Here is a 115343-nt window from a genome sequence, read left to right on the forward strand (position 1 = left end):
ACAGACTCCCATAAAGTCAAGCCCTTTCTTCCGAATGCGACAATAGCGCCGCCCGGGCCAGCTGCCCCGTCAGCGCACCGGCGTCGACCCCGCCTGCTGTTTCTCAGGGATCACTTACTATGGGTTCCGAAACGGCTGCCCGGCTCAGTGCTTCGACTCGCCCAGATGGCCGCGCGTTCTCGCGAGGCGAGCCCGCAAGAAATGCCCGCTCAGCCGGCGAGCGCCTGGTCTATCAACTGTTCGAGGCTGGCGAGCCGTGCGGCGACTTCGGCGTCCCGGCTCTCGGCCGGGGCCCTGAGCCGGAACACCTCGTCGGCGATATTGAGGGCCGCAACCACCGCCACCCGCGCCGAGTCGGTCTCCGACGTCGTGCCGGCGGCCGCCCGCATCTTCTCGTCCACAAAACTGGCGAGCTGCTGGATGTACGCGGCATCCAGCATGCCGCGGATGGGGTACCGTTGCCCGAGGATCTCGACGGGAACCACGACTTCGGCCATGGCGGGCCCCTTAGAGGTTGAGATCCTCGATCTGCGCCAGCAGCGAGCTGACGCGCGTGCGAATCGTCTCCCGTTCGTCCTTGAGCGCCACGATCTCGGCGCTGGCCCCGTCCGCCTCCTTGAGGCGGATCCTGGCCTGGTCGAGCTCGCCGGTGGCTCGTTGGAGCGCGTCGGCCGTCTGCGCCTGTTCGCTGCGCATCCGGCCGACCAGAGCCACGAGCAATCTCACCTTGTCTTCGAGCCGATCAAGCGCCTCGGTGCCGGCCGGCCGTTCCGTCTTTGCCATAGCTGCTCCGTCGCCTGTTGTCGTGGCGTTACGCCTTCGCCTTGGCCTTCGGCTTCGCGGTGGTGGCGGCCTTGGGCGGGGCGGGTGTGGGCGCCGCCGGCTTGGGCGCCGCGTCCGACGCGCGGCGCGCCTGCTCGAGGATCGCCTTGAAGCCTGGCTTGTCGTTGACCGCCAGATCCGCAAGATGCTTCCGGTCAATCGTGATGCCGGCCAGTGTCAGCCCGTGCACCAGCTCCCGGTACGTCCAGTTCTGCTCGCGGGCAGCGGCGTTGATGCGGACGATCCACAAGCGCCGGAAGTCCCGCTTCTTGTTACGACGGCCGACAAAGGCGTATCCGAGGGCCTTGTCGACCGCCTCTTTGGCGGCCCTGTACAGCTTGCTCTTGTTGAGGAAGTACCCTTTGGCACGTCCCAGGAGCCGTTTGCGCTTGGCTCTCCGGACGGTGCCACGCTTGACTCTCGGCATAATGGTCTCTCTTCAGCCACTTCGTTGGTCAGTGGACGTGGACGGGGCCGCAGCCCCAGCCCGTTACAGGACCGACATCGATCGCGGGGGGTGGCAACCCCGAGTCCCTGATGCGGATCCCAACTCTTCGCGCCCGGCGCCCTTGGGCGCCGAAGCTCCCCAGGGGAGCGAAGGCGCCTACTTGTACGGCAGCATCTTCTCGAGCGTCCCGTGATCTGATTTCGAGACCACGGTCGGCTTCGTCAGCTGCCGCTTGCGCTTCGTGGTCTTGCTCCCCAGCAAATGACGCTTGAACGCGGAATGGCGCACGAACTTCCCGGTCGCTGTCTTCTTGAAGCGCTTCGCGGCGCCCCGATGTGTCTTAATCTTCGGCATAACGTCTCTACTCTCCTGTCGTCTGACGATCGCTCGCCGGCCCGTTTACGCGTCCGGAGCGACATCCTCTGATTCCGGCTCCACCACGACCTCGGCCGGCGCGCTCGCGACCGCCACCGCATTTTCGATCGGCGGCACCGCCGGGCGTGGCGCCGGTCGCGGGGCCACGGGATGCTTGGGGCTGCTGCTCGTGCGCTTGGCCAGAATCACGTGCATCGTGTTGCCCTCTTTCTGGGGCATATTCTCGGCCACGGCCTCCTGGCTCAACTCGGCGAGCAGCCGATCGAGGATGCGCCTCCCGATTTCGGGGTGCGCGTTCTCGCGGCCGCGAAAGAAGATCGTCGCCTTCACCTTGTCCCCGTCGGCCAGGAAGCGCTCGATATGCTTCTTCTTGAACTCGTAGTCGTGCTCGTCGACCTTGGGGCGGAACTTGATCTCCTTGACCTCGATCACCTTCTGGTGCTTTCGGGCCTCGCGAGTGCGTTTTTGTTCCTGGTACTGGTACTTCCCGAAGTCCATGATCCGGCACACCGGTGGCGTGGCCGCGGCGGCCACCTCAACCAGGTCCAGGCCTTTGGACCGCGCCAGCGCGAGCGCCTGCGGGGGCGGCATGATGCCCAATTGCGCGCCGGTGTCGTCGATCACCCGGATCTCGCGGACGCGGATGCGTTCGTTGATGCGGGTGCGTTCTTCACGGCGAGGACCAGAACGTTCGAAAGCGATATGCGCCTCCCCCTACAATGCCTGGGGCTTGTGCCCCTTGCGGCGAATTTCCTCGCGCGCGGTGTCGAGAAATGCCTCGACAGCGCGCGGACCCAGGTCTCCGGCGGCGCGGCTTCGCACCGCCACGGTGCCATCGGCCATCTCGCGATCGCCGACCACCAGCATGTACGGCACCTTCTGCAGTTGCGCCTCGCGGATCTTGTACCCGATCTTCTCCTGACGGTCGTCCAGCTCCACGCGCAGCCCGGCCGCCACCAGTGTATCCCGCACGCCGGCCGCGTACGCCATGTGCCGATCCGCGATCGGCAGGACCATGGCCTGCACCGGCGCCACCCAGAGCGGGAACGCGCCGGCGTAGTTCTCGATCAGCAGGGCGATGAAGCGCTCGAAACTGCCGAAGATCGCCCGATGAATGACCACCGGGCGGTGTTCGGCATTGTCGGCCCCGATGTACTTCAGGTCGAAACGCTGGGGCAGCTGGTAGTCGAGCTGGATCGTGGCACATTGCCACTTGCGGCCGATCGCATCCAGCACGTCGAAGTCGATCTTGGGTCCGTAGAACGCGCCGTCACCGGCGTTGATGTCGTAGGGCAGTCCGACCGCATCGAGCGCCTGCTTGAGCTCGGACTCGGCGTGATCCCATGTGGCCACTTCGCCGAGGAACTGCTCGGGCCGCGTCGACAGCTTCATCTGCACCGTCAACCCGAAGTCGCCGTACACCCGCTGCACCAGCCGGAGGAGCCGCTCGACCTCTTCGCCAATCTGCGACTCCATCACGAAGATGTGCGCGTCATCCTGCGCGAACTGCCGGACGCGGGTGAGGCCGGACAGCACGCCAGACGCTTCGTTGCGATGCAGCGGCGTCTGCTCGTGAAGCCGCAGCGGCAGATCGCGATAGCTGCGGGTGCCCGTGCCGAACACGAGCATGTGGCCCGGGCAGTTCATCGCCTTCACGCCCATCTGCTGGCCTTCCGACTCGACCAGGAACATGTTCTCCCGATAGTGCTGCCAGTGCCCGGACGTTTCCCAGAGCGCTTTGTTGTAGATGAGCGGCGTCTTGACCTCGGCGTAGCCGGCGGGGAACAGCACCGCGCGCATGTAGTTGGCGAGCTCATTGTAGAGCGTCGTGCCCTTCGACAGCCAGAATGCGGCGCCCGGCGCCCACGGATGAAACGTGAACAGACCCAGCTCGCGGCCGAGCTTGCGATGGTCGCGCTTCTTCGCTTCCTCGATCCGCTGCAGATAGGCCTTCAGGTCGGCGTCGCTGAAGAATGCCGTGCCGTAGATGCGCTGCATCGGCTGCCTGGACGCGTCGCCCTTCCAGTACGCGTTCGACGTGCTCAGCAGCTTGAACGCCCTGAGCTTGTTCGCCGATGGGACGTGCGGGCCGGTGCAGAAATCGATGAACACATCGGCGATCGTGTAGCACGACACCGTTGCGCCGCCCTTCTCTTCGATCAACTCGACCTTGAGCGGTTCGCCGCGCCGGGTGAAGCGCGCCTTGGCCTCTTCCTTGGGGAGCAGCGTTCGCTCGAACCGGAGGTCGCGCGAGGCGAATTCCCGCATCTTCGCTTCGATCGCGTCGAGGTCCTCGGGCACGAACGGGCGATCCACGACGAAGTCATAGAAGAAGCCGTCGTCGGTGGCGGGCCCGACGCCGCACTGGGCGCCCGGAAACAGCGTGGTCACGGCGGCGGCCATCAGGTGCGCGGTCGAGTGCCGGTACAGACCGAGCGCTTCGGGGCTGTCCGCCGTCACGATCCGGATCGACTCGTCGGCCTCGATCGCACTCGACAGATCGACGAGCCGCCCGTCGACGACGGCCGCCAGGGCAGACTTCGCCAGCCGCGGCGAAATCGATGCCGCAAACTCGCTGATGCGAGTGCCTCGTGTGACTCCCCGGCTTGCGCCGTCAGGGAGTGTGACCGTAATCTGATCCATCAAGAACGTCGGCAGGTCCCGTCCCTTGCGAGGGTCCCGTTTCTCACCCCAGATGCCCTCCGCGCCGGCTGGGGGCGAGGGGCAGTGGTAGGCACGAGCGGACTCGAACCGCTGACCTCCTGCGTGTCAAGCAGGCGCTCTAACCAGCTGAGCTACGCGCCTAATCATCGGAAAGACAAGGCTTACCGGACCATCCAGTATAGCAACCGGCTTGCAGATCCGTCAACGCGAAGGAGGGGTTTCGAGGTGGGTTCCCGGCCCTGCCGACCAGTGCTGGATGGGCCCATCGTGAGCCCGAACCGGCAGGACCGGGGTTGTCGCGAATGCTGCAGCGCCACGCCTCTACTTGACGGCGTCTTTCAGGGCCTTGCCAGCCGTGAAGCGCGCGACGCGGCGCTTGGCGATCTTGATCGGGGCGCCGGTGCGCGGGTTTCGCGCGGTGCGCGCCTTGCGCTGCGATGTCTTGAACGTGCCGAAGCCGACGAACGACACGGTGTCGCCCTTCTTCAGCGCGATCCGAATCGTGGCGAGCGTGGCTTCCAGGAACTTCCCGGCAGCCGCCTTGGTCGCGCCCGTCTCTTTCACGAGCTTGGCAATAAACTCCTGCTTGTTCATCTGTCCTCCTCTACTGGGCCGTGCGGTGGTGGGATGACCGCTCCCACTGCGCCGTCGCGTTTATACGCAACGTGTACTGGCGTGTCAAGCCCCAATCGTCAACGATCACGTTCACAGTCGGCTGCGAAGCCGCTCGACCGCCTTGTCGAGCGTCGCATCGGCAGCCGGGGGCTCCGCGCCAAATTCAAGATCGGGCTGCTCAATCGCCACATCCGGCTGCAATCCGCGCTCGTGGATCGGGTTCCCCGCCGGTGTCAGGTACCAGGCGTAGGACATCCACAGCGCGCTGCCGTCGGGCAGCTTGAACAGGCGTTGCTGCGCGGTTCGGCCTCCGGTTCGCTCGCCGAACAGCTCCGCGCGCTTCTGGCCGGCCAGCGCCGAGGCCAACAGCTCCGCCGCTCCGCTGGTCCCGCCGTCCACCAGCAGCGCCAGCGGGAGGGCGAGGCTCCCGTCGCCTGTGACAGCCGCGATCGTTTCCCGTGTCGCGCCCCGCGTATCCCGCATGGCCAGCGTGCCGGACGCCACAAACAGCCTCGCCGTCGCCAGACCGGCCAGCAGCGGCCCCCGCGTCGTATTCCGCAGGTCGAGCACCAGCGCCTTCGCGCCGCTCTTCTGCAGTTGCGCGATGGAGGTGCGCAGCGCCGACGGTGTCTGATCGGTGAATTCGGCGATCCGAACCACCCCCACACCCGTGCCCGCCATCTTCGAGGTGAGCGGCGCAGGCATCATCTCTTCGCGTGTCAGGCTGATCACGTGCGGATCGGCCGCATTCCCCCTGATGATCGTGACGCTGACCGGCGAGCCCGGCTTGCCGCGCAGCGTGCGCACGCCTTCCCAGACCGACATCTCCCGGGTTGGCTGTCGATCGATCAGCCGCACGAAATCTCCCGAGCGCAGACCGGCTCTGGCCGCCGGCGATCCATCGCGCACCGCGATGATCCGGAGGTAGTACTGCCGCGTCAGATCCACGCCGATTTCACCCGCGGCCAGTGGCGCGCCGGATTCGACGGCCCTGGCCTGGTCGGCCGTGAGAAACGCGCTATCGGCGTCGAGCGAATCCGCCAGGCCGGTCATCGCGCCGTGCATCAGCTTCTCGACGTCTACCGGTTCGACGTAGTTGTTTGTCGTCAGGCTGAACACGTCGTCGAAGACCCGCAGGTGCGGATACGTTTCCTGACCAGCCGACGTCCGGCCCAGCAGACTGCCCATCACGGCGAATGCCAGGACAGGCGCCGAGATCAGGACAACAGCGATGCGGGTGCGGGTGGTCATGTTTAGGGGGAGTGTATTACTTCTTCCTGAGCCATTGTAGCGGATCGACCGCCTTGCCGTCGACGCGCAGTTCGAAATAGATCGACGCCACGCCATCGGGTGACGTGCCCGCTGAGCCCACGCTCTGGCCCCTGATCACGCGGGTGCCGGCCGATACCGTCATCGTCGACAGGGTGCCGTACATGGTCCACGCCTGCCCCCCGTGGTCGACGATCACGAGGTTACCAAATCCGGTGAACGGCTCGGCGAACACCACGGTGCCCTCGTGAATGACGTGCACCGGCGCACCCGGAGCCGCCCCGATGCGGATGCCGTTGCTGATGCCGGTGGTCCCGGGCCGCGGCTGAGCGAACTGCTGACCGAACGGCGCGAGCACGCGCCCGTCGAGCGGCCAGTCGAGGTCACCGCGGAACGGGCGGAGGGGCAAGGCGAGCGGGCCGGCCGCCTCGCCCGCGCGGCCGCCCTGCTCGAAGCCGGCCACCTGCTGCTGGAGTTTCTGCTGAGCCACCTGGAGTTCGCCCATCAACTGGGCGGCGAGATCGCGGCGCTGATCGATCTGCCGAATCAGCGCGGCCTGTGCCGTCGCGGCCCCGGCGGCCGCGGCCTTGGAGGCGCTCACCTGTTCCTGGACCATAAGGAGCTGCCGTCGCCGGTCTTCAAGCGAGGCCCGGTCGCGCCGCAGGTCCGCGAGCGTGCGGTCGTGCTCGGCCACGCGCTGCCGGTCCAGTTGCTGCAGCGCCGAGACGAAGCGATAGGCGCGGCCTGCCTCACGCAGGTCATCCACGCTGAGCAGCAGCCGAGCGTAGCCCGCCTTGCCGAGTTTGTACAACTCGACCATCCGCGACGACAGCACCGCCGCCTGCGCGGCCGCCCGCGCCTCGAACTGATCGATCCGTGTCACGATCGCGCCCAGATCGTGCTGGATGCCCGCGAGGTCCCGTTCCCCTTGCGCGTATTGCTCAGCCCGCAGATCGCGCTGGACTTCGAGCCGGCGCAACTGGTCGAGCAGCGTACGTTCGTGCGCCGCGAGCGAGTCCGCCTCACGTTGCAGGGCCCTGATGCGCGCGGTGGCCCGCCTGGCCAGTTCGTCCGCGCGCGCCTTGTCGGACGGGACCTGCGCGCCGGTGGCGGCGACCAGCAGGACGCACGCCGCCGCCACGCAGAACCCCCGCCACGCCCTCGGTGGGCGAGAGGGGAACCCCGCGTGCGGGCGCGCCGTCTGGAGGGTCATGGGCGTCAGAACAGCGGCTTACCGTCGATGATCTTCGGGATGGCGATGCCGAAGTACTTGAGTACCGACGGGGCCAGGTCAACGATGTTCGGATCAGCGGCCGTGACCTTGCGGTTCGAGATGAGCAGCCCCGGGATCGTCTTGTAGTCGAACCCGCAGTGATCGCCGCTCCACTTTCTCATGTTGGGATACACGATGCTCCCGGGCGGCGATCCTCCGAGGGTCGTCTGCCACGACACGCGGTAGCCATCGACCATGCCGACCTGCAAGTCGGGCGCGTCCTTGACGAACTCCCCTGAGTAGATGTCGTCGCGTTTGTACACGCCGCTGATGATGCGCGCGCCGTTGGACGGGTCGGTGACGGTCAGCAGCCTGGCCGCCAGATCGTCGACCACCTTCTTGTAGTCGTCCGGGTCGACGGTGCCCTGGCCCTCACGGCCTTTCAGGTTGATGAAGGCCTGGCCGAGGCCCATCGCGTACGCCTTGGTCCGCGACCAGTCCACGTTTTCCCAGAACTGGCCGCTGCCGAGGAAGAGGTTGCTGAGGTTCTTCTGTTCCGTGCGCTGGCCCTTGATGGCCAGGTACCCCTCGTTCACCAGCCAGGTATTGAGGTTGACCGCCTGCCGGAACGAATGGAATCCGTGGTCCGACATCACAATCACCTGGGTGTCCGGACCGACGCGCTTGACGACTTCGCCGACCATCTGATCCACGCGCTGGTAGACGCGCAGGATCGAGTCGCCGTATTTCGCCGCCAGCTGGGCGTCGTACATCGGGTGCGTCTTGTCCTCGAACCGCCACATCATGTGGCTCACGCGGTCGGTGGATTCGATCACGCCGACGAGCAGATCCCACCCGCGCGCGTCGAGACGGTGCATGATGACCTGGGCGCGATCGTCGAACGCGCGGAACAGATCGTCCATGAACGTCTTCTCGTCGATGCGGTCTTCGTTGAGCGGCCAGGTCGCCTCGGCCCAGCCCAGCGTCCGGAAGTGCCCCAGCCGATCGTCGAGATCCTTCGAGAACGACGCCGGCGACGAAATCGGGTACGGCGGATCGTCGGGCCGCCAGTTCACCGGCGAGACGTACAGCCGGAGCTCTTTGTCGGCGCCCACCAGGTACATCTGCGCCATGCCGTGCAGCCGCACGAGGTAGTTGACGCGGAACTCGATCGGCACCCATTTGCTCCAGCCGCCTTCGGCCAGACTGACGGTCGTGTCCTGGATCTCGATTGTGGCTTTGCGCTCCGGGCGATTCCAGCGGATGGTGATCGGGATCCGGATATCCTCGCGGGCCGCCAGTTCGGCCAGTTCGGCCTTGTCACCGTCGGAGAGGGCGGGGCCCTTCGCCTGAATCGTGCGCTGCTGGGCCTTGACGATCGGATTGGGCGGACCGACCAGTTCCGTGCGGGCCACGTTCTGGGCGAAGACCAGCCGCTTCAAAATGCCGCCCATCTCGGTGTTGCCTTCTTCGTACCGCGAGAGGTCGGAGGCGAAATAGTAGAACGTGCCGATGGTGCCGCGGATGTCGGGCAACGGAAGCCCGGACAGCAGCTCGCCGTTTTCCACCTGCTCCGCGGGAAACGTGATCGGCACCGTCAGGAGGCTCGATCGCACGCCGGCCTGGCCGGCGGTGACCCAGAACGACGTGCCGCCGCGGATGGAGTGAATCTCCGGCTTCTTGATCGGAATGTAATTGAAGAGGAACTCGGGCGGCACCTTGGTGACGATGCCCAGATCGGGCATGTACGTCTTCGGGTCGCGCACCAGGAAATCGAAGATGTTGTGCTTGCCCGCGTTGGTTCCGGTCGCAAATGACGACCACGAGGTCGGTGACTCCGGCGAATGGCTCGTGCCAAGGCGGGAGAAGCCGCCCTGTGCGGCCAGCTTCGCAAGATTCGGCAGCCGGCCTTCGGCGATCCAGCGCTCCGTCAGCACGGGGTCCATGCCGTCGTAGCCGAGGATCACCATCTTCTGTTTGAATTTCTCTGCCGGAACGGAGCGTCCGCAGTGGATCGCACCGAGTGCAATCGCGCCGGCCAGGACAACGACAGTGGTTGACTTCACGGTGATTTTCCCGATATCGGTTGGCGTCTTCGCAGTATAGCGTACCGTATTTCGGTGGGCAGCCAGGGCCCCCGGCTGTAGTACCCTTCGAGCTGGCATGCGGATCCTGGGCATCGACTATGGTGAGCGTCGGATCGGGATTGCGGTGAGCGATCCGACCGGCACGCTGGCGCGCCCCGTCGGAACGATTTCCGGAAGCGCGAACCAGACCGTCGCGGTCGCCCGGGTGATGGATCAACTGACAGCGCTCGAGCAAGACGACGAGCCGATTCCCCTGGTCGTGGTCGGCCTGCCGAGCCGGCTCGACGGGTCGGCCAATCAGCAGACGCCCCGGGTCCACTTGTTCGCGGAGTTGCTGCGCGCGAGATCCGGGCGGACGGTTATCCTTCAGGGCGAGCGGCTGACCAGCCACGAGGCCGACGGGTTGCTGGCGATGCGGGAGCGCGACTGGCGCAAGCGCAAACTGCGGCTGGACGCCGCAGCCGCCGCGGTGATTCTGCAGGAGTATCTGGACGGGCATGGAGGGGAGAAGTAAGCCGGCAAAAAACGCCTTGCCGGGACTCGTCGCCGGCCTGACGGTCCCGCTATTCGCGCAACCGGTCTTGGCCCTTACGGCGCATTTTGCAGACTGACGCTGTCGGCTTGGTTCGAGGGGCCGCTTCGGAAGCCGTCCTCCTTCAGCCCCCGACCAGGGATTTCACACTGGAGGCCGGGTCTTGAGACCCGGCGCATACCATCATCATGCGACGAGTCATCATCCTTCTTCTGTTGCTCGCCGTTGGTGGCGCGCTGGCGGTCTACGTTGTGCCAGGCTATGCGCGCCTGAGCGAGCCCTTCAAGGGCTACCCGGGCGCGGAGCAGTTCGTCGATGTGTCGCCGGGGACCGGACAGCAGGCGATCGGCCGGCTGTTTGTGGAGAACGGTATCGTGAGCGACATGCTCACGTGGCGGGTGGCGCTGTGGCGAAGCGGGGAAGCGACGCACCTCAAGGCCGGCGAGTACCGGTTCGACCGCGAGATGACACCTGACGAGGTGATTCACAAGATCGCCCGCGGCGACGTGTACATGCGGTCGCTGACATTTCCGGAAGGGCTGACCATTCGCCAGATGGCGCGCTTGTACGAATCGGGGGGATTCGGTCCGGCCTCCGGATTCAGCGCGGCGGCGACCGAGGTGGCTCTCGTCTCAGGTCTCGATCCGGCCGCACGCGATCTCGAGGGTTACTTGTTTCCCGATACCTACGCGTTGCCGCGCCGCGCCACAGCATCGGATCTGGTCCGCAGGATGGTGGCGCGCTTCGAGACGGTCTTCTCCCCAGCATTACGCGAGGCCGCCGTGTCGCTCGGGATGTCGCCGCGCGAGGTTGTGATTCTCGCGTCAATGGTCGAGAAGGAGACGGCGCGTGCGGACGAGCGGGCGAGCGTGGCGGCAGTGTACCTGAACCGTCTGCGGGCGGGGATGGGACTGCAGTGCGATCCGACCGTCATCTACGCCCTCGAGCGGGCTGGGCGCTATCACGGCAATCTCACCCACGCGGATCTCAGCTTCAATTCGCCATACAACACGTACCGCTATCCCGGTCTTCCCCCCGGCCCGATAGCGTCACCCGGACGTGCCTCGCTTGAGGCCGCGGTACGGCCCGCCCCGGTTGACTACCTCTACTTTGTCAGCCGCAACGACGGCTCGCATGCCTTCGCGTCCACGCTCGACGAGCACAACCGCAACGTGCGGATGTATCAGGTCGATTTCTTCAGGGACCAGCGGACCAGAGCGACGCTGACGCGCGGCGACCCGCCATCGCGCAAGAGCCCAGCGCGAGTGCCGCCGGCCTCCCGCCGCCGTTAGCCGGGGCGAGTACTGATTGATTCGCGGCTGGAGATTCGTCCTACTTCGCCGGTGGCGTGATGATGAGGTCCGCGAGCGGCTTGCGCGTCTTCGATGCTGGCTGGTCGGTGTAGGCCCGGACGCTGCAGCGCGTTTCGATGAGCGTGAAGAAGTCCATGCGCGCTACCTCTCGGTCCACCGCAGCTTTGTGCGCAGGACCTCGTAGTAGCTGCGGGCCGACCCTCGCACCAGGCGCATCGGCCGGCGCGCACGCCGAATGTGGACGACGTCTCCGGTCTCGAGCTGCAGACCAGCCTGGCCGTCGAACGTCACGAAGGCCTCGTCTCCCGGGCGCTGCAGCACGGGCTGGACGGCCACTTCCGCACTGGCTGGGATGACAATCGGCCGGTTGGTGAGCGCATGCGGCGCGATGGGATTCAGCACCATCGCATCGACCGCCGGATGCACGATGGGGCCGCCCGCCGACAGGTTGTACGCGGTCGATCCGGTTGGACTCGAAATGATGAGGCCGTCGGCGTTGAACCTGGCGACGAAGTCGCCGCTCACGAATACCTCGAACTCGACAATCCGGGAAAGCGATCCGCCGGTGACCGCGACGTCGTTGAGCACGATCCGATCGACGTGCACCAGGCCCGCCCGCTCGACCCGCGAGCGCAGCATCATGCGGGATTCAATCGTCGCGGTGCCGTCGAGCGCGGCCTCGAGCGACGGCAGCAGTTCGGATGCCGAAATCTCGGTGAGGAATCCCAGCGTGCCGAAGTTGACGCCGCGAATCGGGATCTCGCGATCGGCTTGCGCAATCCGATCAGCCATGCCAAGCAGCGTCCCGTCTCCGCCGAACACCAGCATCAGATCGACCCGGAGTGGCAGATCGTCGCGCGACGCTCTCGGTCTGGACCTCAAGTCGGCCATCATCGAGGTCTCGTCTTCCACCACCGATTCGACGCCGCGCGCATCGAGCCACGCCGTCACTGCCGTCAATTCGACGGCGGTCTCGGTCAGTCCGGGCTTGGCGACGATCCCGACACGAGTGATGCGCGGTGGGCTCTGCGTCGTCGACGAGTGAATCGCGTTCTGCTCCGATGGCATATGTGCAGCTTCCGTGCACCAGATTCTACACCGCGCGCCCGATGCTGATGTGGTTCTACAAGACTGGGTTGTGTTCCTGGGCTGGATTCCGGCTTTCCGCCTTCGCCCCCACCGTCGTGCCAGGGCTACGGCGGGACAAGTCGCCGGAATGACGGGCTGAAATCCGCAGGTGCAGGAAGTACTCCTGGTTACCGGTCGCACCGGTGATTGCCGACGGCGTCATCCCCACTCTTGTGAAGCCGCACGCCGTGGCCGTGTCGGTGACGCGCGCGAGGACGGCCTCGTGGACGGCCGTGTCGAGCACAAGTCCGCCGCGGCCGACTTCGTCGCGGCCCGCTTCGAACTGCGGCTTGACGAGCGCCAGGATCTGCCCCCCGGGATTCATCACCGCCGGCACGGCCGGCAGGATCAGCCGGAGGGAGATAAACGAAACGTCAATGGTCACGATGTCAACCGGCGCGGGCAGCCACTCGCGCACCATCTCCCGCGCGTTGCGGTGCTCGAGGACGACGACGCGGGGATCGGTCCGAATCTTCCAGTCGAGCTGGCCGTGTCCGACGTCGAGCGCCACCACGCGGACGGCCCCGCGGCTGAGCAGGACCTCGGTGAATCCGCCGGTCGAGGCGCCGATGTCAAGCGCCTCGCACCCGTTTGGATCGATCTGAAACGTGTCGAGCGCGTGCACCAGCTTGAGGCCGCCTCGCCCGACCCACGGCATGTCGGATCCTTCGATCTCGACCACCGCATCGATGGAAACAGGGGCGCCGGCCTTTGTGACGGGGACTCCGTTCACCCGCGCGCGGCCGGCGAGGATCAGGGCGCGGGCTCGCTCGCGCGACGTCACCAGGCCGCGCTCGACGAGCAGAACATCCAGACGCGATCGCGGCTTGGCGGCCATAGTGGCTGGCAACTGTTTCGTCTTGCAACCCGGAATCGTGAAACCCGCAAGGGCACGGCATGCCGTGCCCCTACCATCAGAAACGCCTCACCGATCACATTCGCTCAAGTGGTCTCGGAGACTACGACGTCCGCGAGACGACCCACCGGGCGATCTCGGCGAGGCGGTGGCCGCGCAGATGCGCGCCAGCGAGCGCGGCGACGGCCGTATCGGCGGCCTCGCGGGCGAGACGCGTCGATTCGTCGAGGCCGAACATCGCCGGGTATGTTGGTTTGTTGGCGGCCGCGTCCTTGCCTACGGTCTTGCCGAGCTCCCCGCGATCTCCGACAACATCAAGCACATCGTCGACGATCTGGAACGCGAGACCGAGGCCCGTGGCGTACTGATCGATGGCGGCAATGTGCTCGGGTGATCCACCGGCCATGATGGCGCCCGCGACGGCCGACGCGCGGATGAGCGCGCCGGTCTTGCGTGCGTGCATGTCGCGCAGGCCGTCGGCATCCATCGCCGACCGATCAGCGGCGTGTCCCGCGGCCAGCAGATCAATCGCCTGACCGCCGACCATGCCAATTGAACCTGCCGCCTCGGCGATGCGGTTGATCGCGGCAAGCTTGCGAAGCGCGACGACCCCGTCGCCGGCATCGACCGGCAGCCTGGCGAGCAGCGCGAACGCCTCTGCGAGGAGGGCGTCTCCCGCCAGAATCGCCATGCCCTCGCCGCAGACGACGTGCAGCGTCGGCTTGCCGCGCCGCATCGTGTCGTTGTCCATGGCGGGCAGGTCGTCGTGGATGAGCGAGTACGTGTGGATCATCTCGATCGCGCATGCCGCCGGCATCGCCAGTGTCTGTGTCGCGGGTGTGTCGGGCGCAACGGCGTCGGCCGCCGCCAGCACGAGGATCGGCCGGAAGCGCTTGCCGCCGGCGAACACGCTGTAGCGCATCGCGTCGGCGATGACGGCCGGGCAGGTCGGGCTGCCGGGAAGCACCGCGCTCAGCTCGCGCTCGACGTCGCTTCGGAGCGAAACGAGGTAGTCGCGCAGCGCGACGGGAACGGTCGCAGTCACGATTATCGCCCCCTCTCGTCCCGATCCGCTCGCGCCGCCCGCGGATCGTCATCGTCGGTCACCGCGGCGAGCCCGGGTGGAGCAGGCTGCAAATCGCCGCGCTCGCCGAGGATCTCGATGCGCCGCTCCGCTTCTTCGAGTCGGCCGTGGCAGTATCGCGAGAGTCGCACGCCGCGCTCGTAGAGTTCGAGCGACTGCTCGAGCGCCAGATCGCCATCTTCGAGTTTCTTGACGATGCCTTCCAGTTCGGCGATGGCGGCTTCGAAATCCTTGATCTTGACGTCCATCCCTGCTCCCTGATCGCTGGGTCAAGAGACCCAGCCTCTATTCGGACCGCCCCGGCGATCCCAGGCACACAACCATTCCCCGACCCGCCGCCCGACCCGCCGCCCGATAACTACGTCCCCGAGTCCGGTTGGCCAGCCAGCGTGCGTCCGGTGACGACACACGCGAGCTCGCCTTTGTGGAGCGTCACCCGTACGCCGGTTCCCGTTGCAACCGAGGCCGCGTCGACGACGATGGCTCCTCGCGTGGCATCCCAGCAGACCGCATACCCGCGGCCGAGCACCGCGAGCGGACTCAGGGCGTCGAGCCGGGCCGCGAGTGCGCCGAATGCGACGTCGGCGGCGTGGTACCGGTTCGTGATGCCGGCGGCCAGCTTCGCGTCGGCCACGGCGAGGTGCTTCTGCACGCGGGCGAGCGTGCGCCTGACATCGAGCGCGTCGAGGCGATCGCGCAGCAGTTGATAGGCGCGCATTCGCCGGGCAATCGTGCCGCGGCCCGCCCGCTGCAGATCGCCAAGCAGTTCGGCGACGTGGCGGCCGCGCAACGCGAGCCGCGACCGAAAGCCTGCAAACGCCGGCCGTCCCTCGATCCGCTGCAGCACGTGACGGCTGTCCTGCGCTCGGCGGGTGATGGCAGAGGCGAGCCGATCGGCCAGCGCATCGATGTGGCCGACGAACTCGTTCTTCGCGGCCACCACCACTTCGGCGGCGGCCGAGGGTGTAGGCGCCCGCCGATCGGCCACCAGGTCCGACAGTGTCACGTCCACTTCGTGGCCGACAGCCGAGATCACCGGGACCGGGCAGGCGGCGATCGCGCGGGCGACGGGTTCCTCGTTGAACGCCCACAGGTCTTCGATCGAACCCCCTCCACGCCCGACAATCACGACGTCGACGCCCTCAACTCGCCCGACATTGCCGAGCGCGCGCGCGATATCCTCGGCCGCCCCCTCGCCCTGCACGCGCGTCGGCGCGATCACCAGGTGTGCGTTCGGGTACCGGCGGCCGAGCACCTTGATGATGTCGCGCAGGGCGGCGCCATCGATCGACGTCACGATGCCGATCTTGCGCGGCAGAGTCGGGAGGGGACGCTTGCGGGCCGCGTCGAGCAACCCTTCGGCCTGCAGCCGCCGCTTCAACTGTTCGAGTGCCAGTTGCAGGGCCCCGAGGCCCTTCGGCTCGATCCGGTCGCAGACCAGTTGATACTCGCCCTTGGCCTCGTACACCGTCAGGCGTCCGCGGGCCACGACCTGCAGGCCATCTTCGAGCTTGAACCTGACGAGCCGGGCGGCCGACTTCCACATCACGGCCTTCAGTTGCGCCGACCGATCCTTCAGCGTGAAGTACACGTGGCCCGTCGTCCACGGGCGGCAGTTCGAAATCTCGCCCTCGACGAAGACCTCGGCAAACGCCGACTCCATCAGGTTGCGGACCTCCGCGGTCACCTCCGTCACCGTGAAGACACGGGGCGGCCGTTCGATCTCGCCAGCTTCCTCCAGCGGATCGGGGTCGTCGTCTTCGTCAAACGGCAAGTCAAACAGATCGCTCATGGGTCGGAGCTACTCTTCGTCGCGGTCCCGGTCGTCGTCGCGGCCCGCGCTGATGATCTCGTCCAGTGTCCAGTCAAGCCGCTCGATCGCCTCGGCGTGGCCGCTCTGGTCATTCGCCGTGATGATCACTGCCTGGAAGCGCAGACCCTCGCTCGCCGGCTCCAGTCGCGCCGGCAGACCCGTGAGAAAACGCGAGAGCGCCGCCGCCTTCTGCACGCCGATGATCGAGTCGTGCGGACCGGTCATGCCCACGTCGGTGACGTACGCCGTGCCGCCTTCGAGTACACGGGCGTCGGCGGTCGGCACGTGCGTGTGGGTGCCGACCACGGCTGTCACCTTGCCCGCCAGGTAGCATCCCATCGCGACCTTTTCGGCCGAGGCCTCGGCGTGAACGTCGACAATCACAAACCGGCACTCCTGCCGCAATCGTTCGACTTCGGCAAGGACCGCGGGGAACGGGTTGTCGACCGGCGGCATGAACACGCGTCCCATCGCGTTGATGACGCCGACCATCATGCCGTTGGACGCACGCGCCACGAAGGAGCCCCGCCCCGGCGCTTCGGCCGACATGTTCAGCGGACGGAGCAGCCGCGGTTCGGCGCCGATATAGGCGAGCGCCTCCCGCTTGTCCCACACGTGGTTGCCAGTGGTCATCACGTCGACGCCGTACGAGAGCAGCGCATCGCCGCTATCCCTGGTGATGCCGGCACCGGCTGCGGCATTCTCCACGTTGGCAATCGTCAGGTCGATCCCGAACCGATCGACGATGAGGGGCACTCCCCGCCGGATCAAGTCCCGGCCCGGCCGCCCGACGACATCGCCGATGAACAGAATTTTCATGCGCTTGGTGCGCGCGTGACCGGCACGATGATGTCCCGGCCGCGGCGGTTTTCGATCTTCGGGATCCGGACGCGCAGTTCGCCATTGCCCAGCGTGGCGGACGCCCGGCTGGCATCGAGCGCGCCCCCCACGCGAACGGCGCGCGCGAAGCGGCCGAAGTCGCGTTCGACGAGGTGAAAACTCGCGGCGGTCCGATCGCCGGGATCCGACGGCATCTTCCCGCCGACGATCAGGACGATATCGTCTTTCAGCAGCACCCGGATATCTTCGATCGCGACGCCGGGCAAATCGGCGACGATTTCGACCGCATCCGCCGTCTCCAGCGCGTCGAGCGTCGGTGAGAACACGCCGGGCTGCAGACGCCGATCAAGCGGCCGTGCGCGGTCCAGATCCGCGAATAACCGCTGGACCTCGTCGGCCAGATCCTTGACGTCGTCAAGCGGCAGCATCGTATCGATCTGGCGCATACCCGATCATGATCGCACGAGACGTCAGGCGGAGGCTACCGAATCCCCGATCCCGCTATTTCCCCACCAGCCTTCTCCGCGTGTAGGCGATCAGGCCCCCGGCGTCGATGATGGCCTGGCGCGCGGGCGGTAGCGGGAGGATGGGGAAGTCGCGGCCCTTCGTCAGATTGCGGACCGCGGTGGCTGTGATGTCGAGTTCGTCTCCCAGATCGGCTTCGATCGACGGACAGATGACTGTGGGCACTCCGAGGTTGCACGAGTTCTGCAGGAAAATCCGCGCGAAGCCGCGGGCGACCACGACAAGGCCGTGTCCCTTGAGCGTGGAGGCTGCCTGTTCGCGCGAGGACCCACAGCCGAAGTTCTGGCCGGCGACGATGACGCTGCCTGGCGCGAACGCCCTCTTCTGGAGCGCTCCGTTGAACGCCTTGTCGTCGGCAAAGCAGAACTGCGGCGTTTCGGCCGGCAGCACCGTCGCCATGAAGCGGCCCGGATAGATCGTGTCGGTCGATACGTCATCGCCTGTTCGGTAGACCACCGTTGCCATGATGTTCAGTCTCCCACGCGCGGATCGGTAACGACGCCGGTGATGGCGCTCGCGGCTGCGACCGCCGGCGAGCACAGATAGACGTTGGCCGTCGGGTTGCCCATCCGGCCCTTGAAGTTCCGGTTCGTGGTCGATAGTGCCGTTTCGCCGTCGCCGAGCGCCCCCTGGTGCACGCCCAGGCAGCAGCCGCACCCTGGGTTCATGACCACCGCGCCCGCCTCGATCAGATTCGCGAGATAACCTCGGCGCATCGCCTCTTTGTAGATCTTCCAGGATGCCGGGAACACCAGCATGCGCACGCCCTGCGCCACCTTCCGGTCCTTGAGCCGTTTGGAGGCTACCTCCAGATCATCGAGCCGGCCGTTGGTGCAGGAACCGATCACGATCTGGTGCACCGTCGTGCCGGCGACCGCGCCCACGCCCTTCACGTTGTCGACCGTGTGCGGGCAGGCGATTTGCGGCTCGAGCGTCGAGACATCGATCTCGACGATTCGGTCGTAGGTCGCGTCCGGATCCGGCTGGACGAGATCGAGCGGATCGGTGACCCCGGCTTCGTCGCGGAGGTAGCGCACCGTTTCGGCGTCGGCCGGCACGATGCCCGACGTGGCGCCCGCCTCGACCGACATGTTGCAGAGCACCAGGCGGCCCGACATCGACATGTTCGTGATCCCGTCGCCGTGGAATTCAATCACCTTGAAGTTCGCCCCTTCAGCAGTCAGCAGTCCGATGAGGTGGAGGATCAGATCCTTCGGCGTGACGTGACGGCTGAACCCTCCGCGCGCCACCACCTTGATGGTGGCCGGCACCTGGATGTTGACTGCGCGTCCGAGCGCCCACACGGATGCCAATTCTGTCGCGCCCACGCCGAAGGCCAGCGCGCCGAACGCGCCGTGGCTCGTCGTATGGCTGTCGGCGCCGACAATCAGGTAGCCAGGCCGGTCGTAGCCTTCCTCGGCCAGCACCTGGTGACAGATGCCGCCGGTGTCGCCCCGGACGTCGTGGAACTTCGTGATGCGGTGCGCGCCGACGAATTCGCGGACCTTCTTCTGATTGGTGGCCGTCTTGGCCGACTCGGCGGGCACCCGATGGTCGAAGATCACCGCGATGCGATTCGGGTCCCAGACGGCCGGCGCGAGGCCAGTGCCCTCGAAGACTTCGGCGAACTGATTGATGACCAGCGCCGTGTTCTCATGCGACATGGCCAGATCGACCGCCGGCTCGACCACGTCACCGACCGTGACCGAGGCGAGGCCGGAGGCCCTTGCCAGGATTTTCTGCGCAACCGTCATCCCCATACGTCAGACGACTCCCTTCTTCCGGAATGCCGCAATCTCGTCGGCGGAGTAGCCGAGGCTCATGAGAATCTCCTCGGTGTGCTCCGACAGGCGGGGCGGCGGCGAATCGATGGTCCCGGGTGTCTTCTCGAATCTTGCCGTCAGGCCGAACAGCTTGACCGTCCCAACGCCCGGCACGGACACCTCCTGGAGTGTCCCCCGGTGCGCGATCTGCGGCGCATTCAACGCGTCCTCCAGGCTCAGAATTTCGCCCGACGGGACGCCCCTCTTGTTGAGCATCTCGATCCAGTACGCGGCCGGCCGCTCGGTGAGCCGCGCTTCGAGCAGCGGCGTGAGCGCCTTGCGGTTGGCTTTGCGGATGTCCCGTTTCTGGAAGCGATCGTCGGTCTTCAACTCCGGCACGCCCAGCACGTCGCAGACCGATTCCCATTGCTCCTGTTGATTGGCGGCGATATTGATGCGGCCATCCTGCGTCGCAAACACCCCTGACGGCGCCGCGGTGAAGTTGTCGTTGCCCATGGGCACAGGCGGCTGGCCTCCGATCAGCAGATTGGCGGCCACCCACGCCATAAACGGCATCACGGAATCGAGCATCGCGATGTCGATGAACTGGCCTTCGCCGGTGCGCTCGCGATGGTACAGCGCACCCATGATGGCGAACGCCGCATTGATGCCGCCGATGGTGTCGCAGACCGGGAAGCCGCAACGCAGCGGATGCAGGCGCTCGTCGCCGTTGACGTCCATCACACCGCTGAGGCCCTGAATGATCTGGTCGTACGCGGGCTTCAAGGCGTCGGGGCCGTCCTGGCCGAATCCCGAGATGGCGCAATAGATGAGCCGGGGATTGACCTCGCGCAGCGAGGCGAACGAGAGGCCCAGCCGGTCCATCACGCCGGGCCGGAAGTTCTCCACGACGACGTCGGAGGATTTCGCGAGCGCGCGAAAGATCTCGCGCGCCTCCTCGAGCTTCAGATTGAGCGTCAGCGACCGCTTGTTGGCGTTCTGCGCCAGAAAGCTCGTGCCCATCAATTTCTGGTTAAGCGCAGGCACATTGCCGAGTTTGCGCGCCAGGTCGCCGCCTTCCGGATGCTCGACCTTGATGACCTCCGCGCCTGACAGCGCCAGATGCAGCGTCGCAAACGGGCCGGAGAGCACGTTGGTCAGGTCGAGCACGCGGATGCCGTCGAGCAGCTTCATGAAATGTCCTTGCCTGACCTCAATCTTCCCTCAGCAGGCCTGGCCGCCCGGGATCGGACCGGTTGTGTGAATCCTGCCGGGAAGGGCCCGTTTGAAGAACTGTGCGGCATCGTTCGCCACGCTCACGATCGGCTCGAGCAGGACGTCGCGCCGCTCGTGCATTCGGTGGAACAGGTGCACGAGATCTTCGGTGCAGATGTTGCCGGCCGCCACGGCCGCGAACGGACAGCCTCCCAGGCCGCCGAACGCCGACTCGAAGCACGTCACGCCCGCCGTCCAGGCCGCGTACGCATTGGCGAGCCCGAGGCCGTATGTGTCGTGGAAGTGGCAGACCATCGAGATTCGGGAGTCGAGCGCGCCGACGGCGCCAAACAGATCCTGGACCTGGGCCGGACTGGCGTGTCCGGCGGTGTCCGCCAGACTGACCGTCGTCAAATCCGCGTCGAGGAAACGCGCAACAATGCCGAGGACGCGTTCCTGCGGGACAAGGCCCTCAAAGCCGCAGCCGAAGGCCGACTGCACCGACACTTGAACCCCCCGGCCTGCGGCCACCGTCCGGCGGCCCATCGCGATGATCCGATCGGTCGCCTCTGTCGTGCCCATGCCGGTGTTCTTCCGGCTGTGCGTATCACTGGCCGAGACGCCCATACAGAAGTAGTCGACGCCGCAGGCGAGTCCTCGCTCGAGGCCCTTCTCGTTGAGCACCAGTCCCGTGTAGACCACGCCCGGGCGCCGACGGCCGGGCGCTGCGAGCCGGCGGAACAGGTCGTCGGTGTCCGCCATCTGTGGCATCTTCTGCGGATTCACGAACGAGCCCACCTGGATCATGTCCAGGCCGGAGGCGGCGAGCTGATCGATCCATTGAAGTTTGCGATCGGTCGGGACCGTCTGCTCTTCGATCTGCAACCCGTCACGCAAACCGACTTCGTGTAGCAGGACCTTGGCCATCATGCATCCAGAGATCATCTCTGGGCGCTATTGTACCCAAAGACGTACGCTCACGCAGGACGCCCTTCCGGAAGCTGCTCAGGGCCGGCGAGCGGCGCGGGCGGCTACAGTTCCCTCGCGATGGCCTCACCCATTTCGAGTGTCGTGTCGGTGCCGCCCATGTCGTAGGTGCGAACGCGGCCCTGCTTGATGACGAGGGCGGTAGCGCGCTCCAACCGCGCGGCCATCTCCTTCTCACCCAGCCAGTCCAGCATCATCTTGGCCGTCAGGATCGTCGCGATCGGATTGACCTTGTACAGCCCCGCGTATTTCGGCGCGGAACCATGCGACGGCTCGAAGACCCCGAGCGTGTCGCCGATGTTGGCCGAACAGCCGAAGCCGAGGCCGCCGACCATCTGCGCGCACAGATCCGAAATGATGTCGCCGTAGAGATTCGGGGCCACCAGCACGTCGTAGTTCAACGGGTTCTTCAGCAGCCACATCGTCATCGCATCGACGTTGGCTTCGTCAAAGATGATCTCCGGATAGCGCGCCGCCACGTCCTTGGCGATCTCCAGGAACATGCCGTCAGTCGCACGCACGACATTCGCCTTGTGCACGACCGTGACCTTCTTGCGCCCGTGCTGGCGGGCGAACGCGAACGCCGCCTCGATGATGCGCTCCGAGCCCTTCCGCGTGTTGATCTTGCACGACACGGCGTACTCGTCGCCCTTGAGTCCGGCAAAATGCGCGAACGGCTTGGAGAGCTTCGTCAGCGCCGCCGCCAGTTCATCGGGGACCGGATTGAACTCGACACCCGAGTACAAATCCTCCGTGTTCTCGCGGAAGACCACCAGATCGATGGCGTCCTTGAAGTTGAGCGGATTGCCGGGATATGCCTTGCACGGCCGGAGGCAGAGATAGAGATCGAACAGCTGTCGCATTCTGACGATCGGAGAGCGATAGACGAGCCCTGTACCGCGCAGGGCAGGCGCAAGTTCAGCTTCGGCCGTCTTGACCGGCTTCGACGTGATGGCGCCAAACAGCGCCGCCCGCACGTGCTTCAACAGTTCGATCGTCCGCGCCGGAAACGCGTCGCCCTCGGCGCACCAGAACTCCCAGCCGATATCGCCGTGAATGTACTCGGCGTCGAGCTTCAGGCGGTCGAGCACGATCCGCGTCGCGTCGAGCACGTCTACGCCAACACCATCACCAGGCAGCCACGCGATCCTATATGTCGCCATTGATCGTCAACCTCGAGAACACGAGTCGGGATTTGTCTGCAGGAGCCGGCACCGGATCCTGAACCGAGCGGCAGGGTCTGCCGCCCCCGGGTCCGATCAGGATACCCGAGAGGCGGCATCGCGGGCCAGCAGCCTGTTTCGCAGCCCGTCCTGACATTCCCTGGGCGCTGCCAGCAGAAAGCTCTGCCGCACACGGCGAACTGCGTTCTTCACCAACATATGAGTGTTAACATATCATATAATATATTTGACACAGACGCAGATGTGGGGTAGAGTACTCCCAGCTGGCTGACGAAGTGACTCTCGGGCGACTGAAGCTCAGGGGTTGTTGGCCGGCGACAACCGATTTTCAACAGGAGGTAATGTCATGACACTCGTTCGCTGGGAACCGTCTCGTGAATTCAGTGCGATGCAGGATCGCGTCAATCGCGTCTTCAACGAGTTCTACAGGGGCGCTGACGATGACGTGATGCGCCGTGGAATGTGGGTGCCGGCCGTCGACATCTACAACAAGGGCAAGGAAGAGATCGTCATCAAAGCGGAGCTGCCCGATCTCAGCAAGGATGAGATCGAAATCACCGTCGAGAACAGCACGCTGACCATCAAGGGCGAGAAGAAGATGGACGCGGCGGTGACCGACGACCAGTACCACCGGATCGAGCGCGTCTACGGCACGTTCAGCCGTACGTTCTCGCTGCCGCAGACGGTGGACACCGAGAAGGTCTCGGCCGACTACAGGAACGGCGTGCTGACCATCACGCTGCAGATGAAGGAAGAGGCCAAGCCGAAGCAAATCCAGGTGAAGGTCTCGGCCTAGTTCGCGTTCGGGGGACGGGTTTGGTCTCCACGGATCCCGTGCCAGTCCAGCCCGTTCCCCGTCGTGCTTGCGTCCGGCAGGTTCCGTAAGGTACGCTTGACTGTTGTGAATGAGATACTTGATCCGGGAACGACACCACCTCCGCCTCCACAGGCTGATGCGCGCTTTGCCGTTGAGCCCTTGCAGCGGCGATTCCTGTTCGTCGATATCGCCGCGCAGCGTGCCAAGCAGCTCCGCCGGGGAGCCTTGAATCGTCTGACGCTCGCGGGTATTGACTCCGAGACCGCGCCGGGCCTGCCGCACAAGGCCGAGCGCGTGGCTATGGAAGAAGTCCGCCTGGGCTTCATCCACTACGATCTTCCCGATCACAAGCCCCCGCAGGCTCCCCCGAAGAGTGTGGCGTGAGTCCCTCCGACCTCCTCAATTCGCTCGGCGCGCTTGTTCAGGGAACCGCCAGCGGCGCGGTTTTCGTGCTGTTGCTGCTCGTCGGCGCGTGCCTGACGCTCGATCTCTTCAAGCTCCGCAAGAGCGGTCCGGCGACGATGACCGTCCGAAGTCTGGACGAGGCGCTGGGCCGGCCGGCCCAGTACTTGCCCTCCTCCACACCGCGTGGGGTGACGGATCGGTTGAAGGGATTCCGTCCCGCACCTTGATCTCGTCGCCACTTCTACGAAACCAATCGGGCCCCAGCCTCGTAAGATCCAGATAACGGGGATGCCGCCGCACGTGTCGCGGGGCATCCACGGTGGCTGCGCGTAGATGCGGCCAGGAAGCGAGGCCCCGTGTTCGCATTGCTGATGATCGGCGCAGTCCTCATGGGGATCGCGCTTGTGCTCGGACTGATTGCCGCCGTCTTCCACGTCGTGTTCTGGCTCGCCTTCCTCCCGTTCCGAATCGTGGGCGTGGTCTTCAGACTCGCGTTCGGCGTTCTGCTGCTGCCGATTCTGGCAATCGTCGGGATCGTCGTGCTGCTGGGCCTTGGCATCGCCGCGATTTTCGCCGTGCTGCTGCCGCTGGTTCCGGTCGTGCTGGCGGTGCTGGTGGTGTGGGGGCTCGCGAAGCTGCTTGCGCGTCCGGCAGTCGCGCCGCCTCGAGCCTAAGACCGGCCCCTCTCGTCAACGGTGGCGCGGTCATTCCGGCAGTCGCAGACGGGCGCCCGGCGTTCGATCCACCGGGTGTCCCGTTCGTACGCGTCGGCCACGCGAAACAACCCCGCCTCGTCGTATCGCCGGCCGATCAACTGGACGCCGATGGGCAGGCCGGATTCCGTGAATCCTCCCGCGATCGAGATGGCCGGCAGTCCGGCCAGCGACGACCCGACGGTGAAGACATCGGCGAGGTACATCTGAAGAGGGTTGTCCACGCGTTCGCCGAGGAGAAAGGCGGCCGTCGGACTGGTCGGGAGCATCACCGCATCGCACCGGGTCAGCACCGACTCCAGTTCGGCGGTGATGACGCGACGCACCTGCTGGGCCTTGAGATAGAACGCGTCGTAGTACCCGGCACTCAGCACGAACGTGCCCAGGATGATGCGGCGCTTGACCTCTGCCCCGAATCCCTCGTCGCGCGATCGCTCGTACATCTCGCGGAGTGATCCGACCCGGGCCGCGCGATATCCGTAGCGGACTCCGTCATAGCGCGCGAGATTGGAGCTGGCCTCGGCCGTCGCGATCACGTAGTAGACCGGGATGGCCAGGCCCGAATGCGGGAGGGCCACGTCGATGACGCTGGCACCCCGATCGCGCAGCACGGCGCCGACGCCGGTGATCGCGCGAGCAACTTCCAAATCGACACCCTCGCCGAGCAGCGCGGCTGGCACGCCGATTCGGCATCCGCGGATGTCGCCAGTCAGCCCGGACGCCCAGTCTGGCACGGGCTCACGCGACGCTGTCGCATCCAGATCATCGTGGCCGGCCATCGTCTGGAGCACGAGGGCCGCGTCGGCAACGGTGGACGCAAGCGGGCCGATCTGATCGAGCGATGAGGCGAACGACACGAGCCCGTACCGGGACACGCGGCCATACGTCGGGCGCATCCCCACCAGTCCGCAGAATCCCGCCGGCTGCCGCACCGATCCGCCTGTGTCAGATCCGAGCGCGACCGGCGCCATCCCGGCCGCCACGGCCGCGGCCGATCCGCCGCTCGATCCGCCGGGCGTGCGATCGAGTGCCCACGGATTGCGAACCGGACCAAAGGCCGAGTGCTCGTTCGACGATCCCATGGCGAATTCGTCGCAATTGGTCTTGCCGATGACGATGGCGCCGGCGGCTTCGAGACGGGCCACCGCGGTGGCGGTGTACGGCGGGCGATAACCCTCCAGCATGCGTGAACCCGCCGTGGTCGGCAGGCCCTTCGTGCAGAGGTTGTCCTTGACCGCGATGGGCACGCCGGCAAGCGCACCGCACGCGCCGCGATCGGGGGCGCGGTCGAGCTCCGCGGCGCGCTCTCGCGCGCCCTCGGCATTGACCGACAGGAAGGCACCAATCGTCTGATTGCCGGCGCTGATACGCGCCAGAGCCGTTTCACAGACGTCGGCGGCCGACAGGTCACCGCTGACAAACGACGCGCGGATTGACGTCGCGGTCCAGCAGGGATCGGGCATCAGCCGATCACCCTGGGGACGCGAAACAGGCCCTCGTCGTCTTTGCGATCGGGCGCGCCGCCGCGCACGGCCTCGCGCTCGACCGGCGGCCGAACGCAGTCCTCCCGCAGCGACATGGGCGCCGCGCCAGCTGGCGGCGTCGACGCTGTGGCGGCGGTATCGAACAGGAGAAGTTGTCTGGCGTACGTCAGGATATCGCCAAGCTGCCTGGCATAAAGGACTTCTTCGTCTCTGGTCAGTTGGAGCCTGGCCAGCGAGGCGACGTGGCGGATCGCGAAGTCGTCTCGCCGGTCGGGCATGGCCGATGCTAACATTCAGCTTGACGATGCCGCAACCAATCAGGCGCGCCGCCGTGGCTGGGACGTGGTACGCGGGACGGCCCGACGTGCTCGCGCAGGACATCGATCGGTGTCTCGGCCAGGTCCCCCACGCGGTCGATGGCGACATCGTCGGTCTCGTCGTTCCGCACGCCGGACTCATGTATTCCGGATCTGTCGCGGCACATGCCTACAAGGCGGTTGCCGGCCGCGCCTATGATGTCGCCGTGCTGATCGGACCCTCCCACTACGTCGGATTCGAAGGCGTGGCGATTCAGCGAACCGGATCGTTCGAGACGCCGCTGGGACGGGTCGTGATCTCGGAGGTCGATGCGGAGGCGATCGCGGCGGCCTCGCCCGCGGTGCACGATCGGGCGGCCGCCCACTTGCGCGAGCACTCGCTGGAGATGCAGTTGCCGTTTCTGCAGCGCGTGCTCCCAGAGACGCCGATCGTGCCGCTCGTGATGGGACACCAGACGCCGGCGACCATCAGCCGGCTCGCCGACGCCATCGTGGAGGCGTTGCCGACCCGTCGTGCGCTGCTCGTCGCGAGCAGCGATCTCTCGCATTTTCACCGCGCGGCCGACGCGGCGCGGCTCGACGCCGTGGTCGTCGATGCGATCAATCGATTTGATCCCGAGACGCTGGGGCGTGCGCTCGCCAAGTTCCCGGATCACGCCTGCGGCGGCGGGCCCATCGTGACGGTGATGCTCGCGGCGCGTGGCATGGGAGCAGCGGATGCCCGCGTGATGAAGTACGCCGATTCTGGCGATGTCTCAGGCGACAAGAGCTCCGTCGTCGGGTATCTGGCCGCGGTGCTGGGCACGCTGTCCGCATCGCGCGGGGGGGAGGCAGTTCCGCGATGACCACACCGTTGACGGCGCAAGAACGGCGCAGCCTGCTCGATGTGGCGCGCCAGGCCATTGCCGACCAACTGGCCGGCAGGCCGCAGGCATCAGCAAGTTCGGACGGTGTCTTCGAGCGGCGGTGCGGAGTATTTGTGTCCCTGCACCACGACGGCGAACTGCGAGGCTGCATCGGTTATCCCGATGGTGCACAGCCTCTCGGTATTGCCGTGCCGCGATGCGCGGTGTCGGCCGCGACCGGCGATCCCCGGTTTGCTGCCGTGACCGCCGCCGAACTCCCCGAGATCGACATCGAAATCTCCGTGCTGACGCCAGTCGAACCGGTGACGAGTCCGGCCGACATCGAGGTCGGGCGAGACGGCCTGATCGTCGAACAGCACTGGCATCGAGGGCTGCTGCTGCCTCAGGTGGCCACCGAATGGGGGTGGGACCGCGACACCTTCCTGGCGCAGACGTGTGTGAAGGCGGGCTTACCGCGCGAGGCCTGGAAGCGCGGAGCGTCAATCTTCCGCTTTCAGGCGGAGGTATTCGGCGACAGGTGATGAACGGCCCCGGCATCGATATCCACCTCGTGCCCGTCGGTTCGCAGGGCTACGAACTCTACTGTGAGGTCGAGGCGCAGACGGCTGTCCAGGCGGTCGGCAAGGCGGGAGGCCTGCGCGGTCGAATCGCACAAGGCTTTCATCGGACCATCCTCTACGTCGAGAGCGAGCGGCAACGGCGCTACGAACACGCGCACGAGGCGTCCGAACGGACGTGGGCCCAGCGGGTGCGCGACCGCGTAGTGGCGTGGGTCGCCGAACGCGTGGCCGAACAGCGCCTGCTGTGGCATCTGCGGACCCAGGCCTCGGCGACGGTGCATCATCCTGACGACCTGAGCGGAGCCGAGGCGTCAACGATCGTGATGGCCTCGCTGCGGCGAGACGCGCGCCGTCACCTCGTGTGGATGATCATCGACGCATGCGGATTTCTGGCCTTCCTGCCGCTGACGGCCATCCCGGGTCCGAATCTGCCGACCTACTACTTCTCGTTCCGGATGATCGGGCATTTCCTCTCGGCGATGGGGGCGCGCCACGGGCTCGCGCGCGTGGACTGGACCTACGTGCGAAGTGCTGAGATGACGGAGTTGCGCGTGTGCGCCGGGCTGGAGGCCGACGCGCGTGACGCCCTCGCCGCCGACGTGGCCGCACGGCTCAACCTGCGACATCTGGCGACCTTCGTGGAGCGGATGACGGCTGTGAAGCCCGTGCTATAATTTTGCGATTTGACACTGCGCGAACTGGCTGACCGTCTTGGCTGTCGCCTCGACGGTGACGGAAGCGTCACCGTGGGGCGCGTGGCCGGGCTCGACGAAGCGGGCCCGGGCGACGTGTCGTTTCTCGCCAACAGAAAATACACATCTTCGCTTGCCGCCACGAGAGCGTCTGCGGTGATCGTCGGCATCGACGGCCCGGCCGCGCCCTGTGCGACGCTGCGCACGCCTGATCCCTACCTCGCCTTCGCGAACGCGGCGACCCTGCTCGCTCCGGACGATCGTGTGCTGCCAGGCGTTTCGACGCATGCCGTGCTCGCGTCCGACGTGACGCTTGGCAAGGACGTGTCGATTGGACCGTTTGCGACGATCGGCTCAGGAGTGGTCGTCGGCGACCGCACCGTCATTCACTCGCACGCGGTCATCTATCCCGGCGTGCACGTGGGTGACGACTGCGTCATTCACTCTCTCGTCTCGATCCGCGAGCGCTGCCGCCTGGGCCACCGCGTGATCGTCCAGAACGGCGCGGTGATCGGGAGTGACGGATTCGGGTTCGCGCCGAGACCGGACGGGACCTACCAGAAGATCCCGCAGGTGGCCAGCGTCGTCATCGAGGATGATGTGGAGATCGGCGCCAACACTACCATCGATCGACCGGCGGTCGGCGAGACGCGAATTGGATCGGGAACCAAGATCGACAACCTGGTCCAGATCGCCCATGGCGTCCACGTTGGCCACCACGTGATGCTCGCGGCCCAGGTCGGGATCGCCGGCAGCACCACGATTGGCGATTCGGTCATGCTGGGCGGTCAGGTCGGCGTGGCGGGACACCTCGAGATCGGCGCGGGCACCCGGGCCACGGCGCAGAGCGGAATTCCGAACTCGGTGCCGGCCGGTTCGTTTGTTTCCGGCTACCCGGCGATCGACAATCGCGACTGGCTCAAGTCGTCGGCCGTGTTCCGTCGACTCCCCGAACTGAAGAAGGCCGTCGCGGACCTGGAGCGGCGTCTGGCGGCGATCGAGGCCGGGTCTCCGAAGACACCCACCGAAGAGCCGTAGCGGCCCCACATCATGGCCAGCGTGATGATTTCGTGCGGCGAGGCGTCGGGCGATCTCTACGCCGGCGCGTTGACGACGGAACTCAGGCGGCTGCGGCCGGACATCCGGGTCACCGGACTTGGAGGCGAGCGGCTGCGGACCGCGGGCGCAGAACTGGTGGGCGACTACCGAGGGCTGGCGGTGACGGGCCTGGTCGAGGCGCTTCGCGTGCTGCCGCGCGCGTGGCGCATGCAGCAGATGCTGGTCGCCCACGCGCGGGCGAACCGACCGGACGCCCTGGTCGTCATCGATTTTCCGGACTTCAATTTCCGCCTGGCCTCGACGCTGCACCGGCTGGGCGTGCCGGTCGTCTACTACATCTGTCCGCAGGTGTGGGCCTGGAGGCGAAGCCGTCTTCGCGAGATGAAGCGGTTCACCGACCGCGCCCTGGTCATCTTTCCGTTCGAAGAAGCCATCTACCGTGAGGCCGGCATCCCGGTCCGTTTCGTCGGCCACCCGCTGCTCGATCTGGAGGTGGCTGGTCCGTCGCGCGAGGAGATTCTGGCGCAGGTGGGCTTCGAGCCCGACCGGCCGACGATCGCGCTCCTGCCCGGCAGCCGTCCCAACGAGCTGCGGGCCATCCTGCCGACCATCAGCCGGGCGCTGCCCCTGATTGTCGCGCGCCTGCCGCGCGCGCAGTTCCTGGTGGCGCGGGCACCGGGCCTGGCTGACGATCTATTCGCGCCTGTGCTCAGACAGGCGGTCTCGTTCAGGATTGCGACACTCGAGGCGCGGGCCGACGACGTGCTGGCGGCGGCCGATGTGGTCATCACGGCATCTGGAACGGCAACAGTGCAGACGGCCATGCACGAGCGGCCGATGGTCATCGTCTACCGGGTGTCCCCGTTGACCTATCAACTGGGCAAGCGGTTCGTGACGGTGACGACGTTCGGCATGGCGAACCTGGTGGCAGGCGAGCGCATCGTGCCGGAACTCATTCAGGATGGATTCACCCCCGAGGCGGTGGCGGCCGAGACCCTGCGGTACTTTGACGACCCGGCATACGCGGCGCACACGCGTGCCCGGCTGCACGACGTGCGGACGGCGCTTGGAGCCACTGGGGCCAGCCGCCGCGCGGCCGAGCAGGTACTCGAGGTCTGCGCGCTCGCCGGAAAGACGTCCGCTACCTGATAAACTACTGAGTTGCTGCGCCGACGCCCGCGCCTGTTCACGAGGGCGACGGACGGTCGCACGATCCCGCATTCGTGGAGTACACGACATCATGACGATCCTCAATTCATTCGATGCCTTTCGTGATCTCGACGTCAGCGGCGAGCGGCTGCGCTACGCCAGTCTTCCGGCTCTTGCGGCTGGCGGCTATCCGGAGGTGGCCCGCCTGCCGTTCTCGTTGAAGATCCTGCTCGAGAACCTGCTCCGCAACGAGGATGGCACCCACGTCACGAAGACAGACATCGAGGTGCTGGCGACGTGGAATCCGTCGCGGCGCGTGGAGAAGGAGATCGCGTTCACGCCGGCGCGCGTTCTGCTGCAGGATTTCACTGGCGTGCCGGCCGTTGTCGATCTTGCGGCGATGCGCGATGCGACAGCGCGGCTCGGCGGCGATCCAAACCGCGTCAATCCGATACAGCCGATGGAACTCGTCATCGACCACTCCGTCCAGGTTGACCACTTCGGCACGGCCGACGCATTCCCGCTGAACGCCGACCTCGAATACGCGCGCAACAAGGAGCGATATCGCTTCCTGCGCTGGGGCCAGAATGCGTTCTCCAACTTCCGCGTCGTGCCGCCCGAGACGGGCATCGTCCACCAGGTCAACCTCGAGTTCCTGGCGCGCGTCGTGTTCCGCGCGGAAATCGATGGCGTGGCGTGGGCCTACCCCGACACGGTCGTCGGCACCGACTCTCACACGACGATGGTCAATGGGCTGGGAGTTGTCGGGTGGGGCGTCGGCGGGATTGAGGCCGAGGCGCCGGCTGGGACTACGGCGACCGATGTCGTGCTCACCGTCACCGAAGCGCTGCGCAAGAAGGGCGTGGTGGGGAAGTTCGTCGAGTTCTTCGGTCCGGGCCTGGCGTCGCTGACGCTGGCGGATCGCGCGACGCTCTCGAACATGTGTCCAGAGTACGGTGCGACGATCGCGGTCTTCCCGATCGATGCGATGACGACGGACTATCTGCGCTTGACGGGCCGCGATGCGAAGAGCGTTGCGCTGGTCGAGGCGTATGCGAGGGCACAAGGGTTCTTCGTCGAGGGCACAGTGCCAGAGGCCGCGTACGACGACGTGATTGAGCTGGACCTGGCGACGGTGGTGCCATCGCTGGCGGGCCCGAAGAGGCCACAGGATCGCGTGTCGCTGTCGGCCGCGAAGTCGAAGTTTGCCGAGGTTCTGCCTCAGTTGCTGGCCGAGCGCAAGAAGCCTGCGGCGGCTGAGGGGGCGGGCGGGGTCGCGGTCGCGTCGGAAATGGCGATTGATCACGGCGCCGTGGTGGTGGCGGCCATCACCAGTTGCACGAACACATCGAATCCGAGCGTGCTCATCGCCGCGGGCCTCGTGGCGAAGAAGGCTGTCGAGCGCGGGTTGATGCGTAAGCCGTGGGTCAAGACGAGCCTGGCACCCGGATCAAAAGTGGTGACCGACTACCTCGCGAAGGCCGGCCTCACGAAGTATCTCGACGCGTTGGGCTTCAACCTGGTCGGGTACGGCTGCACGACGTGCATCGGCAACAGCGGCCCGCTGATTGACGAAGTGACGGCGCAGGTGGAGGAGCGCGGGCTGATCGTGGCCTCCGTGCTGAGTGGCAACCGGAACTTCGAGGGCCGGGTGCAGCCGCTCGCCCGGGCCAGCTACCTGGCGTCGCCGCCGCTCGTGGTGGCGTACGCGCTGGCTGGCACGATGACGCTCGATCTGACCACCGAGCCCCTTGGCCGCGACAAGAGCGGCGCGCCGGTCTATCTCAAGGACATCTGGCCGACCGAGCGCGAAATCCAGCAGACGATGGGCACCGCCATCAAGGCTGAGATGTTCCGTGAGGTATACAGCAAGGTGTTCGAAGGAGATTCGCGGTGGCAGAAGATTGTGCCGCCCGCCGGTGCTCGATTTGCCTGGGATGCTTCATCCACCTATATCCAGAACCCGCCGTACTTTGACGGACTGACACCCGAGCCGCCCGCTCCTCAGACCATCGCGGGGGCGCGGGTGCTGGCGGTGCTCGGCGACAGCATTACGACGGATCATATTTCGCCGGCCGGCAACATCAAGGCCGATAGCCCGGCGGGGAAGTACCTCCAGTCGAAGGACGTCCAGCCGAAGGACTTCAACCAGTACGGCGCGCGGCGCGGGAACCACGAGGTGATGATGCGGGGCACATTCGCCAACATCCGCCTGAAGAACGAGATGGTGCCGGGCGTGGAGGGAGGCATCACCACCTATCTGCCGGGCGGCGAGGTGATGCCGATCTTCGATGCCGCGATGAAGTACAAGGCGGCTGGTGTGCCGCTCGTCATCCTGGCAGGCAAGGAGTACGGGTCGGGCTCGTCGCGCGATTGGGCCGCCAAGGGCGCGGCGCTGCTGGGGGTCAAACTGGTCATCGCGGAGAGCTTCGAGCGCATTCACCGCAACAATCTGGTCAATATGGGCGTGCTGGCGCTGCAGTTCAAGGCGGGTCAGAATGCTGCTGCGCTCGGTCTGAGCGGACAGGAGACGTTTGAGATTGTGAGCGTGGCAACCGATGCGTTGAAGCCCCGCGGCGACATCACTGTGAAGGCCACGCTGCCCGATCGTTCGGTCAAGGAGTTCACGGCGACGGTGCGAATCGACACGCCCGAAGAGCTGGTCGCGTTCAGGCACGGCGGCATCCTGCAGTACATGGTGCGGCAGATGCTCAAGAAGTAGACGGTGACCTCCGCCCAGATCAAGGCTCGGGCGACAGAACTCGGGTTCGATCTGTGCGGCGTCGCGCCGGTCGGCGACTTTCCGGAATTGGGCTACCTGCCGTCGTGGCTGGCCGAAGGCCGCGCCGGCCGCATGACCTATCTCAATCGCACCGCCAGACGCCGGGCCGATGTCCGGCAGTGGCAGCCGTCGGCCCGCTCGGTCATCGTCGTCGCGTGTCTCTACAACACCGATCGGCCGTACTCCACCGAGATCGCCGACCACGGCGTCGCGCTCATCGCGCGGTACGCGTCTGGCTCTGACTACCACCGGCTGATGACGGAGCGGCTCAACGATCTGCTGAACTGGCTGACGGCCGCCAGTTCCGTAGCGTTCGACGCGCGCGTGTCGGTCGACACCGGGCCCGTTCAGGAGCGTGTCTATGCGCAGCGTGCCGGCATCGGCTGGATCGGGAAGAACACGTGCGTCATTAACCCGGAACTCGGTTCGTGGATCCTGCTCGGCGAGCTCATCACCAGTCTTCCGCTCGAGCCGGACACACCGGCACTTGATCAGTGCGGGACGTGCACGCTGTGCCTCGAGGCCTGCCCGACCCACGCGATTGTCGAGCCGCGCGTGCTCGACGCCAGGCTGTGCCTGTCGTATCTGACCATCGAGATCAAGGGGAGCATTCCCGTTGAGCAGCGCGCCGGCATGGGCGCGCACGTGTTCGGTTGTGACATCTGCCAGGACGTCTGTCCGTACAACCTGCGCGAGCCGCGCGTGGCGGGGCCGGAATGGGCGCCTCGCCCGGCGCTCGATCGGCCCCGTCTCGTAGACCTGTGGTCGCGATCGGACCGTGGGCTGGAGGACGCGATCGAGGGCACCGCACTCGTCAGGCGCGGTGTCGCCGGCCTGCGGCGCAATCTCGCGGTCGCGCTTGGCAACAGCGGCGACGCGGCGACACGGCGCGCGCTGGCCGAGCCACCGAGCGACACTGGCGCGCCATCGCTCAGCGATCCCGTCATTGCCGAGCACCTGGCGTGGGCGCGAGAGCGCTGCGGCCGGTGACCAGGCTCGGCATATCAACTAGATCCGTACGGTGTCTGCCACCTCCCGGAAGTCCGCGATCTGATCGAAATTCATGTAGCGGTAGATGTCCTTGGACTTTGCGCTCACGATAGCCACGTGGGCCATGTACTCGGCCATCGTGGGGATCTTCCCGAGGATGGCGCAGACGGCCGACAACTCGGCGCTGGCGAGGTAGACCTGTGTGTCTAGCCCCAGGCGGTTGGGGAAGTTGCGGGTGGATGTGGAGACGGCGGTGCTGCCCTTGCGGATCTGCGCCTGGTTGCCCATGCAGAGCGAGCAGCCGGGCATCTCCAGGCGGGCGCCGGTGCGGCCCAGGATGCCGTAGTAGCCTTCCTGCCTGAGGATGTACTCGTCCATCTTGGTGGGCGGTGCGATCCAGAGCCGGGTGTTGAGGTCCGTCTTCCCATCGAGCAGCAGGCCTGCCGCGCGGAAGTGGCCGATGTTCGTCATGCAGGAGCCGATGAAGACCTCGTCGATCTTCTGGCCGGCCACCTCGCCGAGCGGCTTCACATCGTCTGGATCGTTGGGGCAGGCGAGGATGGGTTCCTTGACGTCGGCCAGGTCGATCTCGATGACGGCGGCATAACTGGCGTCGGCGTCCGGCGCGAGCAGTTCGGGCCTGGCCAACCAGGCCTGCATGGCCTTGATGCGGTTCTCGAGCGTTTGGCGATGCTCGTAGCCGTTGGCAATCATCCACTTCATGAGCGTGATGTTCGAGCGTATGTACTCGATGATCGGTTCCTTGCCGAGATGCACGGTGCAGCCGGCGGCGGAGCGCTCGGCGGAGGAGTCGGACAGCTCAAAGGCCTGTTCCACCTTCAGCTTGGGCAGGCCCTCGATCTCGACGATGCGACCCGAGAACACGTTCTTCTTGCCCTTCTTCTCCACGGTCAGCAGGCCCTGCCGGATGGCGTACAGGGGAATGGCGTTGACCAAGTCGCGCAGGGTGATGCCTGGATGCATCTCGCCCTTGAAGCGCACCAGCACGGACTCTGGCATGTCGAGGGGCATGACGCCGGCCGCGGCGGCGAAGGCCACGAGGCCAGAGCCCGCAGGGAAGGAGATGCCGATCGGGAAGCGGGTGTGAGAGTCGCCGCCGGTGCCGACGGTATCAGGCAGCAGCAGGCGGTTCAACCAGCTGTGGATGACGCCGTCACCGGGCTTGAGCGACACACCGTGGCGGTTGATGATGAAGGGCGGCAGCTCGCGGTGGGTCTTCACGTCCACGAGCTTGGGATAGGGCGCGGTGTGGCAGAAGGACTGCATCACCATGTCGGCGGAAAACTGGAGGCAGGCCAGGTCCTTCAACTCGTCCCGGGTCATCGGACCCGTGGTGTCTTGCGAGCCCACGGTGGTCATCTTCGGCTCGCAGTAGGCGCCGGGACGGACGCCTGTCATGCCGCAGGCACGGCCCACGATCTTCTGGGCCAGGGAGTACCCCTTGCCCGTGTCGGCTGGCGTGGCGGGCATGCGGAAGGCCGTGGAGGGCGCGAGGCCCAGGGCCTTGCGCGCTCTGGCGGTCAGGCCCCGGCCGATGATGAGGGGGATACGGCCGCCGGCGCGGACCTCGTCGAAGATGACGTCGGACTTGATCCTGAACTCGGCGATGACCTGGCCGTTCTTCAGGGCCTTGCCCTCGTAGGGGCGCAACTCGATACAATCGCCCATGTCCATGCCGTTCACGTCCAGTTCGATGGGCAGGGCGCCGGAGTCCTCCATCGTGTTGAAGAAGATGGGCGCGATCTTGGCGCCCAGGCAGACGCCGCCGAAGCGCTTGTTGGGCACGAAGGGGATGTCCTCGCCTGTGAACCACAACACTGAGTTGGTGGCGGACTTGCGGGACGAACCCGTGCCCACCACATCGCCCACGTAGGCCACCAGGTGACCCTTGGCCCGCAGAGCCTCCAGTTGCTTGAGGGGGCCGATCTTGCCGGGAACGTCGGCCTCGATGCCAGGCCGCGGGTTTTTCAGCATGGCCAGCGCGTGCAGCGGAATGTCGGGACGGCTCCATGCATCCGGGGCCGGCGACAGGTCATCGGTGTTGGTTTCGCCCGTGACCTTGAACACGGTGAGCGTCAGGCTATGCGGGACGTCGGGACGGCTGGTGAACCATTCGGCCTCGGCCCACGACGTCAGAACCGATTTCGCGTGGACATTGCCGGCGTCGGCCTTGGCCTTGACCTCCTCAAATGCATCGAAGACCAGCAGAGTCTTCTTCAGGCCCTTGGCGGCCAGGCCACCGACTTGAGAATCGTCCAGGAGGTCGATCAGTGGCTGCACGTTGAACCCGCCGAGCATGGTCCCCAGCAGCTCGGTAGCCTTTTCGCGCGAGACCAGGGCACACGTTTCGGCGCCCTTCGCCACGCGAGCGAGGAAGCCGGCTTTCACGCGGGCGGCGTCATCCACACCGGCGGGGACGCGGTGGACGAGCAGATCCAGCAGAAAGGCCTCTTCGCCTTTGGGAGGAGTCGCGAGGAGCGGGAGCAGGCTCTGGGTCTGAGCTTCGGTCAGGGGTTCTGGCGGGATGTCCTGAGCGGCTCGCTCGGCGACGTGTTGACGGTAGGATTCGAGCACGATCATCTCCTGTATGGATGCGGGTCAGCAGCGCAAAAGAACATTCTACATCCCCCTTCGCGATCCCATGGCGGTCGAGCGCTTGGCATGGATCCGCCGCCGGCGAACTACGGAGGCTGCTGCCTGATTCTCGAAGTAGAATCTCGACGACAGGCCCCGGCTGAGGGCCATTCCGCCCCGGCAGCCCGTCGTGCCCCGCATCGAGGAGTGTGTTATGACGCACGTGCATCGATCATTCGCTCTCGTTCTGGTCTGCGCCACGCTGTTCGCCGGCGTCTTCGTCCTCACCGGCCGCGGAGCCGAGGAAGCGCGCGCGATCCGGTTCGCGCACATCCCGCACGTCGCGAACGACGGGCGCGTGGCCTTCTCGTACCACGAGGACATCTGGATCGCCGAACCGACCGGCGCGAATGTGCGGCGACTGACCAACAACCTGGGCAATGATTTCGGACCGCGATTCTCGCCCGACGGCAAGTGGATCGCGTTCACGAGCAATCGCACGGGCAACAACGACGTCTTCCTGATGGCCGCGGCCGGTGGCGAGCCGCGCCAGTTGACGTTTCACTCCGGCGACGACCAGGCGCTCTACTGGATGCCGGACGGCAAGTCGATCCTGATCTCGAGCAACCGAGGGCCGTTCGCGTACGGATCGCCGCTCTACACCCTGCCGATCGACGGCGGCATCGAAGAGCCGCTGAAGATGGCCAACGCCCGCCTCGGCATGATGAAGCAGGACGGGACACTCCTGGCTTTCAACCGCACCCTGCCTTCGTCGGGCGTCTGGCGCAAGACCTTTCGCGGCAACTCCGCGCCCGGCATCGCCGTGCAGGATGTGAAGACCGGCGACATCACCGAGATCACCAACGGCGACATGAAGACCTACCAGGATCATTTCCAGGACGTGTACCCCATGTGGGGCGCCGACGGGATGATCTACTTCGCGTCCGAGCGCGACGGCACTTACAACATCTGGCGCATTGGCGCGAAGGGCGGTCCGGCACAGCAGGTGACGCGCTTCAAGTCCGGCGGCGTGTTCTATCCGTCGATCTCGCCAGACGGCAAGAAGATGGCGTTCCAGAACGAGTTCGATCTGTGGACGCTCGACCTGCCGAACGGCCAGCCCAAGAAACTGACGATCCCGCTCTCGTTCGACGCGAAGGACAGTGACCTCAACGTGCTGATAACGACCAATCTCGCCGACGGATTCAGTCCGGCGCCGGACGGGAACTACGTCGCCGTGGACGTCCGTGGCGACATCCAGCTCGTGCCGAGCGAGCAGGGCATCGGCGAGCAGACGGCGGTCGCGCGCACCGCGTGGAAGGAATTCGGCGAGCAGTTCTCGCCCGATGGAAAGACGATCGCCTATATCGCAGACGAGTCCGGCGATCAGGAGGTGTGGACGTACGACCTGGCCAGCGGTTCGAGGAAGCGGCTGACGAAGCAGGAGTCCGAAAAGAGCGGGATCGCGTGGGCGTCGAACTCGCAGAAGCTGCTCTACGGCGGGGACAACAAGATCTGGGAAGTCGACCTGACGGCGGCGCAAGCGGCGCCCAAGGAACTGGCGTCGAACCCGGCGGGCGGATTCAGCGGCGTGCAGTACGCCGCGAACGCGACGTGGCTCACTTACAGCCGCCGAGACGTCGAGTCGAACGCCGATGTGTATCTGTACGACATCGCGGCGAAGAAGGAATACAACGTCACGCACCATCCGTTGACCGACGGGAGCGGCGTCCTCACGCCCGACGGCAAGTCAGTCGTGTTCACGTCGAGCCGCGACGGTGCCACCAACCAGCTCTTCGTCGTGTCTCTGGCGAAGCGGACCGAGGATCCTGACGATCCGCTTGTGCGGGAACGGATTCGGAATGCGGCGGCGGCGACATCCGGGCGCGGGGCCAGAGGGGCAGCCGCCGCGGGGGGCAGCGAGCCAGGCGCTGCGGCGGGCGCCGCCAGCGCTCAAACGGCGCCGGCGACGATCGAGCTCGACGGCATCGAGAAGCGCGCGCGGCAGCTGACGCGCGGGACGACCCCCGTCAGCGGCTTCTTCCTTTCCAATGACGGCAAGACGATCTACTTCGCGATCGGCGCTGGCGGCCGAGGCCGCGGCGCGGCTCCGGCTCCGACTCCCGCACCCACTCCGGTCCCGGCGCGTGGGCGTGGCGCGTCGACGCCGGCGGCCGAGGACAGCACTTCGGGGCTCTTCGCGATTGGCATCGACGGGCGCGATCGCCGCAGCGTCGCGACAGGGTCCTTTCCCGGCATGGTGCCGACGCCCGATCGGCGCGCCGTGTTCTTCCGCGCGGCGTCGACCGAAGCCGCGGGCGGACGCGGAGCGGCGCCAGGCAACACGGTGTCGGGCCAGGAGGTCCATCGGCTGGTCCTGCAAGGCGGCCGCCAGGAGCGCGTCAGCTTCACGTTCCCAATCCGCGTCGACCGCTCCGCCGAGTGGAAGCAGATGTTCGAAGAGACGTGGCGGGTGATGAAGTACCGCTACTACAACCCCGCGATGAACGGCCATGACTGGGCCGCCGTCAAGGCGAAGTACGAGCCGATGCTCGAGTTCGTCGGGACCAACGAGGACGTCTACGACCTCGGCAACGCGATGATCGGCGAGCTCGGCAGCTCGCACACCGGGATGAGCGGGCCGCCGACGCACACGATGGACCGGCTGTACCAGACGCGCTTTCTCGGTTTCGAGATCGAAGCCGCGAACGGCGCGTACAGAATCAACCACATCTACCGGGACGGACCGGCCGACAAGGAGTGGCTCGGCCTCGGCGTCGGCGACTACGTGCTCGCGATCGACGGCCAGCACATCAAGGCGGGCGACAACTACTGGAAGATCCTCTCGGACCGGACGACAGAGTACGTGCCGGTGAAGGTGGCGAAGACGCCGGCTGGCGAGGGCGCGCGCGTGGTGCGGATCGCGAGCGTCACGAACCTCTCGAACATCAAGTACGAGGAGTTCGTGCAGACCAACCGCGACGCGGTGGAGAAGGCGACCGGCGGGCAGATCGCCTACGTGCACATCCGGTCGATGGATCAGCCGTCCCTGGAGCGCTTCCGGAGCGAGATCGACCGCTACTGGCAGAAGAAAGGGATCATCGTCGACGTCCGGTACAACACCGGTGGCAACATCGATTTCGAGCTGCTCGACATCCTGGAGCGGCGCCCGTACATGTTCACGAATCAGCGCACCGGAGCCCGCACATGGGGCCGGCGGCCGCAGCAGGCGATCGCGGGGCCGAAGGTCATGATGATCAACCAGCGGTCGTTCTCGGATGCCGAGGCGACGCCGATGGGTTTCCGCACGCTCGGGATCGGCAGGTTGGTCGGCACGCCGACGGCTGGCGGCGTGATCTGGACGGGCAGCTACGCGTTGATCAACGGCGGATCGGTTCGCACGCCGGGTTCGCTGGCGGCCGTCTACGATCCGGCCAAGCCGAACAACTACGGCACGAATCTCGAGAACTACGGCGTCCCGCCCGACGTGTGGGTGCAGAACTCGCTCAACGACGAAATGAAGGGGATCGATCGCGAACTCGCGACGGCGATCGAAGAAGTGATGCGGATGCTGACGGCGCGGTAGCGCGCCGGCGCCGCAGTTGATCCGGCTCTCGATCAAGCTCAGGTCAAGACCCGTCTATGTTTCCGTCCTACCCACGATCGGGTCATGTAGCGCCCTTCTTCTGCCGTGGTCGTGTGCTATAACTCGGCTGCCGGATGCCGCATCCACTTGAGACTCGCCTCCGTTCTCGCGTCTGGTCTTACCCGATTGCGTTGTTTGCCATCGCGATACTCGTGCCCGGCGTGGTGCTCGTGCTGGTGGCCCTTCGTGTCGGAGGCCGGTGTCCGCGTCTCGCCGGACCGGCAGCTTCTCTACGACATGTCCGGGCCTCACGTTCCCGTGACATTTGCACTCGCCCCGTCCCTCGCATCAGCCGACGCCATCGAACTCCACGAGTAGGACTTTGCAAGGGCGGCGAAGGCGTACCAGGGTTTGCTGGTTGCGGTGGGTCGCCGGGGCTCTGGCAACTGGACGTGATAAACGGACGACAACGTGGCGATGCGCGACTGCTCAGGCCGGATCTGGGTCCGTTGATCGCCCGAGGCGCGAGAGTGGCCCGAGACGGCTCGGTGCTTTACGCGCGGTCGGGGTCCAGCACAGACGTCATGATCGCATCGACTGACCCGTCGACAGGCGTTTGCTCTATACGGAGTTGGCCTCAGAGCCCGGGCAGCTGTGGGCACTCGAAAACGTCCTCCCGATCCCGACGCCGTCCAAGCCAAAGGGTGCGAAGTAAGGGCTCGTGGGGCTACAGTCAGGTCGGCACCGGGTGTTGGACTCGATACGTGCTCGGAGGATGGGAAGAGCCAGGGACGGTTCGGCGGGCGCCCGCCGGTTGAAGCGAACCAACAATCCCGCTATGCTGACCCCGTGAAACCCCTTGCGCCGATCCTTTCGCCCGACGGGCTCCGCACCGCGCTCCGTGCGTTCTGCGAAAGACATCCGATCCGACGACTCGACGTCTTTGGATCGGCGGCAAGCGGGCAGGCGGGACCTCGCAGTGACGTCGATTTGCTCGTGACGTTGGACGACTCCGTTCCCGTGTCGACGCTCGAGATTCTGGAGATGGCAGGCGAGGCTGAGGAGCTTGTGGGGGTGCCAGTAGACTTCGTCCTGCGTCAGGCGCTCGACCGGTCCTCCAATGGCTCCGCCAGGCAGCACATTCTCGCGACGGCCGTGAAGTTGTATGGACGCTGATCAAGTTGGGCGCCTTCGAGACATTCTCGGTTCCTGAACTGCTAACTGTCCTCGAGCAGTTCTTTGCCTCTCCGTCCTCGTAGTCTCGGGATGGCGGACTAACAGACCAGACGGGAACTGAAGCAGTACGTAGAACGCTGGCGCTTCGCGGCGCCTGCACTTGAGGCTCAGCGTCTGTCGGAGCTCGGACGTCTGGACGACGAGACCCTGAGGAGTCCTACAACGCCACACACTCCGGTTTCGGCTGTTGCTTTGCGAGCAACCAGCCAAGAACCGCTCCTGCGGCCGCGAACGGCAGCGCTGCTTGCAGGAGCATGACTGGCGAGGAGAGCCAGTAGTTCCAGAGTCGTCCATCGGCGAAGAACAAGAACAGTCCCGCCATCGGGGCAGGGGACAGGGCTGCACCGAGCAGGGCGAGCCAACGTCTTCTCTTTATGCCTCGGCGTGCGGCGAGCAGAATCGGCAGGTGAACGACTCCGGCCACGGCGGTGAACCACAAGCCGAGCAGGAAGGCACCATTGAGGAAGTGAATCGCCGCCGACGGTGATCGCACGACGGGCACCCCGACAGCTACGATGAGGAACGCCGCATAGCCTCCCGCAAGACAGAACAGCGGACGGCGGTAGATGGGATCGCCACCGCCAGGCGTTTTCGACGCGACGGCGGCAACGATCGCGCTCATGAATGCCACGCACGCGACAAGAAATGCCACGCGCCATAAGTGGCCATACAGTGGCATCGACGGGTGGGGATGACGGAGATTCAACCATCCGTAGAAGGACATCCCCATGATCAATCCAACGGCGAAGCAGTTGGCGAACATCTGGCGGAAGTGGAGGCCGATACCAGAAGCACGCAGCACAATCGGAGCCACAATGGCCATGACGAAGAAGGGGTTCACTTGTGCGGGGCCGCTTCTGAAACCGGTCTCTGACCAGACAAGAAGAGCTGCTCCCGTCAAACCCAACACCGCGATCACGAGCGAGCGACTCATAGGCCCCCCCCCGAACAGACACGGACCGACCAGGACTCGAATAAGCGCACCGTAGCCACGAAGATAGACAACCAATCGGCGCCAGCCCTCGGTGTCGGCTTGTCGCACTTCATATTGAAGATCTGCTACGGTCGGCGCGATGAGAGCCTCGACGGTGACCGGGTCGAGAAACCGCCGAGCGATCCTGTAGAGCCGGCCGCCAGGTGCGTTCATGACCGCGCCGCCCACGCCAGTTCTCTGGCCAGAACGGTCCACGCCTTGAGCGCACGCTCTCCCAAACCCGTCGGCCGATAAGTCCGACGCGGTAGCCCAATTGCGCCGGCCTGCCGGGGTTCCTGTTCTGATTCGATGAAGCCCTTTTGCTCCATCCGTCCCAGGGTGACGTAAACGGTGCCGCGTTTCAGTTTCCCAGCCGATGCCTCAACCATCTGCAGGCCGAACATTGAGCCGGTGGAAACCAGCATCTGGAGAATCAGCCGTTCCTTGGCTGGCAGCGTCGGAACTGTCTCGGAGTTCATATTGACTATCTTATTGTATGTAAGACCGATGTCAACTGCTTCTGTGCCTGCAGTTGTCATTCCCGGTTGCAACGCCAACGGAGACTGTTCCTACGATTTCGACCCGCGAGCGGTTGTTCCGCCCTGTGTCTGCCCCCAAGGCCCGGGCAACTATGGTCGCTCGAGAATGTCCTCCCGAGGTCGACATTGCTCAACCCGAAGGGCGCGAAGTCAGCGAACCCTGGGTCCGGGCTGAAAGCACTCCGGGAGTGATCCTCTTCTGAAGCGTTCGGCTTGCACGGTAATCGGTCGCTTCTCTCACTGCGTGTGCAGATCCAGTTGAGCCGGACGTGCGGTCTCTCTACCATCGGCGTCACGAAGGGAGAGATCGCTATGATCAATGTGTCCGCGTGGGAAGACGATCCCAAGTCCGATCCATTCGCACGACCAATCAGTCGGCCAGTTCCGGCCCTCAAGCAACGCCGGCTCGGCGTCGCCGTCGTCGGCGAGGCGCCGCCGCCCGGCCGCTATCGCCGAGGCACGGACGCGTTCCGATTCTGGAACGCGGCCGATTCGCTGACGCGAGGCGCGCAGTACTGGGCCGGGCTCATGCCCGAGAAGGCGCGATGGCATACGGGCGACGTGCTGCCGGCGATGGTTGACGCCGGCAACGACCTCAACGCCTACTACGACCGCCATGGTCTCTACTTCTTTCACGATCACGTCGGCGGCGAGGCGGTCTACTCGGGCGAAAGCCCCGACGTGCTCTGCCACGAACTTGGCCACGCGGTGCTCGACGCGCTGGCGCCGGCACTGTGGAATGCCGCCGCGATCGAAGCGGCCGCGCTGCACGAGTCGTTTGGCGACATCAGTGCCATGCTGTCGGCGCTCGAACTCGAATCGGTCAGAACAGCCGTGCTCACCGAGACCGCCGGCCGGCTGTCTCGCAGTTCGCGTATCTCGCGGCTGGCCGAGCAGTTGGGCTGGGCGATTCGGCAGTCGCATCCCGATGCGGTCGATCGCGACTGCCTCCGGAATGCGGCGAATTCGTTTTTCTACAGCGCGCCCGAATCGCTGCCTCCCCTGGCGCCAGCCTCGGCGCTGTCGTCTGAGCCGCACTCATTCTCGCGTGTGTTCACGGCCACGTTCCTCGACGCCCTTGCCGGAATGGCGGACATCGCAAATGCGATTGGCGGCGCGAGTCACCCGGGCCAGCCTCGGGAAGCGGGTCAGGCGGGCAAATCTCGCGATGCGGACCAGGTGGGCCATCCCCGCACGCCGGGTCAGTCTGGAGCTTCTCGCCAGTCGGACCAGCCGGGTCGGTCTGGCGGGTCGTGCCAGGTCGGCTGGTCGGCAGATGATCTGCTTCGGGTGTCTCGTGACGCGGGCGCGCTCCTCGTGCACGCCGTCGAACGCGCACGGATCGCGTCGAATTACTTCGCCCAGGTAGCCGCCGAGGTGCTTCAAGCCGACGCGGATCTGTTCCACGGCAACTACCGCGAAGCTCTCCGCCGCGCCTTCGTCGGCCGGGGTGTGCTCTCATCGTCGTCAGCCGCGATGCTGACCACTGGTAATGGAAGCCGCACGCGTCCCGCGGCGACTGGGGCAGGCGGATCAACCACGAGGTGGGTAAGCGTACCGATTGAGGGCGCCACCTTCGGGCTGCGCGTCCGGCGGCTCCTGGTGGAGGCACCACCCGCGAACGTGGGCCTCGGCGTCACATCGGCTGCGCCCGATCTCGGGTCTTTGCCGCCGGTCTCGTCCGAACGAGCGAGCCTGGCATTTGTCGAGGATCTGTTCCGGCGAGACCGAATCGACCCCGGCGATCTCGCCGTGCCGGGCGGGCCTCGTGTCCGTGTCGCCCGGACGACGCACCGGTTGGAGCGGCACGGAAGAGATGTGAAGCTTGTGCGCAGGCGCTTTCACTAGGCCCCGATTTGCCTCCCGCTCGCATTCACCCCTCCGCTCGGTGTACAACGTCATAGGAGAGTCCTGGTTCGCACTCCCGTATTATCGGGAACCGGGACTCGATCCCGGCTTTCCGCCTTCGCCCCACCATCGTCCCGGGGCTACGGCGGGACAGGGCGCCGGGGTGACGAACGGTCCAGACGCATCGCCATTCTTAAGAGGTCATGATCATGCGGTACCAAGGCGCCGTTGCCGTTGTCGTTGCCGTTGTCGTTGTCGTGCTGCTCGTCGGAGGTGTCGTGGTGGCTGGCGTACAACAGGACCAGGCGATGCCCGACGCGGCGCGCCTCCAGACCATGACAGCCCGATTCGTAGCTGTCGAAATCGGAGCCGACATCTCCGCGTTGCCGCCCAACGAACAGAATGCGCTCGCCAAGCTGGTCGAGGCGGGCTTCGTGATGGACAGGCTGTTCATCCGCCAGGTGTGGGATCGGAACGAAGCGACGCTGCGAACGCTAGAGGCCGACAAGTCGCCGCTCGGTCAAGCTCGTCTCACCTACTTCCAGATCAATAAGGGCCCGTGGTCGCGGCTCGACCACAACGCCCCGTTCGTGCCGGGCGTCGCGGCCAAGCCCGCGGGCGCGAATTTCTATCCGCCCGGGGCGACGAAGGCGTTTCTGGAGACGTGGCTGTCGACGCTGTCGCCGACCGACCACGCCAGGGCGACGGGGTTCTTTACGACCATTCGAAGGGGCGCGGATGGCAAGTTCGAGATCGTCCCGTACAGCACGGAGTACCGGGCCGAGCTGACGAGGGCGGCGGGGATGCTTCGCGACGCAGCCGCGCTCACCGCGGACGCGACGCTGAAGAAGTTCCTGACGAGCCGTGCCGACGCGTTTCTCTCGAACGACTACTACGCGAGCGACGTCGCGTGGATGGAGCTCGATTCGGCCATCGAGCCGACGATCGGGCCATACGAGGTCTATGAGGACGAGTGGTTCAACTACAAGGCGGCGTTCGAGGCGTTCATCACGGTGCGCGACGCGGCCGAGTCGGCGAAGCTGGCGAAGTTCTCGACCGAGCTGCAGGACATCGAAAACCACCTCCCGATCGACCCCAAGCTGCGCAATCCGAGACTCGGCGGCATGGCCCCGATCCGCGTGGTCAATGTGGTCCTGGCGGCCGGTGACGGCAACCGGGGCGTCCAGACGGCCGCCTACAACCTGCCGAACGACGAGCGCGTCGTCCGGGAGAAGGGCGCCAAGCGCGTCATGCTCAAGAACGTGCAGGAAGCCAAGTTCGCCAAGGCGCTCGTGCCGATTGCGAAGGTGGTGCTGTCGGCCGCCGATCAGAAAAACGTGTCGTTCGACGCGTTCTTCACGCATATTTTGATGCACGAGCTGATGCACGGCCTCGGGCCGCACAACATCACGGTGGCCGGGCGTGCGACGACGGTGCGGCAGGAACTGAAGGACACCTATAGCGCGATCGAAGAGGCCAAGGCCGACGTGTCTGGCCTGTTCGCTCTGCAGCACCTGGTGGACAAGGGCGTGATTGCGAAGCCGATGGAACAGACGATGTATACGACGTTCCTGGCGTCGGCGTTCCGCTCGATCCGGTTCGGCATCAACGAGGCGCACGGCCGCGGCATCGCGATTCAGCTGAACTATCTATTGGATGCCGGCGCGTTCGTCGTGGCCAAAGACGGGACGTTCGCGGTCAATATGGCGAAGATCAAGCCCGCAGTGGCGGCGCTCACCGGCGAGTTCATGACCCTGGAATCCGAGGGCAGCTACGCAAAGGCCAAGCTCCTCATCGACAAACTGGCGGTCGTGAGGCCGGTGGTCAAGCGCGCGCTGGACAAGCTGGCGGATGTGCCGGTCGACATCCAGCCAATCTTCACCACGGCCGCGAAACTCGCGGGGAAATAATCAGTTCGCGAACTGGCAGGCGCCGGGGTTCTGGCAGGAACTGCAGGGACTGCCGGCCGGCATTGGCGCGGCCTTCGGCGAACTGGCGCCGACGGCGAACACCGACAGCTGCTTTTCGACCTGCTCGCTCTTGCAGGCGGGGCAGGCCGGGGCGAGTTCGCCGCGCACCAGGAACTCGAAGCGCGTTCCGCACGGCGTGCACTTGTATTCAAATAGCGGCATACGGCAAGTATACCAAACGAGCCGCCGTGGCTGCGGCTGCGGGCTCGGGACCTGATAGGATTGTAAGGTTGAGGAACCGGTTGAAAAACCCGTTCTGTTGGTCTGATCGCGGGCCGTTTACGCAGGTTTTGAAACCGTCTCCATTATGTCCACGTTCTACATCACCACCGCCATCGACTACGTGAACAGCCGGCCGCACCTGGGCACGGCGTACGAGAAGATCACCGCCGATGTCATCGCGCGCTACAAGAGGCTCGCGGGCGTGCCCACGTGGTTCCTGATGGGCAACGACGAGCACTCGCTGAACGTGTATCGCCGCGCCCGGGAGCAGGGGCTCGATCCGAAGGCGTACTGCGACCGGATGGAACAGGAGTTCCGCGAGGTCTGGCAGCAGCTGGATATTTCGTTCGACGACTTCGTGAGGACCACCGAGGAGCGGCATCGCGTCGGCGTCACCGAACTGGTCAGCCGCATCCGCGCGGCGGGCGACATCTACGAGAGCCACTACGAAGGTTGGTACTGCGTGTCCTGCGAGGCGTTCAAGCAGGACAAGGACCTGGCTGACGGTCTCTGCCCGACGCACAAGCGCAAGCCCGACTGGATCCGCGAGAAGAATCACTTCTTCCGGCTGTCGAAGTACCAGGAACCACTGCTGCGCCACTTCGAATCCCATCCGGACTTTCTTGCGCCAGATGCACGGCGCAACGAAATCGTCAGTCTGATCCAGGGCGGGCTCGAGGACATCTCGATCAGCCGCGCCGAGCAGGCCTGGGGCATTCCGCTGCCTTTCGATCCGGCGAGCGTGGTGTATGTCTGGTTCGACGCGCTTATCAATTACATCTCGGCGCTCGGATTCGGAGGCGACCAGGCGGCATTTGAGCGCTGGTGGCCTGCCTCGCTGCACGTCATCGGCAAGGACATCACGCGGTTCCATTGCGTGATTTGGCCCGCGATGCTCATGAGCGCTGGCGTGCCCCTGCCGCGGCAGGTGTTCGGCCACGGGTTCGTATACTTCAAGGGCGAGAAGATGAGCAAGTCGCTGGGCACGATCGTCGATCCGCTGGAGGCGGCGTCGAAGTTCGGCCCGGATCCGCTGCGCCTGTTTTTCGTGCGCGAATTCGCCTACGGGCAGGATGGCGACTTCTCGTGGGAACGGTTCGAAGAACGGTACAACTCGGATCTCGCCAACAACCTGGGCAACCTGGTCAGCCGCATCGCGACGATGGCCGACAAGTACTGCGGCGGGCGGCTGCCGCAATCCGGGGCCGCCGCCGGACGCCTGGCGCAGGTGGCGGATGACGCGCTGGCCGCGTACCGCGCATCGATGGAGCGGTTCGCGCTGCAGGACGGCGTGGCTGCGGCGTTCAGCCTCGTAGATGCGGCCAACCAGTACATCGCCGAGACTGAACCGTGGAAGCTCGCCAAGGAACCCGCCAACGCCGGACGCGTCGGAGCGATTCTCTACGACGTGGCAGAGGCGCTGCGCGTCGCGGCTGTGCTGCTGCTGCCGGTGATGCCCGCGTCGGCGGCAGAGATCCTGCGGCGCGTCGGCGCCCCGAAGCCGGCTGCCGAACACCGCCTGGAAGATGCGGTGTGGAACGCGGCCGGCGATCGGCAGACCGTGAAGGCCGATCCGATGTGGCCGCGCATCGGCGGCACGGGAAGGAAGTAGTCCCGATCCCCGTTACGCCTTCAGCTTCACGACCCCGATGCCCGGCCGGCTGGTCAGCGTCACCTTGCCGTCGATGACCTTCGTGCCGTCAAACAGGTCGTTCGAGATGAGGAGTGCCCCGTCGAGATCGGCCCAGTCGACCATCGGCGAGAGGTGCGAGGCGGCCGAAATCCCGCACGAGGTTTCCGTCATGCAGCCGAGCATGACCTTCATGCCCAGGGTCCGCGCCAGCAGGAGCATCTTCTGCGCTTCGCGCATGCCGGTCGACTTCATCAGCTTGATATTGATGCCCGAATAGACGCCCTGCGCCTTGTGCACATCGGCGAGTCGCTGGACGCCTTCGTCACCGATGACAGGCAACGGGCTGCGCTCCGTGATCCACGCCATGTCGTCGACGCGCTCCTTGGGGAGCGGCTGCTCGACGTACAGGAATCCGCGCTCCTTCAACCAGAAGATCATGTCGAGCGCCTGTTGCCGATCGGTCCAGCCCTGGTTGGCGTCGCCGCTCATCGGCTTGTCCGAGACCGATCGGATGGCCTCGACCATCACCTTGTCCGTGTCGCGCCCAAGCTTGATCTTGAGCACTTTGAACTCGGCGGCTTCTTTCGTCTTCGCCTTGACCACCTCGGGCGTGTCGATCCCGATCGTGAACGACGTGACTGGCGCTCTGGCCGGGTCGTAGCCCCAGATGTTGTACCAAGGCTGCTTCATCAGTTTGCCCACGACATCATGCAGCGCGATGTCGATCGACGCTTTCGCCGCGGGGTTGCCCGGGGCGATGGCATCGATCGCCGTCAGGATCGTCTCGAGATCGAACGGGTTGGAGAACGGGCTGAGATCGACCTTCGCGAGAAACGCCGTCGCCGTCTCGTGGGATTCTCCCAGGTACGGGGGCATCGAGGCTTCGCCGTACCCGATGATGCCGTCGTATTCGATTTCGGTCAGCACGACCGGCGTCGTGGTTCGCGAGTTCACGGCGACCGTGAACACGTGCTTCAGCTGCAGCGTGTAGGGACGGAACCGCAGCACCATGCGGGCTCGCCCCTGTACGGTCTTAGTGCCCTGAGCCTGCAGCCACGATCCAGCCGGGACGAGTACGGAGCCGGCTGCCAGCGTGGAGTGACGAAGAAAGTCGCGTCGCGTGTGAGTCATGGTCCCCATCTTACCTCCCGAAGTGGTCTTTCACTCGGACTGTCTCGCCGCTCGGACTGTGAACGCTGTTGCCGGGCTCCAGCCCGGCTCGACACGAGTCGCGAGAACCGGCGATTCGAGCCGGACACGTCAACGCCGAACGCGACGTAGGTGACGATCAGCACCCCGGCCAGAGCATCGGTCCAAGCGACTCGGGCCGAGGAGCGGCCTTCCCGGCGACCGCCGTCAGCACAAGGACCGAGACGACGGCGCCCGGTGCCAGCTGACGCCCGTGTCGTCGAGAGCGGGAGCGGCGGCCGGCACGATGCTCGTCCGGTAGACGGGTTTGGCGCCAGCGTCGTGCAGCGAGAGACTGTGCCAGGTGATCTGATGAAGGCCGCGCCAGGCAATGGCGCTCCCATAGGCGATTGCGACACGTCCATCGGCATCGACGCAGTCGAGATACCACTTCGTCAGGGAGAAGGCCTGTATGCGAGCGCCGGCCTAGTCCGCAGAAGATGGGCCAGCGGTTCCGTCCTCTTGCGCGGCGCCCAGGACGCGCTCGGCCTGTTCGAGCTGCTCGGTCGCCACGAGGACCTTGACGCCGCGGACCAATCCCAGCGCGGGATCAAGGGCACCGCAGTCGTCGCTGCTCGTGATCGCCTCAATGCCGCTGCCTTCGAGGACGCTCTTGACGATCTCAGCTTCGTGCTGGTAACTGAAGGTCCTGACCACGGCCCATTCCGACACCGGTCGCCTCCTGACGTGGCGCATCGGCCGCCTCGGCCGGCGTGAACGCCGGGCAGATGCCCCAGCGCCGCCATTCTATACCCTGCGCGCACCTGTGGGACGATCGCCGGCGGCCCTTGAGGTACCCAGATCAGACTGACCCCTCCTGGTGTCCCGAGGCGGAAATTCGCCGACATATTCCGGGCGGGGCATCCCGCGTCCCACCCCAACGCGGCTGCCGCGTCGGGCCCCCCGGCTCGCTGCGTTGCTCAGCGTTCAAATACTCCCGGTACTCTCGCGTTTCGCGCCTTGCGATCCGGGCGCCGCGCTCCGGACTATTCGTCACCGAACTTCTGACTCGGGACACTACCGCGGGCCGGTCCAATCGACAACGTCCAACGTGCACGCGCTTCCGTCAACGCGAATCTCCGAGTCTCGCCCTCGGAGTGTGTCCCCTGTTCGGAACCCGGCATTGCGCGTCGACCGACGAGCGGACGAGAGGCTGACCCCACGCCGTTCTACGTGGATTCGCCCGGAGGCGACCGCCTTTGCTATAATCCTGCGGACGACGGAGGGATTCCGGCTCGGCCCCTGCAAGTCACTTCATGGTTGAGCCGAGGCGCGGTTGCAGCGCGTCGCCGAACGCTCAACGAGAGGATTCCGTGGTGACTGTGAAGTCCATTCTGGTTCCGACCGACTTCAGCGAGACCGCGGCTGCCGCGGTTCGTTGCGCCGCCGGCCTGGCCGAGATATTCGGCTCTTCGCTCACGCTGCTGCACGTGGTGGAAGACCTGGTCGTGAAGGGACTGAGCGCCGACGTCGGCACGGCGGCTGCGGGCCGTCTCAGGGATGACGCAGTCAGAAGCGCCATGGTCTCCCTCGATCGCGTGCTGACAGAACCCCCGCTCAATCGGACGGGTGTCGACAAGGTTGTGCTCGCCGGAGATCCACTCGACGTCATTCTTCGCTATGCCACCGAACACCTCGTCGACCTCATCGTGATTGGCACTCACGGACGGACCGGACTCCCCCGCGTGCTGCTCGGGAGTGTGGCCGAACGCGTGGTCCGCACCTCACCGTGTCCGGTATTGAGCGTTCGGCAGTGTCAGCACGCCTTCGAGAACACGTGAGTCGCAAGCGCCCGTCCTAGATCCCGACAGAGGAACCGACATGCTATCGGCAAAGGCGAAATACGGGCTGAAAGCCCTCTTGAGTCTGGCGATGGAGCCACAGTCGCGTCCCGCCCTCGGTGCGGTGATCGCGGCACGGGAGGACATCCCGAAGAAGTTTCTCGAACAAATCCTGCTGGAACTGAAACATCGGGGGTTGCTCCAGACCAAGCGGGGCCGGCACGGGGGCTACCTGTTGACGCGCGACCCCGCCGAGATCACCGTCGGCCAGATCATCCGGGCGCTGGACGGTCCGATTGCGCCCATTCCCTGTGTATCCCAGTCGGCGTACGTGAAGTGCGACGAGTGCAAGGACGAAACGACGTGCGGAATCCGTCTCGTCATGAAGCAGGTCCGGGACGCCATGGCGAGAATCCTTGATACGGCAACGCTCGCCGATGTCGTCCGGATGATCGCGGCGGCTTCCAAGCCCTCAGACGTCGTGGCGCCTCCGGCGTCGACCAAGGCCAAACGTCCCGAGCCTGAGGGGCAGACCGTGCACTTCCGGAAACTTCGAGGAAAGCTCAGGCGATAGCGCCGCGCGGCCCCGCCGACGTGGAATCCGGTCAGAACGTCAGCACTTTTTCGGCGTCAAGCACCATCATGCCGACTTCACCGAGTCTGGCCTGTTTGCATCCCTCAAGCAGGTCCTGGGCCTGCAGCCCTCGAGCGGCCATGCAGGTTTCACAGACGAGCACCAGGCCGCGCCGCAACACTGGACGCAGCATGCGGCCGATGTTGTAGAACCCCTCGGGTGTCTGCTGCCCCTGTTTCGCGCACCACACGGCGTCGCCGAGCAGGCAGACCGTCAGTTCGAGATGCTCATCGAGCGCCAGCATCGCGTCGGCGAGACGCAGCGCCGCGTACGGGCGTTCACTTCCGTACGGGGTGTCGTTCAGTACCATTGTGATTCCCATGTTGCGGCTCCTGGATCGTACCGCCCAGCATAGCGAACAACGATCGGTTGACGCGAATGGAACGGCTAGTCCATCGATTCTATCGACTGGACCGGCACATGCCTGGTTATTGACACCCGCGGTGCCCGGCTCTATGCTCCTGCGCGATGACGGACTCGTGGATGAGGGCGCACGCCCCTTCACGATCCGTGTTGGGAGGCTCCCATGCGTTCGGGTTCCGGTGTCGGCGCCTGGCGTGACATGCCTCCATCTGACCGAGATCATTACCATGAACGTGATTCTGCTTGGACCGCCGGGCGCGGGGAAGGGTACACAGGCTGCGGCCATCGTGGAGCATTGCCACGTGCCGCACGTGTCGACCGGGGACATCATCCGAGACGCGATCGCCAGGAACACGCCGCGCGGACGAGAGTTCCGGTGCTTTTCCGACACGGGCCGACTGGTGCCTGACGATCTGGTGAACGAGGTTGTCGCTGACCGTCTGGTCTATCCCGATTGCGACGCGGGTTTCCTGCTCGACGGCTACCCGCGAACCATCGAACAGGCGTGTACGCTCGATATGGTGCTCGAACGCCGCAGTCGCTCGCTCGACCATGTCATACTGCTCGACGTGGCCGACGCAATCCTCATCGAACGCATCACAGGTCGACGGTCCGATCCGGTGACCCGGCGGGTGTTTCATCTGCGTTTCGATCCGCCGCCACCTGAAATTGCCGGCCGTCTCGTTCAGCGGCATGACGATACCGCGGAGGTGCTGACGCGGCGGCTTGCCGAGTACCATCAGAAGACCGACGCGCTGGTGCCCTACTACGAGCGGCTGGGCCTGTTGAGGCGGGTCGACGGCACGGGCCGGGTCGACGAGGTTCGGCAGCGTACGCTGTCGGTGCTGGGCCAGGCACCGGTGCGCGCGCGCGCAGCGGCTTCCCAGGTCGGCGCCGATTCTTGACAGCACCGGGACGCGTCCATATCATCGGGGGGCCGGTCGTTCCCGGCAACAGACGACGCAGCCTCGCTGGCCTGTGCTCGATTCTGAAGCTGTGATGGGTTTCGTTCCTGCCTGAGCGCGATCGGACTCGCGCGAACCGGGGGTCGCATGCCAGCCGGAACCGTCTACTTGGTTGGCGCAGGACCTGGACATCCTGATCTGCTCACCCTGAGAGCCGCCGCGCTCCTGCAGATCGCAGACGTCATTGTCTACGACCGCCTCATTCAGCCGGCGGTACTCGATCTGGCAAGTCCGGCCGCTGAGCGCATCTTCATGGGCAAACGGCCCGATGGTCCCGAGTCGCAGCAGGACGACATTCACACGGTGCTGCTCCGGAAGTCGAACGAAGGAAAGACCGTCGTCAGGCTGAAAGGCGGCGACCCTTTCATGTTCGGCCGCGGCGGCGAGGAAGCGGAGTTCCTGGCAGGACACGGCGTGCCCTTCGAGGTGGTGCCGGGCGTGTCCTCCGCGTTGGCCGCGCCGTTGCGGGCGGGCATTCCTGTCACCCACCGAGGCGTGGCCTCTTCTGTGGCGTTTGTCACTGGCCACGAGGCCAACGACGACGTATCGGGCCTGGACTGGCCCGCCCTGGCACGGATGCACACGCTGGTGTTCATGATGGCGGTCGGCAACGTGCGCCGGATCGCGGCGCGCCTGATCGAAGACGGCCGCCTCGCGTCTACGCCTGTTGCGATCATCAAGTCGGCGTACTGGGACACTGAACAGATCGTCACCTCGACGCTCGACGCGATTGCCGACGAGGTAGATCGCTTGGGGATTCAACCTCCGGCCACGTTGGTCGTTGGCGATGTCGTGCGGTTGCGCCGGAAGCTGGCCGGCACGCGGATGCTGCCGAAATCGGAGTCCCTGTGATCGAACCATGAGCTATGTGGTGAATCTCGTCGTGCAGGACCGTCCTGCCCTTGTCGTCGGCGCCGGCGCCGTCGCGGCCCGGAAGATCGCGGCGCTCGTGGACGCGAAGGCACGCGTCACGGTGGTCGCCCCGAGGATGTGCGACGCCGTCCACCGGCTCGAACTGGACGGGCATGTGCGAGTCGAGCACCGGCTTTTCGAGCCCGGCGATACGCGCGGGGCATTTCTGGTCGTCGCCGCCACCGACGATGACCGAGTCAACCGGCAGGTGGCCGCGGAGGCCCGCGCCGCGGGAGCCCTCGTCAATGTCGTCGATCGCCCCGCGCTATGCGCTTTCACCGTGCCGGCCGTCGTCCGCCGTGGAGACCTCACGCTCGCGGTGGCGACCGAGGGCCGATGTCCGTCGCTGGCCCGCGCGATCCGGGAGCAACTCGAGCGCCAGTACGGACCGGAGTATGCCGAGGCCGTCACGCGCCTGGCCGATCTGCGACAGCGCCTGATCGCCGCCGGGTGGTCATCCTCCCGGATCAGGGCCGCCGTGTCGGCCGTGATCGGCGATGGGCTGGTCGAGGCGATCGCCTCCGGCGACCAGGCCCGTTCGGACCGCTTGCTGACCAACCTGCTTGTCGACGCCGGCGATGTCGCCGTCGCGCACGACGGCTGAACGGACACACCACGCCATGCCAGTGATCACGATTTCACGAGGCTCATTCAGCGGGGGCAAGATGCTCGGCGAATGTCTCGCCGACAGGCTCGGATACCGATGCATCGACCGCGACGTGATCGTCGCGCGTGCAGCCGCCTACGGCGTTCCGCAGGAAGCGTTGCGGGATGCCCTGTCGAAGCCGCCGTCGTTCTGGGATCGCTTTCGACACACGAAGTATGTCTACCTCACCCTGATCCAGGCCGCGCTCACCGAGGAAGTGCGGGCCGGCCAGGCGGTCTATCACGGGAACGCCGGCCATCTCCTTCTGCGCGGTGTCAGTCACGTGCTTCGGACGCGCATCATTGCGCCCATGCCTTTCCGAGTGTCTGCGGTGCAGGATCGCCTCACGATGAGCGAATCCGACGCGCTCGCGCACATTCAGAAGATGGATCAGGATCGACAGAAATGGACCCAGTACCTGTACGGCGTCGATTGGGGTGATCCGTCCCTCTACGATCTCGTGCTGAACCTCGAATCGCTCGACATCCAGGCTGCCTGCACCATCATCGGTCAGATGGCCGCCGAGCGGTGTTTCGCGGAAACAGCCGAGAGCCAGGCGGCGATGGAAGACCTGACGCTTGCCAGCCGCGTCCGGGCCAGTCTGGCGGTGGCGAACCGCACATCGACCCTCGAGGTGGAGGTCAGCGCGCGCGGCGGGGCAGTCACGATCACCGGCAAGCTTCCGACGGCCGACCGGGCGGCCGACCTCCAGGCGATTGTCCGGCAGGTGCCCGGCGTGACCGATGTGCAGCTGAACGTCTTCACGCTGTCCGACGTCTGACGAAGTATCGGCAGGCCTAGCGCGGATCGCTGCCGCCTTCACCAGCCGGGCCGAGGATGCGCAGCACCAGATCGCGGAGGTACCGCATCTTGAATGGCTTCGGGATGAAGTCTACCGCGCCTCCCTTGAGTGCCTCTCGTGCCGTTTCCTTGGTGGCAAACCCGGTGATGACGATCACCTTGGTGGCCGGGTAATTCTCTCTGACGAAGTGCATGAGGTCGATCCCGGTTGGACCGCGCATCTTGATGTCGGTGATCACCAGACTGAAGGGTCGCTCGGAGATCCGTCTCAAGGCGGCGGTGCTGTCAACATCGGTCTCCACGTCCAGCCCCAGGCGCTCGAGTTCCGCTCCGATCCGATCGCACACGATTCGCTCATCGTCGACGATGAGGACGCGCGGTCTCGCTGTCATAGGGTCTCCCTGGTACGGTGTTCCGGCAGCCAGCGCTTGGCCTTCTTCGCGGCCTGTTTCACCATCGCCTCGAGGTCTTCCAGCCGAAACGGCTTGTCGAGAAAACCGAAGGCCCCTACGGCCTCCGCTCCCCGAAGCGCTTCAATCGAACGGTAGCCGGTGATGATGATGACCTCGGTGGGCAGGCTGTACTGTTTGACTGCCACCAACACGTCGAGCCCCGTGGGGCCGCTCATCTTGAGGTCAGTCACCACCACGTGGAATTGCCGTTCCGTCAAGCGCGAGATTGCCGTCCGGCTGTCGAGGTACGTTTCCACCGACATGCCGCGTGCCTCCAAGTGGTCCTTCAGCCGCTGGCACACCGTCGTCTCGTCGTCCAACACCAGCACGTTGATCGTGTCTGCCATGCCCTGATCTCCTCTCACACCTTCGAGGACCGGCTCAAACTGCCCCTTCAGAAACCGATCGACCATCACCTCGACCACGTTGTCGGCACGAAGGAAAATGTCCAGCTGACGGGTGAATCCGACAAGCCGGCCGAGCATCGAAAGACGGTCTTCGACCAGCGACCGGGGAACGCCCCCGAGGCGGGCGATAACAAGCTCGCCCTTCTGCTCGACCTGGAAGTCGTGGTGCAGGAGGATGGCGGCCAGCACGCGTGCCCGGCGGGTGCGCCGCGTCACGTCGGTCACGCCGCCGATGAAGCGAAACACGATGCGCGAACTCTCCGGGCCATCCCCCAAGTAGGCGTCGATCACGTTGAAGTGGTAGCCCACCCTCAGATTGACGTTCACGTAGTGGGCCGAGGCGATGGCCACATTGCGAGGCACCGGCACAGCGCCGGGCAGCATCATGGCTGTGCCCCGTGTTGCGCTAGCCATGAACCCCTCGAGGTCCATGTCTGCAGCCGAGGTCGCCCAGACTCCCGGGGTCATCACGCCCCGCAGCAGCAGGCGGAGGGGCTCGGACGCGATCATGTCCGGCGTGATGCGCGCCGGCAGGGCGTCCCGCACGAGCGCGCCCCCGAGGTCGATGACCCGCAGATCGAGCGGCACGTCCAGTTCCAGCCGGTGTACCCACTTCGGACAATCGCGCAGCCGCACCTCGTCGAGCCTGGCCAGTTCATCGAGTGCCCGCTCGTGGGCGAACCGGATGATGTCGTGGTAGGTCCGGCAGGCTTCAGGGACGAAGTCCGGCGCGTCGGGGTCGGTCAGCGACAGCGGGGCGATGTGGTGCAGCGCACGTCGTAGCGCCTGAAATTCGGGACTCTCGGTGCAGGAGCGCCCTTCCAGCACCTCGTACTGCAACAGTGCTTCGACCCGGCCCTCATAGATAGCGGCGTCGTTGGCATCGACGGTCACTTCCATGCCCGGCCGGAGTCTGGTGGTGGCTCCGGCCACGCCGACGAGCGTCGGGATTCGGAATTCACGGGCGACGGTCGCCATGTGGCCGGTGATCGCGCCGACCTCGGTGACAACAGCGCTCGCGATCGGCACCAGCGGCGCCAGGCGCGGCGTGGCGTATTTCGTCACGAGCACATGGCCGGGCTGAAACGTCTTGCCATCGGCATCGCTGGCAACGATGCTGACCGGTCCGGCTCCGACACCGCGGCAGGCGACGGTGCCGGCGCCATCGAGCAGCATGGGCCGCTCACGCAGCACCGCCGACACCGCTTCCGCGAGTCGGGCCGGCGGCCGGGTCAGCCGGAGCGGCCGGGCCTGCAGGATTTGCAATTCTCTGTCAGGCGTCATCGCCCATTCGATGTCCTGCGGGCACTTCATGTGGCGCTCGATCTGGAGCGCCGCGCTCGCCAGGGCCACGACTTGTTGGGCCGTCAGCGCTGGCGAGGTGCGCCTGGCTGGCGCGACGTCGACGGTGGCGACCCCCCCGGCGTCTGCGGGGGCGACCATCTGCAGCTTGGACACGACGTTCGTGTGCATCACGCGCGGGATCTGCGTACGCGATACCCGAAACGTGTCGGCGCTGCCCGTGCCTTCGACCACCGTTACGCCGAGGCCGTACGCCGCCGTGACCAGCATGGTTGGGTCGTCGGGATCCGCCGGGTTCATCGTATAGATGACGCCGCTTGCTTCTGCCGGCACCATCGTCAGACACGCCACCGCCATGCTGGCCTGACGATGCGGCATTCCGAGGCGCCTCCGGTAGTCGATGGCACGCGGGGAGAACAGGCTGGCGACGACCTCTTGCCACGCGCGCACGACACCCTTGCTCGCGACGTTCAGCCGCGTGTCGAACTGCCCGGCGAAGCTGTGTTCGCGGTCTTCACCGATGGCACTGCTGCGCACCGAGAATCTCGTTCCACGATCGAACGCCGCCAGCGCGCGGCGGATGGCCACGACGACGGCGCGAGGAGGCGGAAGTTCGAGGATGGCCTCGACCAGGTCCCTCGAAGCCACCTCGGGGTCGTGGCCGTCGACCGCGTGCAGCCGACTTGCGAGCCTGCGATCGTCGAGCAGCATCTGGCACGCGCGGGCCGTGATGGCGAACCCAGGCGGCACGCGCAGTCCCACGCGATGGGCGATCTCGCCGAGCCTCGCGGACTTCTCTCCAACCGTGTCGGCGTGCTCGCTGCGAATCTGTTCGAGGCCGATCACGAGGCGATCATCGTGAGAACCCGCATCGCACCCCAGGCTCGACCGGACGCGGGCGCGGATCTGTTCCCACGCGACCGCCAGCCCCGGGTACCGGTTGTCCGACATGGCTGCCAGATCCCGAATCGTGCTGAGCACCGCCTCTGCCAGATCGGATTCAAGCGTGCACAGGTACTGCTTGTCGAAGAGGTACTCGCCCCCGAGTGATTCTTCTGCGCCCGCGATGAGCTCCAGGGTCCTGTTGTCCATCGACAGGAGGTGAGTGAAGTGATCGAACCGTGCGCGAAGCGCATCCCGGCCGTGGGTCCGTCGAAGCCGGAACAGGGCGGCCAGCCTGACCATGATGCGCCTCAGTGCCCCTTCTGGGACTTCGTGCTGAACAGCACCCCCGTCAGCAGTCCGACGGCGATGGCAATCACGACGGACATCCACCCATAGACGGTTCCATGGTCCATGGCCAAGCCGTGCATGGCGCGGACGACGCCCGCGTACTCAATGGTCAGGGGAACCGCCGCGAGCCGCGCCACATGCCCGTGCTCGAACCCGAACAGTTCGACCTGCCAGGTGCCTGGCGGAATCTTGGCGGGTAGTGACAGCGTGCCCTCGAATACCGCGCTGCCACCCTCGCCCCCACCCGTCTTCGTGAGGGCGCCTTCCAGCACCCGGTACAGGCCGTCCCGCTGCTTGAGCTTCACGAACTGGTCACGGTACGGTCCCCCGGGCGACTCGTCTGGCAGGAGCGCTTCGCTGCCCAGCTTCCAGGTCGCAAGTTCGCGAGGCGGCGCCATGTCGCGAAGCGGAGCGCTTGTCAGGAGATAGTAGATGATCGGCACACCGTCCAGGTCGACGTCGGCGACGTTCATCCACAGGATGCCGGCCACCTTACCCTTCTGTTTGAGTTCCACACGGCCAGAGAGGCCAGTCAGACGCACGGCGGCGCCGGCGTTGGCCGGGAGCTGGACCCGAATATGGAGGTCGCTGCCGTTGTAGAAGAGATTGACGGTTACGTGGTCGGGTGCCACGACAATCGCCCCCGCCTCCGCGGCGGCTGACGACGCAGCGGGCCAGACCAGCATGCCCACCAGCAGCGCGACCATCACGTCTAGTACCCCCCTTTGTAGTCGAGAAGAACCTCGGGGTGCTGCATCAGCCCAAGCAGCATCTTCGTCATGACGGCCAGGACAACGATCGCCATGAGGATCTTGAGCTGCTCGGCTCCGAGGCGCTTTCCGAGGCGCACGCCGATCTGCGCGCCCAGGACCGACCCGACCAGCAGCAAGAGGGCCAGGACGAAGTCGACGGTGTGATTGAGCGCGGCCTGCAGCACCGTCACGTTGATGCACGTGAAAAGGACCTGGAACAGGCTGGTGGCGACGACGACGTGGATCGGCATCCGCAGGAGGTAAATCATCACTGGCACCATGATGAATCCTCCGCCGACGCCCATAATGGCGGCCAGGATGCCCACGAGCACGCCGAGCAGGAGCGGCAAGAGGGCTGACACCGACACCTTCGACCTGGGGAAGTGCATCTTCCAGGGCAAAGCCTCCACGGCCCGGCGGTAGATGGAGTGGCGCACGGACACTACTCGTCTGCGCCGCTGCCGCATCGAGGTCAGGCTCTCGAAGAACATGTACGCCCCGATGCCGCCCAGCATCACGACGTACACGACCGTGATGACGAAACCGGCCTCCCCAAGGCCGCGCAGCATCTTGATGAGCTGCACGCCGACCGAACCGCCCGCCAGACCGCCGACGAGCATGAGCAACCCCATCTTGAAATCGATGTTGCCCTCACGAAAGTGGGCGTAGCATCCGGACGCCGACGCCGCGACGATCTGGTTCGAATCGGAGGCCGCAGCGACCGCGGCGGGGATGCCCAGCATCATCAGCAGCGGCGTCATGAGAAATCCGCCGCCGACCCCAAACAGCCCTGAGAGGAGCCCGACGAGCCCACCCAGCCCGACGAGCAGCAGCGCATTGACCGCGTTGCCGGCGATAGGCAGATATATGTACATCATCGCGTCATCCTGACACCCGCGCAGCGACGGCCCCGGGTGACCCCGGCACGGGCAGCATGACGGTGAACACCGTCCCCTGGCCGACCCGGCTCTCCACTTCAATGCGGCCGCCGTGCCGCTTGACGGTCTGGTAGCTCACGAACAGCCCCAGCCCCGTACCCACACCGACCTCCTTGGAGGTGAAAAAGGGGTCGAAGATCGATCCCAGGTCCTCCTCGGGAATCCCGAGACCGGTGTCGGCGATCTCGATGCTGATCGTTGCGTGATCCACCCGCGTTGCCCGAACGGTGATCGTGCCGCCGTTCGGCATGGCCTGGATCGCATTCAGGAAGAGATTCACGAACACCTGCTGAAGCTCCCGCGGGTTGCCGTCGACCATCGGCAGGTCATCCGGCAGGGCCACGTCGACGTGGCTGATTTGCGCCTCGTTGCCGATCAGGCGGCGCGCGCCGGCGAGGACCTCGGCCAGCGAGACAGGCACGAACACCGGCTTCTCGACCCGGGTGAAGTCGAGGAGATTGTGCACGGTCCCGCTCGCCCGCTCGACCTGATTGACGACGTCCTCGATCATGGCGAGCTTCTGCGCGTCGGCGTAGGCGTCGAAGTGTTCGAGGAGAGCCTCGGCGTTCAGGCTGATATTGTTGAGCGGGTTGTTGAGCTCGTGCGCGATGCCGGCCGTCAGCGTTCCGACCGCGGCCATGCGGCTGCTGCGCTCGAGCCGGTGCTCGCGATCTCGCAGCCGGAACACCATTCGGTTGATGGCGATCGCCAGGTCCGAGAACTCGTCGCGGTACCGTCGCGCCGGCTGAACTGGTGAGTAGTCGCCCCCGGCGATGCGCTGCGTGTAGCCGACGAATCGGCGGAGCGGGCTGGCAATCTGCCGCGTCATCGCGTAACCCATGGTGGCCATGACCACGAAGACCAGCAGCAACGCTCCGATCGACACGAGTGACGAAGTCCGGATGGCCGTGTGCAGCTGCATGCGCTCTCGCTGGACGACGTCGTTGGCATCGGCCAGCAACTGGGCGCCGACCCGGCGCAGTCCGTGCTCGATCGTGGCGTGCTCAGCCAAGGCCGGCGGGTCCCGACGTGTGCCGAGCGCCCCGAACCGCTCCAGCAGCGTCGCGTAGTTGTCGAGCTCACCCTCCATCCGCTCGAAGGTTGGCGCGCCCACCAGGGCGACCACGGCGTCCCGGGACCCACGCAACAGCTGATGGGCCGCCTGGGCCTGGTTCATTGCGTCGTCCAGGTTGGTGCCGTAGAGCAGATAGTTCTTCTCGTAGCGCCGCGCGTGCTCGAGTTCGAGGGTGTAGGTGCTGACTCGTTCGAGAAACTCCTGGAACATCGCGACACGCGACATGAGCATCATGGAGGCGACGACAACACTGGCCACTAGCAGGAACGAGGTGAGCATGGTCAGTGCGATGCGCAACCCGATGCTGACGTTGGGCCGATCGGCTAGAGCCCGCTCGGAGCCGAGCGCGCGGCGCGCGTCCTCGTCGCCTCGAACCGGATCAGGCGTGCGTCCTGCTCCTGGGTAGGGGTGCTGCGGCGTCATCCCAAGTCTGCTCGAGGCTACAGGGCCAGCGTCGCCGTGACGACGTGGTTGACGACGGCCCTTACGCCCTCGGTGGCCGACGCAACCTCCGCGGCCTCACCCACGGTGGCAGCCATGCGGACCATCCCTTCGATCGTGACAGTGCCCGCGTCGGCCTGGACGCGGAAGTCCGAATCCCGAGTCCGCTGGTCGCGCGCCAGCGCCGCCGTGACCAAACTGGCCACCGCGAGGTTCTGCATCGCCGTCTGTGATTGCTCCGTCTGTTCGAACTGTTCCAACTCCGTCATCCGGACGACGACCTCACACGCACCGGCCGCACCCAGGTACTCCAGGTTGAGCACCACGTCGTAGTTCGACGCGTCCTCCCAGGCAACACCATAGAGGAAGCGCGTCCACTTTCGGCGATCTTCGTCCACCTTGTTGATGTAGGCCTCGGCCTGACCGCTCGTCATGTTGCACTGCGCCATCGCGGCGTGGATGCGGTAGCTGAGGTCTGCGACGACGCGCACTCGGATGACGTGCCTGACGCCCGCGAGCAGGTGATGGCCGGCGTGGCCGTGGTAGATGAGGTTGCCAACCTTGGCGCGCTGGCAGAGGACGGCTCGAATATAGGCCAGGTAGCGGTCGCGGTCGCGCCGGAACCGATCCCAGAACGACGGGGGTTGGCTGAGGGCTGCGCCCAACTCGACCTGCGACACGCCGTACACCGCGGCCGCTTCTGCGATGACCTCGCGGCTCAAACAGGGGTAGCCGAGCCGATCTGCGAGGCATTCAGCCAGCCGCTTGCCACCGCTGAACGTCCCACGCGAAATGGTGATGATGGACACGGGACTTCCCCCTTGATCGTGCAGACGCGGGCGCAGGGGGCAGAACGGGAGCCCAAACGTGGCAAGGCGTGCCCAGTATACTGCGGTCGGTGAGCGAGTCAACGCGCGCGTAGCGAATCACCTGCGTGAAGCAGAACGCGATCGGCCACCGAGCCGATCGAGCCTCGCCACCAGGTCTGCGGAGAACACCGTCGCGGTCCCGCCCGCAGCCCGCGATTGGGGCAGTCATTCCACGCCCTCGACGCATCGGCAGCTTGATCTTGGGTGTCGTCCGTGATACCAGTACTGCGCGGCTGTCGCCTTCGAGACGGCGAACCCCCACAGAAGCCGCCGCCGAGCCACGTCCCCCGCCGAGACTCAGTTCGCCCTCCACGCGCGATCCGGAGACTGTATGCCTATCGTGACGATTGCCCGCGGGACCTTCAGCGGCGGCCGCGCGCTTGCCGAGGAACTGGCGCGCAAGCTCGGAAGCGAATGCCTCGATTCGGAGATCGTCGGCGAGGCCGCCCGCAAGCTGGGTGTGCCGGTATCGCGGCTGAAGGCGGCGATGATGAAGGCCCCGGCGTCGTTGCGTGGCTTCGCCCGCGAACGGGACACGTACCTGGCCTGCGTCACGGCCGAACTCTGCGAGCGGGCGCAGGGCGGCGACCTGGTCTATCACGGACACGCCGCCCACCTTCTCCTCCCGGGCGTGTCGCACGTGCTCCGCGTCCGGGTCGTGGCGGACCCTGAATTCCGTATCCGCGCCGCGATGTCGCGCATGAACATCGGGCGGAACCCGGCCAAGAAGTATATCCACGATGTCGACACCGACCGGGTCAGGTGGGTCGACTTCTTGTACGGCGTCGACTGGTCGGATCCCTCCCACTACGACTTCGTCGTCAACTTGGAACACGTGTCAGTGAGCAACGCCGCGGCCGCCGTGTGTGCCATGGCAGAATTGCCCGAGTTCAAGCCGACGCCGGTGTCCCAACAACGGATCGCTGATCTCCTGCTGGGCAGCCGGGCGCGTGTCAGGCTGAGCGTCGATCCGCGCACCCGATCGGCTGATGTCACCGTTCGAGCCAGTCGCGGCGTGCTGAGCGTCAGGCACATGCCCCAGCAGGCACATCTCGCTCCAGTCATCCGCCAGGCGCTGACCGACATCCCGGGCATCCGCGACATTCATTGCGCGATCGCCAGCACGATGGTGCTGTGGATCGAGGAGGCCTTCTCCCCCGAGTCGGCGGCCTTCACGCAGGTCGTGGACCTGACGCGGCGCTGGGACGCCGCTGTCGGACTCCTGAAACTGGCCCCGGATGATGCGCCAGATGATGCCGTGGGGGATCCGGTGAATCTCGAGGCCGTCAGGATCGCCTCCTTGGACGCAGTCCCGTCGTCGGAGGCAGAAGACGACGGTGGCGTGATTCTCGACACGATCGAACCCGCGGTCGCCCCGGCCGCCCACCGGGACCAGGAAATGGCTGCGACCTTCGGGGCGCTGCTCCGGGAGGGGCGTTCCGGAGAGACCATGACGTTGAAGTCGAGTCAGTTGCCCACGTCGCTCGACCTGGGCGTCAAGTACAGCCTCGTGATCGTGGGCGATATCTTCAGGTCGAAGCCGGAGACGGTACGGGGCCGTCTCACTCGGGAACTTCGGAGCGCCATTGCCGAGCATCTTGGCGTGCCGGTTGTCGGCATCGAGGACTTGCGGCAGCGGCTGGCGTTCGGACCGCGCCAGGCCGTCGCGGCGCTGGCCGGCCTCGTGCTGGTGGCCCTCACCTACGCGCTGGTCTTCACCAACCAGGAAGCGGTCGTCCGCTTCCTCTCGGCCGGACCAACGGGTCCGCAACGCGTCTTGGCGGTTGCCGCCGTCGTCGTGGGAACGCCGCTGTTCGCGTTCGTTTATGGCGCGTGCGTCAGCCGCATCACGAAGCTCCTGGGCTTCGACTAGCGGGGAGTGGCCCGTGTATCAGGAGAGTGTTCTATGATGGCTGGACTGGACGGGTTCATTCCGCTCGACGCGTTCACGATGATCCAGGTCGTCCTGCTCGGGTTCATTGGAGGCGTCCTGTCGGGTTTCATCGGTAGCGGCGGCGCCTTCTTCATGACGCCCGGCATGATGAACCTGGGCGTGCCAGGCGCCATCGCCGTCGCCAGCAACATCACGCACAAGTTCGGCAAGGCGCTGGTGGGATCGCGGCGCCACCGGGAACTCGGCAACGTCGACCGCAAGCTGGCGCTGTTCATGCTCGCCACCTCCGCGCTGGGCATCCAGATCGCCGTCTGGTTGAACAGCATGCTGCTCAAGACATCGGGCAGCCACGGCGAGTCGTCCAGCGCGGCCGGCGATCTCTACATCAGCGTGGTCTTCGTTGCCAGCCTGACGCCCGTGTCGATTGCCATGTTGCGGGACGTGGTCCATTCGTTCCGCAGTGGCGACAACAGCGGCCGCCCAGGTTCGCGGATGGCCGAGGCCGTCGCCAATCTCCGTCTGCCACCCACGATCGACTTCCGGGTGTCGGAAACCCACGTCTCGTTGTGGGTCGTGACGCTGGTGGGCCTGATCGTCGGCTACATGGCGGGGACGATCGGCGTTGGTGGATTCCTCGGTGTGCCGGCGATGATCTACCTGTTTGGCGTACCCACGACGGTCGCGGCTGGCACGGAACTGTACCTCGCGGTCTACATGGGCGCGTGGGGCGCGCTGAACTACGCCTGGCTGGGCCTGGTCGATGTCCGCCTGACGTTGCTCTTGTACGGGGGCTCGCTCATCGGGGTGTTCATCGGCGTCTACGGCACGAAGGTCGTTCGGGAGGTGATGATCCGCATGGTCACGGGCGTGGTGATCCTCGTCTGCGTCGTCAGCCGGCTCATTGCCATTCCGGTCTACCTGCGCCAGCTCGGCAAGATCGAGATGCATCCATCCTACGACCCCTACCTCAACTCCGTCAGCAAGGGGCTCCTGTTCCTGGCAGGAATATCGGGCCTCGCGATGATCTTGTATCTGGTGGTGAAGGCCCATCGTCAAAGGATGAGTATCCAGACTCGGTTGATGCAGGCCTGCTCACCGGCCGACGACGCGTCGAGCGCGGAGCGTGTCCAACATATGTGAACACGCTAGGCGGGCCGTTGACCGCCCTCCGGTGTTCCGGAGCAGTCGCCCCGCGCGGGAGGGGACGACAAATCGGCGACCACCATGGTCACCGGCAGCAACACGCTGAACGTGGATCCCTCATTCACGACGCTCTGGGCGCGAAGTTCTCCCCCGTGCTGGCGTACGATCCCTCGAGACATTGACAGACCCAGTCCCGTTCCCTGACCCGTGGCCTTGGTGGTGAAGAATGGGTCGAAGATCGATCCGATGATGTGCGCGGGGATACCCGAACCGTTGTCACCGACGTCCACCGACACGAATCCGGGCTCGGCGGCTCTCCGGGCCGACACATGGATGCGGCCGCCCTTCTGCACCGCGTCGAGCGCGTTCAGGAGCAGATTCAGGAACACCTGGCTCAACAGGTTCCGGTCGCCGTGCACGGTGGGGAGATCCGGCGGCACGTCAACTTCCACCGAAGACCCCGTGAACTTGACCTGGGTCTGCGCCAGTGAGACGACGTCGTCCACGAGTCGCCGCAGGTCGAGCGGTTCCATCCGCGCCTCGCTCTGTCTCGTGAAGTCGAGCAAGTTTCGAACGATCGCCTGGGCCCGGTCGGCCTGGGTGACCAGATCATCGAGCATCTCACCATGCTCAGCCTCGTTCAGCTTCGATCGAAACTGCTTGAGCGTCGTGGCGGTGAGGGTGATGTTGTTCAACGGGTTGTTCAACTCGTGAGCGATGCCAGCCGTCAACGTCCCGACCGCCCTGAGCTTCTGTGACTCGACGAGGATCTGGTACCGCCGCTCGAGTTCGTGGGTCATGCGGTTGATGCCCATTGCCAGGTCCGAGAATTCGTCTCGATACCGGCGGGCGGGCGCGAGGGGGGAGAAGTCGCCCGCGGCAATGCGCTGGGTGGCCTGAACCAGCCGGGTCAGGGGCCCGAGCATCTGACGAGCGAGGAAGTTCGCCACTCCCAGCGTCAGAATCACACTGACCGCCAGGAACACCATGGGCACACGCTTGGCCACGGCCAACATGTTCTCAACGGAGCGGCGTTCACTCGTGGCCATATCAAGCACGGTCGAGGTGATCCCAGCGCCGTGTTCGCGGACGCTCGCCTCCAGTTCGCCACGCCGGATATTCCCGGCATTCGGGGCCGCATCGCGGCCACCCGCCGACAGCAGCGCCAGCAGTTCTTCGTAGCGGTCCACCTGGTGGACAAACGCCGCCAGACCTTCGTTGCCGAGCGTGGCGTCTGGCTCTCCCGTCCTCATGTGTGACACGAGCAACTGTCTGGCCTGGCGGGCGTGGTCCAACGCGTCAGGGAGGTTCGTTCCGTAAAGGAAGTAGTCCTTCTCGAAGCGCCGGGCCTGCTGTACCTCGATGGTCAAGCGATCGACCACGACCAGGACCCGCAGCCGACGCTCGACCGACGACAGCAGCAGCCACGAGGTCACCGTGATCCCGGCGGTGACGGCGACAATGATCAGGAATCCCAGTACGAGACGCAGACGAATGCCGAGACTTGGCCGATCCAATAACGCCTTCTGGAACTCCACTTCGACGCGGTCGTCCGGGAGGAGGGGCCCGGGATGTGATGTCCCGTCGGAGAACTCCGTGAGGGACTCGCGGGGGAGCGTCGAAGGAGACGGACGCTGCGGCTCGACTGGAACCATGATCTCTCCGCCGGTGGGGGCTCGCTCAAACGGCCGGTGTCACAACCCGGCGCCTGCGGTTGCCCTGGCGATCACGTCGAGGAATTCACTGACCTTGAACGGTTTGGGAATGAAGTCGAATACGCCCTTGGCCACCGCCTCGCGGGCGACCTCGATGGTGGCATACGCCGTAATCAGCACGACCTTCGTTCGCGGCGATCGCTTTGTGACGGCCTCGAGGATCTGAATCCCGTCGACATCCTTCATACGCACGTCCGTCACCACGATGTCGTATTCCTGTTCGGCGATTCTCGCCAGCGCCGCCTTCGGATCCACAAACGTGTCGACGTCGTAGCCGCTGCTCTTCAACGCGACGAGCAGCCGCTTGCCCACGATCTCCTCGTCATCCACAACCAAGATTCGAGTCTGGCGTTCCATGCCGTCCCTCCGAGCGCAACGGGGGGCCTTGTGGTCTAGACGGGCAACCCGGGGTCTGAAGCCCCCTGGCTCCATAAGAAAAGACCCACGGCCGCCGTCAACTCAGACGCTCTCCGAGCGTAGATGCTATTACGATGGCCGAGGCGGCGCAACCCGACGTCCGCCGACAGCGTGACGGACGCCAGTTCGGGCACCGACCGCCCGTTGTCGCAGCACGTAGCGGCGGACCGATTCCGCCGACGACCGTGCGAGCACGTTGTTCAGTTTCGCCGGTGGGTGGAGGAGCCGTTGGTCAGCGAACTGGTCGAGCTGATCGGAGGTCCACTGCTGCGTGGGTGTTCAGTCCGCCGCCATGATGCACCTGCCTTCAGGATGCTGCTCTCGGACACGAGGGAGCGCCAACGCACCGTCGCGTCCCATCGAGTGACAGCCACGTCGCAAGCCGCAGATGCTGTCAATTCAGCATGACGCCTAATATCCCATTAAATCCATAGACTCTGTGGGCATTGTCATAAATAACTGATTCTGAATGACTTCTCTTGACAGGACGTTCCCGCCGCTCTAGGCTCTGGCCGATACCGGTCCTCCTGGCATTGTCGACCGCGGCCGCGCGTCTGCCGGGAGGAGGCCCCCGGCCGAGCTAGGGCGCCACCAGGGAAACCTGGCGGTCGGCCCGTCGATCACGGGCTGGTGTCTCGGGCGTGTCTGTCGGCTCCCGGAGGAGGGGCCCATGCCGTCACCTGGCTCTCCGCCTTCGGCCCCCCCTTTGAATGCGGAAGGATTGCCTCATCTCGATCGAGCATGGCTGTGTGGTCGCCTGGCTGAGCGACCGACCCGGCTCGAGAGTTGTTGCGTACGTCAGGCCGGATGCGAGACGCGGGCGCGCCATGGGCGCCGGCGTGCCCGGCGTCAGGGTTGAGAGGAGAGAAACGGCGATGGCGGTCATCACCATCTCGAGAGGGTCGTTTAGCGGTGGCACGAGGCTCGCCGAATGTGTGGCGAGCCGACTGGGCTACCGGTGCATCGACCGGGACGTGATCGTCACGGGAGCGGCCGCGTACGGCGCGTCCGAGAACGATCTCCGGGATGCGCTCGAGAAGCCTCCCACACTCTGGGAGCGGTTCAAGCACACGAAGTACATGTACCTCGCCCTGATCCAGGCGGCGCTGACCGAAGAGGTCAGGGCCGGCAATGCGGTCTACCACGGAAACGCCGGGCACCTGCTGCTCGAGGGCATCAGTCATGTCATGCGGGTGCGCATCATCGCCCCGCGGGCCTTTCGCCTGGAGGCCGTCCAGACCCGCCTGAAGATGAGCGAAGCCGAGGCGTCCGCCTATATCCAGAAGATGGACGAGGACCGGCGGATGTGGACGCAGTACCTCTATGAGGTTGACTGGCGCGACGCGTCCTTCTACGACCTCGTCCTGAATCTCGAGCGTCTGGACATCTTTCAGGCGTGCGACATCATCGCGGCGATGGCCAGGCAGGAGTGTTTCCAGGAGACGCCGGAATCCAGAGCCGCCATCGACGATCTCGCGCTGGCGAGCCGGATCCAGGCCAACCTGGCGGTGACGCCGGCAACCGTGGATCTCGAAGTGGACGTGACCGCTCACGCCGGAGCGGTGGTGGTGAGAGGCCATTTGTCGGCGCCTGATCAGACAGCCTTTGTCCGGGCCGTCGTGGCCAAGGTGCCCGGCGTGAAGCAGGTGGCGATCGAGTTGTTCGCGGGGCTCGGGGCGTAGTCGCACGCTCCGAGGCCAGACCGGGCCGCGCCAGGCCCAATGCAGCCAGCCCCCTTGATTCGCGCGGGCGCCGCCCGCGCTCGTTGTTGTCAGTCGATATCAGGGGGTCAATAGCGATGAACTGTCCGTCTCTTCTCCGCATCAGCACGTCGAGGTTGCCGCTCCGTGTTCTCCGGCTGTCGGGTCTCTGTCTTGTCGTTGGGGTTCTGCTGGCCGTGGCCGCCGTCAGCCCGGCCGGGGCGGCGCCACAAACCGAACCGCCTCAGGCCACCGCCGAGCACCATGGCGGCGGCGAGGCCAGCCTCATCCTTCCCGATCTGTCCCAGGCGAAGTTTCTCGGGACCGACGGCCGGACCCTGCTGATGTTCGGGCTGCTGGTGTGCGTGGGCGGCTTGCTGTTCGGCTACTACATCCACCACGACATCAAGAAGCAGCCCGTGCACGAGTCGATGGCGGAGGTCGGCGCTCTGATCTACGAGCCGTGCAAGACGTACCTGCTGCAACAGGGCAAGTTCATCCTGATTCTCGAAATCTTTATCGGGTCCGTCATTGCCTTCTACTACGGCTTCCTGATGCAGTTCCCGATCGAGCGCGTCCTGATCATCCTGGCGTTCAGCCTGGTCGGGATCGCCGGGTCGTACGGGGTCGCGTGGTACGGCATTCGCATCAACACCTACGCCAACTCCCGCACCGCGTTCGCGTCCTTGCGCGGCAAGCCGTTTGCGATCTCCCACATCCCGCTGCAGGCCGGCATGAGCATCGGCATGATGCTCATCAGCGTCGAACTGTTCATCATGCTGTGCATCCTGCTGTTCATCCCTGGGGAATACGCCGGACCGTGCTTTATCGGGTTCGCCATCGGCGAGTCGCTCGGCGCGGCGGCGCTGCGCATCGCCGGCGGCATCTTCACCAAGATCGCCGATATCGGATCGGATCTGATGAAGATCGTCTTCAACATCAAGGAAGACGACGCGCGCAACCCCGGCGTCATCGCGGACTGCACGGGCGACAACGCGGGCGACTCGGTTGGCCCGAGCGCGGACGGCTTCGAAACCTACGGCGTGACGGGCGTCGCGCTGATCTCGTTCATTCTGCTGGCCGTGAAGCCGGACGCGCAGGTGCAGCTGTTGGTCTGGATCTTCCTGATGCGCATCATCATGGTGATCGGGAGCGGCCTGTCCTACATGATCAACAACGCGATCGCGAAGGCGCGCTTCGGGACGGTCGACAAGATGAACTTCGAGTCACCCCTCACCACGCTGGTGTGGCTCACGTCGATCATCTCGGTGGCGATGACCTACATCGCGTCGTACCTGCTGATTCCGGATCTCGCCGGCGACACCACACTCTGGTGGAAGCTGTCGTCGGTCATTACGTGCGGCACGCTGGCTGGCGCCATCATCCCCGAGGTCGTCAAGATCTTCACCTCCACCGAGTCAGGCCACGTGAAGGAAGTCGTCAAGGCGTCGCGCGAAGGCGGCGCGTCGCTCAACGTCCTGTCCGGGCTGGTCGCGGGCAACTTCAGCGCCTACTGGCTCGGCATCGTCATCGTCGTGCTGATGGGCACGGCGTACCTCGTGAGCACGATGGGCCTCGGCGCGCTGATGATTGCCCCGGCCGTGTTCGCCTTCGGCCTGGTGGCGTTCGGCTTCCTCGGCATGGGGCCGGTGACCATCGCGGTCGACTCCTACGGCCCGGTCACCGACAATGCGCAGTCGGTGTTCGAACTCTCGACGATTGAACAGATTCCCGGCGTGAAGGCCCAGATCAAGAAGGACTTCGGCTTCGATGTCGATTTCCACCGGGCGAAAGACCTGCTCGAAGAGAACGACGGCGCCGGCAACACGTTCAAGGCGACGGCCAAGCCCGTGCTGATTGGCACCGCGGTGGTTGGCGCGACGACGATGATCTTCTCGATCGTCTTCCTGCTGACTAACCGGCTGCAGCCCGAACTGGTGACCAATCTGTCGCTGCTGCACCCGCCGTTCCTGCTGGGGCTTATCACCGGAGGATCGGTCATCTACTGGTTCTCCGGCGCGTCCATGCAGGCCGTGTCGACCGGGGCGTACCGGGCCGTCGAGTTCATCAAGGCCAACATCAAGCTCGAGGGCGTGACGAAGGCGTCGGTCTCCGACAGTAAGAAAGTCGTCGAGATCTGCACCCAGTATGCGCAGAAGGGGATGTTCAACATCTTCCTGACGGTGTTCTTCTCGACGCTGGCCTTCGCGTTTCTGGAGCCGTTCTTCTTTATCGGGTACCTGATCTCGATTGCCCTCTTCGGGTTGTTCCAGGCCATCTTCATGGCCAACGCGGGCGGCGCGTGGGACAATGCCAAGAAGATCGTCGAGACGGAACTCAAGGAGAAGGGCACGCCCCTGCATTCGGCCTGCGTGGTCGGCGATACGGTGGGCGACCCGTTCAAGGACACCTCGTCGGTGGCGATGAACCCCATCATCAAGTTCACCACGCTGTTCGGCCTGCTCGCCGTGGAGTTGGCGGTCAAGCTGGGCATGGACGCGGGTCTCTCTGTCACGCGCACGCTGGCGGCGGCGTTCTTCATCGTGTCGGCCGTGTTCGTCTATCGGTCGTTCTACGGCATGAGGATTCGCTGAGGAGGCGGACCGCTTCCGGGGGGTGAAACTCCCCCTGGATCTCGCGCTGTTTGCCGACGTGGAAGCCTGAGGGGGCCAACCGCGCCGTCGCAGGAGGTTTGCATGCATACGAAATTCCGCTGGCGGGCACTGATCAAGTTCCTGTTCTGGGCGGTCGCCACCATCGTGGTTGGCGCCTACGCGATCAATACCTACACCTCCGGTCAATTGGTTCGCTGGTATTACTTCGAGTCCAGAGCGGACGGCTATGCGGTCAACACCAAGGGCTTCGAACAGGCGACCCGCGAGCAACCGGTCTATCTGACGATCGGGGCGTTTTCTGATGTCAGGGGGCTGCGCGCGGCCCGTGTCACGAAGGGCAGTCGCCTGCCGGAAGGCACTAACGGGGTGGTCGATCTGGCCACGGTGGACGAGGGGACTCGGGTCCGGCTCGACCGGGGACAACTCGTGGTGAGCGTGCCCTGGCAGATCAAGGAGGCCAAGGGGTTCAAGTTCCGCGACGGGTTTACGCACAAGAACATTCGGACCAACCCGTATGCGGGGCTCTGGAACCTCATCATGGTCGGGCTGGTCGGCCTCTGTCTCGGGTTCCTTGCCGAAGGCTTCACGGATCTGGTGGGCCTCAAGTTCCAGAAGATTGACCACAGTGTCGGGCATTAGGAAGGGCGTGCCATGTTCGAGTTCCTTATTGCTGGCGTTCAGGCGCCGTGGATCCTGCTGGTCTTCACCGGCTTCACCGTCGGCATCGTCGGCGGCTTCATCGGTGTCGGTGGCGGGTACATGGTGACTCCTGCACTGATTGTCTTCGGGTTCCCCGGCTACATGGCGTCTGGCATCGATATGACCCACATCGCTGGCAAGGGCATCGTGTCGACCGTCAGGCACCGGCAGCTGGGCAACGTGGATTGGATCCTTGCCCTCAGCATGGTGGCGGGCACGATGTTCGGAGTCGAAGAGGGGATTCGGCTGCTTGGCTACTTCAAGCACCTCGGGCTATCGACCGTTGCGCTGCTCGGCGCGTCGGTTCTCCTGATGGGCACGTTGTTCGTCTACACGTTGCGGGAGACGCTGCGATCCCACCGGCGGCTGACCGAGATGGTGCGCGAGGGCAAGACGCTGGCCCGCGAGGTCAGCACGTCGTCACTGCCCCGTGTGTTCCAGGGCCTGCCGTTGGCGCCGCTGGTCCGTTGCCGCGTCGCGCGCGTCATCGTGTCGATGTGGGTGATCGTGCTGGTCGGGGTCATTACGGGCGTGCTCGCCGGCTTTCTCGGAGTGGGCGGCGGGTTCATTCGTGTGCCGGCCCTCGTTTACATCGTGGGCGCCTCAACGCATATCGCGGTCGGCACAGACCTGGTGGAGATCGTCTTTTCCGGGGCCTACGGCTGCTTGCGGCACTCGATAGAGGGCAACGTCGACTTCGTGGCGGTCCTCTTCATGCTCTGCGGTGCGATGTTCGGAGCGCAGTTCGGGTCCATCGCGACGGCGTTTGTCCGAGGCCCGGCGATTCGGTACATGCTGGCCTTCTCGCTGGCGCTCGCCACTCTGGGTGCCGGGCTGCCGCTCGTCAATCTGCTCATGGGCGGCAAACTGGCTTGGCTGACCGCCATCTCGGTCATCATCACGCTCGGCCAGATGGTGTTCCTCTGTCTGTTCATTTTGTCGTTGGTCTACTTTGCCTATCGAGCCAACCGCGGCCGATGGGTACCGGAGTGGGCGGTTCCGCTGCTGGTCCACAACGTGACGACTGGCGGGTAAAGACGGACATGATGAAGAAACTCCTCGACAACATGTGGGCGTTTGCCCTGGTCCTGCTGGTGGTGTCGATGACACTATCGACCGTCGTGTACTTCGCGTACATGCGCACGCACCTGATCGGCTAGGAGCAGCCATGAAGAAACCGACACAGTTGCTGGCGAACCTGGTGCTCTATGGGGTGCTGATCTACTACGCGGTAGACTCGACATTCGTTGAGTTCGATCCGTGGTTTGCCTTCGTCGTATGGTTCCTGCTCATCGTGGCCGCCGTCATCTCCACGGTCCCCGGATTGCGGGCGAAGAGCGTGTCCCCGGGCGAGTACCCCAGTGACGAATGACCCGGGTCGTGACGGTGGACGGCGTGTCGATGAGGATGCGGCGCTCTCGGGGCTGGCCGCACGGTTCGCCCTGGGCGACCTGAGTCCGAAGCGTTACGCCCGGCAGCGCCAGCAGGCGCTGGCGGAGCTGGGACGGCGCAAGATCGCCCCGACACTCATGCCCGGTGAGACGATCATCGCCGAGCACCACTGGGTCGAGGGTCACGCGCGACTGCCCGAATCGCCGTTCGCCGAAACCGGACAGATCGCGGGCAGCCTCTATGCCACCGAGCGCCGGCTGTTCCGCTGGCGGTTCCACGACGGCGCCTCGCCGTCGGGGCGCGCTCGGTCCGATGTCCAGGAGACGTTGGAATCCCAGTGGTACGCCGAGATCGCCGGCGTCGAGCGCCGGGTTTCGTTCCGCTGGGGAGAGGCCCTCACCGGGATGGCGATCAGCGTGGTCGCCTGGCTTCTGTCAGCCCGACTCGGCGTGACCGGACCATTGCTGCTGGCCGTTGGTGTCTTCGGGATCGTCCATGCGATGTTGGTGCCGACGCGCTACGTGGTCGTGCTGATCGATGGCGCCGGCGCCGGCTGGCCTGTGTGGGCCGCCAGGACCGGGAGCGGCCGGACCGTGTTGGGTGAGGTCTCGAAGCGGCTGGCTGGCTCGGTCCCAGCAACCGAGGAGGCCCTGTCCGGGGGCAGCAGCCAGGGAGGTGACCATGCCCGACGGCAGCCGTGACTACGCGCCGCTCCATCGGCGCCTGCTCCGCACGATGCTGGCGACCTGCCTGGTCCCGCTGCTGGTCGTCAGTGGCGCGTCGTACGTGCAGTTCCAGCGCTACGCCCGCCAGATGGTCCTCGATCAGCAGGAACGAGTCGTCCTCAACCACGCCCATTCAATCGATGCCTTCGTGCAGCGCTTGCAGGCCGAGCTTCAGGCGATCACCGATCACTACTCGCTCGAGGAACTCCAGTCGGGCGAACTCGATCGCGTGTTTGCCGTGCTCCAGCAGGGGTCCGGTGTTTATGCCGACCTCGGCATCATCGACGATCGCGGCAACCACCTGAAGTACGTCGGACCCTATGGCCTCGAGGGCCGGAACTACGGCCAGACATCCTGGTTCGAGCTCCTCCGGACCCGCGATCTGGTCATCAGCGATCTGTTCCTGGGCTATCGCGGCGTGCCGCACTTCATCATTGCGGTCAAGCGACGGATTGCAGGCGGCTACTGGATTTTGCGCGCGAGCCTCAGCACCGACTATATCAGTCAGCTCGTCGAGAGCATCAGGGTCGGCACGACCGGCGAGGCGTTCCTGCTGGACCGGCAGGGCTTCTATCAGACCAAGACCCGCTGGGCCGGCCGCCTGCTCGATCCATCCGGATTTCCGTTCGTCGGCGCGCACGGCGGTGTCCGCTCGGCCGAACTGACGGCTGGCGGGCGGGCGTACCTGTACTCTGACGTCTGGACGGCCGCCGGCCAGTGGATGCTCGTCGTGCGGCAGGAGAAGGCCGAGGCGTTCGCGCCCCTGCAGCGCGCGATGTGGACGTCGACGATCATCATCCTGATTGGTCTGGTGGGCGTGGTCGTGGCGGCGCTGGCGATCTCCAGTTGGCTCGTCCGTCATGTGCGGGAGATCGACAAGCAGACCGACGAGTTGCACGCTCAACTGACCGTCAGCTCGAAAATGGCAGCCGTGGGGGAGATGGCAACCGGTGTCGCCCACGAGATCAACAACCCGCTCGCCAACATTGAAACGCTGCGGACCTGGATCCTGGACCTGGTGACTGACGAGGGGCTTGCCGCGCAGAACGTGCCGGAGGTGATCGCGTCCGCCCGGAAGATCGGCGATCAGGTCGAGCGGTGCCGCCTGATCACGCACGACCTGCTTCGCTTCTCGCGGCGGACCGACTCCGGGCGCGTCAGCACGAACCTGGAGGGCTTGGTCGGAGAGATGATCGAGATGATCGAGCATCGAGCCCGTTCGGAGAACGTCCACTTCGAGATCCATCCCAATCCAGTGCCGTTGCCGATGCTGCTGATGTCATCCTCGAAGCTTCAGCAGGTTCTGTTGAACATCCTGAACAACGCGGTCGACGCGATGGAAGGCAAGGGTGGAGACGTCAAGGTCGTGATTCGCCGCGCCGGGAACACCGTCCGAATCGCCATCACCGATTCCGGGTGCGGCATCGCCCGGGAGCACCTGCCGCGCATCTTCGAGCCGTTCTTCACGACCAAGCCGGTCGGGAAGGGCACGGGGCTGGGCCTGGCCGTGTGCTATGGGCTGGTCCAGCAGATGGATGGCAGCTTGACCGTCGACAGCAAGTTCGGCGTCGGCTCGACGTTCACACTGACCCTGCCGATGCGGCCTGCTGAGGAGGGCGACGCGCCTGGGGCCGGGCCCTCGGCCACCGGGTCACCCGCGATCGGTGGTACGCTACCGGCAGGATCCAGTTCATGAGTCGTCCTCGGCTCCTGCTCATCGACGACGAAGACGCCTTCCGGGAGACGGTCGACAAACTCCTGACCTTTCGCGGCTTCGACGTGTCGACCGCGTCGGATGGAGCGCAAGGCATGCGTGCGGTCCTGCGCGGCGGGATTGAGATCGTGATTCTCGACGTCAAGATGCCCGGCCTCGACGGAATCGAGACTCTTCGCGAGCTCAAGCGAATCCAGCCGGACCTCGAGGTCATCATCCTGACCGGGCATCTGCTGAAGTCGACCGAGCAGGAAGGGCTGAAGCTCGGCGCATTTGCCTACCTGACCAAACCGTGCACCGTTCCAGACCTGGTCTCCGTCATCGGGGCTGCGCTCGAGACGCGCGCCCGGCGTCTTGCCGGCCCGGACTCGCCTCCTGAGCTGCCAGGGTCGCGACCGGCTTCATGAAGACCGTCTGGTCGCGGCTGGTGACGTTTCTCGAGATCATCGGCCTCCGTCGTCCTGAAGAAATCGACTACGACAGCCGGCTCGCCGAGCTGAGACTCCGCTACTTCCACTTCCGCGACCTGCTGGCTGCCAATCACGACCTGCTGGAGGTCGTGGCGGCGATGGAGTTGAGACTTCAGCGCCGCTCTGTTGTCACCCTCCGCTGGATCCGCGCGCAGGTGGTGACCGCCCTGACGTCAGCCCACCGGATGGTCGCAGCCCTCAACGCCGTGTCGGGCCGGCGCTATCAGGCGCTCGATCTGGTGCTGACCCGTCTGGAACAGCGGCTGTCGTCGTGCCGCGCCATGACCGAACCCGACCTGCCTGATGATTGGATCATTCCGCTCGACCGGCTCGATCGATCCGCGCTGCCGCTGGCAGGCACCAAGATGGCGGTGCTCGGTGAGATCCGGAACGTGCTGAGGCTGCCCGTGCCCGATGGCTTCGTGGTGACGGTCGCGGCCTTCCATCGCATGATCGAAGCGGCCGGCGTGGCCGACGCGAACCCGCGCGGAGCGGGCGACCCAGGAGGCGACGACCCGTCGACCGGGGCCGAAGGGGCACGACAACGGATCCTTAACACGCTCGTGCCGGAGGAGATGGCCCAGCGTGTTCTTGCCGCCCACCAGGCGCTGGCGCCAGGCGGCGAAGCGCCGCCGCTGGCCGTGCGATCGAGCGCCGTCGAGGAGGACTCTGAGTTCTCGCTTGCCGGACAGTACCTGACGCTGCTGAACATCCGTCAGCCGGATCTCATCGACGCCTACCGCCAGGTGGTGGCCAGTGCCTTCGGCGCCAACGCGGAGTGCTATCGCCGCGAGATGGGGATCGACGAGTCAGACGTGGCGGTCGCCGTCGGGTGTCTCGTACTTGTGGAGCCGCTCGCGAGCGGCGTCGCGTTCTCCACCGATCCGATCGGCACCCACCACAACAGCGTATTGATCCATGCCGGCTGGGGACTGGGACCGTCAATCGTTGACGGTCGCATCGATCCCGACGTCCATGTCGTCTCCCGAGACGACGGCCGTATCACCACGCACGTGAGCCGGAAGGTGGTCCGCCTTACGAGCCATCCAGCCGGCGGGGTCGTCGAGGACGAAGTGCCTCCCGGCGACCAGGAGCGCCCGTGTCTGACTGAGCCGGAGGTCGCGACACTTGCCAGGTGGGCCATCGAACTGGAGCGGCACTTCGGCGGTCCCCAGGACGTCGAATGGGCCCTCGATCGCGACCGCCGGCTTGTCATCCTGCAAAGCCGCCCGGCAACGGCCCAGGCCGCGGCAACCTCCCGGGACGTGCCTGCGGTGAAGGGGGCCGGCCTGTTACTGGAAGGAGGGATGACCGCCTCTGCCGGCGCCGGCGCGGGTCCCGTCGTGGCGGCGCTCCCCGACGACAACCTCGACGATTTTCCCGAGGGCGGCGTCCTGGTAGCCGTCCAGTCCAGCCCGAAGTTCGTCCGCATCATGCGCAGGGCCTCTGCCATTGTCACCGACGTCGGCAGCGCCATCGGCCATATGGCGTCGCTTTCGCGCGAATACGGCGTGCCTACCATCGTAGGCGCCGGGACGGCGACCGCACGGCTGGCGCCGGGCAGCATGGTGACCGTGGACGCCACGCGGTGCCGCGTATACGCGGGCCGCGTGGACGTACTCCTGGAGCAGGCACCCGCTCCACCGGCGGCAAGGCCCGAGAGCCGGGGGCATTCGGCGCTGGAAGAGATCGCCCGGTTCGTCGTGCCGTTGACGCTGATCGACGTGCGTGATGACTCGTTTACGCCGATGGCCTGTGCCAGCCTTCACGATGTGGCCCGATACGTACACGAACGCTCGTTCAGGGAAATGTTCGGCCTCAGTACGCTTGTCGGCGACTTCCACGCCCAATCTCCCATCCTCGACGTCTTTCTGCCCATTGACCTCTACATCATCGATCTCGGCGGCGGGTTGGCCGCACCGCCCGGGGCGCGGAAGGTGCGACGGAGGGAGATCGTGTCGGCGCCGTTTGCCGCGCTCGTCGATGGGATGCTGCATCCCTCGATCCCGAGGTTCGGGCCGCGAGCCATCGACACGAAGGGCCTGCTCGATGTCTTCATGCGCCAGGCTCTGGCCAACCCCCACGAGGACGACACGTTGCGGGATCCCTGCTACGCGATCATCTCGGACCGATATGTGAATCTGGCGACCCGGGTGGGCTTCCACTTCAGCGCGGTCGACGCCTATGCCGGCGGCGTGGCGAGCCAGAACTCGGTCTCGTTCCGTTTCAAAGGGGGTGCCGCCGGAGAGGTGCGTCGCCGGCGTCGCGTCGAGGCCATCGCGCTGATCCTCCGCCACCTGGGTTTCTCGACCAACGTCACCGCCGACCTGGTCGATGCCAACTATCGCCGCCACGATCTTGCGGATACGCTTCGCGCCGTGGAGATGCTGGGTCGCCTGTTGCAGTTCATGCGCCAGATGGACGCGGCCATGACCTCAGACGAGCGTGTGGCCGAAGTGGCTGACGACTTCCTTGCCGGCCGGTACGGACCCGACACGCCACCCTGATGACTCCCCCCGTCAGCGCGGCAGGTGTTCGAGCAGCGTCTTTTTTTCCATCGCGGTCTGGATCCGCTCGCACAACTTCTCGACGAGCGCCGGCTTCAGCAGATAATCGACCGCGCCGTGGGTCATGGCGTCGACCGCCGTCGCCATCTGCGCCTGGCCGCTCAGCATGATCACCGGGAGAATCGGGTGGGTGCTGCGAATGTGGTCGAGCGTGGTCACGCCGTCCATCCCGGGCATCCGCTGATCCAGCACGACAACGTCGTAGTCGTGGATGCCGAGTTCCTCGAGCCCGGCAGCCCCGTCGCGGGCCACGCCAACCAGATAGCCGCGCGCGCGGAGCACCTTCGACATGGAATCGAGGAAGACGGTCTCGTCATCGATCAGTAGCACACGAACCTGGCTGGACATCGCTCCACGCTCCTTCCCCAGGCTCCTGCCTGGTCTCCAGAACTGCGTTCGACCCGTTGGCCGCGAATCACACGGCTTTGGCGCGCCCGCTACGGTTCGCGCGAGGCCGAGGCCTGCCCGGACGGCATCTCGCGGCCAGGTGGCTCGAACAGGTAGTTCTCCGCGAAAAACGCATCGACGTACCACGCAATCGGCGTGCCGGGTCCGAGGCGCATGTCGAGCTGGCGTGTGGCGACGATCAGACGTCCGATCTGGTCGATCCGCCGGAGCGTCGCATCGCGCGGGAACTTCAGCAGTCGAGCGTTCACCAGATCGCCGTTCCACTCGATCTGAAAATCCAGACGCCTGAGAATCTCGCCGATGAGTTCACACCGCCGGGCGCGACGCCCATCGTCGGCGGCACCGCCCTTGAACCTGAAGCTGACGTAGTTGCGGGACCGCGACTCGGAGCAGTACGCGTCGACGGCGGCGAAATGGTACCCGACGCGCGAACTGAAGTTGCAGTACGCCTCGGCGACGATGGCGTAGCTCCGGTCGCCGAGCCGCCGCTGTCCGTCGCCTCCGCCTGGTGAGAGCATGGATTCGGTGGCGACCGCCAGAAACCCCGACATGGAGATCGGCCGGGGCTCCCACCAGCGCAGTTCCGGGTGCATCATGCCTTGCAGCAGGGCGCGCATGGGCTCGGAGCGGATGTCCTCCAGTCGCACGCACGGGCTCGGCGCCCGGCGCAGTCCGCCTCCAATATCGATCAGGTACACCAAGTAAGGCAGCCGCTCGTCCAGCCTGGTCGCCTTCTCGCTCGCGCTGGTGACGCGGTCGCTCATGCGAAACATCTCTTCGAACGCCTTTTCGTGGACGAACCGCGCGATGTCATGAAAGCTCCGGCACTCGCGCGGGTGGAACTGCGGGCTGCGGGGATCGGTCAGCGCCAGTGGCACGATCACCGTGGCCACCTCGCGCAGAATCGTATGAATCGGGGTTCCCACGACGCTCCGCCGTTGGGCCCCGCCGCTGGAGGCCAGCAGGCGTTCGACGCGCCCCTCATACACTCCGCCGCCGTTGGCGTCCACGGTGACGACCACACCCTCGGCGAGCATCCGCGTGGCGTTGCGTGTGTCGAGCACCGCGGGCACGCCAAATTCCCTCGCCAGTGACGCCATGTGCCCGGTCGTGGCGCCAATGTCGGTCACAATGGCGGAGGCACGGTCCATGACCTTGACGAACTGCGGAGACGAATGCCGAGTCACCAGAACCGCGCCGTCCGGAAACGTTGCGGGGTCGTCTCTCTCCGTGAACCGATGGACCACGCCGCTTCCGCAGCCCCGCGACGCCGCGGCGCCCGTGAGCAGGAGTCGATGGCCATCGATCTCGCCGTCCAGCACCGCCGCCGGTCGCTCCTCGGCGGTGGTCTGCAGGGGCCTCGTCTGCAGCAGCACAAACTGTCCCTGTCGGTCGAGAGCCCACTCAATCTCCTGAGGACAGTGGTAATGCGATTCGATCTGCCCAACCAGGCGGGCCAGGTCCTGCACTTGGACGTCCGACAGGCTGAAATGCTGGCAGTCTCCCGCCGGGACCGCCGTGGGCGCTACGCCCCCGCCGGCCGACGGGTCGATCCGCGTCTCTTTCCAGCCCAGACGCCTTGTCAGGATTGTCGGATCTCCGGTCCTCGACACCACCCACGTGTCCGGACTGACAGAGCCGCCCACCGGACCCACACCGAGACCCCACGCTCCGCTGATCAGCATCGTGTCGGACGCGGCCCGATTGGGATCGACCGAGCAGGCGACACCGCTGGCAACGGCGTCGACCATGGTCATGCAGAGCGCACCCATGGGGAGGTCGTCGTCCGGGATGCCGTGCACGCCGCGGTAAAACATCGCCTGGGGAGAGTACAAGCTGGCCACGACCTCCTTGTAGGCCTCGATCAGTCCCGCCCGATCGACGTTGAGCACGCTGGTGTACTGGCCGGCAAACGACATCTCTCCGTCTTCGCCAACCGCGCTGGATCGCACCGACACGCGAGGCTCGTACCCGATGGTCCGACTCAGCTGGTCGTAGCCTGCGAGAATCGCCTCCGCCAGTTCCGGGGGCAGATCGCTCGACATGATCCTCTGTTGGGCCTGCTGGCTGACCTCGTGCAGGCCGTTGGGGTCTTCAGGTTCAAGATTCAGCTGGAGAGCCCGGATGTCATTGCCCAACCGCCGGTGGTCCAGGAAGGCGGCGAACGCATCGGTGGACACCGCGAACCCATCGGGGATCGGCAGTGGCACGCGGTTCCTGATTTCGCCGATATTCGCGCTCTTCCCGCCGACTCTCGCGGCTGACGAGCCGTCGACCTCCGACAGCTGATAGACCAGACGCGGCGGGCCTGGCGAGGCCGGCCGCGTGCGGTCCAGGATGGCTTCCAGGCGCTTCTGCATCGACGCGAAGGCCGGGTGCAGCTCCTGGTACCGTCGCGATGAGAGCTTGTCGAGGCAGATGATCATCCGGTAGGTGTGCGTCGCGCAGACGACGGTTCGATTCCGGAGGTACGCCATGCCAAACGCGGTATCACCCTCGAGTTTGCATTCGATGTCGGCGATGGTCTCCAGGAGCTCGTCGTTGGACGTCGTCAAGTCCTTGAAGGTCAGGTAGTCCAGCGACAGCGAGGCTCTCGAGTCTTTCCGGACCTCGACCGGACGCCACCGATCCCGTCCGGACAACCTGCGTATCCAACGCCGTACGGCGATGCCCTGCCACACTTCAACTGGCCCCGTCCGCTTCCTCAATGGTCTTCTTCTCGAACGCCTCTTCGACCTTGACCAGGACGTCTTCGATGTCGACAGGCTTGAGCAGGTAGTCGGACGCGCCGAGCCGGATCCCTTCGACGGCCGCCGTGATCGAGGCATTGCCGCTCACGAGCACGACCCTCACCGAGGGGTGCAGTCGCCGGATCTCTTTCAGCACTTCGAGTCCGTCCATGCCCGGCATCCATACGTCGAGCAACACGACGTCAACTGGCCGCGTGCGGAGCAGTTCGAGTGCCTGCGGTCCGCCAAGGGCGCCTTCCACCTCGAACCCGCGGGCTGTCAACCGTTTCGAGAGCGTCTCGACGAACCTTGCCTCGTCATCGACCAGCAGCAGTTTCACGACTCTCATGGGCTCCTCCTGCACTCGGGGGTGACACGCCCGGCCGGGCCGCCGGCAGTGTCACGTGGAACACGCATCCCTGCCCCGGCGCGTTGTCGAGATCGATCCGGCCGCCGCTTCGCTGAACAATCCACGTGCTGATCGTCAGTCCCAGGCCGGCGCCCTGTTCCTGGGCCTTGGTGGTGAAGAACGGTTCAAAGATCCGCCCGAGCAGATCCGGAGCGATGCCCGGTCCGGTATCCGAGATGCTCGCCCGCACCGCATCGCCCGATCGCGCGGTCGTAATCGTCAGCGTGCCGCCGGCACCCTTCATGGCATCGAGAGCATTCTTCATCAGATGGAGCAGCACTTGTCGCAATTCGGCGGCGTGTCCCTGCACCAGCGGCAACGTGCCATCGAGATGCTTGATCACACGGACGCCGGTCGCGACCAAATCGGTTTCGACGAGGTACAGGGTCTTGGTCAGCAGAGTGTTGATGTCGACCTGGCCCGGCGGCTCCTCGGGGTCCCGGGTCCAGGTGAGCATTCGGCGGGCAATCTCTCGGCAGCGGCCGATCTGCATCCGCAACTGCTCGACCGACGCCGAGAACTCGCTGCGGGTCACCGCGTCGTCCGACTCCGCGCCATTGAGGAGATCCTGCATCCAGCCCGCCTCTTCGTTCATGATCGCCAGCGGGTTATTGAGGTCGTGTGCGATGCTGCAGGACGCCTCACCGAGCGACGCCAGTTTCGACAACCGCGCGAATTCCTGGTAGAAGGCATCCCGCTGCCGCACCACTTCTCTCAGTTGGCGTGAGAGACGGATGGCCACCAGCGTCGAAGCCGCGGCAGAGGCCACGCACCCCGCAAGCGCGAGCGGCATCAACCGGCTTTCCGACGCGGTGCCCGCGAAGAAGGTCAGCATGACGACGAGCAGGAAGAGCGCCAGCGACGGCACGACCGACGCCCAGATGACGTTCCTGACGTCGGGGTGAGTCGGCGACCGCCATAGGTTGGAAGATCGGATGTCGTTCACCACCAACCCCGCTGTTCAGAGGGCAGGAATCCACTGGCACCCCAGTGCCAACTTGACGGCGGGGGCAAGTCACGTCTAGATTATCCCTGCTCCTAGGCGCGTGTCGATGCCGTCGGGAACCTGCCTCCGTTCCCGAGCGACTTCCAGAGGGACAACACATGACTCGCCGTGCGATCGCCCGATCGATGACAGCGCTCGTCGTACTGGCGCCATGGCTGCTCGTGACCGCGACGATGGCTGCTGGCGGCGAGAGCCAGGGCGCCCTGGTTCACGTGGCCGACACCCGGCACCTGACCGGTTTCAATCTGTACTTCGCCAACCTCTACAACGCCGACCGGCTGTTGTTCACCACCATGACGGTCGGCCTGACCGGGCTGCTCGGACTCAGTCTCGGCGTGCTGATGGACATCATTGTGGGAACCATCGGTCTCGATCTCGGCAAACGCGAAGCCAAGGAGTAGGCGGCAGTCATGCTCGAATGGTTCACCGTTGTGCTTCCGATCTCCGGAGTGGCGATCAACGCGCTGCTGCTCGTGTTGCTCGGAGTCGCCGTCGGCGTGTTGGGCGGGTTCTTCGGCATGGGCGGCGCGTGGATGGTGACACCCGCGCTGAACATCTTCGGCTTCCCGATGCCCTTTGCCGTGGGTACTGACCTGTGCCACATGGCAGGCAAGTCGATTATCTCGACACGACGCCATGCGAAGTTCGGCAACGTCGACATGAAGCTCGGCCTCGCGATGCTGGCGTTCGACGTGGTCGGGATCGAGTGCGGCGCCAGGCTGGTCATGCTGCTCGAGCGGTTTGGCCTCGCGGGCCCGGTGATCCGGTGGGTGTACGTCGTCCTCCTGTTTCTGATCGCCTGGCTCGTGTTCTACGATTACTTCAAGGACCGGTCGATTCGCCGCCGCGCCGCGCTCGGTCTCGCGCCCGCCACGCCGGCCCTCCAGTGGCATGTGGCGCTGCACAAGATCAGACTCCGGCCCATCATCCGCTTCGATGTCGCGCAGGTGGAGTGTTCGTTGTGGCTGCCTGCCGCCGTCGGGTTCACCGTCGGAGTGCTGGCCGGGTTCCTCGGGATCGGGGGCGGCCTGCTGATGATGCCGGCCCTCGTCTATCTGATCGGGGTGCCGACGTTCGTGGCGGTTGGCACCGACTTGTTCACGGTGATGCTCTCGGGATTCTATGGCGCCGCGACGTACTCGATAAAGGGGCGCGTGGAGATCCTCGCTGTCCTGTTGATGCTGGTTGGGGCGGCGCCGGGGGCCCAGGTCGGGACGATTGCCACCAAGTACATTCGCGGATACGGCATCCGGCTCATCTTCGGCATTACGGTCGTCTGCGCGATGGTCTCCGTCATCCTCAAGCAGCTGAACTACAACACCGCGGCGGCGTGGACGGTGATGATGGCCGTGTCGGTGATCACGGGCGTCGTCGTGGTCGGCATGGTCAGGGGGGCCGCGCGCGAGCTGGCCGCGCGCAAGGAGGTGAGCCCATGAACCGGGTAGCCTGCGTGATTGCGCTCATCGCCGTCGCGTTCGTGCCGGCCTGCGTGGCCGTCGCCCCTGTCGTGCAGGGCAAGGTCGTCGCGGTCGAGCAGGGAGGCGGCGTGCTGCGGGTACAGGATGAAGAGGCGCCCGACCGTGCGCCTCTGGTGCTCGATATCACGAGCGCGGAGATCGGCGCCCCGCCACGAGCCGGCGACGTCGTTCGGATTGTCTACCGCGCGGGCGCGTCATCGAACCAGGCCCTGCGCGTGATGAACGTCGGCCGGCACCAGGCGAACCAGTAGCCCCGTCGCACCAGGCGTCCCGGCCCGCACACCGCGCTCCGCCTCAAACCACCGGGCGTTTGTGCCGGTTATCGGGGCTGGCAGGGTGCCCCCTCTGTCCGTCATTGCGGAGAACGCCGGAACGGCGAAGCGGGTCTGAAGGCCCGGCCTCCAGACCCCGGCTTTCGCCGGGGTGACGAGATTGCGCTTCAGGGGACAAGCGCAGTCGAGTCTTCGAACATCACTCGCGTGCCATAGCGAATGCCCCTCACCCCCGCGACCCGGCGAGCTCGATCGATCACGGCGTTGACGAGCATGGGATCGGCCAGTTTGCCTTCAATCTCCACCAGCCCCGCCTTGGCCCTCACTTCGACCTCAGCGTAGGAGGTGCCGCGGTCGGCGGCCAGCGTGGCGGCGACCTGGCTCATCAGGAGCAGGTCCATCATCGTCTGGCGGCTCGAATCATCGGCCTGGAACTGCGGTCTGGCCGCCAGAGCCACCACTGCCCCGCACGCGCCCTCCAGGTCGACGTTCTCGAGGTTGACGACGAGGTCGTAGAGACTCGGATCCTTCCAGTCGGCGCCGTACAAGAACTCGGTCCAGCGCGAACGTTCCTTGTCCACCCGCTCGATGTACGCCGCAGCCTCACGCTCGTCGAGTCCCATGCGTTTCCGGAGCCGATCGATCCTGAAATCGAGCGGGGCGATCAGTCTCACTCTGATGACGTGCCGCACACCCTTGAGCAGGAAGTGGCCTGCGTGTCCGTGGTAGACGAGGTTATCGTGAGCCGCCCGTTCACAGAGCGCCATCCGCACAAACGCCAAGTAGAGCCGCCGGTCGGGCAGAAACCGATCGACGAGCCGAGGGCTGCTCTCCAGGGCCCTGGAAAGAGCGGCCTCCGAGACGCCTGAGACCTGGGCCGCGTCGGCAACGATTTCCCGGCTGGCGACGCTATAGCCCAGCTGTTTGTGGAGACACTCGGCCAGGTCGCGGCCTCCGCTGAACGTGCCTCGCGAAATCGTGATGATCGACATCTGGAGCCTCCTGTGCAGCCGACGCGTCACCGAATCTGTTTGTCGGGATGGTCGCCCGACGAATAGAATGTCGGTGGCTTCGGGGACGTTACCACACATGAGGCCGCAACACGAGACGCCAGGCCGAACGCCGCCCGGGTGGTCCGCTCGCGGGCGGAACCGCCAGGGTGGCGGTCCGTCGAACGGGCAACTGAACGGGCGCGACTCCCAGACGGCAGCCGACATTGCGCTGCTGCGGCGTCCGAGCTTCAGCATCCGCAAGAGGATTGCTCTCAGCTTCCTGCTGTGCTTCCTGGTGATTGGCGGCGTCACGCTGGCTTCGCTGGTGACGCTCGGGCGTATCGAGCAGAAGCTCCACTTCCTCGAGGTGGCCGACACCTACACCAATCAAATCCAGCAAGCCCGCCGGTTCGAGAAGAACTACCTGCTGTATGGGACCGGCCTGGACAGCGCCCTCGAGTACGCGCACGAGGCGCGCGCCACGCTCGGGGGCGCGTCTGCCGAGTTCGCGCGCATCGTCGGCCAGAAGCCGTACGGGGAGATGCGCCAGCACCTCGAACGCTATGAGCAGCTGCTGCTCGGGCTGGCAGGTGTGCCCACAGGCGCGGCGGGTGCCCGGCGCAGCACGCTTGAAGCCGAGATTCGGCAGCATGGGGCGGAGATGGTGGCCGCGGCACTGCGGGTGGCTGAGGCCGAACGGCAAAGCGTCCGGTCGATGCTCCGGCTGTCGAAGCAGATGCCGCTGGCGGCGCTCGCGGTGCTCCTCGTGTTGATTGTGTACATCACCAATTTCCTGGCGCGCCAGCTGCTCGCGCCGCTGGGGCGGATGGTGAACACGGCTGGCCGCATCGCCAAAGGGGACTTCACGCCGCTCCAGCCGACCCGGCGATACCGGGATGAATTCACCGGCCTCGCGCTCGCCATCAACCGCATGATGCAGGAACTGAATCACCGGCAGGAGGCGCTCGCCGAGGCGCAGAAGCTCAGGGCCATCGGGACGCTGACCGCCGGTATCGCGCATGAACTCAACAACCCCATCAACAACATCTCGCTGACGGCAGAGGCCATGCTCGAAGACCACCAGACGCTCGGCGACGAGGATCGTCTCGATCTGTGCCGGGATCTGCTGACGCAGACCGAACGCGCCCAGGGCATCGTCCGCAACCTGCTCGATTTCTCGCGGCAGCGCGACGTCCATATGGAGGTGATTGACCTCGCGGGGCTGCTGCAATCGACCGTCAGGCTCGCCGGCAACCAGATCAAGCTCGCGGGCGCGCGCCTGGAACTGGCCGTGCCGGACGGCGTGCCGGCCATTCGCGGGGATCGCCAGCAACTGTCCCAGGTGTTCGTCAACCTCTACCTCAACGCGCTCGATGCGATGGGGTCGGACGGGATCATCCGCGTCTCGGTCGGCAGCGACCCCGAGCAGCCGGGCCGCGTGCAGATCGACGTGAGCGACAATGGAGCCGGCATTCCGGCCGACGTGCTGCCGTTTGTCTTCGACCCGTTCTTCACCACGAAGGCGGCCAAGGGTACAGGCCTGGGGCTGTCGGTGAGCTACGGCATCGTCTCGAAGCACGGCGGGGACATCCGTGTGACCAGCACCCCGGGCCGCGGCACGACGCTCAGTGTGTTTCTGCCGAAAGCTCAGGCTCTGCCAGATGCCGAATCCGAGTCCGGGCTCGGCACCTCGGTGTGACGACGCCGGACCACGAGGCGTCGGCGGCGAGGCGTCTCACAACGATCGTACTGCCGCGATCCGCTCGGCAGCACGAGCGATGACGGCCCTGAGGTCGTCCATTTTGAACGGCTTCGCGATGAAGTCGAACGCGCCGATGGTGAGGGCTTCGCGTGCCACGTCGACGGTGGCGTACCCCGTGATCATGATGACCAGGGGCTGCGGCGACCTTGACTGCGCATGGCGCAGCACCCCCATGCCATCGACGCCCTCCATGCGGATATCGGTGACGACGATGTCGTAGGCTCGCAGGTCGAGCAGACGAATCGCCTCGGCGCCCGTCTCGACCACGTCGACGGTATAACCCGACTTCTCGAGCGCTGGTTTCAGCCGCTTGCCGACGATAGGTTCGTCGTCGAGGACCAGGATGGTCAGTTTCGGCATGCCGTGCTCCCCTCAGGGTCGCGAGGCTACTCCGGATTGTGGCGTCCTTCGAAGAACGCTTCCGTGTACCGCGAGACCGTGTCTTCGTCATCCATCAGCGCGTCGATCTGGCGCGTGAACCCAATGAGTCTCCCGATGATTCTAAGGCGCTCTTCGGTGGCCGTTCGCGGCAGTTTCCGCAGACGAGCCACCACGAGGTCGTAACTCTGACGTGTCGCGAATCCCAACCGTTCCATGATGTCCCGGACCATCTCCGCGCGGCGCGTGCGGCGCTCGGCATCAGAAGCCCCGCCGACGAAACGGAAGTAGATATGGTTCTCCTCGCGGTTGCCGCTCACGAAGGCATCGACCATGGTGAAGTGGTAACCGACGTTCAGACTCAGATTCACGTAGTTCTCGGAGACGACGGCCAGGTTTCTGTGCGTGTTCTGGAGGGCGCCTCCCGACATCGCGCTTGAGAAGAAGGTCGCAAGATCAACTCTGACCGGGCGCGTGCTCCATACCCCCGGTGTCGTCAGGCCGGCCCAGATCGCCAGCATGGGTACCGAGCGAATGGCGGCGGGCGTCACGGTCAACTGCGGAAGGCCGCCACCCACCGCCGTATCGAGCCCGCCACCGACATCGATAATGGAGAGTCCGATCGGCAGATCCGAAATCAGTCGCTTCGCCGATTCGACGCCCGACACGCGCCCCGAGGCCTGTAGATCGATCAGCTCGTCGACGGCTGTCTCATGTGCGAAGCGGATGACGTCATGAATCGTCCGGCACCGATCGGCCCGGAAGTTGTCTGCGTGATGGTCGATGAGGTTCAACGGGGTGATCCGCCGAAGCAGCCGGCGCAGCAGTCGGTATTCCGGGGTGTCCTCGAGCCCGCTTTCCGTGACGAGCTGGTAGTCGATCAAAGGATCGACGCGGCCGGCATAGACGGCATTCTCGTCAGCGTCGACCGTCACCACCTGGCCCTCGGTCAGGACGATCGACGCGGTGGCGCAATCCACCAGGGTCGGCACCCGAAACTCGCGGGCCAGCGCCGCCATGTGTCCGGTTGGCGCACCGATGTCCGTGACGATCGCGGCGCACTTCGCCATCGCGCTGACGAAGCGGGGCGAGGCCCTCCGCGAGACGAGCACCCCGCCGGCGGGGAAGGCGGCGAGGTCCGACTCCTCGGTCACATGGACGACTGGTCCCGACGCGACGCCCCGGCAGGCCACCTGTCCGCGTCGCCGCAGCAGCACCGGATAGGCGTTTAGGATCTCGGACAAGTCGCGCGGCTCAGAGGCCGGCGCACTGATCCTGAGCCGGCGCGCCTGAATGAGGTACAGCGAGCCGTCAGCGTCACGGGCCCACTCGATATCCTGTGGCTGCTTGAAGTAACGCTCGATGCGCAGCGCCATTTCGCTGAGCTCTCGAACGTCGGCGTCGGCGAGCTCCCGGCCCGCGGAGCCGTCGCCAGGCGGCTTCGGGGTCTGGTCACCCTCGGCGTGCCAGGCGGCGTCGCCGACGCCAGCGGCTGGCCGATATCCCAGTACCTCGTGCGGCGGCTGACGCGCGACGGAGTACTGCGCCATGTTCTGCTCGCCCTGCACGGCGCGGTTGGCAAGGCCTCGCGTGGCGCCCAGGAGCAACTCGCCCGATCCCGACCGATTCGGATCGACGGTGTAGAGGACGCCGCTGACCGTCGCGCGCACCATGCGCATGCAGGCCACGGCCATCAGCCCACCCGCCGGCAGGCCCGAGGACGTCCGGTACGCGACGGCGTGGGGAGCATACAGGCTGGCCAACACCCGGCGATACGCGTCGATGACCTCGGCTGGCTTCGTGTGGAGCACGGTCTCGTACTGCCCGGCGAACGACAGATCCTGATCCTCGCCGAGCGCACTCGAACGCACCGCGAGGCTCAGCTGGTCGGTCCGTCCGAGCGCGGCGACGGCCTTCCGGATCGCCGTGCCGATCTCCCGCGGGACTCTCGCATGCAGCAGACGCTCGGCAATCTCCAGGACGGCGGCGTCGTCGCCCCGGCTCAAGCGCAGCAGGCCATCCTCGATGACATTCGACAGGTGATTGGCTTCGATGATCCGGACAAACGCCCACGTGGTGATCGTGAACCCGTCGGGAATCCGTACGTGCAGCCGGGTGTGGAGTTCGCCGAGGTGGGCGCTCTTGCCGCCGACGAGGTTGACGAGGCTCTCATCGATCTGCGCGAAGGGCACACAGAAGCTCGCCTTGGACACGACGGGACGTCCGGCCACGTCGCCCTGGATTTCGTCCCGGAGCCGATCGAGGACGGCGTAGAGCGCCGTGTGCTTCTGATCGGTGAGGCTGTTGAGATCGTGGACGGTCTTTCCAACCAGATCGAACAGCTGATGAATCGAGGTCTGAATGTAGGACCGATCGAACACGTATTCGCCGCTCTGCTTCTCGGCGAGATCGGCGAACAACTGGAGGACCCTGGTGTTGTTATCGAGAATCGCGCGAAAGCGGGCGAACAGCAGCCTGAAGGAAATCGATGGTCGTCGGCCGAAACGGAGCCACTTGCCGATGCGGGCCATGCAATGTTCACCTGCCGACGGGCTAGTGTCCCGCGGGTCCCTTCTTGAAGAGCAGACCGATCACGAGCCCAAAGCCGAGGGCGATGACGACCGACCCGAGGCCGTACAGGAACTTCCGCTCGAACGCCATGTAAGAAACGAATCTAGGAATTCCCACGTACTGCACATCGAGGGCTCTGACGTCCTGCCGCAGCACCCCGCGTTCGCGCACCTGGAGCACGGCAACCCGGTACGTGCCGGTTGGCGCGGTCACGGGCCAGGGGATCTCGGCGTCGAATGTGCGCGAGGTCGGAGCCTGCTCAATGCGGACCGCCTGGTCGAAGACCGCCACCACGCCCCGCTGCTGCTTGAGCTTCAGATACTCGCGAAGCAGGAGATCCCGGTCCGGCACGTCGGGGTCTATCCGTGCCCGGCGGAGGAGTGCGTCGACGTCGAGCCGGTACGCTTCGATGTCGTCACGCCGGACCAGCGTTGCGACCGGCGCCTGGCTGGCCACCAGATGGAGACTCGGCACACCCGAGATCGCCACCTTGCCGGTGGTTGCCCACAGCGGCCCAAACCGTCCCTTGCGGTTGAAGTGTTCGTCTACGGTCCCGCCCGTGATGACCACGACGATGCTACAGCCCGGGTCAACCGTTCCGCGCACACGCACGGTGCCACCGTTGAAGAACGAATGAATCGACACCGGATTCGGGTCGATCGTGAAACGGTCCTCGCCGACTGCCACCGATGTGGCCGCAGTCGAGAGCAGCGCAATCACCGTCAGGCCAGCGGCCAGCGCACTGCGTCGGTCCATGCCCCAGGCTCCTTCCTAGTGTCCACCCGCGTAGGACAGCAGCACCGATGGGCTCGCTACCAGTCCATAGATCATCTTCAGACACACCAGTAACACGATGACGGAGAGGATGATCCGCAACTGTTCTCCTCTCAGCCGCCGCGCAACCCGGGCTCCGATCTGCGCGCCGATCGTGGAACCCAACGCGAGGACGAGCGCGAGGACGACGTCCACCGTCGCGTTGACGGTGGCCTGCATCAGCGTCACGCCACTGGAGGTGAAGAGAATCTGGAACAGATCGGTACCGACGGCCACATGCATCGGCATGCGGAGCACGTAGACCATGGCCGGGATCATGATGAATCCGCCGCCCACACCCATGATCGCCGCGAGGATGCCCACCAACATGCAGAGGGCCACCGGCACGAACGCCGATTGCCGTATGCCCGACTTCTCGAACGTCGTCTGCAGCGGGAGCGCCGCGAGCAGTCGGGCGAACCGCGAGGGGCCCGGCCGGGGCGTTCTCCGCAGATGGACGTGCCTGATCGCCCGCAGACTTTCCCTGAACATGTAAACGCCGATCGACGCCAGCACGATGACGTAGGTGAGGCCAATCAGGAAGTCCGCGTTCCCCATGAGCCGGACAATCTTGATGATCTGAACTCCGACGGCTCCACCACCGATTCCGCCGATGAGCATCAGACCGCCCAGCTTGTAGTCGACGTTGCCCATGCGCGCGTGGGCAAAGCTGCCAGACGCGGCCGCCGCCGCGATCTGACACGAATCAGACGCGGCTGCGACCGTCGCCGGAATGCCCACCATCATGAGCAGCGGTGTCATGAGAAACCCGCCGCCGACACCGAACATGCCAGACAGGAAGCCGACCAGGCAACCGAGACCCAGAGGAATGAAGACATTGATGCTACACGCTGCGATCGGGAGAAAAAGATACATGAAGCCCTCTGTCCGCCCGAAGGCTACGCGGGAACGTAGACGGAGTCAAGCGTGCGCGCGTGAGCGCCGAGTGGAACAACGAGTATGGATCGGGAGCACCGACGAGCGCGACGGCGACTCCATGTTACTCCTGCCAGGTTGGTCCGAGTCCGCCTTGGTGGTACACTCCCGTTCGGCTATGGCGGTTCACTACGTTGATCCCACGGCGGGCAGTCACGACGACGGAGTCGGCGACGCGGACAGTTTCGACACGGCCATGGCGCATCTCTATCGCGGCGAGATGCACCGGATGACCACCTGGCGACAGCGGCTGGACGTGACGACCAACTGGGCCATGATCATGGCCCTTGGTATGACCACGTTCGTGCTCGGCTCCGAGCGGACACCACCCTACATCCTGCTGCTGGGCCTGGCGGCCGTGGCGATGTGTCTGGTGATCGAGGCCCGGCGTTATCAGCACCTCCACCACAGCCTGTGGCGGTTGCGGCTGCTCGAGCAGCACTACTTCGTCGGGCTGCTCCGGTCAGCGCCGCGCGCGGACCGATCGTGGCGCGAACGTCTCGCCAGCGAACTCGCCAGCCCGAGGCCGAAGATCGGGCTCGTGGCGTCAGCCAGATTCCGTCTGCGCCGCAACTACCTCATCCTCTCACTCTTCATCACCGCCGCGTGGCTGACGAAGGTCTTCATCCATCCGACCAGCCCCGCGACCATCAACCAGTTCTACCAGCGTCTCGCCGTCGGTGAACTCGTCCCAAGCTGGCTCGTGGCCATCACCGCCGGTGCGTTCGTCCTGGGGGCGACCGTGCTGGCGGCCACATCGGCGAACGAAGAAGCGATGGAACGACATGCCAGCGCCAGCGACATCTAGTCTCCCCCCTCCAGTCGAAGCCGCGGGCGCGCTGACGACGTACGCCGTCGGGTCAGAGCATTGTTGACTATTTCTATCAATCATATAGATACACGTGTAAGTACAAGCAAATACTTGACATAGCGAGTCTTGCGTCTTAAAGTTGCGACGTCGATGGCCCCCGCCTCCGGAGTGCTCCCCCCTTGCTCCCCCAGCAACCGTCTCCACTCCGGCGTGGCTGCCTGCCCACTGATACGACCAGAGGGCGGCGTCGGTTGATCCCGTTCTCTGAGCGCGGAAGGTTACGAGTCAATCCAGGAGGTAGCGGAATGCCAAGTTATGTCAACCCGGAGAAGTGCGACGGGTGCAAGGCGCTGGACAAGACCGCTTGCCAGCACATCTGCCCCAACGACCTGATGGTCCTCAACAAGGAGACGATGAAGGCGTACAACCGCGACGTCTCGATGTGCTGGGAGTGCTACAACTGCGTGAAGATCTGCCCGACGCAAGCCGTCGAGGTGCGGGGCTACGCCGACTTCGTGCCCCTCGGTGCCAACGTCACTCCTCTGCGCTCGACCGACTCCATCATGTGGACGGTCAAGTTCCGCAACGGAATGGTCAAGCGGTTCAAGTTCCCCATCCGCACCACACCTGAAGGAAAGGCCGCACCTGATGGCGGGTTCGCCACCAAGGGAGATTTGAACAGCCAGGCGCTGTTCACCGAGCCGGCGTCAACCGGTCTGTCGGACGTGTTCACCCTCAGGACGTAGGACGAGAGGAGATAACAGATGGCGAACTTTGAAACGGTTGTCGTGGAAACTGATCTGTTGATCCTCGGAGGCGGAATGGCCGCTTGCGGGGCAGCGGTCGAGGCCGCTTACTGGGCCAAGGAGAACGGCCTGAAGGTGACGCTGGTCGACAAGGCCGCCGTGGACCGCTCGGGAGCCGTCGCGATGGGGCTGTCGGCGATCAACCAGTACGTGGGCCTGAAGGACGGCAAGAATTCCGTCAAGGACTACGTCGACTACGTGCGCAACGACCTGATGGGCGTGACCCGCGAGGACCTGGTCGCCAATATCGCGCGCCACGTCGATTCGACCGTCCACCTGTTCGAGAAGTGGGGCCTGCCGATCTGGAAGGACGAGCAGGGCGGCTACGTGCACGAGGGCCGGTGGCAGTTGATGATCAACGGCGAGTCCTACAAGGTCATCGTGGCTGAAGCGGCCAAGAACGCGCTGCTGCAGACTGGCGTCGGCCAGATCTTCGAACGCGTGTTCATCGTCGGCCCGCTGATGGACGGCGACCGGTGCGCCGGGGCCGTGGGCTTCTCGGTCCGCGAGGACAAGTTCTACGTGTTCAAGTCGAAGGCCACCCTCGTGATGATGGGCGGCGCGGTCCACGTCTTCAAGCCAAGGAGTTCGGGCGAAGGCCTGGGCCGTGCGTGGTATCCACCCTGGAACTCCGGCTCCTCGGCCTACTTCACGCTGAAGGCCGGCGCCGAGATGACGTGCCAGGAAGTGCGGTTCATCCCGGTCCGGTTCAAGGACGCGTACGGGCCGGTCGGCGCGTGGTTCCTGCTGTTCAAGTCGCGCGCGACCAACGCGATGGGCGGCGAGTACATGGTGGAGCGGAAGGCCGAGCTCGAGAAGTGGGGACCGTACGGGCGCGTGAAGCCGATTCCCGCCAACCTGCGCAACTACCTCGGCATGCTCGACGTTCTGGAGGGCAAGGGTCCGATCTTCATGAGAACCGACGAGGCCATCCAGAAGATCGCCGACACCCTCAAGGACGATCCGAAGGCCTATAAGAAGAAGATGAAGGAGCTGGAGACCGAGGCGTGGGAGGACTTCCTCGACATGACCATCTCCCAGGCCGTCCTGTGGGCGGCGACCAACACGGAGCCCGAGAAACGCAGCTCCGAAATCGCGGCCGCCGAGCCCTACTTCATCGGATCCCACTCCGGCGCGTCGGGGGCGTGGGTGAGCGGTCCTGAGGATCTGCAGACCGCCGAGACGAAGAAGGAGTACTTCTGGGGCTACGCGCATATGGCCACCGTCAAGGGCCTGTTCTGCGCGGGTGACGCCTCCGGCGCCTCCAGCCACAAGTTCTCGTCCGGGTCGCACGCCGAGGGACGGATCGCCGCCAAGGCCGCGGTGAAGTTCGTCGTCGAGAACAACACCAAGCCGAAGGTGGACCAGGCCGTCATCGAGGCCCTCAAGGCCGAGATTCTCAAGCCGCTCGATACGTTCACCACCCACAAGGGCGCCACGACCGATGCCGAGGTGAACCCCAATTACCTGAAACCCCGCATGTTCATGTTCCGGCTCCAGAAGCTGATGGACGAGTACGCCGGCGGCGTCAGCTCGGGCTTCACCACCAATAAGGCCCAACTCGAGCGGGCGATCGAACTGCTGGCGTTCCTCAAGGAAGATTCCGCCGCGCTCGCCGCGGAGAACCACCACGAGCTGATGCGGTGCTGGGAGAACATCCATCGCATGTGGCAGGCCGAGGCGCACGTACGGACGGTGCTGTTCCGCGAGGAGACGCGCTGGCCCGGGTACTACGTCCGCGCCGACACGCCGGGACTCAACCAGGAGAAGTGGCTGGTCTTCGCCAACTGCAAATACGACCCGAAGGCCGACACGTGGGAGATGCTGACCAGGCCGATCCTGCACATCTTCGACGAGCCCAAGAAACAAGAGCTGCTCGGCGGCTGACGTTTCCTATTGAGCTGAGGGAGTCCCCGGGGCCGAACGTCCCGGGGACCTTCCTTGGCATCGTCTGGTTGAACCATGCCTGCGAACCCAACTCTGCGTTGTCCCCACTGTGCGTCGCCACTGGTCCGTTGGCAAAACCCGTCCCTCTCCAACTGGTCGGGCGAGTTCCAGTACGTGTGCTTCAACGACGAGTGCCCGTACTTCGTCAGGGGCTGGGCATGGATGCAACAGCAATTCAATGTGCACGCGTCCTACCGGCACCGTCTGGATCCCACCAACGGCGAGACCGGTCCGCTTCCCGTCTGGTCCGAGGACGCGCTGCGCAGCAGCATTCTCGGGGATGAGGCTCTCTAACATGGCAGCCGAACCGTCCGTCCAAGAGCAGATTCTGAACGACTACCCGAGGATGAGCCCGGACGAGTCCTTCACGTTCCAGTGTCATCAGGGGCTGGAGTGCTTCACTCGGTGCTGTCGGGACGTGTCGATTGTCCTGACGCCGTACGACGTGCTGCGGCTGAAGCACGCGCTGGGGATCGAGTCCTCGGAGTTTCTGACGCGCCACACGATCTCGCCGTTCACCGCCGACCAGAAGTTCCCCGCGGTCCTGCTGAAGATGGACCAGGAGACGAAGACCTGCGCGTTCGTCGGGCCGGAGGGATGCCGGGTCTATCGCGATCGGCCGTGGGCGTGCCGGATGTACCCGTTGGGTGTCGCGGAACCGAGGTGCGAGACGCCGACCGATCACCCGTTCCACTTCCTGTTGTGGGAGGACGTGTGCCAGGGCCACCACCAGGGACCCACCACGACCGTGCGGCAGTGGATCGACGAACAGGGCATTGCGGAATACGACATGATGGGCACCTCCTTCAAGGCCCTCATGCTCGACGAGTTCTGGGACAAGACCGACGGGCTGTCCCCGCAACAGATGGAGATGTACTACATGGCGTCGTTCGACCTGGACCGGTTCCGGCGGTTCGTCTTCGAGAGCCGCTTCCTCCAGATGTTCGAAGTCGACGAGGCCCGCGTCGATGCCATGCGGACCAACGATGAAGATCTGCTCGAGTTCGCCATGCAGTGGCTGCGGTTTACGCTCTTCAACGAGAAGACCATGAAGATCACGCCCGCGGTGCTCGAAGCCAAGCGCCAGGCGATGACCGCGGCCACCGGGCAGAACGCGGGATAGTGGGACCCTCCATGATGGCAACTCAGGTTCATGGCACAGGCGGCAAACCGGTCCTGGTGATCGGGGGCGGCATCGCCGGGGTGACCACGGCAGTCGAGGCCGCCGAGGTCGGCTGCCAGGTCATCCTCGTCGAGACGCTTCCGTATCTGGGGGGCCGGGTGGTACGCAGCTACAAGTACTTCCCCAAGCTCTGCCCGCCCGGATGCGGGCTGGAAATCAACTTCAAGCGGATCAGGAACAACCCCGCCATCCAGGTTCTCACCCAGGCCACAGTCGAGCAGATCAGCGGCTCGCCGGGCGACTACGAAGCGACGATTGTCATCGCGCCCCGCTTCGTCTCCGAGGCGTGCACCCTGTGCGACAAATGCGCCCAGGCGTGCCCGACAGACCGTGCCGACCAGTTCAACCTGGACCTCTGCACCACCAAGGCCGCGTACCTGCCGCATCGGCTGGCGTTTCCGGCTGCCTACGTGATCGACCGCACCGCGTGTCCCGACGGCTGCACGGTGTGCCGGGACGCCTGCGAGTATGGCGCCATCGATCTGGGCCAGCAGGTGGAGCGCCGGAAAGTGAAGGTTGCCGCCGTGGTGGCCGCGACCGGATGGGCGCCCTACGATGCCACGAAGATTGACAATCTGGGGTTCGGTCGATTCCCGAACGTCGTCACCAACGTCATCATGGAACGTCTGGCGGCGCCAGACGGTCCCACCAAGGGCCGCATCCTGCGTCCGTCCGACAACCAGCCGCCCTCGTCGGTCGCCTTCGCGCAGTGCGCCGGATCCCGCGACGAGAACCACCTGCCGTACTGCTCGGCCGTATGCTGCGCGGCCTCGCTCAAACAGGCCACCTACGTTCGCGACCTGTCTCCGGCGACGCCCGTCTCGATCTTCTACATCGATATCAGAACGCCGGGCCGCCTCGAGGATTTCTACCAGACGGTGGCGGCCGACGAGCACCTCACTCTGATCAAGGGCAAGGTGGCGAAGGTCGACGAGGACCCGGCGACGCACGACCTGCTCGTGACCGCCGAGGACGTGCAGACCGGCAAGAAGATCACAGCGCGCGTTGGGCTTCTGGTTCTCGCGACCGGCATCGTGCCCCAGACCTCGAATCTCCCGGCCGGTTTCGCCTTGGACGAATTCCGTTTTCTTGCGCATGCCGAAGGCCGGGCCGGGTTCTTCGCCGCCGGCTGCGTGGTGCGCCCCGCCGAGGTGTCGTCGACGGTGCAAGACGCCACCGGAGCGGCCCTCAAGGCGCTCCAGGCCGTCGTGAGGAGTGCTCACCATGGCTAACGCGCTGGGCGTCTACATCTGCAGCGGCTGCTCGATCGGCGACACGCTCGACACGGAAAGACTCGCCAAGGTGGCCACCGGTGAGTACAAGGTTCCCCGGTGCCAGGTGCATCCGTTCCTGTGCGGTCCCGAGGGACGGCAGTTGATCGAGAAGGACCTCGCCGAGGGTGCGGTCGACGGCGTCGTGGTGGCCGCGTGTTCCCCGCGCGTCAAGACGGATGCCTTTGCCTTCGATCCCCGGATGGTGCTTGATCGAGTCAATCTGCGCGAGCACGTCGCGTGGTGCCAGGCGCCAAACGACGAAGACACGCAGATGATGGCGGAGGACTACCTCCGGATGGGCATCGTCAAGGCCCAGAAATCCGACCCGCTCGACCCGGTGCTCGAGGAACTCACGAAGAGGCTGCTCGTCGTGGGCGGCGGGATCACCGGCATGACCGCGGCTCTCGAAGCGGCCAACGCCGGCTACGAGGTGGTCCTGGTCGAGAAGGAGCGCGTGCTCGGCGGCTTCGTGGCCTCGCTCAAGAAACGATTTCCGACCTCCGCGCCGTACGAGGAGCTGACGACGGATGGCACCGCGGCCATGGTTCAGGCGGTGATGTACCACCCGCGGATCCAGGTGCTCACCTCCGCGCGGATCCTGAAGACGGCCGGCCAGCCGGGCATGTTCGATGTCACGCTGGCAGCCGAGGCTGGCGAACTGACCACGCGGGTGGGCGCCGTCATTCTGGCCACCGGGTGGAAACCTTACGACGCCACCCGCCTTGCGCACCTGGGCTACGGCCTGAGCCCCGACGTGATCACCAACGTCGAGCTCGAACAGATGGTGGCGGCCGGACCCATCACGCGGAAGTCCGACGGCCGGCCGGTCCGAAGCGTCCTGTTCGTACAGTGCGCCGGCTCGCGCGACAAGGATCATCTGGCGTATTGCTCGTCGGTCTGTTGCATGGCGTCGCTCAAGCACGCGGCGTATGTCCACGAACAGAATCCCGGCGCTTCCGTGTACATCATCTACAAGGACATGCGGACGCCGGGGCAGTACGAGCGCTTCTATCGCCGGGCGCAGGAGCATCCGCTCAACTTCCTCACCAAGGGCGAGGTCACCGGGGTCGAGCGGGCGGCCGACGGTCGACTGACCGTGCGGGCGAAGGACTCGCTTCTCGGCGATCAGATCGCCATCAGCGTCGACCTCGTGGTGCTCGCGACCGGCATGGTGCCCAACGGGGCAGACGGCGTCGCCATCCGCGCGGTCAATGACGCCCGGGCCACGCTGGCACGCGCCGAGGCCACCGAGCCGCAGAAAGCCGATGCCCGGACGAAGATCCAATCCCTGGCCCACCACCAAGGCACCGAGATCCTGAATCTGACCTACCGGCAGGGACCTGATCTTCCGGCGTTCCGGTACGGGTTCCCCGATTCGCACTTCGTCTGTTTCCCGTACGAGACCCGGCGCACCGGAATCTATGCCGCCGGCACAGTCCGGGCGCCGATGGATGCGGCGCACGCGGCCGAAGATGCCACCGGCGCGGCGCTCAAGGCCATCCAGAGCATCGAACTGGCCTCGCGCGGCGCGGCCGTCCACCCTCGGGCCGGCGATCTGTCGTCCCCGATCTTCTTCCTGCAGCGTTGCACGCAGTGCAAGCGCTGCACCGAGGAATGTCCGTTCGGCACGCTGGATGAGGATGTGAAGGGCACGCCGCAGCTGAACCCGTATCGCTGCCGCCGGTGCGGCATCTGCATGGGGGCGTGCCCGGAGCGCATCATCTCGTTCAAGAACTACTCGGTGGAGATCGTCGCGTCGATGATCAAGGCGATCGAGGTGCCCGAGGAAGACGAGGAAAAGCCCCGGGTGCTCGTCTTCATGTGCGAGAACGATGCCTACCCGGCGCTCGACGTGGCCGGGCTCAACCGCGTGCACTACGACCCCAGCGTGCGTGTGATCCCGCTCCGGTGCCTCGGCTCGCTGAATATCGTGTGGATTGCCGATGCCCTCTCGGGCGGCATCGACGGGGTGCTGCTCATTGGCTGCAAGTACGGCGATGACTACCAGTGCCATTTCATGCAGGGCAGTGAGCTGGCCGATCGTCGCCTGGAGAACGTCAAGGAGACACTGCAGCGGCTCCAGTTGGAGTCGGGGCGGATTCAGCTCACCCAGTTGGCGATCAACGAGTACGACAAGCTGCCCGCGCTCATCGATGGGTTCATGGCGCGGATTCGGGAACTGGGGCCGAACCCCTACAAGGGACTCTAGGAGGTACGACTCGCCATGTCTGACGCCGTGCTGATCGAACCGGATGTTCACTTCATCCAGGACATCGTGGCTCACGGCGGCGGCGATCTCAAGAAGTGCTACCAGTGCGCGACTTGTTCGGTGACGTGCGCCCTGTCGCCCGACGACGCCCCGTTTCCTCGGCGGCAGATGCTCCGCGCGCAGTGGGGGCTCAAGGACTCGCTGATGGCCGACCCGGCCATCTGGCTGTGCCACAACTGCGGGGACTGCACGACGCGGTGCCCGCGCGGCGCAAAACCGGGAGAGGTGTTCGGGGTGCTTCGCGCCGAGGCGATCAAGCACTTCGCGTTCCCCCATTTCCTGGGGACGCTGCTGGCGGGGCCCGCTGGACTGGCCCTGCTGCTGGCCGCCGGCGTCGTGGTCTTCGGGTTGCTCGCGCTGGCCGGCCACCCCGCATTCGGCCTGGCCCTGCCGTCGGATCGTCCGTTCGAATTCGCCGACCTCTACCCGGTGTGGGCGCTCGAAGCCTTGTTCTTTGCCGTGAGCGGATTCCTGGCGCTGGCCATCGTGATCAGTCAAGTGCGCTTTGTCCGGGCACTCCGGGCCTCTGGCGCCACGGGCCCCATCCTGCCAGGTCTGCTGTCGGCGGCGCGCGACATCGCCACCCACACGCGGTTCACGTCCTGCGATCAGGAACGCAGCCGCTACGTCGCGCACCTCGCCGTGTTCTGGGGGTTTGTGGGCCTGGCGACAGTCGGCACGGTGGTCGGCATGGCCTCGATGGCGGGGGTCCTGCACACGCCGCTGGCCCAGACCAATCCGCTCAAGATCTTCGCAAACGCCGCGGGAGTGGTCGCCCTGGTTGGCGCCGTGCTGCTGCTGACCAACCGTCGGAGGGACCCGGCCAGGCGGGCGGCCGACACCTATTTTGACGCGTTCTTCATCTGGACGCTGACGGGCGTGATCGGGACTGGCGCCATCGTTCAGATTCTGAGACTGTTCCAGTCCATGCCGTGGATGTACGTGGTGTACGTGGTGCACCTGATCTTGGTTTTCGTGCTCTTCGTGAGCGCGCCGTATACCAAACTCGCCCACGTGGTCTACCGGACGATGGCCATGGCGGCGGCAGGCAGGAAATGACTATTCACCGGTGTCCCGCGGGAGGGGCCGGCTCAGGACGCGACACCATTGTGGGGCGGCGCGATTAATGCGGTCGATTGGAGGACATGATGGCGGACGAGACAACAAAGACCCCGCTCCTGGATCAGCTGGAGCAAGGTCCCTGGCCGAGTTTCGTCAAGCAGATCAGACAGGCGGGAGAGAAGAGCCCGGTCTGCGGCGATCTGCTTGGGCAGCTCGAGCAATCCTACGAAGAGAAGATGGGCCACTGGAAGCACGGCGGGATCGTCGGCGTGCTCGGCTATGGCGGGGGTGTGATTGGTCGCTACAGCGACCTGCCCGAGAAGTACCCGAACATTGCCCACTTCCACACGCTGCGCGTCAACCAGCCGGCCGGCTGGTTCTATACCAGCGACGCGATCCGGACGCTCTGCGACATCTGGGAGCGGCATGGATCGGGTCTGACCAACATGCACGGATCGACGGGCGACATCGTCTTTCTCCGGGACCAAGACCGATGAGCTGGAGCCGATCTTCAAGGAACTCACCGAGGCTGGTTTCGATCTGGGCGGATCCGGTTCGTGCATGCGGACGCCGTCCTGTTGCCTGGGCCAGGCGCGCTGCGAGTGGGCCTGCTACGACACCATGGCGATCTGCGACGACATGACGCGCACCTACCAGGATGAGATGCACCGCCCGCCGTTCCCGTACAAGTTCAAGATCAAGTGTTCGGGGTGCCCGAACGACTGTGTCGCGTCGATCGCGCGATCGGACCTGTCGGTCATCGGCACGTGGAAAGACGACATCCAGCAGGACGACGCGGCCGTGACCGAGTACGCGGCGGCGGGGCTGAACATCCAGAAGGACGTTTGTGACCGTTGCCCGACCCGGTGCATGACGTGGGAAGGCGGCAAGCTCGCGATCGAGAACCGGGAATGCGTGCGTTGCATGCACTGCATCAATGTGATGCCCAAGGCCCTGCGACCCGGAAAACAACGAGGCGCCACGTTGCTCATCGGAGCGAAGGCCCCCATCGTCCAGGGCGCGCTCCTCTCGTCGGTGCTGGTGCCGTTCGTGCCCGCTGACGAGCTGGCGGACACGATGAAGGAACTGATCAAGCGCATCTGGGAGTTCTGGGACGAGAACGGCAAGAACCGCGAGCGCGTCGGCGAGCTCATCCAGCGCGTCGGCCTGGCCGGTTTCCTCGATGCGATCGGCCTCGATCCTGTGCCAGAAATGGTGACGGCCCCGCGCGACAACCCATACATCTTCTTCCAGAAAGACGGAGACGGGCACTGACAGCCTGACACCTGTGAGGAGTGACTGACAATGACCACGACAGTTGCCAAGCGGATTACGGATATCGGCCCCCCACACTACAGCAAGTTCCTGCATCCGGTGATCAAGAAGAACTACGGACAGTGGAAGTTCCACGAGTCGATCGCGCCGGGCGTGCTCTGCCACGTCGCCGAATCTGGCGATCGGATCTACACGGTACGGGCCGGCTCGCCGCGGTTGCTGAGCGTGCAGACCCTGCGGCGTTTCGCGGACCTCGCCGATCGTTTCAGCGACGGGCACTTGCGGTTCACGAGCCGCAACAACGTGGAGTTCCTGCTGTCGGACCGGGACAAGGTCGAGCCGCTCAAGCAGGCCTTGTTCGAGCTCGGATTCCCGGTCGGCGGCACCAACAACGCCATCAGCAACATCGTGCACACCCAGGGGTGGGTGCACTGCCATTCGGCGGCCACCGATGCGTCAGGCATTGTCAAGTCGGTGATGGATGCGCTGTATGATCGGTTCACACACGAGAACCTCCCTGGGAAGCTGCGCATCGCGCTCGCCTGCTGCCTGAACATGTGCGGCGCCGTACATTGCTCCGACATCGCGATTCTCGGCATTCACCGGCGCGTGCCGAAGATCAACCATCAGACGCTGCCGAAGACCTGCGAGGTGCCCACGCTGATCGCCTCCTGCCCGACCGGCGCCATCCGGCCTGCCACGGTCAACGAGAAGGCGTCGGTCGAGGTCATCGAAGAGCAGTGCATGTTCTGCGGCAACTGCTATACCGTCTGCCCGTCGATGCCGCTCAACGACCCTGAGAACGACGGCCTCTCGATCTGGGTGGGTGGCAAAGTGAGCAACGCGCGCAGTGCGCCCAAGTTCTCGAAGCTGGCGATCCCGTTTATTCCGAACAACCCGCCCCGCTGGCCCGAAGTGGTGGATGCGGTTGTCAACATCGTCACCGTGTACGCCGCGCACGCGCGAAAGTTCGAGCGCATGGGTGAGTGGATCGAGCGGATTGGCTGGCCGCGCTTCTTCGAGCTGACCGGCATTCCGTTCACTCGGTACCATCTCGACGACTTCAAGCACGCGGGCCTGACCTATGCGAGGTCGACGCACATCCGTTTCTAGGAGGACACCATGTCAGTCACGGTCGACGCACTGGCCGAGGACATGTACCAAATGGTCGTCGAGACGTACGGCAAGAAGAACCTCAAGGCCGGCGATCTGACGAAGGCCATGATCGTCAAACACGGCGAGGCCAACTGCACCAAAGACGACTGCAAGCTCGCCATCCGGCTGTTGATGGAGTCGAGCCGTTGCGTGTACAGCTACTTCGGCGGCAGCTTTGTCACGCTGCCGCACAAGGAAGGCGCCGCACCAGAGTAGGCGCCGATTATCCGAGTCCCCGGCGGAAGAGAGCGGACATATGGGCTTGTTCAAGGACGTCAAGAAGCCGGTCATCAGGACGGGCGGACAGGCAGGCGGCGAAATCAGCCCGCTGCGCCCGCGCTACATCCCGAAGGCGCCGCCGTGCGTCGGTACCTGTCCCGGCGGCACCGACATCCGCGGCTGGCTCACCACCATCGCGCAGGCGGAAGCGTACGGGCGGACCCCAGAGCAGGCGTACGAACTGGCTTGGGGAATCATCGCGGAGCGCAACCCCTTCCCGGCCGCCTGCGGCCGTGTGTGTCCTCACCCGTGTGAGGAGGCCTGCAACCGGAGCGTCAAGGAAGGCGCCGTCGCCATCAACGCTCTCGAGCGGTTTGTCGGAGACTTCGGCATCGCACACGGGCTCACGCTCAAGCGGTTGTCTGATGCGCCGCATGATGAAGCCGTGGCGGTGGTGGGGGCTGGACCCGCCGGGCTGTCGTGCGCCTACCAGCTCGCGCGTCGCGGGTATCGGGTGACCGTCTACGAGGCCTTCTCGAAACCCGGAGGGATGCTTCGGTACGGCATCCCCCGGTACCGCCTGCCGGCCGCGGTGCTCGATGCCGAGATCCAGCGGATTCTCGATCTGGGTGTCACGCTCCGGTGCAATACCGCCGTCGGTCGCGACGTCACGCTCGACGATCTGCGCCGCGACTACAAGGCGGTGTTCGTCGGGATCGGTGCCCACAAGGGTCTGACGCTTGGCATTCCGGGCGAAGACGCGTCCAACGTCTTCACCGGGACCGAGTTTCTGAATCACGTCAACTCCGGCGAGTCCGTCGAGATTGGCGACAATGTCATCGTGATCGGTGGCGGCGATACCGCCATCGACGCGGCGCGCGTCAGCCACAGGCTGGGTGCACACGTGACCGTGCTCTACCGCCGGACACGGGACGAGATGCCGGCCATCAAGCCGGAAATCGAAGGCGCTCTCGAAGAGGGCGTCGCCATCGAGTATCTGGCTGCGCCGGTCGAGATTCTGAGGCAGAACGGCCGCGCGGTGGGCATGCGGTGCATCCGCATGGACCTTGGCGAGCCCGACAAGTCCGGCCGGCCGCGGCCGGTGCCGCGCGCAGGATCCGAGTTTGACGTGCCGGCGACGGCGATCATCGCCGCGATCAGCCAGGAGCCCGACTTCGGCCCGCTGCCCGAACTGCACGAAGGCCGGAACTGGGTCAAGGCAGACACCTGGGGCGCCACGCCGCTGCCTGACGTCTTCTCGGGCGGCGACGACATCGGTCTCGGGCTGGTCTCGATCGCGATTGGCCAGGGGAGGTTTGCGGCCGAGGCGATTGACGCCCGCCTCAGAGGTCAGGTGCCGGAGCGGCCTGTCGGCGGTCCCCCCATCACCACCGAACGGATGAAGCCAGGGTGGTACAAGCCCGCGGACCGGCACGAGCGAGAACATCTCTCCGTCGAGCAACGGGGTCTCGATACCGAAATCGAGCAGAGCCTTTCCGCAGAGGCGGCGCTCGATGAAGCCAAGCGATGCATGTCGTGCGGCATGTGCATGGACTGCGAGACCTGCTGGATGTACTGCACCAACAGCGGGTTTGTGAAGTTGCCGAAGGGCGAGCACTACCGGATCAAGCTCGAGGTGTGCAACGGCTGCAAGAAGTGCGCAGAAGAGTGCCCCTGCGGCTACATCGACATGGTGTAGTGCTGTCACCGTCAGTCGATTACCGAAAGGAACGACCGTGCCGACCATTCAGCTGAACAACAACGATTACCTCGTAGACGAAGACGGGTTCCTCGAGAATCCCGAAGTCTGGAGCGAACGGGTGGCGCTCGACTTTGCGACCACCGAAGGGGTAGCGGAACTGACCGAGGCCCACTGGAAGGTCATCAACTACCTCCGGAACTACTACGTCCAGTTCGGGATCGCGCCGATGATCCGGAAGCTCTGCAAGGAGACCGGGTTCAAGCTCAACGAGATCTACGCGCTGTTCCCATCGGGTCCGGCCAAGGGCGCGTGCAAACTGGCGGGTCTCCCGAAACCGACCGGGTGCGTGTAGGGGACACGGCTGCACCACGGCCGTCTGTATGAGCGCCGACACGAGGAGTGTCATGGCCCCAGAACCCGTCTTGACGAATGTGTGCCGCGTGTTCGCCCAGGAGTGGCTGGCGTGCACGCTCCGGACGTATCCCGCGCACACAAACGGCATGTTTCGCGAGGCGGGGGGTCCCTTCCGCAACCCGGTCGGTTCTACGCTGCGTGCGGCGCTGACCGGGCTCACCGACGAACTGTTCGGCGACTTCGACCGGGAACGCGCGACGGCGCTGGTCGACGTGGTGGTGCGGCTTCGCGCGGTCCAGGACTTCCCGCCGGCCGGAGTGACGGGGTTTGTGGCCTTCGCGAGGCAGGCGGCCCGGGTGGCCGAGACGGGGTCGCCCGGGATCCCGCCGGGGTTGCTCGACCTGGTCCAGCGGCGTGTCACCGAGCTGTGTGACGTTGCTGATGTCTGCCTGGCAAAATGCCGGGGCGATCTTCGCGCAATTGGCGAGCGGGCGGCGCGCCGGCGGGTCTTCGTCCCGGAACGGCTTCAGGCGCGGGCGGCGGCGCGCGCGGCCGCCTGCGGACCGACCGGCCCGTTCGTGTCGCGAGTCGAGACGCCATGAATGCTTTATCGTCGCTCATCGTCGTCTTCATCCTGGCCGCCGTCGCGTGGGTGGGCGGGGAAGTTGTGTCCCTGCATCCCGCGTTCGGCATCGTTGTGCCCGCGCTGGCCGGTGTGGTGTTCGTCGTGGGATTCGCCGTCCGCGTCGTGGGGTGGGCCCGTGTCCCGGTGCCCTTCCGCATCCCGACCACGTGCGGCCAGCAGCGGTCCCTGAGTTGGATCAAGAGCGGCTGGCTGGAGAGCCCGTGGACGCGGACCGGTGTCGTGGCCCGGATGGCGCTCGAGGTGCTCCTGTTCCGTTCGCTGTTTCGCGGCACCGTGGCCGCGATCACGACCGAACCGGTCAGCGATGGACACGGGTCTCAGGACCCCGCGCCCGGGCCTGCCCGCCTGGTGTTCGGCGAACAGAAGTGGCTCTGGCTCGCCGCACTCGCGTTCCACTGGTCGTTCCTGTTCGTCGTCTTGCGGCACCTGCGGTTTTTCGTGGAGCCCACGCCGGGGTGGGTGGGCGTGCTGGGGGCCATCGACGGGTTCTTCCAGGTCGGGGCACCGGCCGTCTACCTGACCGACGTGGTGTTGCTGGCGGCACTGGCGTACCTGCTGATACGGAGGCTGACCGATGCGCAGGTCCGCTTCATCTCGCTCTTCCAGGACTACTTCGCCCTGTACCTGCTGGTCGGGCTCGTGACGACCGGCGTCCTGATGCGCTACTTCGTGCGACCTGACATCATCGCGATCAAGCAGCTGACCCTGGGGCTGGTGACGCTGGCCCCCGCCGTGCCGACAGGGGTCAGTCCACTCTTCTTCGTGCACCTGTTTCTGCTGAGCGTCCTGGTCGCCTACTTCCCGTTCAGCAAGCTCGTACACATGGCGGGCGTCTTCCTGAGCCCGACCAGGAACCTCGCCAACACGAATCGGATGCGGCGGCACGTGAACCCGTGGAACTACCCCGTGAAGGTCCACACGTACGAAGAATGGGAAGACGAGTTCCGCGACAAGATGAAGGCGGCGGGACTTCCCGTCGAGAAGGTATAGCCTCATGGCCGATCAGACGCCGGGGCCGGACGCGCTCGCCAAGGTCGATTTCCGTCCGAAAGGGAAGACGTGGCTGGAGCCCCATCCCGAGTTTCGAAAGGGGACGTACTGCTACAGCGCCGCCCCGAAGAACCTGACGTATCTCGGCCTGCCGAACCCGCGCGAGTGGCAGCCGTTCAATGATGACTGGAAGCTGCCGCCGGACTGGAAGACGATCATCCTCGACGGCATGAGGGAGCGGCTCGACCGCTACCGGTCGTTCCGGCTGTTCATGGACATCTGCGTGCGGTGCGGGGCGTGCGCGGACAAGTGCCATTTCTACCTGGGGTCGGGCGACCCCAAGAACATGCCGGTGCTGAGAGCCGAGCTGATCCGGTCGGTGTACCGGCGGTACTTCACGCCGGCGGGCCGGATCTTCGGCGCGGTCGTCGGCGCGCGCGACCTCACCGAGGACGTGCTGAAGGAGTGGTTCTACTACTTCTACCAGTGCACGGAATGCCGGCGATGCTCGGTGTTCTGCCCGTACGGGATCGACACCGCCGAGATCACGATGATCGGGCGAGAACTGCTGACGCTGGTGGGTTGCAACATCAACTGGGTCATCGAGCCGGTGGCCAACTGTTTCCGGACCGGCAACCACCTGGGGATCCAGCCTCACGGCTTCAAGGACAGCATCGACTTCGCCGTCGATGAGCTCGAGGAGATCACCGGGATCCGGGTCGAGGCACCGATCAACCGCAAGGGCGCCGACGTGCTTTTTGTGATGCCGTCGGCCGACTACTTCGGCACGCCGCACTACTACACGCTGCTCGGCTACCTGATGCTCTTCCACGAGATCGGGCTCGACTATACGTTGAGCGCCTACGCGTCGGAAGGCGGCAACTTCGGCCTGTTCACCTCCCACGAGATGATCAAACGGCTCAACGCCAAGGTGTATGCGGAGGCCAGGCGGCTGGGCGTCAAGTGGATCATCGGCGGCGAGTGCGGCCACATGTGGCGGGTGCTGCACCAGTACATGGACACGATGAACGGGCCGGCGGACTTCCTCCAGGTGCCCGTCTCGCCGATCACGGGTACGCGGTTCGAGCACGCGGCCTCGACCAGGATGGTGCACATCTGTGAGTTCACGGCCGACCTCATCCGGCACGGCCGTCTGAATCTCGATCCGTCCCGCAACGACCACTGGAACGTGACGTTCCACGACTCGTGCAATCCGTCGCGGGCCATGGGCCTGCTCGAGGAGCCGCGGTACATCATCCGGAACGTCTGCAAGGCTTTCCACGAGATGCCCGAAGACACGATTCGCGAGAAGACGTTTTGCTGCGGGAGCGGGTCGGGGCTGGGCACCGACGAGAACCTCGAGATGCGGCTGCGCGGCGGGTTCCCCCGTGCCAACGCCGTGCGGCACGTCCGCGACAAGCACGGGGTCAACTTGCTGGCCTGCATCTGCGCCATCGACAAGGCGACGCTGCCGCCGCTGCTCGAGTACTGGGCTCCGGGTGTGGACGTCGCCGGTGTGCACGAACTGCTCGGTAACGCGCTGGTCATGAGAGGCGAGCGCGAACGGACGACCGACCTGCGCGGCGAGCCTCTGACGGCCCGGGAGGAGGCATCCGCCCATGCGTGACCGTGCCGTGATTATTGTGGCGCTGGCGTGCTTTCTGGTCGTGTTGAGCACGCCCGTGTGGTACGCGCGGGCGGCCGGGGTGACGGCGAAGGCACCCGAACTGAAGCGGCCTGCGACGGAAAAGGCCTGTGTCATGCCGGTGGCGTACATGCGCGCGTCGCACATGGACCTCCTCATGACGTGGCGTGACGACGTCGTGCGCCGAAACGCGCGCACCTGGGTGTCGCCCGACGGGAAGACCTTCACGAAGAGCCTGACGGGGACCTGCCTTCGCTGTCACGCGAACAAGGCGGAGTTCTGCGACCGGTGCCACGCGTACTCGAACGTGACCCCGTACTGCTGGGATTGCCACGTCGACCCAGCCTTGATTCAGAGGAGCGGGCCATGAGCATCAGCAGGCGTGGCTTCCTCGGAGCCGCCGCGGGCCTCTCCGCGCTCGCGCTGGCGGGCAGGTCGGCGCTCGAGACCCAACCACGCGAACCGGAGCCCGGTGGTGGTACCCCCGCCGCGGGCACGCGCTGGGCGCTGGTAATCGATCCGCGCAAGTGCCTCGAGGCCGGCGACTGCACGAAGTGCGTAGACGTCTGCCACACGGTGCACAACGTGCCGGCGATCGCCGAGCCGGCCCACTCGGTGAAGTGGATCTGGAAGGAGCCGTTCGAACGCACGTTCCCCTCGCTGCAGACCGACTATCCGCCCGACGACCTGCGCGACAAGCCGGTGATGGTGCTGTGCAACCACTGCGACAATCCGCCCTGTGTCCGTGTGTGCCCCACGCAGGCCACCTGGAGGCGGGACGACGGCATCGTGATGATGGATTGGCACCGCTGCATCGGGTGCCGCTACTGCATGGCGGCCTGTCCGTACGGGTCGCGCAGCTTCAACTGGAAAGACCCGCGGCCGTCGCTGGTGCAGACTACTCCCGATTTCCCGACACGCTCGAAGGGAGTTGTCGAGAAGTGCACGCTGTGCGAAGAGCGACTCGCCAAGGGTCAGCCGCTGGCCTGCGTGGCGGCGTGCCCGGCCAAAGCCCTGGTGTTCGGCAACCTGGCCGATCCCGCCTCGGAGGTCAGATCGCTGCTTCGATCCCGATTCACGATCCGGCGGAAGCCCGAATTGGGTACCCGCCCCGCGATCTACTACATCGTGTGAGGGGCGCCCATGTTCATGTTTGAGAAGGCGGTCACCGGGGGTCGGCGCTACTGGGCGTGGGTCAGCGGCCTGCTCGTTGTGATGGGTCTCGCGCTGCTGGCCTACCTGCGCCAGTTGGACGTCGGGTTGGCGGTCACGGGGCTCAGCCGCGACGTGACTTGGGGCCTCTACATCGCGCAGTTCACGTTCTTTGTTGGCGTGGCCGCCTCGGCCGTGATGGTCGTCCTGCCGTACTACCTGCACGACTACAAGGCGTTCGGCCGAATCACGATCCTCGGCGAGTTCCTCGCGATCTCCGCCGTAACGATGTGCATGCTGTTCATCTTCGTCGACATGGGACAGCCCAGGCGGGTGCTGAACGTGATGCTGTACCCGACGCCCCACTCGATGATGTTCTGGGACATGCTGTCGCTTGGCGGCTATCTGGCATTGAATGCCGTCATCGCGCTGGTCACGCTCGGCGCAGAGCGCAAGCGCGTGGCTCCACCACGCTGGATCAAGCCCGTCATCATCGTCTCGATCCCGTGGGCCGTCAGCATCCACACCGTCACGGCGTTTCTGTACAACGGCCTGCCGGGTCGGTCGTTCTGGCTGACAGCGATTCTGGCCCCGCGATTCCTGGCCTCGGCGTTCGCCGCCGGGCCGGCGTTGCTGATCCTGCTGTGTTTGATCATGAGGAAGTTGACGTGGTTCGATGCCGGACGCGAGCCGGTGCGGAAGCTTGCCGTCATCGTCACCTACGCGATGCTTCTGAACGTGTTCTTCATCGCGCTCGAGTTGTTCACTGCCCTCTACAGTCAGATTCCGGAGCACGTCGAGCATTTCGAGTACCTCTTCCTCGGACTGGGCGGTCAGGCGCCGCTCGTGCCGTGGATGTGGACCTCGTCTGTGCTCGCGGTGGCGTCGCTCATCCTGCTGCTGGTGCCGTCGTTGCGACGGCGGGAGCCGGTGCTCGCCGTCATCTGCGTGATGGTCTTTTCCTCGCTCTGGATCGACAAGGGTCTGGGTCTGATCGTCGGAGGGTTCGTGCCGTCGCCGTTCGGCGCCGTGACGCGGTACGCGCCGACGCTGACCGAGGTGCTCATCGTCCTGGGCATCTGGGCCCTGGGATGCCTGATGGTGACCGTGTTCTACAAGATCACCCTGGCCGTGCGTGAGGAGGTGGCCGCATCGTGACGTCCGGAGGGCTTGGATTCGTGTCATCGCCGCCGCGGCTGGTTGTGGCCGGCCTGGGCGGGGACTCGGGCAAGACGCTCGTGTCGCTGGCGCTGCTGCGGATGGCGCGCGGCTTCGGGCTCGACACCCGCGCGTTCAAGAAGGGCCCCGACTACATCGATGCCGCCTGGCTCACGTGGGCAGCCGGCCGGCCGGCACGCAACCTCGATACGTTTCTCATGGGCGTTGTACGGGCCCGCCAGAGCTTTGCGCGGCACGCGGCCGGTGCCGGCCTGGTCGTCATCGAGGGCAACCGGGGACTCTACGACGGTGTGGACGCGGAAGGCACGCACAGCACCGCGGAACTCGCGAAGGCACTCGACGCGCCGGTCCTGCTGGTGGTGAACGCCAGGAAGGTGACGCGGACCATTGCAGCCAGCGTGCTCGGATGTCAGGCTTTCGACCCGGATGTGCGTATCGAAGGAGTCGTGCTGAATCAGGTCAATGGTGTCCGGCACGAACGAATCGTTCGCGACGCCGTCGAATCGCGGTGCGGCGTGCCGGTGGTTGGTGTGGTGCCACGGCTCTCGGATGGCGTTCTGCTTCACAGTCGGCATCTCGGTCTGGTGCCTCCGCCAGAGCATGGAGACCTGACCGAGCTTGGGCAGCGGCTGGTGGATCAGATCGGCTCGCGGCTGGACCTGACGGCCATCTTCGATCTGGCCCGGCGTGCTCCTCGTGTCGGCTGGACGCCGGAGCCGGCAGCCCATTCGGGACAGGGAAGGGGCCTTCGGATTGGCTACGTGCGGGATTCCGCCTTTTCGTTCTACTATCCCGAGAACCTCGAATGCCTTGAAGCCGCCGGCGCCACGCTCGTGCCTGTTTCGAGCCTGACGGCCGCCGTGTTGCCCGCCGGGTTGCACGCCCTCTACATCGGTGGCGGGTTTCCAGAAACGCACGCGGCGACCATCGCGGCGAACCGC

At 65.5% G+C, this 115343-nt stretch carries 105 protein-coding genes, 1 tRNA gene and 2 pseudogenes (1 of these 108 running past the window's edge); 59 read left to right on the top strand and 49 right to left on the bottom strand.

The window, feature by feature from the left end:
• Positions 1–209 precede the first annotated feature (209 nt).
• The 11 genes and pseudogenes from NTV05_02320 to NTV05_02370 form a co-directional block, all read right to left on the bottom strand.
• Complete coding sequence (locus NTV05_02320) at positions 210–497, bottom strand: cell division protein ZapA (GenBank protein ID MCX6543231.1); 288 nt, start codon at positions 495–497, stop codon at positions 210–212.
• Between the two features lie 10 nt (positions 498–507).
• Positions 508–783 (bottom strand): hypothetical protein, encoded by a 276-nt coding sequence (locus NTV05_02325; GenBank protein ID MCX6543232.1) that lies wholly within the window; start codon positions 781–783, stop codon positions 508–510.
• A 28-nt stretch (positions 784–811) separates the two neighbouring features.
• A complete protein-coding gene (gene rplT, locus NTV05_02330; protein ID MCX6543233.1) occupies positions 812–1249 on the bottom strand; it encodes a 50S ribosomal protein L20 in 438 nt (145 codons plus the stop codon).
• A gap of 177 nt (positions 1250–1426) precedes the next feature.
• Positions 1427–1624: a 50S ribosomal protein L35 gene (rpmI, locus tag NTV05_02335; protein MCX6543234.1), complete on the bottom strand. Its 198-nt coding sequence runs from the start codon at positions 1622–1624 to the stop codon at positions 1427–1429.
• 45 nt (positions 1625–1669) lie between these two features.
• Positions 1670–2347 carry a translation initiation factor IF-3 gene (infC, locus tag NTV05_02340; protein MCX6543235.1) on the bottom strand — a complete coding sequence of 226 codons (678 nt, stop codon included), beginning with the start codon at positions 2345–2347 and terminating at the stop codon, positions 1670–1672.
• A 12-nt stretch (positions 2348–2359) separates the two neighbouring features.
• Positions 2360–4288 (bottom strand): threonine--tRNA ligase, encoded by a 1929-nt coding sequence (gene thrS / locus NTV05_02345; protein MCX6543236.1) that lies wholly within the window; start codon positions 4286–4288, stop codon positions 2360–2362.
• 85 nt (positions 4289–4373) lie between these two features.
• A tRNA-Val gene (locus NTV05_02350) sits at positions 4374–4450 on the bottom strand.
• Between the two features lie 180 nt (positions 4451–4630).
• Positions 4631–4927 (bottom strand): annotated as a pseudogene (locus NTV05_02355) (HU family DNA-binding protein).
• Between the two features lie 87 nt (positions 4928–5014).
• The gene (locus NTV05_02360; protein ID MCX6543237.1) at positions 5015–6175 is read right to left on the bottom strand and encodes a S41 family peptidase; all 1161 of its coding nucleotides are present in this window, start codon (positions 6173–6175) and stop codon (positions 5015–5017) included.
• A gap of 16 nt (positions 6176–6191) precedes the next feature.
• A complete protein-coding gene (locus NTV05_02365; protein ID MCX6543238.1) occupies positions 6192–7334 on the bottom strand; it encodes a peptidoglycan DD-metalloendopeptidase family protein in 1143 nt (380 codons plus the stop codon).
• Between the two features lie 77 nt (positions 7335–7411).
• Positions 7412–9472 (bottom strand): alkaline phosphatase family protein, encoded by a 2061-nt coding sequence (locus NTV05_02370; protein ID MCX6543239.1) that lies wholly within the window; start codon positions 9470–9472, stop codon positions 7412–7414.
• A 97-nt stretch (positions 9473–9569) separates the two neighbouring features.
• Here NTV05_02370 and ruvX point away from each other — a divergent pair, with 97 nt between their 5' ends.
• The gene (ruvX, locus tag NTV05_02375; protein MCX6543240.1) at positions 9570–10007 is read left to right on the top strand and encodes a Holliday junction resolvase RuvX; all 438 of its coding nucleotides are present in this window, start codon (positions 9570–9572) and stop codon (positions 10005–10007) included.
• Between the two features lie 206 nt (positions 10008–10213).
• The gene (mltG, locus tag NTV05_02380; protein MCX6543241.1) at positions 10214–11317 is read left to right on the top strand and encodes an endolytic transglycosylase MltG; all 1104 of its coding nucleotides are present in this window, start codon (positions 10214–10216) and stop codon (positions 11315–11317) included.
• Between the two features lie 162 nt (positions 11318–11479).
• Here the strand turns inward: mltG and NTV05_02385 are convergent, their stop codons facing one another.
• The 12 genes from NTV05_02385 to NTV05_02440 all read right to left on the bottom strand — a co-directional run bounded on the left by NTV05_02385 (position 11480) and on the right by NTV05_02440 (position 22712).
• A complete protein-coding gene (locus tag NTV05_02385; GenBank protein ID MCX6543242.1) occupies positions 11480–12406 on the bottom strand; it encodes an NAD(+)/NADH kinase in 927 nt (308 codons plus the stop codon).
• Between the two features lie 55 nt (positions 12407–12461).
• The gene (locus tag NTV05_02390) at positions 12462–13316 is read right to left on the bottom strand and encodes a TlyA family RNA methyltransferase (protein MCX6543243.1); all 855 of its coding nucleotides are present in this window, start codon (positions 13314–13316) and stop codon (positions 12462–12464) included.
• 109 nt (positions 13317–13425) lie between these two features.
• Positions 13426–14367: a polyprenyl synthetase family protein gene (locus tag NTV05_02395; GenBank protein ID MCX6543244.1), complete on the bottom strand. Its 942-nt coding sequence runs from the start codon at positions 14365–14367 to the stop codon at positions 13426–13428.
• A gap of 2 nt (positions 14368–14369) precedes the next feature.
• On the bottom strand, positions 14370–14654 hold the full coding sequence (gene xseB / locus NTV05_02400; protein MCX6543245.1) for an exodeoxyribonuclease VII small subunit: 285 nt from the start codon (positions 14652–14654) through the stop codon (positions 14370–14372).
• Between the two features lie 110 nt (positions 14655–14764).
• Complete coding sequence (xseA, locus tag NTV05_02405; protein ID MCX6543246.1) at positions 14765–16198, bottom strand: exodeoxyribonuclease VII large subunit; 1434 nt, start codon at positions 16196–16198, stop codon at positions 14765–14767.
• A gap of 9 nt (positions 16199–16207) precedes the next feature.
• Positions 16208–17038, bottom strand: a complete 831-nt coding sequence (locus NTV05_02410) for a TIGR00282 family metallophosphoesterase (GenBank protein MCX6543247.1) — start codon at positions 17036–17038, stop codon at positions 16208–16210.
• On the bottom strand, positions 17035–17505 hold the full coding sequence (locus NTV05_02415; protein MCX6543248.1) for an Hsp20/alpha crystallin family protein: 471 nt from the start codon (positions 17503–17505) through the stop codon (positions 17035–17037). The genes NTV05_02410 and NTV05_02415 overlap by 4 nt, the downstream gene beginning before the upstream one ends.
• A gap of 55 nt (positions 17506–17560) precedes the next feature.
• Positions 17561–18049: a 3-isopropylmalate dehydratase gene (locus tag NTV05_02420; GenBank protein ID MCX6543249.1), complete on the bottom strand. Its 489-nt coding sequence runs from the start codon at positions 18047–18049 to the stop codon at positions 17561–17563.
• A gap of 5 nt (positions 18050–18054) precedes the next feature.
• Positions 18055–19344 (bottom strand): 3-isopropylmalate dehydratase large subunit, encoded by a 1290-nt coding sequence (locus NTV05_02425; protein ID MCX6543250.1) that lies wholly within the window; start codon positions 19342–19344, stop codon positions 18055–18057.
• A gap of 3 nt (positions 19345–19347) precedes the next feature.
• A complete protein-coding gene (locus NTV05_02430) occupies positions 19348–20541 on the bottom strand; it encodes a CoA transferase (GenBank protein MCX6543251.1) in 1194 nt (397 codons plus the stop codon).
• 30 nt (positions 20542–20571) lie between these two features.
• On the bottom strand, positions 20572–21492 hold the full coding sequence (locus NTV05_02435; protein ID MCX6543252.1) for a hydroxymethylglutaryl-CoA lyase: 921 nt from the start codon (positions 21490–21492) through the stop codon (positions 20572–20574).
• Between the two features lie 101 nt (positions 21493–21593).
• On the bottom strand, positions 21594–22712 hold the full coding sequence (locus NTV05_02440; protein MCX6543253.1) for an isocitrate/isopropylmalate dehydrogenase family protein: 1119 nt from the start codon (positions 22710–22712) through the stop codon (positions 21594–21596).
• 367 nt (positions 22713–23079) lie between these two features.
• Between NTV05_02440 and NTV05_02445 the strand changes: the two genes are divergently transcribed.
• The 4 genes from NTV05_02445 to NTV05_02460 all read left to right on the top strand — a co-directional run bounded on the left by NTV05_02445 (position 23080) and on the right by NTV05_02460 (position 24629).
• Complete coding sequence (locus NTV05_02445) at positions 23080–23529, top strand: Hsp20/alpha crystallin family protein (protein MCX6543254.1); 450 nt, start codon at positions 23080–23082, stop codon at positions 23527–23529.
• A gap of 96 nt (positions 23530–23625) precedes the next feature.
• Entirely contained in the window at positions 23626–23934 is a 309-nt protein-coding gene (locus tag NTV05_02450; GenBank protein ID MCX6543255.1) for a DNA-directed RNA polymerase subunit omega, read from the top strand.
• Positions 23931–24182, top strand: coding sequence for a hypothetical protein (locus NTV05_02455; GenBank protein ID MCX6543256.1), 252 nt, complete (start codon positions 23931–23933; stop codon positions 24180–24182). Before NTV05_02450 ends, NTV05_02455 begins: the two co-directional genes overlap by 4 nt.
• Positions 24183–24311: 129 nt before the next feature.
• On the top strand, positions 24312–24629 hold the full coding sequence (locus NTV05_02460) for a hypothetical protein (GenBank protein ID MCX6543257.1): 318 nt from the start codon (positions 24312–24314) through the stop codon (positions 24627–24629).
• Here the strand turns inward: NTV05_02460 and gatA are convergent.
• Positions 24626–26131: an Asp-tRNA(Asn)/Glu-tRNA(Gln) amidotransferase subunit GatA gene (gene gatA / locus NTV05_02465; GenBank protein ID MCX6543258.1), complete on the bottom strand. Its 1506-nt coding sequence runs from the start codon at positions 26129–26131 to the stop codon at positions 24626–24628. The two genes, NTV05_02460 and gatA, sit on opposite strands and share 4 nt — an antisense overlap.
• On the bottom strand, positions 26131–26430 hold the full coding sequence (locus NTV05_02470; protein ID MCX6543259.1) for an aspartyl/glutamyl-tRNA amidotransferase subunit C: 300 nt from the start codon (positions 26428–26430) through the stop codon (positions 26131–26133). The genes gatA and NTV05_02470 overlap by 1 nt, the downstream gene beginning before the upstream one ends.
• Before the next feature lie 5 nt (positions 26431–26435).
• Here NTV05_02470 and amrB point away from each other — a divergent pair, with 5 nt between their 5' ends.
• The 7 genes from amrB (at position 26436) to queG (ending at position 34567) form a co-directional block, all read left to right on the top strand.
• Positions 26436–27314, top strand: coding sequence for an AmmeMemoRadiSam system protein B (gene amrB / locus NTV05_02475; GenBank protein ID MCX6543260.1), 879 nt, complete (start codon positions 26436–26438; stop codon positions 27312–27314).
• On the top strand, positions 27311–27856 hold the full coding sequence (amrA, locus tag NTV05_02480; GenBank protein MCX6543261.1) for an AmmeMemoRadiSam system protein A: 546 nt from the start codon (positions 27311–27313) through the stop codon (positions 27854–27856). The genes amrB and amrA overlap by 4 nt, the downstream gene beginning before the upstream one ends.
• Complete coding sequence (locus NTV05_02485) at positions 27856–28569, top strand: hypothetical protein (protein MCX6543262.1); 714 nt, start codon at positions 27856–27858, stop codon at positions 28567–28569. Before amrA ends, NTV05_02485 begins: the two co-directional genes overlap by 1 nt.
• Before the next feature lie 9 nt (positions 28570–28578).
• A complete protein-coding gene (gene lpxD / locus NTV05_02490; GenBank protein MCX6543263.1) occupies positions 28579–29625 on the top strand; it encodes a UDP-3-O-(3-hydroxymyristoyl)glucosamine N-acyltransferase in 1047 nt (348 codons plus the stop codon).
• 24 nt (positions 29626–29649) lie between these two features.
• The gene (gene lpxB / locus NTV05_02495) at positions 29650–30795 is read left to right on the top strand and encodes a lipid-A-disaccharide synthase (protein ID MCX6543264.1); all 1146 of its coding nucleotides are present in this window, start codon (positions 29650–29652) and stop codon (positions 30793–30795) included.
• Between the two features lie 91 nt (positions 30796–30886).
• Positions 30887–33517, top strand: a complete 2631-nt coding sequence (gene acnA / locus NTV05_02500; GenBank protein MCX6543265.1) for an aconitate hydratase AcnA — start codon at positions 30887–30889, stop codon at positions 33515–33517.
• A gap of 3 nt (positions 33518–33520) precedes the next feature.
• On the top strand, positions 33521–34567 hold the full coding sequence (gene queG, locus NTV05_02505; GenBank protein MCX6543266.1) for a tRNA epoxyqueuosine(34) reductase QueG: 1047 nt from the start codon (positions 33521–33523) through the stop codon (positions 34565–34567).
• 18 nt (positions 34568–34585) lie between these two features.
• On the opposite strand, the gene acnB is transcribed toward queG, so the two are convergent.
• On the bottom strand, positions 34586–37162 hold the full coding sequence (gene acnB, locus NTV05_02510) for a bifunctional aconitate hydratase 2/2-methylisocitrate dehydratase (GenBank protein MCX6543267.1): 2577 nt from the start codon (positions 37160–37162) through the stop codon (positions 34586–34588).
• 214 nt (positions 37163–37376) lie between these two features.
• On the opposite strand from acnB, the gene NTV05_02515 reads away from it, so the two are divergent.
• Both NTV05_02515 and NTV05_02520 read left to right on the top strand, forming a co-directional pair.
• A complete protein-coding gene (locus tag NTV05_02515; protein MCX6543268.1) occupies positions 37377–40748 on the top strand; it encodes a S41 family peptidase in 3372 nt (1123 codons plus the stop codon).
• An 849-nt stretch (positions 40749–41597) separates the two neighbouring features.
• Positions 41598–41924 carry a nucleotidyltransferase domain-containing protein gene (locus NTV05_02520; protein MCX6543269.1) on the top strand — a complete coding sequence of 109 codons (327 nt, stop codon included), beginning with the start codon at positions 41598–41600 and terminating at the stop codon, positions 41922–41924.
• Between the two features lie 217 nt (positions 41925–42141).
• Here NTV05_02520 and NTV05_02525 read toward each other — a convergent pair whose 3' ends face one another.
• Together NTV05_02525 and NTV05_02530 are read right to left on the bottom strand one after the other, a co-directional pair.
• On the bottom strand, positions 42142–42918 hold the full coding sequence (locus NTV05_02525) for a hypothetical protein (protein MCX6543270.1): 777 nt from the start codon (positions 42916–42918) through the stop codon (positions 42142–42144).
• Between the two features lie 209 nt (positions 42919–43127).
• Positions 43128–43436 (bottom strand): PadR family transcriptional regulator, encoded by a 309-nt coding sequence (locus NTV05_02530; protein MCX6543271.1) that lies wholly within the window; start codon positions 43434–43436, stop codon positions 43128–43130.
• A gap of 372 nt (positions 43437–43808) precedes the next feature.
• Between NTV05_02530 and NTV05_02535 the strand changes: the two genes are divergently transcribed.
• Positions 43809–45344 carry a hypothetical protein gene (locus NTV05_02535; protein MCX6543272.1) on the top strand — a complete coding sequence of 512 codons (1536 nt, stop codon included), beginning with the start codon at positions 43809–43811 and terminating at the stop codon, positions 45342–45344.
• Between the two features lie 209 nt (positions 45345–45553).
• Entirely contained in the window at positions 45554–47254 is a 1701-nt protein-coding gene (locus tag NTV05_02540) for a hypothetical protein (protein ID MCX6543273.1), read from the top strand.
• Here the strand turns inward: NTV05_02540 and NTV05_02545 are convergent, their stop codons facing one another.
• Entirely contained in the window at positions 47255–47476 is a 222-nt protein-coding gene (locus tag NTV05_02545; GenBank protein ID MCX6543274.1) for a zinc ribbon domain-containing protein, read from the bottom strand.
• 145 nt (positions 47477–47621) lie between these two features.
• Here NTV05_02545 and metG point away from each other — a divergent pair, with 145 nt between their 5' ends.
• The gene (metG, locus tag NTV05_02550; GenBank protein MCX6543275.1) at positions 47622–49148 is read left to right on the top strand and encodes a methionine--tRNA ligase; all 1527 of its coding nucleotides are present in this window, start codon (positions 47622–47624) and stop codon (positions 49146–49148) included.
• Positions 49149–49160: 12 nt separating this feature from the next.
• Here the strand turns inward: metG and NTV05_02555 are convergent, their stop codons facing one another.
• The gene (locus NTV05_02555; protein ID MCX6543276.1) at positions 49161–50300 is read right to left on the bottom strand and encodes a dipeptide epimerase; all 1140 of its coding nucleotides are present in this window, start codon (positions 50298–50300) and stop codon (positions 49161–49163) included.
• Between the two features lie 483 nt (positions 50301–50783).
• Entirely contained in the window at positions 50784–51053 is a 270-nt protein-coding gene (locus tag NTV05_02560; protein MCX6543277.1) for a DUF2007 domain-containing protein, read from the bottom strand.
• Positions 51054–51673: 620 nt separating this feature from the next.
• On the opposite strand from NTV05_02560, the gene NTV05_02565 reads away from it, so the two are divergent.
• Positions 51674–52138, top strand: a complete 465-nt coding sequence (locus NTV05_02565) for a universal stress protein (protein MCX6543278.1) — start codon at positions 51674–51676, stop codon at positions 52136–52138.
• A 40-nt stretch (positions 52139–52178) separates the two neighbouring features.
• Positions 52179–52712 (top strand): Rrf2 family transcriptional regulator, encoded by a 534-nt coding sequence (locus NTV05_02570; protein MCX6543279.1) that lies wholly within the window; start codon positions 52179–52181, stop codon positions 52710–52712.
• A gap of 31 nt (positions 52713–52743) precedes the next feature.
• Here the strand turns inward: NTV05_02570 and NTV05_02575 are convergent, their stop codons facing one another.
• Positions 52744–53094 carry a DsrE family protein gene (locus tag NTV05_02575; protein ID MCX6543280.1) on the bottom strand — a complete coding sequence of 117 codons (351 nt, stop codon included), beginning with the start codon at positions 53092–53094 and terminating at the stop codon, positions 52744–52746.
• A gap of 268 nt (positions 53095–53362) precedes the next feature.
• Between NTV05_02575 and NTV05_02580 the strand changes: the two genes are divergently transcribed.
• The 4 genes from NTV05_02580 to NTV05_02595 all read left to right on the top strand — a co-directional run bounded on the left by NTV05_02580 (position 53363) and on the right by NTV05_02595 (position 56439).
• Positions 53363–54040, top strand: a complete 678-nt coding sequence (locus NTV05_02580) for an adenylate kinase (GenBank protein MCX6543281.1) — start codon at positions 53363–53365, stop codon at positions 54038–54040.
• Positions 54041–54187: 147 nt separating this feature from the next.
• Positions 54188–54952 carry a uroporphyrinogen-III C-methyltransferase gene (gene cobA / locus NTV05_02585; GenBank protein MCX6543282.1) on the top strand — a complete coding sequence of 255 codons (765 nt, stop codon included), beginning with the start codon at positions 54188–54190 and terminating at the stop codon, positions 54950–54952.
• A gap of 7 nt (positions 54953–54959) precedes the next feature.
• The gene (locus NTV05_02590; GenBank protein MCX6543283.1) at positions 54960–55616 is read left to right on the top strand and encodes a bifunctional precorrin-2 dehydrogenase/sirohydrochlorin ferrochelatase; all 657 of its coding nucleotides are present in this window, start codon (positions 54960–54962) and stop codon (positions 55614–55616) included.
• A 16-nt stretch (positions 55617–55632) separates the two neighbouring features.
• Positions 55633–56439 carry a cytidylate kinase family protein gene (locus NTV05_02595; protein ID MCX6543284.1) on the top strand — a complete coding sequence of 269 codons (807 nt, stop codon included), beginning with the start codon at positions 55633–55635 and terminating at the stop codon, positions 56437–56439.
• Between the two features lie 16 nt (positions 56440–56455).
• On the opposite strand, the gene NTV05_02600 is transcribed toward NTV05_02595, so the two are convergent.
• Genes NTV05_02600 through NTV05_02625 form a run of 6 tightly spaced genes read right to left on the bottom strand, consistent with a single transcriptional unit; the run spans position 56456 to position 63868 of the window.
• The gene (locus NTV05_02600) at positions 56456–56851 is read right to left on the bottom strand and encodes a response regulator (protein ID MCX6543285.1); all 396 of its coding nucleotides are present in this window, start codon (positions 56849–56851) and stop codon (positions 56456–56458) included.
• A complete protein-coding gene (locus NTV05_02605; GenBank protein ID MCX6543286.1) occupies positions 56848–59805 on the bottom strand; it encodes a response regulator in 2958 nt (985 codons plus the stop codon). The genes NTV05_02600 and NTV05_02605 overlap by 4 nt, the downstream gene beginning before the upstream one ends.
• An 8-nt stretch (positions 59806–59813) precedes the next feature.
• The gene (locus NTV05_02610) at positions 59814–60560 is read right to left on the bottom strand and encodes a TIGR02186 family protein (protein ID MCX6543287.1); all 747 of its coding nucleotides are present in this window, start codon (positions 60558–60560) and stop codon (positions 59814–59816) included.
• A 5-nt stretch (positions 60561–60565) separates the two neighbouring features.
• Positions 60566–61483, bottom strand: coding sequence for a sulfite exporter TauE/SafE family protein (locus NTV05_02615; GenBank protein MCX6543288.1), 918 nt, complete (start codon positions 61481–61483; stop codon positions 60566–60568).
• 4 nt (positions 61484–61487) lie between these two features.
• Positions 61488–63041: a HAMP domain-containing sensor histidine kinase gene (locus NTV05_02620; protein MCX6543289.1), complete on the bottom strand. Its 1554-nt coding sequence runs from the start codon at positions 63039–63041 to the stop codon at positions 61488–61490.
• 17 nt (positions 63042–63058) lie between these two features.
• A complete protein-coding gene (locus tag NTV05_02625) occupies positions 63059–63868 on the bottom strand; it encodes a cytidylate kinase family protein (protein MCX6543290.1) in 810 nt (269 codons plus the stop codon).
• A gap of 391 nt (positions 63869–64259) precedes the next feature.
• Here NTV05_02625 and NTV05_02630 point away from each other — a divergent pair, with 391 nt between their 5' ends.
• Together NTV05_02630 and NTV05_02635 are read left to right on the top strand one after the other, a co-directional pair.
• Positions 64260–65801: a cytidylate kinase-like family protein gene (locus tag NTV05_02630; protein ID MCX6543291.1), complete on the top strand. Its 1542-nt coding sequence runs from the start codon at positions 64260–64262 to the stop codon at positions 65799–65801.
• A 33-nt stretch (positions 65802–65834) separates the two neighbouring features.
• A complete protein-coding gene (locus NTV05_02635) occupies positions 65835–66962 on the top strand; it encodes a sulfite exporter TauE/SafE family protein (protein MCX6543292.1) in 1128 nt (375 codons plus the stop codon).
• 5 nt (positions 66963–66967) lie between these two features.
• Here NTV05_02635 and NTV05_02640 read toward each other — a convergent pair whose 3' ends face one another.
• Positions 66968–68620, bottom strand: a complete 1653-nt coding sequence (locus NTV05_02640) for an ATP-binding protein (GenBank protein ID MCX6543293.1) — start codon at positions 68618–68620, stop codon at positions 66968–66970.
• A gap of 39 nt (positions 68621–68659) precedes the next feature.
• The gene (locus NTV05_02645) at positions 68660–69037 is read right to left on the bottom strand and encodes a response regulator (GenBank protein ID MCX6543294.1); all 378 of its coding nucleotides are present in this window, start codon (positions 69035–69037) and stop codon (positions 68660–68662) included.
• Positions 69038–69972: 935 nt separating this feature from the next.
• Between NTV05_02645 and NTV05_02650 the strand changes: the two genes are divergently transcribed.
• The 9 genes from NTV05_02650 to NTV05_02690 all read left to right on the top strand — a co-directional run bounded on the left by NTV05_02650 (position 69973) and on the right by NTV05_02690 (position 80919).
• Positions 69973–70779: a cytidylate kinase family protein gene (locus NTV05_02650; protein MCX6543295.1), complete on the top strand. Its 807-nt coding sequence runs from the start codon at positions 69973–69975 to the stop codon at positions 70777–70779.
• 116 nt (positions 70780–70895) lie between these two features.
• Positions 70896–73391, top strand: coding sequence for a sodium-translocating pyrophosphatase (locus NTV05_02655; GenBank protein ID MCX6543296.1), 2496 nt, complete (start codon positions 70896–70898; stop codon positions 73389–73391).
• A 102-nt stretch (positions 73392–73493) separates the two neighbouring features.
• Complete coding sequence (locus NTV05_02660; GenBank protein ID MCX6543297.1) at positions 73494–74051, top strand: hypothetical protein; 558 nt, start codon at positions 73494–73496, stop codon at positions 74049–74051.
• A gap of 12 nt (positions 74052–74063) precedes the next feature.
• Positions 74064–75146, top strand: coding sequence for a sulfite exporter TauE/SafE family protein (locus NTV05_02665; GenBank protein MCX6543298.1), 1083 nt, complete (start codon positions 74064–74066; stop codon positions 75144–75146).
• Between the two features lie 133 nt (positions 75147–75279).
• Entirely contained in the window at positions 75280–75483 is a 204-nt protein-coding gene (locus NTV05_02670; GenBank protein MCX6543299.1) for a hypothetical protein, read from the top strand.
• Positions 75473–76204 (top strand): hypothetical protein, encoded by a 732-nt coding sequence (locus NTV05_02675; GenBank protein ID MCX6543300.1) that lies wholly within the window; start codon positions 75473–75475, stop codon positions 76202–76204. The genes NTV05_02670 and NTV05_02675 overlap by 11 nt, the downstream gene beginning before the upstream one ends.
• Positions 76185–77924, top strand: a complete 1740-nt coding sequence (locus tag NTV05_02680) for a sensor histidine kinase (GenBank protein MCX6543301.1) — start codon at positions 76185–76187, stop codon at positions 77922–77924. Before NTV05_02675 ends, NTV05_02680 begins: the two co-directional genes overlap by 20 nt.
• Complete coding sequence (locus tag NTV05_02685; GenBank protein MCX6543302.1) at positions 77921–78349, top strand: response regulator; 429 nt, start codon at positions 77921–77923, stop codon at positions 78347–78349. Before NTV05_02680 ends, NTV05_02685 begins: the two co-directional genes overlap by 4 nt.
• A complete protein-coding gene (locus tag NTV05_02690; GenBank protein ID MCX6543303.1) occupies positions 78346–80919 on the top strand; it encodes a PEP-utilizing enzyme in 2574 nt (857 codons plus the stop codon). The genes NTV05_02685 and NTV05_02690 overlap by 4 nt, the downstream gene beginning before the upstream one ends.
• 12 nt (positions 80920–80931) lie before the next feature.
• Here the strand turns inward: NTV05_02690 and NTV05_02695 are convergent, their stop codons facing one another.
• From NTV05_02695 to NTV05_02710, 4 genes are all read right to left on the bottom strand, one after another.
• Entirely contained in the window at positions 80932–81327 is a 396-nt protein-coding gene (locus NTV05_02695) for a response regulator (GenBank protein MCX6543304.1), read from the bottom strand.
• A gap of 89 nt (positions 81328–81416) precedes the next feature.
• On the bottom strand, positions 81417–84029 hold the full coding sequence (locus tag NTV05_02700; protein ID MCX6543305.1) for a PEP-utilizing enzyme: 2613 nt from the start codon (positions 84027–84029) through the stop codon (positions 81417–81419).
• 40 nt (positions 84030–84069) lie between these two features.
• Positions 84070–84465 (bottom strand): response regulator, encoded by a 396-nt coding sequence (locus tag NTV05_02705; GenBank protein MCX6543306.1) that lies wholly within the window; start codon positions 84463–84465, stop codon positions 84070–84072.
• Positions 84434–85471 (bottom strand): ATP-binding protein, encoded by a 1038-nt coding sequence (locus tag NTV05_02710; GenBank protein MCX6543307.1) that lies wholly within the window; start codon positions 85469–85471, stop codon positions 84434–84436. The genes NTV05_02705 and NTV05_02710 overlap by 32 nt, the downstream gene beginning before the upstream one ends.
• A 158-nt stretch (positions 85472–85629) precedes the next feature.
• On the opposite strand from NTV05_02710, the gene NTV05_02715 reads away from it, so the two are divergent.
• From NTV05_02715 to NTV05_02725, 3 genes are read left to right on the top strand one after another with little or no spacing between them, the layout of a single operon-like run.
• Complete coding sequence (locus tag NTV05_02715; GenBank protein ID MCX6543308.1) at positions 85630–85932, top strand: hypothetical protein; 303 nt, start codon at positions 85630–85632, stop codon at positions 85930–85932.
• Between the two features lie 9 nt (positions 85933–85941).
• The gene (locus tag NTV05_02720) at positions 85942–86967 is read left to right on the top strand and encodes a sulfite exporter TauE/SafE family protein (GenBank protein MCX6543309.1); all 1026 of its coding nucleotides are present in this window, start codon (positions 85942–85944) and stop codon (positions 86965–86967) included.
• Entirely contained in the window at positions 86964–87260 is a 297-nt protein-coding gene (locus NTV05_02725; protein MCX6543310.1) for a hypothetical protein, read from the top strand. Before NTV05_02720 ends, NTV05_02725 begins: the two co-directional genes overlap by 4 nt.
• A gap of 188 nt (positions 87261–87448) precedes the next feature.
• Here the strand turns inward: NTV05_02725 and NTV05_02730 are convergent, their stop codons facing one another.
• Complete coding sequence (locus tag NTV05_02730; GenBank protein MCX6543311.1) at positions 87449–88273, bottom strand: cytidylate kinase family protein; 825 nt, start codon at positions 88271–88273, stop codon at positions 87449–87451.
• Positions 88274–88370: 97 nt separating this feature from the next.
• Between NTV05_02730 and NTV05_02735 the strand changes: the two genes are divergently transcribed.
• A complete protein-coding gene (locus NTV05_02735; GenBank protein MCX6543312.1) occupies positions 88371–89972 on the top strand; it encodes a HAMP domain-containing sensor histidine kinase in 1602 nt (533 codons plus the stop codon).
• Positions 89973–90008: 36 nt separating this feature from the next.
• Here NTV05_02735 and NTV05_02740 read toward each other — a convergent pair whose 3' ends face one another.
• The 4 genes from NTV05_02740 to NTV05_02755 are packed head-to-tail and all read right to left on the bottom strand — an operon-like array spanning position 90009 to position 94673.
• Positions 90009–90395, bottom strand: coding sequence for a response regulator (locus NTV05_02740; protein ID MCX6543313.1), 387 nt, complete (start codon positions 90393–90395; stop codon positions 90009–90011).
• A 26-nt stretch (positions 90396–90421) separates the two neighbouring features.
• Positions 90422–92944 (bottom strand): PEP-utilizing enzyme, encoded by a 2523-nt coding sequence (locus NTV05_02745; protein MCX6543314.1) that lies wholly within the window; start codon positions 92942–92944, stop codon positions 90422–90424.
• A 22-nt stretch (positions 92945–92966) separates the two neighbouring features.
• Entirely contained in the window at positions 92967–93740 is a 774-nt protein-coding gene (locus tag NTV05_02750) for a TIGR02186 family protein (protein MCX6543315.1), read from the bottom strand.
• Between the two features lie 15 nt (positions 93741–93755).
• On the bottom strand, positions 93756–94673 hold the full coding sequence (locus NTV05_02755) for a sulfite exporter TauE/SafE family protein (GenBank protein ID MCX6543316.1): 918 nt from the start codon (positions 94671–94673) through the stop codon (positions 93756–93758).
• Between the two features lie 157 nt (positions 94674–94830).
• On the opposite strand from NTV05_02755, the gene NTV05_02760 reads away from it, so the two are divergent.
• The 20 genes and pseudogenes from NTV05_02760 to NTV05_02855 form a co-directional block, all read left to right on the top strand.
• Positions 94831–95541, top strand: coding sequence for a DUF2270 domain-containing protein (locus NTV05_02760; protein ID MCX6543317.1), 711 nt, complete (start codon positions 94831–94833; stop codon positions 95539–95541).
• A 308-nt stretch (positions 95542–95849) separates the two neighbouring features.
• Positions 95850–96290, top strand: coding sequence for an adenylyl-sulfate reductase subunit beta (gene aprB / locus NTV05_02765; protein MCX6543318.1), 441 nt, complete (start codon positions 95850–95852; stop codon positions 96288–96290).
• 18 nt (positions 96291–96308) lie between these two features.
• Positions 96309–98237 carry an adenylyl-sulfate reductase subunit alpha gene (aprA, locus tag NTV05_02770; protein MCX6543319.1) on the top strand — a complete coding sequence of 643 codons (1929 nt, stop codon included), beginning with the start codon at positions 96309–96311 and terminating at the stop codon, positions 98235–98237.
• A 75-nt stretch (positions 98238–98312) separates the two neighbouring features.
• On the top strand, positions 98313–98591 hold the full coding sequence (locus NTV05_02775) for an ogr/Delta-like zinc finger family protein (GenBank protein MCX6543320.1): 279 nt from the start codon (positions 98313–98315) through the stop codon (positions 98589–98591).
• A gap of 1 nt (position 98592) precedes the next feature.
• Complete coding sequence (locus NTV05_02780; GenBank protein ID MCX6543321.1) at positions 98593–99420, top strand: YkgJ family cysteine cluster protein; 828 nt, start codon at positions 98593–98595, stop codon at positions 99418–99420.
• Positions 99421–99431: 11 nt separating this feature from the next.
• Positions 99432–100712: an FAD-dependent oxidoreductase gene (locus tag NTV05_02785; GenBank protein ID MCX6543322.1), complete on the top strand. Its 1281-nt coding sequence runs from the start codon at positions 99432–99434 to the stop codon at positions 100710–100712.
• Complete coding sequence (locus tag NTV05_02790) at positions 100705–102963, top strand: FAD-dependent oxidoreductase (GenBank protein MCX6543323.1); 2259 nt, start codon at positions 100705–100707, stop codon at positions 102961–102963. The genes NTV05_02785 and NTV05_02790 overlap by 8 nt, the downstream gene beginning before the upstream one ends.
• Positions 102964–102978: 15 nt before the next feature.
• Positions 102979–104082 carry a quinone-interacting membrane-bound oxidoreductase complex subunit QmoC gene (gene qmoC, locus NTV05_02795; protein ID MCX6543324.1) on the top strand — a complete coding sequence of 368 codons (1104 nt, stop codon included), beginning with the start codon at positions 102979–102981 and terminating at the stop codon, positions 104080–104082.
• Positions 104083–104171: 89 nt separating this feature from the next.
• Positions 104172–105360 (top strand): annotated as a pseudogene (dsrA, locus tag NTV05_02800) (dissimilatory-type sulfite reductase subunit alpha).
• 30 nt (positions 105361–105390) lie between these two features.
• The gene (gene dsrB / locus NTV05_02805) at positions 105391–106473 is read left to right on the top strand and encodes a dissimilatory-type sulfite reductase subunit beta (GenBank protein MCX6543325.1); all 1083 of its coding nucleotides are present in this window, start codon (positions 105391–105393) and stop codon (positions 106471–106473) included.
• A 9-nt stretch (positions 106474–106482) separates the two neighbouring features.
• A complete protein-coding gene (locus tag NTV05_02810) occupies positions 106483–106731 on the top strand; it encodes a hypothetical protein (GenBank protein MCX6543326.1) in 249 nt (82 codons plus the stop codon).
• Between the two features lie 40 nt (positions 106732–106771).
• Positions 106772–108433 carry an NAD(P)-binding protein gene (locus NTV05_02815; GenBank protein ID MCX6543327.1) on the top strand — a complete coding sequence of 554 codons (1662 nt, stop codon included), beginning with the start codon at positions 106772–106774 and terminating at the stop codon, positions 108431–108433.
• Between the two features lie 37 nt (positions 108434–108470).
• Positions 108471–108788 (top strand): TusE/DsrC/DsvC family sulfur relay protein, encoded by a 318-nt coding sequence (locus tag NTV05_02820; protein MCX6543328.1) that lies wholly within the window; start codon positions 108471–108473, stop codon positions 108786–108788.
• Positions 108789–108840: 52 nt separating this feature from the next.
• Positions 108841–109392, top strand: a complete 552-nt coding sequence (locus NTV05_02825) for an RsbRD N-terminal domain-containing protein (protein ID MCX6543329.1) — start codon at positions 108841–108843, stop codon at positions 109390–109392.
• Positions 109389–110426, top strand: a complete 1038-nt coding sequence (gene dsrM / locus NTV05_02830) for a sulfate reduction electron transfer complex DsrMKJOP subunit DsrM (GenBank protein ID MCX6543330.1) — start codon at positions 109389–109391, stop codon at positions 110424–110426. Before NTV05_02825 ends, dsrM begins: the two co-directional genes overlap by 4 nt.
• Before the next feature lie 4 nt (positions 110427–110430).
• Positions 110431–112053 (top strand): (Fe-S)-binding protein, encoded by a 1623-nt coding sequence (locus tag NTV05_02835; GenBank protein ID MCX6543331.1) that lies wholly within the window; start codon positions 110431–110433, stop codon positions 112051–112053.
• Positions 112046–112441, top strand: coding sequence for a sulfate reduction electron transfer complex DsrMKJOP subunit DsrJ (dsrJ, locus tag NTV05_02840; protein MCX6543332.1), 396 nt, complete (start codon positions 112046–112048; stop codon positions 112439–112441). The genes NTV05_02835 and dsrJ overlap by 8 nt, the downstream gene beginning before the upstream one ends.
• Positions 112438–113205 carry a 4Fe-4S dicluster domain-containing protein gene (locus NTV05_02845; protein ID MCX6543333.1) on the top strand — a complete coding sequence of 256 codons (768 nt, stop codon included), beginning with the start codon at positions 112438–112440 and terminating at the stop codon, positions 113203–113205. Before dsrJ ends, NTV05_02845 begins: the two co-directional genes overlap by 4 nt.
• A 15-nt stretch (positions 113206–113220) precedes the next feature.
• A complete protein-coding gene (gene nrfD / locus NTV05_02850) occupies positions 113221–114381 on the top strand; it encodes a polysulfide reductase NrfD (protein MCX6543334.1) in 1161 nt (386 codons plus the stop codon).
• A protein-coding gene (locus NTV05_02855; protein MCX6543335.1) for a cobyrinate a,c-diamide synthase crosses the window boundary here: on the top strand, positions 114378–115343 show its 5' portion. It continues 486 nt past the right edge of the window; the window shows 966 of its 1452 coding nt (coding positions 1–966); its start codon is at positions 114378–114380; its stop codon lies beyond the right edge, outside the window. The genes nrfD and NTV05_02855 overlap by 4 nt, the downstream gene beginning before the upstream one ends.

This window comes from Acidobacteriota bacterium, assembly GCA_026393755.1.
In the GTDB taxonomy this organism is placed as follows: Bacteria; Acidobacteriota; Vicinamibacteria; order Vicinamibacterales; family JAKQTR01; genus JBAXOX01.

Bases quoted from the DNA above. Each gene is read 5' to 3' on its own strand.
- NTV05_02590 (MCX6543283.1), top strand. From the start codon at position 54,960: ATGAGCTATGTGGTGAATCTCGTCGTGCAGGACCGTCCTGCCCTTGTC.
- NTV05_02525 (MCX6543270.1), bottom strand. From the start codon at position 42,918: ATGAGTCGCTCGCTCGTGATCGCGGTGTTGGGTTTGACGGGAGCAGCT.
- NTV05_02600 (MCX6543285.1), bottom strand. From the start codon at position 56,851: ATGACAGCGAGACCGCGCGTCCTCATCGTCGACGATGAGCGAATCGTG.
- NTV05_02750 (MCX6543315.1), bottom strand. From the start codon at position 93,740: ATGGACCGACGCAGTGCGCTGGCCGCTGGCCTGACGGTGATTGCGCTG.
- NTV05_02640 (MCX6543293.1), bottom strand. From the start codon at position 68,620: ATGGTTCCAGTCGAGCCGCAGCGTCCGTCTCCTTCGACGCTCCCCCGC.
- NTV05_02740 (MCX6543313.1), bottom strand. From the start codon at position 90,395: ATGCCGAAACTGACCATCCTGGTCCTCGACGACGAACCTATCGTCGGC.
- NTV05_02730 (MCX6543311.1), bottom strand. From the start codon at position 88,273: ATGTCGATCATCACGATTTCGCGAGGCACGTTCAGCGGAGGCCGCGAC.
- NTV05_02720 (MCX6543309.1), top strand. From the start codon at position 85,942: ATGCTCGAATGGTTCACCGTTGTGCTTCCGATCTCCGGAGTGGCGATC.
- NTV05_02425 (MCX6543250.1), bottom strand. From the start codon at position 19,344: ATGGGGATGACGGTTGCGCAGAAAATCCTGGCAAGGGCCTCCGGCCTC.
- NTV05_02705 (MCX6543306.1), bottom strand. From the start codon at position 84,465: ATGAGAGTCGTGAAACTGCTGCTGGTCGATGACGAGGCAAGGTTCGTC.
- nrfD (MCX6543334.1), top strand. From the start codon at position 113,221: ATGTTTGAGAAGGCGGTCACCGGGGGTCGGCGCTACTGGGCGTGGGTC.
- NTV05_02725 (MCX6543310.1), top strand. From the start codon at position 86,964: ATGAACCGGGTAGCCTGCGTGATTGCGCTCATCGCCGTCGCGTTCGTG.
- NTV05_02470 (MCX6543259.1), bottom strand. From the start codon at position 26,430: ATGCCCGACCGGCGAGACGACTTCGCGATCCGCCACGTCGCCTCGCTG.
- NTV05_02835 (MCX6543331.1), top strand. From the start codon at position 110,431: ATGGCCGATCAGACGCCGGGGCCGGACGCGCTCGCCAAGGTCGATTTC.
- NTV05_02660 (MCX6543297.1), top strand. From the start codon at position 73,494: ATGCATACGAAATTCCGCTGGCGGGCACTGATCAAGTTCCTGTTCTGG.
- qmoC (MCX6543324.1), top strand. From the start codon at position 102,979: ATGTCTGACGCCGTGCTGATCGAACCGGATGTTCACTTCATCCAGGAC.
- NTV05_02630 (MCX6543291.1), top strand. From the start codon at position 64,260: ATGCCTATCGTGACGATTGCCCGCGGGACCTTCAGCGGCGGCCGCGCG.
- NTV05_02645 (MCX6543294.1), bottom strand. From the start codon at position 69,037: ATGGAACGCCAGACTCGAATCTTGGTTGTGGATGACGAGGAGATCGTG.
- NTV05_02825 (MCX6543329.1), top strand. From the start codon at position 108,841: ATGGCCCCAGAACCCGTCTTGACGAATGTGTGCCGCGTGTTCGCCCAG.
- NTV05_02420 (MCX6543249.1), bottom strand. From the start codon at position 18,049: ATGGCAACGGTGGTCTACCGAACAGGCGATGACGTATCGACCGACACG.
- rplT (MCX6543233.1), bottom strand. From the start codon at position 1,249: ATGCCGAGAGTCAAGCGTGGCACCGTCCGGAGAGCCAAGCGCAAACGG.
- NTV05_02780 (MCX6543321.1), top strand. From the start codon at position 98,593: ATGGCAGCCGAACCGTCCGTCCAAGAGCAGATTCTGAACGACTACCCG.
- NTV05_02445 (MCX6543254.1), top strand. From the start codon at position 23,080: ATGACACTCGTTCGCTGGGAACCGTCTCGTGAATTCAGTGCGATGCAG.
- NTV05_02485 (MCX6543262.1), top strand. From the start codon at position 27,856: ATGAACGGCCCCGGCATCGATATCCACCTCGTGCCCGTCGGTTCGCAG.
- NTV05_02755 (MCX6543316.1), bottom strand. From the start codon at position 94,673: ATGTATCTTTTTCTCCCGATCGCAGCGTGTAGCATCAATGTCTTCATT.
- NTV05_02620 (MCX6543289.1), bottom strand. From the start codon at position 63,041: ATGACGCCGCAGCACCCCTACCCAGGAGCAGGACGCACGCCTGATCCG.
- aprB (MCX6543318.1), top strand. From the start codon at position 95,850: ATGCCAAGTTATGTCAACCCGGAGAAGTGCGACGGGTGCAAGGCGCTG.
- dsrB (MCX6543325.1), top strand. From the start codon at position 105,391: ATGACCACGACAGTTGCCAAGCGGATTACGGATATCGGCCCCCCACAC.
- lpxB (MCX6543264.1), top strand. From the start codon at position 29,650: ATGATTTCGTGCGGCGAGGCGTCGGGCGATCTCTACGCCGGCGCGTTG.
- NTV05_02545 (MCX6543274.1), bottom strand. From the start codon at position 47,476: ATGCCGCTATTTGAATACAAGTGCACGCCGTGCGGAACGCGCTTCGAG.
- dsrJ (MCX6543332.1), top strand. From the start codon at position 112,046: ATGCGTGACCGTGCCGTGATTATTGTGGCGCTGGCGTGCTTTCTGGTC.
- NTV05_02815 (MCX6543327.1), top strand. From the start codon at position 106,772: ATGGGCTTGTTCAAGGACGTCAAGAAGCCGGTCATCAGGACGGGCGGA.
- NTV05_02360 (MCX6543237.1), bottom strand. From the start codon at position 6,175: ATGACCACCCGCACCCGCATCGCTGTTGTCCTGATCTCGGCGCCTGTC.
- NTV05_02845 (MCX6543333.1), top strand. From the start codon at position 112,438: ATGAGCATCAGCAGGCGTGGCTTCCTCGGAGCCGCCGCGGGCCTCTCC.
- NTV05_02680 (MCX6543301.1), top strand. From the start codon at position 76,185: ATGCCCGACGGCAGCCGTGACTACGCGCCGCTCCATCGGCGCCTGCTC.
- amrA (MCX6543261.1), top strand. From the start codon at position 27,311: ATGACCACACCGTTGACGGCGCAAGAACGGCGCAGCCTGCTCGATGTG.
- mltG (MCX6543241.1), top strand. From the start codon at position 10,214: ATGCGACGAGTCATCATCCTTCTTCTGTTGCTCGCCGTTGGTGGCGCG.
- gatA (MCX6543258.1), bottom strand. From the start codon at position 26,131: ATGCCCGATCCCTGCTGGACCGCGACGTCAATCCGCGCGTCGTTTGTC.
- ruvX (MCX6543240.1), top strand. From the start codon at position 9,570: ATGCGGATCCTGGGCATCGACTATGGTGAGCGTCGGATCGGGATTGCG.
- NTV05_02415 (MCX6543248.1), bottom strand. From the start codon at position 17,505: ATGCGCCAGATCGATACGATGCTGCCGCTTGACGACGTCAAGGATCTG.
- NTV05_02610 (MCX6543287.1), bottom strand. From the start codon at position 60,560: ATGGTCGCGCTGCTGGTGGGCATGCTGGTCTGGCCCGCTGCGTCGTCA.
- NTV05_02540 (MCX6543273.1), top strand. From the start codon at position 45,554: ATGCGGTACCAAGGCGCCGTTGCCGTTGTCGTTGCCGTTGTCGTTGTC.
- thrS (MCX6543236.1), bottom strand. From the start codon at position 4,288: ATGGATCAGATTACGGTCACACTCCCTGACGGCGCAAGCCGGGGAGTC.
- NTV05_02410 (MCX6543247.1), bottom strand. From the start codon at position 17,038: ATGAAAATTCTGTTCATCGGCGATGTCGTCGGGCGGCCGGGCCGGGAC.
- NTV05_02790 (MCX6543323.1), top strand. From the start codon at position 100,705: ATGGCTAACGCGCTGGGCGTCTACATCTGCAGCGGCTGCTCGATCGGC.
- xseB (MCX6543245.1), bottom strand. From the start codon at position 14,654: ATGGACGTCAAGATCAAGGATTTCGAAGCCGCCATCGCCGAACTGGAA.
- NTV05_02575 (MCX6543280.1), bottom strand. From the start codon at position 53,094: ATGGGAATCACAATGGTACTGAACGACACCCCGTACGGAAGTGAACGC.
- NTV05_02685 (MCX6543302.1), top strand. From the start codon at position 77,921: ATGAGTCGTCCTCGGCTCCTGCTCATCGACGACGAAGACGCCTTCCGG.
- NTV05_02715 (MCX6543308.1), top strand. From the start codon at position 85,630: ATGACTCGCCGTGCGATCGCCCGATCGATGACAGCGCTCGTCGTACTG.
- NTV05_02530 (MCX6543271.1), bottom strand. From the start codon at position 43,436: ATGAACTCCGAGACAGTTCCGACGCTGCCAGCCAAGGAACGGCTGATT.
- NTV05_02745 (MCX6543314.1), bottom strand. From the start codon at position 92,944: ATGGCCCGCATCGGCAAGTGGCTCCGTTTCGGCCGACGACCATCGATT.
- xseA (MCX6543246.1), bottom strand. From the start codon at position 16,198: ATGAGCGATCTGTTTGACTTGCCGTTTGACGAAGACGACGACCCCGAT.
- NTV05_02785 (MCX6543322.1), top strand. From the start codon at position 99,432: ATGATGGCAACTCAGGTTCATGGCACAGGCGGCAAACCGGTCCTGGTG.
- NTV05_02695 (MCX6543304.1), bottom strand. From the start codon at position 81,327: ATGTCCAGCCAGGTTCGTGTGCTACTGATCGATGACGAGACCGTCTTC.
- NTV05_02320 (MCX6543231.1), bottom strand. From the start codon at position 497: ATGGCCGAAGTCGTGGTTCCCGTCGAGATCCTCGGGCAACGGTACCCC.
- NTV05_02735 (MCX6543312.1), top strand. From the start codon at position 88,371: ATGAGGCCGCAACACGAGACGCCAGGCCGAACGCCGCCCGGGTGGTCC.
- NTV05_02560 (MCX6543277.1), bottom strand. From the start codon at position 51,053: ATGCGCCACGTCAGGAGGCGACCGGTGTCGGAATGGGCCGTGGTCAGG.
- NTV05_02325 (MCX6543232.1), bottom strand. From the start codon at position 783: ATGGCAAAGACGGAACGGCCGGCCGGCACCGAGGCGCTTGATCGGCTC.
- NTV05_02650 (MCX6543295.1), top strand. From the start codon at position 69,973: ATGGCGGTCATCACCATCTCGAGAGGGTCGTTTAGCGGTGGCACGAGG.
- NTV05_02385 (MCX6543242.1), bottom strand. From the start codon at position 12,406: ATGCCATCGGAGCAGAACGCGATTCACTCGTCGACGACGCAGAGCCCA.
- NTV05_02810 (MCX6543326.1), top strand. From the start codon at position 106,483: ATGTCAGTCACGGTCGACGCACTGGCCGAGGACATGTACCAAATGGTC.
- NTV05_02435 (MCX6543252.1), bottom strand. From the start codon at position 21,492: ATGATGGCCAAGGTCCTGCTACACGAAGTCGGTTTGCGTGACGGGTTG.
- cobA (MCX6543282.1), top strand. From the start codon at position 54,188: ATGCCAGCCGGAACCGTCTACTTGGTTGGCGCAGGACCTGGACATCCT.
- NTV05_02665 (MCX6543298.1), top strand. From the start codon at position 74,064: ATGTTCGAGTTCCTTATTGCTGGCGTTCAGGCGCCGTGGATCCTGCTG.
- NTV05_02535 (MCX6543272.1), top strand. From the start codon at position 43,809: ATGATCAATGTGTCCGCGTGGGAAGACGATCCCAAGTCCGATCCATTC.
- NTV05_02595 (MCX6543284.1), top strand. From the start codon at position 55,633: ATGCCAGTGATCACGATTTCACGAGGCTCATTCAGCGGGGGCAAGATG.
- amrB (MCX6543260.1), top strand. From the start codon at position 26,436: ATGCTAACATTCAGCTTGACGATGCCGCAACCAATCAGGCGCGCCGCC.
- NTV05_02570 (MCX6543279.1), top strand. From the start codon at position 52,179: ATGCTATCGGCAAAGGCGAAATACGGGCTGAAAGCCCTCTTGAGTCTG.
- NTV05_02670 (MCX6543299.1), top strand. From the start codon at position 75,280: ATGAAGAAACCGACACAGTTGCTGGCGAACCTGGTGCTCTATGGGGTG.
- NTV05_02555 (MCX6543276.1), bottom strand. From the start codon at position 50,300: ATGACTCACACGCGACGCGACTTTCTTCGTCACTCCACGCTGGCAGCC.
- NTV05_02580 (MCX6543281.1), top strand. From the start codon at position 53,363: ATGAACGTGATTCTGCTTGGACCGCCGGGCGCGGGGAAGGGTACACAG.
- NTV05_02430 (MCX6543251.1), bottom strand. From the start codon at position 20,541: ATGAAGCTGCTCGACGGCATCCGCGTGCTCGACCTGACCAACGTGCTC.
- NTV05_02655 (MCX6543296.1), top strand. From the start codon at position 70,896: ATGAACTGTCCGTCTCTTCTCCGCATCAGCACGTCGAGGTTGCCGCTC.
- metG (MCX6543275.1), top strand. From the start codon at position 47,622: ATGTCCACGTTCTACATCACCACCGCCATCGACTACGTGAACAGCCGG.
- NTV05_02440 (MCX6543253.1), bottom strand. From the start codon at position 22,712: ATGGCGACATATAGGATCGCGTGGCTGCCTGGTGATGGTGTTGGCGTA.
- NTV05_02635 (MCX6543292.1), top strand. From the start codon at position 65,835: ATGATGGCTGGACTGGACGGGTTCATTCCGCTCGACGCGTTCACGATG.
- rpmI (MCX6543234.1), bottom strand. From the start codon at position 1,624: ATGCCGAAGATTAAGACACATCGGGGCGCCGCGAAGCGCTTCAAGAAG.
- aprA (MCX6543319.1), top strand. From the start codon at position 96,309: ATGGCGAACTTTGAAACGGTTGTCGTGGAAACTGATCTGTTGATCCTC.
- NTV05_02690 (MCX6543303.1), top strand. From the start codon at position 78,346: ATGAAGACCGTCTGGTCGCGGCTGGTGACGTTTCTCGAGATCATCGGC.
- dsrM (MCX6543330.1), top strand. From the start codon at position 109,389: ATGAATGCTTTATCGTCGCTCATCGTCGTCTTCATCCTGGCCGCCGTC.
- NTV05_02515 (MCX6543268.1), top strand. From the start codon at position 37,377: ATGACGCACGTGCATCGATCATTCGCTCTCGTTCTGGTCTGCGCCACG.
- acnA (MCX6543265.1), top strand. From the start codon at position 30,887: ATGACGATCCTCAATTCATTCGATGCCTTTCGTGATCTCGACGTCAGC.
- NTV05_02605 (MCX6543286.1), bottom strand. From the start codon at position 59,805: ATGGTCAGGCTGGCCGCCCTGTTCCGGCTTCGACGGACCCACGGCCGG.
- NTV05_02775 (MCX6543320.1), top strand. From the start codon at position 98,313: ATGCCTGCGAACCCAACTCTGCGTTGTCCCCACTGTGCGTCGCCACTG.
- NTV05_02615 (MCX6543288.1), bottom strand. From the start codon at position 61,483: ATGATGTACATATATCTGCCTATCGCCGGCAACGCGGTCAATGCGCTG.